The following is a 115,343-nucleotide window of genomic DNA, read 5'->3' on the forward strand; positions in this document are numbered from 1 at the left end:
TCGTAAAAGGAGATAATATAAATAGTATTAAAAACAAATTAAATGCGATTAATGTCCTATTTGAATCTTCAAAAAACTTAGTAAAAGCACGTACTAAAATTGAAAATTCAAAATTTAATTGGTCGTCATGGGGAAATAATAATATAAATTATAAAATAAATTATCACATAAAAATCCCTCTAACAAATAATGCCGATTTAAACAATAAATATGGTAATATCGAACTTGATCGTATAAAAGGGAAAGTAAATATTAATTGTGATTATGGTAATGTAGAAATTGATGAATTATTAAATGAGTATAATAATATTAACCTAGATTATTGTGAAAATTCTGAAATTAATTTCATTAAATCAGGTAATGTAAATATAGATTATTCTAAATTAACGATTAATAATTCTAAATCATTAATTGTTAACAATGATTACTCCACTGTAAAAATAGGAAAAATAGAAAACCTTAAACTTAATAGTGATTACGGAAGTTTATCTGCTAATAATATAACTCAATTTTCAAGTAATTCTGATTACACTAATATTAAAATTAAAACTTTAAAAAAGAACCTAATACTTAAATCAAATTATGGTACAATTAAAATTGAAAATCTAAAAAAAGATTTTGATAAAATTATAATTGATGGTAATTATACAAATATAAAACTAGGTACAAGTATCGAAAATAATTTCAATTTTAAAATAAATTTAACATATGCTAACCTTAGATATCCTAAAGAAAAAACAACAATTTTTAAAAGTATTGAAAAAAACTCCACAAAATATTACGAAGGTATTTTTGGTAATGAGACAAATTCAAACGTAAATATAAAGTCGAATTATGGAGGCGTTTCAATTAAATTAAATGAATAACTACATTTATCTCTAAAAAAATAATCTTATCAAATTTTAATCATTGAAAAAACATTTAATTACATTTATTATCGTTTTAGTATCAATTTCTAGTAATGCACAAAATTGGTGGGGTTCTAACAAAATTAAAGGTAATAGCATTACTAAAACTCGTACTATACCTTCTTTTGATAAAGTATATGTTAATGGTTCTTTTAACGTTAATTTAATTGATGGTAACAAAGGAACAATAACTCTAAAAGGAGAAGAAAATATACTTTCTTTTATAGAAACTTATGTAAAAAAAGGACTTTTAATTATTAAATTTAAAGAAAACACCAATATTAATACAATGAATAACTTAATTATTACAGTTCCTTTTCAATCAATTAAAAAAGCTTCTTTAAACGGTTCAGGTAATCTTAATATTAAAAAAACAATTAAATCAGATATTATCTCTTTTGATTTAAACGGTTCAGGTAATATTACTGCTCATGTAAATACAAATATTGTAAAAACTTCAATTAGTGGATCTGGAAACATTAATTTAACAGGTAGTACAAGTAGTTTTGAAAACTCTTTAGTTGGCTCAGGAAGCTTGAAAGCATATAATTTAAATACCCAATATTTAAAAGCAAATATTACAGGATCTGGAAGTATGAAAACTACAGTTAATAAAGAAATTACAGGTAAAATTACAGGATCTGGAAGTATTTGCTATAAAGGTTATCCTAAAAACATAAAAGTAAAATCAATTGGTTCTGGAGATATTGTTGATAAAAACTAATCAAAATAAACATAAAAAAAGCCCTGATAATTGTAAAAATTATCAGGGCTTTTTATTTTAAAAAAATTATTTTAAAGAAGCTAAACTACTTTTAATAGTTTCAATCTTCGCTAACGTATCTGATTCTTTTTTACGTTCAATAACAATTACCTGATCTGGTGCATTGCTTACAAAACGCTCATTTGATAATTTCTTTTGAATTCCGAATAAGAAACCTTCTGCTCTTTTTAACTCTCCATTTAATTTGATAGTTTCTGCCGCTACATCGATTTCTTCTTCAGCTACAGGAATAAAATATTCGTTTGATTTTACTCTAAACGAAGCTCCATCAACTTTATCAGAAACATAATTAATTACTGATGCATTGGTTAATTTCTGAATTAAAACATCAAATTTATTTGTAAAATCTTCATTATTTACAACTGATAATTCTACTGCATCTTTAAACGAAATATTTTTATTTTTTCTGATATTTCTAATTCCTGATATTACCTCTGTAGCAAACTCAAATTCATTAATAATTGCCGTATCTACTTTTTTAAGTTCAGGATATTTAGCTATAATTAAAGCTTCTTCAGGGGTTCTATCTGTGATATGTTGCCAAATTTCTTCGGATAAGAAAGGCATAAACGGATGTAATACTTTTAAGTTCTCTTCAAAAACAGCAATTACGGCATCGAATGTTTTCTTGTCAATTGGTTGTTGATAAGCTGGTTTTACAGCCTCTAATAACCATTGAAGAAAAATCATCCATAATTAGCTTATAAATAGCCATTAAAGCATCTGACAAACGATATTTAGAAAAGTGGTCTTCAATTTCAGCTAACACTGTTTGAAACTTTGCATTATACCATTCTAAACCAATTTTTGCTGATTCAGGTTGTTCAATAGTTGCATCAATTTCCCATCCTGTAACTAAACGGAATGCATTCCAAATTTTGTTTGAAAAACCTTTTCCTTGTTTACATAAATCTTCATCAAACATTAAATCGTTACCCGCAGCAGCACTTAATAATAATCCTACACGAACACCATCGGCACTATAATCTTCTATTAATTTTAAAGCATCAGGAGAATTCCCTAACGATTTAGACATTTTTCTACGTTGTTTATCACGTACTAAACCTGTTAAATAAACGTTTTCAAACGGACGTTCATCTTTATATTCGTATCCTGCAACAATCATACGAGCTACCCAGAAAAATAAAATATCTGGACCAGTAACTAAATCGTTTGTTGGATAATAGTATTTAATTTCTTCGTTTTCAGGATTATTAATTCCATCAAAAACAGACATTGGCCATAACCAAGAAGAAAACCAAGTATCTAAAGCATCTTCATCTTGTCTTAAATCAGTTGCTACTAAATCGGCTTTTCCAGTTCTTTCTTTTGCTAAAACTACAGCTTCTTCAATAGTTGAAGCAACTACAAAATCTTCTTTTCCATCTCCGTAGAAATACGCAGGAATTTGTTGTCCCCACCATAATTGACGAGAAATATTCCAATCACGTACATTTTCCATCCAATGACGGTACGTATTTTCGAATTTCTTAGGATATAATTTAACTTCGCTATCTTCACCTAAAACAGCATCAATAGCAGGTTTTGCTAACTCTTCCATCTTTAAAAACCATTGATCTGATAATCTTGGTTCGATAACAGCTTTAGTTCTTTCTGATGTTCCTACTTTATTAATATGAACTTCAGTTTTCACTAAAATTCCTTTTTCTTCTAATTCTTTAGCAACTAATTTACGAGCTACAAAACGGTCTTTTCCTTGATAATGTAATCCGAAAGAGTTTAAAGAAGCATCATCATTAAAAATATCAATTACTTCTAACTTATGTTTATCTCCTAAAACTTTATCATTTTCATCGTGTGCTGGAGTAACTTTTAAACATCCAGTACCAAATTCAACATCTACATATTCATCTTCAATAATAGGAATTACTCTATTAGATAAAGGAACAATTGCTTTCTTTCCTTTTAAATGAGTAAAACGCTCATCATTTGGATTAATACAAATTGCCGTATCACCAAAAATAGTTTCAGGACGTGTAGTTGCAATGGTTAATTTTTCGTCAGAACCTTCAATTTTATATTCTAAATAATAAAGATTTCCTTGTTTTTCAACATGAATAACTTCTTCATCAGATAAAGTCGTTTTTGCTTCAGGATCCCAATTTACCATTCTATAACCACGGTAAATTAAGCCTTTATTATATAAATCAACAAAAACTTTAATTACAGATTCTGACAATGCAGGATCCATAGTAAAAGCTGTACGTTCCCAATCACAAGAAGCACCTAATTTTTTTAATTGATCTAAAATAATTCCACCGTACTCATTTTTCCATTCCCAAGCACGTGCTAAGAATTCTTCACGAGTTAAATCATTTTTATCAATTCCTTGTTCTTTTAACTTTGCAACAACCTTTGCTTCAGTAGCAATTGATGCATGGTCAGTTCCAGGAACCCAACAAGCATTTTTACCTTGTAAACGTGCACGACGTATTAAAACATCTTGAATTGTATTGTTTAACATATGTCCCATATGTAATACTCCTGTTACGTTAGGTGGCGGTATTACAATGGTATAAGGTTCTCGCTCATCTACTTCTGAATGAAAATAATTATGTTTCATCCAGTAATCGTACCACTTTCCTTCTACCTCTTTAGAATCGTATTTTGATGGAATATTCATATGTTTTATGTATATTTATGCCTTAAGTATTAAGCTAACTTAAGTTTGGCATTATTTTTGAAATTAAAAAAAACAAAAATACAATTATCTATAGAAGTACAAAAAATTAGATGTTGGTTTTTTTAACTAAAAAAAAATATATTAAATTTGTAACGGACTAAACCCCTTAAAATAAACTTTACCAATTATGAAAACAATTTTATCATTTGTAGCTATATGTTTTATTACATTAACTGTAAGCGCTCAAGAATTTAAATTTGAAACAGAAACTATCGACTATGGAAAAGTAGCTATCGCATCAGAAGGAAAACGTACTTTTGAATTTACAAATGTAGGTGATGAACCTCTTATTGTTAAAGATGTAGTTTCTTCTTGCGGATGTACAGTTCCTAAAAAACCTGAAGCTCCTATTATGCCAGGGCAAAAAGGTCAAATTGAAGTTTCTTATGACACTAAAAGACCAGGAGGTTTTTCTAAATCATTAACGGTTCTTTCTAATGCTAAAATTAAAAGAAAAAGAATTAAAATTAAGGGATTTATCGCTAAAGACGTTGCTCCTGTTAAAGAAAAAAGTATTGTAAATCAATAATATTTTTTATTCTATAAAGTAAAAAAGTGCCAATAATTATTGGCACTTTTTTTATATTCTTTTTTTAACCTGAATTCAAATTTAAGTTCTTTAAAGCGTCTTTTTACAATTATTTTTATTTTTCTAGAAGGTTGACTTTGAAACATTGTTGTAATTTCATTTAATTGATATTCATAAGCAGGCTTATTATTTATTTTCTTTATAATGTCTCCTTTTAATAAACCAGCATTATAGGCAGGTGAACCTTTTAAAACTTTATCAACTTTAAAAGACGGCTTAAATTTATAATGATATTTTGTTATTAAAGAAATTGTATTTCTATCATTTTTTGAATTATAAAACTTTGTTGAATTATTACTTATTTTTTCTTTAACCAACTCTTGCCCGTCATGAATTAAATATAAACCGCTCATATTATAATAAAAACCATTTTTCAAAGAACCATTTTTCTTTAAAATCATTTTTTTATTAGGATAATCTATCCAAACTTTAAAACGGTTTAAAATATTCCCACCAATACTTCCATTTCTTTCTTTAAAACGTCTTGCATTAAGAGTAGATTTCTTGTCTAAAAAAGAAACAGTAGGTTCTTTTATCAAAAAATCACCTAATGAAATATGTGGTATTTTACTTCTATTTCCATAAATAGTACCACTTAATCCTTCGCCTAAAATATCTTTAAAATACTTTATAGGTGTTTTAATTTCGGCTTTTGTATTTTCAAACAACCACATTGCATCAGTACCTCCTGTATCTATCAACATTTTAACAGGAGTTATTAAATCACCAACTGTATCAATTTTAACGGCAACATTTACGTAGGGTTTTTTACGATAAAACTCTAAGGGAAACTCTTGACATTTTCTACATTTTTTTTGTTGATATGTTTTAGGATTATAAAAAACTATCTTTTTTGTTTTATAATTAATTTTAGTGATAACATCTTTTAATAAATCATAACCTATAATTCCGTGAATAGTTGTTCCCATTTTAGCCGATAAATTAAAATCTTCGGTTAAAGCAACAAATAAATCTTGATTTGAACCTACAATATTATTTATTTTTAGTTCATTTTTTGTTGATGTTAATGCAGTTATAGGTTCTCCTCTTCCTAAACCACGAAGCATTATTTTTTTAACATTATTTAAACCGATACTATCTTTTTTGGTTAAATTAAATAATAATGTACTAGCAACTCCTGTATCTAAAATAAAAGACAATTCATTCCCATTAACTTTTAAAGGGATAACAATTAAATTATTAACTAATTTAAAACGTATTTCTTGTTTTTCTGTTTTATTTCCTAAAAACTGAAAATTCTTTTGAGAAAAAGAAGAAAAACTAATAATCAAAGCAAAAAATAATAGTAGTTTTTTTATCAAAGTAATTAGTTTTAAGTTCCATATGAAGATACAAATTTATATTACTGTAATTTTATTATTTTTTAAAAATAAATTTTGCAAATTTGCATTAAACAATATATAAATTATATCATATGCCTGTTATTTCTATAAAAGGGAATTCTATGCCTCAATCACCAATTCGTAAATTGGTTCCTTTTGCAGAGGCTGCTAAAAAAAATGGAACTAAAGTTTTTCATTTAAATATTGGTCAACCAGATATTAAAACTCCTCAAGTAGCTTTAGATGCTGTTAAAAATAATACTATTGAAGTATTATCATACGCACGTTCTGAAGGTTCTGAACAATACCGTACAAAGTTAGCTGCATATTATGCTAAGAATGATATTCATGTAAACGCAAATAATATTATTGCTACTACAGGTGGTTCTGAAGCGTTATTATTTACTATTGGTAGTATTACTGATCCAGGTGATGAAATTATCATTCCTGAGCCTTTTTATGCTAACTATAATGGTTTTTCTACTGCTTCAGGAGTAAAAGTTGTTCCTGTAATTTCTAAAATAGAAGATAATTTCGCGTTACCTGCTATTGAAGATTTTGAAAAATTAATTACATCAAAAACAAAAGCTATTTTAATTTGTAACCCTGGTAATCCTACTGGTTATTTATATAGCGAAGCTGAAATTGAAAAATTAAAGCAAATCGTTTTAAAACACGATTTATTTTTAATTGCTGATGAAGTTTATCGTGAGTTTACTTATGATGGTGAAAAGCACAATTCAGTAATGACTTTAGATGGTTTAGAACAAAACGCTATTGTTATCGATTCTGTTTCTAAGCGTTACAGTATGTGTGGAGCAAGAATTGGATGTATCGTTTCTAAAAATGATGAGTTCATCAATACTGCTATTAAATTTGCACAAGCTCGTTTAAGCCCTCCTACTTATGCTTTATTAGCTAGTGAAGCAGCTTTAGACACACCTCAAAGTTATTTTGATGAAGTTATTGAAGAGTATCAAGAACGTAGAAATACTTTAATTTCTGAGTTACAAAAAATTGATGGTGTAAAAGTTGCTAACCCTAAAGGAGCTTTTTATTGTGTAGCTGAATTACCTATTGCTGATGCTGATGATTTTGCACAATGGATTTTAGAAGATTTTAACGATAACAACGAAACTATTATGGTTGCACCTGCTAGTGGATTTTATTCTACTGCTGGAGAAGGTAAAAACCAAATTCGTATGGCGTATGTATTAAATAAAGTTGATTTAATTCGTTCTGTAGAGATTTTAAAAATAGCTTTACAACAATACAAAAAATAGGTTTCATTGAATATTCAAGAAAACATATCATTAAAAAACTATAACACGTTTGGCATTCATGTTAATGCCAAACGTTTTATTTCTATTGATTCACTTTATAGTTTACAACAACTTTTAAAATCAGAAAAAGATATTTTTTTAATTTCTGGAGGTAGCAATATGTTACTAACTAAAGATATTGAAAAACTTGTTGTTCACTTAAATTTAAAAGGTATTTCTATTGATAGAGAAAATGAAAACGATATTTACATAACCGTAAATGCTGGCGAAAATTGGCACGAATTTGTACTTTGGTGTGTTTCTGAAAATTACGGAGGTATTGAAAATTTATCTTTAATCCCTGGAAATGTAGGTACTTGCCCTATTCAAAATATTGGTGCATACGGAGTTGAAGTAAAAGATACCATAAATCGTGTAGAAGCTATTGATATTGAAACCCGAAAATTAGTTTCTTTTTCTAATGATGATTGTAAATTTGGATATCGAAATTCTATTTTTAAAAACATCGCTAAAGATAAATATATTATTACTTCGGTTTGTTTTCAACTTACAAAAAAAGACCACAAACTTACCACTTCTTACGGTGCTATTGAAGCTGAATTTTCATCAAAAAACATTAAAAACCCTACTATAAAAAATGTTTCTGATGCCGTTATAGCAATCAGAAATTCTAAATTACCAGATCCTAAAAAAATTGGTAATAGTGGTAGTTTCTTTAAAAATCCTGTAATTTCTAAATCGAAGTTTGAAGAAATTCAAAAGGATTTTCCTAATATCCCAAGTTATAAAGTATCAGACACAGAAATAAAAGTTCCTGCTGGATGGTTAATTGAACAATGTGGATTTAAAGGTAAAAGTTATGGTAATTATGGCGTACATGAAAAACAAGCTTTAGTACTTGTTAACTATGGAAATGCAACAGGTATCGAAATTTACGAACTAGCACAAAACATTCAAAAAACTATTAAAAACACTTTTTCTATTGATTTGGAAATTGAAGTTAATATTATTTAATCTTCTTTTTTCAAAATTTCAATATGACGAATTAATCTTTTAGTTTCTAATCCTAAAGTACCGTTATAAACACCTCGTATTCTTCCTTTTTTATCGACTAAAACAAAATTTTCTGAATGTATAAAAGCAGCTGTGTTTTTTGTTTTATTGAATTCATCATCGGCAAAATACCCTTTTCTAGCGACATTATAAAGCTGTTTTTTATCACCAGTAACTAAGTTCCATTTATCAGAAATAATATTATTATCTATAGCATATTTTTTTAAAACGGCTACAGAATCTTTAGTTGGCATTACAGTGTGCGACAATAATAAAACAGAAGAATCATTCTTATATTTATCTTGTATTTTACTCATGTTTTTTTCAAGAATAGGACAAATTCCAGGGCAAGTAACAAAGAAAAAATTAGCAATATAAATTTTTCGTTTGTAAGTTTTATTAGTAACTTTTTTCCCATTCTGATTGATAAAACTAAAATCAGGAATTGTATGTATTTCTTTATATTTTAAAGAGCTTTTAGAAATCCATTCGGGTGTAAATTCTGCTGAATTAAAAAAAGGCAATACTGTTTCTTTATCTATTTTTACTTCATTTTCAATTTTGGTTTTATACGCCGTAAAACTTATCATCAAAAAAAATAATACGAATATGTTCTTTTTCAAATTATGGTTTTTTAAAAAATATTATTTAATTTTTTCATTTTCAATAGCCACCGAATAACATTTTTTTAATCCTATCAATCCAAAACGTTCTCCATTTTTAGTAACAAAATTTGCTTTTATTTTTCCGTTAGGTTGCCATGTTTTTTGACTACCTTCTTCTCTTCCATCTTTAAAATTAAACTCATTTAATAATGTTCCGTTCATATACCAATCTGTAATGCTACCATTATATACACCGTTAGTATTAAAATGATATTTAAACATTGGTTTACCATTATCAAACCAACCAACATGAATTCCTGTTTTTAATCCGTTTGTATAAAAACGTTGAAACCATTTATTTCCACTAATGTACCATCCATTATAAATTCCGTGTTTTTTTCCTTGAAAATATACAGAGGTTGATTTTAGCTTTTCTTTTGAATAATAATCTTCTACAATTCCTGAATATGGTGTTTCATTTAATAACAAAACACCATTTTTAAGATTAAAACTCTTATTGTTTTTATTCTTTTTTATATTCGGAATAATAATTTTATTGATTGATAAATCTTTTATTTCTTTCTCTTTAAAATTACATTGAAATAAAAATCAGTATAATTACGATATAAATTTTCATGTTATTTAATTATCTTGTTACAACTCCAGCAGTACCGAAAAAACCATTTCCATTTAAATAAGGATCTTCATTTGTAATGTGATAATGATAAATTCCATCAGGAAAATCAACTGTTGAGCCAGTATGTCCGTGATAATCATCTAAATCATCATTTGTAACCGTTTTTCCATCTTCTAAAGAACCATATACAGGAAATCCGTCAGATAATAATCCTAAAAAAGCATCTTCACCAAAAGTATCTGTTAAAAATTTTGGTTTAATATGATAATGATATGTTGTCATTGCAGGATGTCCTAAATATTGATCAAAAGAATTAATTTCACCTGTTAAAGGCGCTCCTCCTGCTGCATATTGATTGAAAAAAACAACACCATTTCTTGATATTCCTATTGGTCCCATTGGTGTTGCTGTTTTATTTACAGCTTCGCTTGGATTTAAAGACATGGTAAAAGTAATCTCTTGCTCTCCGATAGAGCCTGGATTCTGATTCCAACTAGTATTTGTTCCGTTATAAGCTTCGTACATTGCGTTATCTGTTCCCCAATACGGGCTTTTATGATTTGGTAAATCGGTAGTTGTAAAAGTTACTGTATTACCTGATACGGCATAAGAAACTGATGCTACATCATCAAATTTTGATAAAATACTTGTAATATCATAGTTTGTTGCTTCAGGTGTACTTCCTCCTTCTTCTGTAGTATCATCAGATGAGCAAGCGTAAAATAAACCTGTTATCATTATTAATACTGCTACTTTTTTAATTAATTGATTTTTTTTCATGTGTATCCTTTTTAATTATTAGTTAAAATTAGAGCCTGTTTAAATTTTAGTCAATAAAATTTTATTACAAAAATTCACAAATAACCTGTCAGTTCGAGTGATTTTTTTCCTTCAAAAAAATTGTATCGAGAACTTTTTAGTATCTAAATCAAAATAAAATTCTCGATACAATTTTAATTCCTTCTAGTCATTAAAATCACTCGAATTGACAAAATGGTGACAAACCAGGATGAGAAACTGAAATAAATTCAGTTTGACAGATTCGATTTTTCAGCTATAAAACGTTTTTAAGTGAAATTTAAACAGGCTCTTACTCTCTAAGGCTATTTACTTTCGTTATTAATTCATCTTTAATAACAGTATCACTAGCACTTAAAGGCAATTGATTTGTGCTTAATAAATTGGGGTTTTCTAAAGGGTTTTCAATTAAATTATATAAAGCTTCACTTCCATCTGAAAACTGTATATATTTATGAGTTGAATTTCTAATAGTATAATTTACTGTTCCGTTGTCTTCGCCGATTTCGGTATATGTATAATCTCTAAAACTAGTATTTGAAGTTGTAAATAACTCTTTAAAACTTTTACTATCATTTATTTCTGTAGTACCTGTGCCTGCTATATCTGAAATTGTTGCAAATAAATCAGTTGTATTTAATAAAGCATCTTCTGATTCACTAAATCGATTTATATTTTTACCTGATATAATCATCGGTACATTAACACCTCCTTGATATACACTTCCTTTTGCTCGCTGACTAGCATGCTCTTGAACAACTTGATTCGGCGTACCATTATCTCCTATAAAAATAATTACTGTATTATCTTTTTCTTCTTGTGACATTGAAGCTAACAGCCTTCCTACTTCGGTATCTAAAGCCTCTAACATTGCCATATAATAAGGCATTGGGTTTGCATCAATACTTGCTTGATCTGAGGATAATGATTGTGTATGTAAATTTGATGGAGGTAAATGAAAAGGTGTATGCGGAGCATTATAAGCCAACCATAAAAACCAAGGTTCTTTTTGTAAATCTACCCAGTCGATTGCTAAATCAGTAAACTTAGTGGTAGTATATTCTGTTGAATTTGTTGTTTGCTGATTTTCTGTAAAATTCCAATTAGTGTATGATTGTACTCCTCCACTTAACAAACCTGCATAATATCCTACGCCCATTTGTGTTGGATGTGAAGCATCTTTTGATAAATGCCATTTACCTATTACAGCATGATTATAACCCGAATTATTGTTATCTAAATGTTTTTGAAGTGATATTTCTGATGTTGATAACGCATCATTAACCTTCATTACATTGGTTCTAAAACCATATTTACCAGTTAAAATACTTGACCTTGTTGGTGTACACGTTCGGTATGACCATAAATTATTAAACTTAACACCGTTATTAATCATCTTTTGAAGATTAGGCATAACAGGTTTTATACTACCAATATTAAAACCTGGAGTAGCATCTAACCCCATATCATCAGCAATAATTAATAAGATGTTGGGCTTATTGTTTATTACGATAACCTCATCATCTGGTTCATTTATTTCTGATACATTATCTGTACCACATGAAATAACTAAGATTGTAAACAATAAAATAAAACTCGATATCGCTAATCTCATAAGCTTGTTTTTATTTTAAGACTCTAAAAAACTTAAAAGGTTTAATTACAAACACATATTAATCAAAAAAAACAGCTTCAATTAATTTTGAAGCTGTTTTTTTATATTGTTTTAATAACATTTTTACTCTTTATCAAATAATGCTTTATGAATAAATCCTGCTACAATTGCTCCTGCTATAGGTGCAATCCAAAATAACCAAGATTGTGCTAAATAACCACCACCAGCAAATAAAGCCTGACTCATAGAACGTGCAGGATTTACCGAAGTATTTGTAATTGGAATACTTATTAAGTGTATTAATGTTAAACCTAAACCAATAGCTATTGGAGCAAAACCTTTTGGAGCTCTTTCATTGGTACTTCCTAAAATGATTAGTAAGAAAAACATAGTTAATAAAAATTCAGCAACAAAAGCCGATGTCATATTATAACCTCCTGGTGATAATTCTCCATATCCGTTAGCAGCAAAACCTCCAATAGATTCAAAGTCAGATTTACCTGAAACAATTAAAAATAAAGCTCCTCCAGCTAAAATAGCACCAACTAATTGAGAAACAATATACGGTACTAATTCTTTTGCAGAAAACTTACCTCCAGCCCATAAACCTAAAGATACCGCAGGATTAAAATGTCCTCCTGAAATATGCCCAACAGCATATGCCATTGTTAAAACGGTTAAACCAAAGGCTAAGGCTACGCCCATAAACCCGATACCTAATTCAGGGAAACCAGCAGCAAAAATGGCGCTACCACAACCTCCAAATACTAACCAAAATGTTCCGAATGATTCTGCTAAATACTTTTTCATATGTTATAGTTTAAAATTATTAACTCTTATTTATGACCCTAAATAACTCAAAAGTCACACTTATAAATCTACAATAAAATAATCCTCTAAAAAAGGAAGTTTGTATATTTGCAGTATAAAATTTAATAATTATGAAATTAATTTTTCTTACTATCGGTTTATTAGCATTAGCTTTTGCAGGAATCGCTATAAAAATTTGGGCTAAAAAAGATGGCGAATTTGCAGGTACTTGTGCTAGTCAAAATCCTGTTTTAAATGAAACTGGAGAATCTTGTGGTTTTTGTGGAAAAACTCCAGATCAATTTGATTCTTGTAACGATACAGCACACAACAAAGAATAAGTTTATATAAATACTAATAAAAACCTATATTTTAGCTACGCTATTAAGTATAGGTATTTTTATTTTACATATTTTAAATACAGTTTATAAACTTGGAAATACATAACGAAAAAGTACTTCAACATATTCAACAAGCAAAAAAAGGAAGCCAAATTTCTTTTAATTTTTTGTTAGATACTTTTTGGACAAACGTATATAACTACCAATTATCTATTACAAGAAATGATAATGAAGCAGAAGACATTACAATTAGAACTTTTTCAAAAGCTTTTGATAAAATTGATACTTTTAATGAAGCATATCAATTTAAAACTTGGTTAATTGCAATTTCTAAAAATGTATATATTGATTCTCTAAGAAAAAAAATACTTCAATTATTTTAAATACTTCTAAAGAACAAGAAGAAGCCGCTTTTAGAATTATTGATAATGCTCCTTCTCCTGAAGATAACCTTATAACAGAGCAAAACTTAGCGAAGCTATTAAGAGATATTAAAAAGTTAAAACCTAAATATCAAGAAATTATCAATCTACGATTTTTTCAAGAATTAAGTTATAAAGAAATATCTGATAAAATAGGAGAACCAATGAATAATGTTAAAATAAAATTATTAAGAGCTAAAAAATTATTAGCAGAGATAATAAATAAATCTTAACTTACTATCATTTAGTTTTTTAATTAAAAAAAGCTAGTCATCTCTTTTCTCAACCTTTATTTATGAAAAAATCGCTATCAAAAATACTTGGTCCTGGATTGTTATTTGCTGGTGCTGCAATAGGTGTATCTCATTTAGTACAATCAACAAGAGCTGGTGCCGATTTTGGCTTCGGATTACTTTGGGCATTATTAATTGTAACACTATTTAAATATCCTTTCTTTCAATTTGGTCCTCGTTATGCTGCTGCTACAGGAGAAACACTACTTGATGGATACAAAAAATTAGGAAAAGGAGTATTAATATGTTATTATATTTTAAACTTTGCTACAATGTTTACCATTCAAGCAGCCGTTACAATAGTAACTGCTAGCTTAGCTTCTAATATTTTTGGATTTACAGATAATCTAGTTATTTGGTCTGTCATTATATTAAGTATCAGTATTCTTCTTCTTCTTATTGGAAAATATAAACTGCTAGATAATTTAATGAAATATATCATACTGATATTAACTATTAGTACTATTATAGCCGTAATAGTTGCAATATTTAGTACAGAAAAAGGCTTCAATGTTCAACAGATACTACCTAGTGGAACTGCTCAAATTACTTTTTTAATTGCTTTTTTAGGTTGGATGCCTGCTCCTTTAGACGTTTCTATTTGGCATTCATTATGGTCTGTTGAAAAAAGTAAAACCACTTTTGAACAAATAAAACCAAAATATGCTGTTTTTGATTTTAATGTTGGTTACATAGCAACCTTCTTTTTAGGCGTTTGTTTTGTCGTTCTTGGAGCGTTGGTTATGTATCAATCTGGAGAATCATTTTCTAATAAAGGAAGTGTTTTTGCTTCACAATTAATCAATTTATATACCGAAAATTTAGGTGATTTTTCTTATTTATTTATAGGAATCGCAGCATTTACAACGATGTTTAGTACCACGCTGACTACTTTAGATGCATCACCAAGAGCAATGACCAAAGCATCAAACTTATTATTTCCTAAAAAAAACAGACTAAATTATTCTTTTTGGATATTATTCCTAACTATTGGTACTTTTATTATTTTAAACTATTTTTTAAGTGATATGGGCTTTTTAGTTAAAATTGCGACTATTTTATCCTTTTTGACAGCGCCATTTTATGCTATTTTAAACTATCTACTGATTACAGGGAAACATACACCTGAAAAAAATAGACCCCAATTGTCTTTACGTATTTTAAGTATTACGGGAATTATTTTTTTAATCGGATTTAGTCTTTGGTTTTTAATCAATTTATAACAGTTTTCTTTGTAAATTTGCTGTTCAATTTTTTATCGAAATGGCAAACGAATCAGTATTATTACCAGAAAGAGTAAAAAAACCAAAATGGTTACGTGTAAAATTACCTGTTGGAAAAAAATATACGGACTTAAGAGGTTTAGTAGACAAATATAAATTAAATACCATTTGTACAAGTGGAAGTTGCCCAAACATGGGAGAATGTTGGGGAGAAGGAACTGCTACTTTTATGATTTTAGGAAATATATGTACCCGTTCATGTGGATTTTGTGGTGTAAAAACAGGAAGACCAGAAACGGTTGAATGGGATGAACCAGAAAAAGTTGCACGTTCTATTAAATTAATGGAAATTAAACATGCTGTTTTAACATCGGTAGATAGAGATGATTTAAAAGACGGTGGTTCTATTATTTGGGCAGAAACAGTAAATGCTGTTCGTAGAGCTAATCCAAAAACGACATTAGAAACCTTAATTCCTGATTTTCAAGGAAACGAAAAGTTAATTGATAGAATTATAGAAGTTGCTCCTGAAGTAGTTTCTCATAATATGGAAACCGTTCGTAGATTAACTCGTGAAGTTCGTATTCAAGCTAAATATGACAGAAGTTTAGGTGTTTTAAAATATTTAAAAGACAAAGGAATGCGTACTAAATCAGGTATAATGCTAGGTTTAGGTGAAAAAGAAGAAGAAGTTATTCAAACTATGAAAGACTTACGTGCTGTTGGTTTAGATATTATTACTATTGGACAATATTTACAACCTAGTAAGAAACACTTACCTCTTAAAGAATTTATTACTCCTGAACAATTTAAAAAATACGAAACATTAGGCTTAGAAATGGGCTTTATGTATGTTGAAAGTGGTCCTTTAGTACGTTCTTCGTACAAAGCACATAAACATGCACAGTAATTAGCTTTATCTTAACATTTAAGCTGTTAGTCGTTAAATAAATGTCAAACAACTAAATTTTAAAGAATATTTAGAATATTATTTTAATTTTACACCGTACCTAGGTATGATTGAAAACAACTTTGTAAACTGGTTTCAATGTGTAGATTATTTGAATTATTTGATAAAAAAACCCACTCATAACGAGTGGGTTTTTATTTATCTAAAAAACACTTTTAATTTACTTTATGCAAATTTAATTGATTTTGAAGGCTCTATTTTTGTAATAATATACGATGGAATTATCAACATTAAAAAACATAATAACAATGTTCCTAAACTTAATATTGTAATTGCAAAAATACTAATATCAACAGGTACTGTTGCTATTGCGTATGTTGCAGGATCTAAACTAATCACCTTAAAATACTTTTGAATTAATAATAACATGATTCCGATTAAATTTCCCCAGAACAGTCCTTTTAATATCAAATAAGAAGCATTGTATAAAAATATTTTCTGAATACTCCAATTACTACTTCCTAAAGCTTTTAAAATTCCAACCATTTGTACTCTTTCTAAAATTAAGACTAACAAAGCAGTTATCATATTAATTCCTGCTATTAGAATCATAATTCCGATAATAAACCATACGTTATTGTCAAAAATTTTAATCCATTCAAAAATTAATGGGTAATTTTCAACAATAGTCATGCTATTTAAAGTAGCTCCTATATTACTATAAATTTCGTTTCCTTTTTGAGTTAACTCATCAAAATCATCAATTAACACTTCAAATCCTCCAATTTGATCAGCAGTCCATCTATTAATTTTACGTATTTCTCTAATGTCACCAATCAACATTGTTTTGTCAAACTCTGCAAAACCTGTGTTATAAATACCTACAATAATAGGTTTTCTCATTTTATATTTTAGCTTACTTTTTGTTGCACTAAATAAAGTTTGAATAGTATCATTTAATTTAAAATTTAGCCTATCTGCAATAGCCTCAGAAATTAATATTTCTTTATTTCTATCTAATTTAAAATTAGGCAATCGTCCTTTAACTAAATATTCTTTAAAAAATGAAAAATCATAATCCGAAGAAACTCCTTTAAAAACAATGGCTTCAAAATCGGTAGGTGTTCTTATTATTCCTCCGATATTAGCAAAAATTTGTACATTTTTAATTCCATCAATTGTTTTAAACTTCGGATAAAAATCTTGTGTTTTACTTATTGGTACTGTAGAAATATCTGAATTATTGGTATCATAATTTACAATTTGTATATGACCTTTAAAACCTGTCATTTTATCGCTAATTTTCTTTTGAAAACCAGAAGCGATAGCAACTGCAATCAACATAATAGCGATACCTAAAGCAATCGCAATAGTTGCAATTTTAATAATAGGTGATGAAATACTGCTTTTATGCTCTTTACTAGCAATAATTCGTTTAGCGATAAATAATTCGAAATTCAAAAGTTACATTTTTTTTATAGAATCAAAAGTAATTAATTATTGCTTAATTCAGCCGATGATTAACATCAATTAAATTATTCATTCTTTTTCTTACTAAAAGATTTTTAAGTAGTAATTTTATCTTTTTTTAAGACACTATTATATGAAAACCTATTTTAATTACTTTATATTATTTTTAGCTTGTATTAGCTTTCAATTTTCTTCTTGTGCTCAGCAACAGAAATCAACAACTGAAAAAGTTACAACTACTATACCTCTTCTTTTAAAAACAGGTGCTGATAGAACCAATTTATACTTATCTAAATTAAAAGGTAAAAATATAGCTATTCTAGCAAATCAAACATCAATAGTAAATATTCCACAACAAAATAAAGTAGAATCACATCATTTAGTCGATTATTTACACAATAATAAAGGAATTAACGTACAAAAAGTATTTGCTCCAGAACACGGTTTTCGAGGGAAAGCTGATGCTGGTGAAACTGTAATTGATGGAATTGATACTAAAACACAATTACCAATTATTTCGTTATACGGAAAAAACAAAAAACCATCGCAAGCACAATTAAAAAACATCGATGTAGTTATTTTTGATATTCAAGATGTTGGCGCACGTTTCTACACTTATATTTCATCGTTACATTATGTTATGGAAGCTTGTGCAGAAGCAAATATTCCTGTAATTGTTTTAGATAGACCAAATCCTAATGCACATTATATTGATGGTCCTGTGTTAAATATGACACATAAAAGTTTTGTAGGAATGCATCCTGTACCCGTAGTTTACGGAATGACAATTGGCGAATATGGGCAAATGATAAACGGTGAAAACTGGTTAAAAAACAACCTAAAATGTGATTTAACTGTAATTCCTTTAAAAAATTATACACATAATACAGCATATCATTTACCTATAAAACCATCTCCGAACTTACCGAATGCTATTTCTATAAACCTATACCCTAGCCTTTGTTTTTTTGAAGGAACAACGGTTTCAGCAGGTAGAGGAACTAATAAACAGTTTCAAATTTATGGAGCTCCTTATTTAAATAAAACAAGTTTTAGCTTTACACCTCAACCTAATGAAGGAGCAAAATACCCGAAGCATAAAGCTCAATTATGTTATGGTGAAAACTTACAGAAAAACGATAAACTTTCAGCTTTAAACTTATCTTGGTTGATAAAATCATATCAAGAATCATCTAAAAAAACATTTTTCAATACATTTTTTACTAAACTAGCAGGAACGAAAAAATTACAACTTCAAATAGAACAAGGTTTATCTGAAAAAGAAATTAAAAAATCGTGGGAAAAAGATTTATCAGAATTTAAAAAAATTAGAGCAAATTATTTACTTTACAAATAATTTAAATATCTAAAAAACAGTATAAAGTGTCGTTAAAATTACACCTTTACCATCTTTTAAAATAACAGATAGTAGTTCTTTTTCTTCTTTAACTTTAAAGTTAAAAGGAGCTACTGTTAGGTTTAATCCGCTTTTCTTTTTTATCCTAATTCCTTGCCCTGAAATAATATCTTTATTCGGTGTAAACTCTCCGTTTGGTAAATGTTCTGTTAAAATAACATATTTAAAATCAGCCAATTTAGCGACCACATTTTTAACCTCATCATTTGATAAATGCTGTAATACTTGCCTTATTATAACACAATCGGCAATTGGCAAAATATCTTCTGAAATATCTAAAGAATGAAACTCTAAATTCGGTGCTTTAAATTTTGTAGCATTATAAGTTATCAGTTTAGGAACAATATCAACTGCTATATATTGCTTTGCATAAGGAACTAAATTTTTACCAATATTAAAATCACCACAACCTAAATCGCAAATTGTAAGCGATTTTTTAAACGAGGCTAAAAAAGAAGTTACAGCTTTAATATATGGTTTTACAATTTCAGATTGATGTGATCCTAAGCCCGAATAAAAAGCGGTATTATTATCACCCCAAAGTTTCATTTCATATACTTGTTCCATAGCATCTTTTGTAGGCCAAGGTTTTTTTGCTTTTTTAGTTTGATTATTCATTTAGCTATTACACATATTGATTGAACATCAAAGATAATAACGTTTTATGAAAGGTTTTTTATTTTCAAATAATTTATATTTTTAATTTGTAAAGTAATAATTCTTCACTCTCGTTTGGTAATATTTTTGTTCCTACCATTTCTAATCCTAATTTTTCCAAAAGCTTCTGAGAAGAAATATTTTCTTTTGATGTTATCCCCTTAATTTCTTTTATTTCAAAATCGTGTATAGCAGCTTTTATCAATATAGATGCCGATTCATAAGCATATCCTACTCCTTCATATTTAGGTAAAAGACCAAATCCAATATCAATTCCTTCTAATCCATCTCTATCATAAAGCCCACACGTCCCTACTTTTCTACCATCAGACTTTCCTATTAAAGAATAAGTCGAGTACCCATGTGTATTTAATTGTGAGAGCATTTTTTCTTCAATATATTTTTCAGCGTCTTTAATTGAATTAAGCTCTCTATCTCCTACATATTTTATAAACTTTGGAGTATTCATTAATTCATAAATTAATTCAGCATCCTGTTTTAAAGTTGGTCTTATCAATAATCTTTCTGACTCAAATTCTTTGTGCATAATTTTTTATGTTTTATCAATTATACTTTAAAATAAGTACTTATCTCTTTTTTTGTTGATAATTCTAAAGGCTCTTTATCTTTTTGAAATAAACGAGCTGATAAAGTTCCTTCTAAAAGAATTGAATTTCCTTTTACTTCTAACCAGCTTCCTTCTCTTAATCCTAAAACAGAAGTTTCGTTAAATACATGATATTCTTTTATTCTCGTTTCACGAGTTTCTCCCATATGTGTAGAACCTTCAATCGGATCTAAATAATGTGCATTGATATTAAAAGGAATAAATTCTAAGGTTTTAAAACTTGGTGGATACACAATAGGCATATCATTTGTATTCATCATAGTAACTCCACAAATATTACTTCCTGCACTAGTTCCTAAATACGGAATTCCATTTTCTACAACATTTTTTAAAGTGTCTATTATATTATTCTGATATAATTGATTGACTAATTCAAAAGTATTTCCGCCACCTGTAAAAATACCTTTAGCTTCTCGTAAAGCTTTTATAGGATTTTTAAACTCATGAATTCCTTTTACTTTTTTATCGAGCTTTGCAAAATATTTCCTAGCAACATCAGTGTATTCATCATAACTAATTCCGCCTGGTCTTGCATACGGAATAAATAAAATAGTATCTGAATTTTCAAAAAAATTAATAAGTGTTGGTGTTATATATTCTAAATATCCACTTCCATGAATAGTTGATGTACTTGCTATTATAAGTTTTTTCATAACTCAAATTAACAAAATTTTACCATAACGTTAAAACATTTTTAAGACCTTTAGGTAGTTTCTTTGTAAAATGAGGAAGTTATTATTATTTTTATTCAGTATTACATCACTTATTAGTATCGCTCAAAATAATCCTAAAATTGTTTCAGGATATATTTATTTAGATAGTTTAAAAATTCAGGATGTTCATATTATAAATCCAAAGTTAGATATCGGTTCAGTTTCTGATGAAAAAGGACGTTTTGAAATTCTTGCTTTAAAAGGAGATATTTTAATTATTTCTCATCTAAATTTTGAATATAAAGAACATTTAATTACTGATGAAAATTTAAAAGAAAAAGCGATTATTATTCATTTAGATAGTAAAACATATCTACTTGAAGAAGTTATACTTAAAAAAAAGAAAGGTATTTTTGATGTTGATAAAGATATACTATTACATAATTTACCAATTGTAAACGCTAAAACATTAAATTTACCGTATGCAAATAGTAAAAAACCTAAGAATGAAAAAACAGTTACATTCAAATCGGGTGTTTCTGTTAGTTTAGGAGGACTTATAGGAGCTTTAAATGGAAGTTATAAACAGAAAAAAAAGCTAGAAAATTTACAAAAAACAGATAATAAACTACTAAAAATAAGAAAACACTTTACTGATAGTTTTTTTGTACATCAATTAAAAATTAAAAAAGAACATATTAATCCATTTTTAGAACATTGTATTTCAAAAGGAATTATTAATTTATATCATAAAGAAAAACTATTAGAACTAACCACTGTTTTGTTAAATAATAGTAAAAATTCACCATATCTTTTAGACAAAGAAAAAACTACTGTTGTAGGAATTCAAAAATAACTATATGAAAAAACAACTGCTTTTATTTTTTTTAGTTTTTGGAGTAATTACAATAAGTGTTTCCCAAGAACATCAAAAATTTTTATACGCAAATGTTAAAGATAATATTGGTAGTGTATATAATGCACACGTAATTAACTTAACTACAAAACAAGGAACTTTTACCAATGAAAACGGTGAATTTAGAATTTTAGCTAAAAAAAATGACTCCTTAAAAATATCTTTTGTTGGCTATAAATCAACAATTATTATTGTAGCATCAAATCACTTCGGAATGCAAAAAAACACGTTTAAGTTAGTTAAAACAACCTATGAATTATCCGAAGTAAATATTAAAAAACATAATTTATCAGGCTTTTTATCTACTGATAGTAAAAATATAAAAACCACAAATCAAATTAATGCGACAACATTAAATTTACCATACGCAGGCTCTAAACAACTAACACCTGCCGAAAGAACACTACAAACGGCTATGGGAGGAAGTAATGCTTTTACGTTTGGTCTTCTAAATAAAATCTCCTTAGATTATATTGTAAATAAAGCTTCTGGCAGAATAAAAAAGCTTAAAAAACTAAAAGCAATTGAAACCTTAGAAGTAAAAGTTAATAAAATAAAAAATAATTATTCATCGGCTATTGTACAAGAATATCACATAAAAAAATCAGATATTTATAAGTTTATTTATTATTGTACTTCGGATGAAAAATTTGAAGAAACTTATAATTCAGGAGAAATAAATATCATTTTGTTTTTAAAAAAGAAAGCAGAAGTATTTAAAAAGTTAAACTTAAACGATTATAAATAGTAATTTGGCGCACTAATTCACGTTAAACACAACTAAATATATACAATGAAAAAAATAAGCGTCCTTTTATTTATACTTCCTCTACTCGCTTTTAGCGTTCATAAATATTATATTTCATTAACAGAAATAAATTATAAAGAAGAAACAAAATCTGTACAAATGATTACAAATGTTTTTATGGATGATATAGAAACTGCAATCAATAAAGATTATAATGTCGATTTACAATTAACTTCAGATAAAGAATTAAAAACAGTTGATTCTCTTTTTTTAAGTATTTAGAAAAAAATTTTAAGGTTAAAATTAACGATAAATCAGTTTCATATAATTTTATAGGTAAAGAATACGATGGTGATATTGTATATTTCTATTTAGAGATAGAAAATATTTTAAATATAAAAACAATTGAAATAGAAAATAATATTTTAATCAAACATTTTCCTGAACAACAAAACTTAGTAAAAGCATCAATAAAAAAAGAGCGTAAAAGTTTATTTTTAGATATAAAAAACAATAAAGGATTACTTAAATTTTAACATTATTTTTATTATATTCCTCGATTATTATTACTCTTGAATTTTATCCAAAAATAACCTTAACATAATGACGAAAAATATTTTATTTATTTTCTCTCTTTTTTTCGCAGTAACCACTGCTTTTTCTCAAAAAACTAAAAAAGGACATACTAATCAAAATAAATTTAGACAGTTAAAAGAACTTTTAGCAACACCAAATGACAAACATACTGCATCGGGTGCTCCTGGAAAAAAATATACACAGCAAAAAGTTGACTATAATATGGATATCATTTTAAATGATGATAAACAAATAATTACAGGAAACGAAACAATTACTTATCATAATAATTCAGAAGACGAATTAACGTATTTATGGGTGCAATTAGACCAAAATGTACGTGCTTCAGATTCTAAATCTCCAGATATTACTTCAGGAAAAATTGAAGAAACATTAAGTAAGAAAAAATTTAATAAAAATTTTCCTGAAAAAATTTTTGATGGTGGTTTTAAAATAACAGCAGTTACCAATACCGATGGTTCTAAATTATCACACACCATTAACAGAACAATGATGCGTATTAATTTATCAAAACCTTTGGCTACTGGTGATACTTTTAAATTTAACATCAATTGGTGGTATAAAATTAATAATCACAGAACACTTGGCGGAAGATCTGGTTTTGAACATTTTGAAAAAGACGGAAATAATAATTACGTAATTGCACAATTTTATCCAAGAATGTGTGTGTACGATAATGTAGAAGGCTGGCAAAATATGCAATTTTGGGGAAGAAGTGAATTTGCTTTAGAATTTGGAGATTTCAATGTAAATATTACAGTTCCTGAAGACCATATGTTAGGGGCAACAGGTGTTTTACTAAACGAAAAAGAAGTTTTATCTAAAAAAGAATTAAAAAGATTAGCCAAAGCAAGAAAAACTTATGATAACCCTGTTATTATAAGAAATCAAAAAGAGGCTATCAAAAATGAAAAAAATCGTGCTAGAAAAACAAAAACCTGGAAATTTAAAGCTACAAATGTAAGAGATTACGCTTTTGCTACTTCAAGAAAATTTATTTGGGATGCCATGGCTGTTGATATCAACGGAAAAAATGTAATGGCATATTCTTTATATTCTAAAGAAGCAAATCCTTTATATGGCGAACATTCTACCAGAGCTGTTGCTCAAACATTAAAAACATATTCAAGATATACATTTGATTATCCTTATCATAAAGCAATTTCTGTGGATGGACAAATGGGAATGGAATATCCACAAATTTGCTTCAATCCTGGAAGACCAAATGCTGATGGAACTTATTCTGATAGAGTAAAATACAGAATGATTAAAGTAACAATTCAATGAAGTTGGACATAATTTTTTTCCAATGATTGTTAATTCTGATGAACGCCAATGGACTTGGATGGATGAAGGTTTAAATTCATACATGGAAATGTTAGCAGAATTTGACTATGATAAAAATTTTCCTGTTACTAGAGGTTTTCCGAAGAATATTGTTAAATACATGAGTGGAGACCAATCTAAAATTGCGCCAATTATGTCTAGAGGAGATCACGTATATGAATTTGGAAACAATGCTTACGGAAAACCTGCAACTGCTTTATGGATTTTAAGAGAAACCATTATGGGACATGAATTATTTGATCATGCTTTTAAAACCTATGCAAAAAGATGGAAATTTAAACACCCTACTCCTGCTGATTTTTTTAGAACAATGGAAGATGCTTCTGCCGTTGATTTAGATTGGTTTTGGAGAGGTTGGTTTTATACTACCGATGTTACTGATATTGGTGTGAAAGCTGTTAAAAAGTTTTATACATCAAAAAACAATGATGGTTCTGTTAATTTTATTCAAGATACAAGTAAAGGTTTAAATTTTTCTAATCAACAAAATAAGTATCATTATGAAATTACTTATAATAAACCAGGTGGTTTAGTAATGCCTATAATTGTTGAATTTACTTATAAAGATGGAACTAAGGAAAAGAAAATATATCCTGCACAAATTTGGAGATATAATGACAAAGAAGTGACAAAAGTATTTTCTTCGGATAAAGAAATAAAAAGTTTTATAATAGACCCTGATTTAGAAACTGCTGATGTTGACACATCTAATAATACTTGGCCTAAAACAACAAAAACTAAATTCGATAACTTTAAAGATAAAGTTAAAAATTAATATATAAAATAAAATATTACTAATAACTAAAGCAATATCAGTAATGATATTGCTTTTTTGATAAAAAAATCAATATTAAGAATTAAAGGTTTGTTAAAGTTTTAGTAAACTAGTTTTTCTAATACTCAAATTTCAGTAACTTACGAAATATTTTAAAAAACCAATTAATCAAGAAAATGAGAAAGTATTCTACACTACTATTTTCGGCACTTTTTATTTCTGCATCAATATTTGCACAAGAAACAATTAAAAAGGAGCCTCAAAAAGGTCACATTGATCAAAACAGATTTCGTCAATTAAAAAATGTACTTGCTACACCAAACGATCAACATACGGCATCGGGTGCACCTGGTCATCAATATACGCAACAAAAAGTTGATTATGTGATGGATTTACGTTTAGATGAAGCTTCTAACAAATTATATGGTAATGAGGTAATTACCTATCATAATAATTCTAAAGATAAATTAGAGTATTTATGGGTACAATTAGATCAGAATATGCGTGCACCTGATTCTAAAAGTCCACTTATAGAATCTAAAGGAGCTAGCGGTTTTCAAACTCCTCAAAAATTTATTTCAGAGAATTTAGACAAACCAAAAAATTTTGGTTTTAAAATAGAAGAAGTAAAAAATTCAAATGGTAATGATTTATCATACACAATTAATAGCACAATGATGCGTATTAATTTACCTAAGGCATTAGCTTCTGGAGATGTTTTCAAATTTAAAATAAAATGGAATTATTTAATTAATAATTCTGTAGAAGATGGTGGTCGTTCTGGTTTTGAATTATTTCCTGATGGAAACAAAAACTATACTATTGCTCAATTTTTCCCTCGTTTAGCTGTTTATGATAACGTAGAGGGTTGGCAAAATATGCAATTTTTTGGAAGAAGTGAATGGGCTTTAGAATTTGGTGATTACGATGTTAAATTAACTGTACCTGCCGATCATATTTTAGATGCTACTGGTGAACTACAAAATGAAAAAGATGTTTTAACAAAAGAACAACGTAAGCGTTTTGAAAAAGCAAGAACATCTTACAAAAACCCTGTTTTTATTGTTACTCAAGAAGAAGCTGAAGCTAACGAAAAACAAAGTACTACAAAAACTAAAACATGGCACTTTAAAGCAAATAACGTTCGTGATTATGCATTTGCTTCTTCTAGAAAATATATCTGGGATGCCATGGCTGTAAATGTAAACGGAAAAAATATTATGGCTATTTCTTTATATCCTAAAGAAGGAAATCCATTATGGGAAGAGCACTCTACAAGAGTTGTTGCCAATACTTTAGAAGAATATTCTAAAATGACTTTTGATTATCCTTATTCTAAAGCAATTTCTGTTCATGCAAAAGATCAAGGAATGGAATATCCTATGATTTGTTTTAACTACGGACGTCCTAATGCTGATGGTACTTATTCTGATAGAGTTAAAAACGGAATGATTGGTGTAATTACTCGTGAAGTTGGGCATAATTTCTTTCCTATGATTGTAAATTCTGATGAGCGTCAATGGACTTGGATGGATGAAGGTTTAAATTCTTTTGTTGAAATTTTAGCAGAATTAGATTACGATCCTAGTTTTAATACAGGTAATTTACCAAAAGATATTGTACGTTATATGAGTTTAGATCAAGAAAAACTAAGCCCTATCATGTCACATGGTGATTACGTGAAAAACTTTGGACCAAATGCTTATACAAAACCAGCTGCTGGTTTATATATGTTACGTCAAACTATTATGGGTCCTGAATTATTCGATTATGCTTTTAGAACTTACGCTAAAAGATGGATGTTTAAACACCCTACTCCTGCTGATTTCTTTAGAACAATGGAAGATGCTTCTGGTATGGATTTAGACTGGTTTTGGAGAGGTTGGTTCTACTCTACTGATTATTCTGATATTGGAGTTAAAGAAGTAAAAACGCTTTACATAACAGACAAACAAAATGATAGAGTAAAAGGATTAATAAAAACGAATCCACGTGCAAAGGCTTATTTTGAATCGTTAGGTGAGTTAATCTTTTTAACTGATAAAAAAGAAGATGCTAATACTAGTAAAATTAATAATTATATTAATTCTTTACCTGTAAATCAAAAAGCAAATTTAAAAGCATTACCTAAATATATGTATCAAGTTGAATTTGAAAAAATAGGAGGCTTACCAATGCCAATTATTATTGAATTAACATATGCAGATGGTACTAAAAAACGTGAAACATTTCCTGCTCAAATTTGGATGAAAAATGATCAAAAAGTTTACAGAGTTTTTTCTTCGGATAAAGAAATAAAAAGCTTCGTAGTTGATCCTGATTTAGAAACTGCAGATATTGATACTACAAATAACAGTTGGCCTAAGAAAACAGCCAACAAATTTGATAACTTTAAAAATAAAAATTAATTTTTTATTTTTTTAAACAAAACGAAACCCGCTTTTAAAGCGGGTTTTATTTTTTATTGATAATAAATAATGTCTAATTTTATTTAAGCAGAAGTATCTGCAATTATTTTCCACGATCCTTTTATCTTTCTAAAGATAATCATGAATATACCATTTGCATCTCCTACTTTTCTTGTTAAATGGTACTCTCCCATTACAAAATAAGAACCACTATTTATTTTTGAAATATCGTTAACCTTAAACTTTAATGTTCCTGAATAATCTTTAGTTGGATATCCTCTTTTATAATTTGATAATGTTTTATTCCATCCATAAGTAAGCCCACTACTTCCGTAAAATTTTAAAGAATCATTTTTCCAATAACCTTGCATATATCCTTCAATATCATGATTTGACCAAGCTATTTCTTGAGCTTTCATTACGGCTAAAATTTCTTTTTTTCCGTTTTTTCTGATACAACTTCTTCTAAAGGTTTTTGTTTACAAGAAACACTTATAAACAACAATAATATTATAAATACGAATACTTTTTTCATTTTAAAATAATGATTTAATAATTTCATTAATACTTATACCTTCTGCTTCTGCTTTGTAATTTTTAACAATTCTGTGTGATAATATCGGTACAGAAACTGCTTGAACATCTTCAATATCTGGAGAAAATTTTCCATTTACAGCAGCGTATGCTTTTGCAGCTAATATTAAATTCTGAGACGCTCTTGGTCCTGCTCCCCAATCAATATACTTTTTAATTAAAGTAGTTGCTTTTTCTGATTTCGGACGTGTTTTAGCTACCAAACCAACAGCATATTCAATTACATTATCAGCTACAGGAATTTTTCGAATCAATTGTTGAATTTCGATAATTTCTTGTGAAGACAGAATTGAGTTTACAGTCTGATTAATTGTTGAAGTTGTATTTTTTACTACCTGTACTTCTTCTTCAAATGTTGGATATTCTAAATGAATAGAAAACATAAACCTATCTAACTGCGCTTCTGGTAACGGATACGTACCTTCTTGTTCTATCGGATTTTGTGTTGCTAGCACAAAGAATGGTAAATCTAATTTATAATGATGACCAGAAATAGTTACCGATTTTTCTTGCATTGCTTCAAGTAAAGCTGCTTGAGTTTTAGGTGGTGTACGATTAATTTCATCGGCTAAAATAATATTAGAAAAAATAGGTCCTTTTATAAATTTAAACTGACGATTTTCATCTAAAATTTCGCTTCCTAAAATATCCGAAGGCATTAAATCTGGTGTAAATTGAATACGACTAAACTGTAATCCTAATACATCTGAAATAGTATTAACTAACAATGTTTTTGCCAAACCTGGTACACCTATTAAAAGAGAGTGACCTCCACAAAGAACGGATAATAATGTATAATCAACAGCTTCTTGCTGTCCTATAATTACTTTACCTATTTCTTGTTGTAATTGACTAAATTTCTTTACTAAATTGTTTACAGCGGCTACGTCTGACATAGAATGAATTTTAAATTTACTTACTTCAAAAATAGTAATTTACAAACTATTATAAAATAAGATTCCCGCTAAACGCGGGAATCACAATATACTAAAATTATTAATGCTTATTTATTTTCTTTCTTCCAATCTTTTTTAAATACACAGTCTTTGTAATCGTTACCTAATTTAATATAGGTTTCTTCTATTTTTTCATTAGACCACTTAACGATTACTTCTTCTTTTTTCTTAGCTAAAGCAAACTCTTGTAATCTTACATAATCATCTACAAGATTTGCTTTATGTGTATCTGTTTTCTTTTTTAATAAGATTACTTTATACATTTTTTCACCTTCACGAGTTTCATCATAAAAAATATCAGATAAATCTCCTTGTTTAAGTTCACTAATTCTACCAAATAAATCTGGAGGCATTCTTGTTAATTCAAAAGTAGTTTCTTGTGTGTATGGATTTATAATTAAACCACCATTATTTTTAGTTTCATCTTCTTCTGAGAATTTTTTCACAGCCTCTTCAAAAGTTATTTTTCCATTTTTAATATCTTTTACAATATTTTCAATAGCACCTTTTGTTTCTTTTAATTTATCATCTGCAATTTCTGGTTGCATTAATATGTGAGAAACATCACGTCCATTACCTCTAATTTTATTTAATAAAATAATGTGATATCCGAAAGGTGATTTAAAAGGCTCTGAAATTTGACCTTCTTCCAATGAAAAAGCTATTTCTTTAAATTCTTTTACAAAATTTGTTTCTTTTGTAATAACTCCCATATTTCCACTATTTTGAGAAACACTCGGATCATCTGAATTTATAATTGCTTTTAATTTAAAACTAGCACCTGCTTCAACATGCTTTTTAATTTGATTTAATTTGTTGATTATACGGTCATTTTCTTCTTTTGTTGGCTCAGCATTTAATACTAATTGTGCTATTTCTACTTGAGCAGGAATTTCAGGTAATTCATTTTTATCTTTTAATCCTTTAAAATACACACGTATTTCTTCTGGAGTTACATCAACTTTTTCGGTAATTTTTAATTGTTCTTTTTCGATAAGAATATTTTCCGCCTGTACTCTTGCTAACTCTTTCTTTAAATCTTCAATATCATTAAAACCATAGGCTTTAATCACTTTTTCCTCACTACCATATTCTTTTGTAAAGTATGCAATACTTCTTTGTACTTTGCTATCAATGTCTGGTTGAGATACAACAACACTATCAATAATACCATGATGTGCTAATAATTTTTGTTGCATTAACTCTTCTAACATTTCACAATTAGAAATTTGTATTTTTCCTTCACTCCTAACCTCAACTTCTTGTTTAAATTTATCGATATCAGAATCTAAAACAATGTTTTTACCGACTACTACAGCAACACCATCAATTTTAGTTTGTTGTGCATTTACAGCTACTAAACCTGATAAAAAAAAGGTTAATAATATACTAGTATTCTTTAAAGTTTTTATTTTGAATTGCATCATTTATCAACGTTTTTTCTATCTCTCTAATTAATTCTAATTTTCTTTTGTGTAAAATTATTTGTTTAATTCTACTACTTACAAATGTTAAAGGTGCCGTAGCATTTTTTGGCAACCTCTTTTTTACAGCCACCAAATATACTCCTAAACTATCTTCTTTTTGTATGTATTTGGAAATTTTTAACAAATCTTGCTTCGTTTCGAACTGAAAAGGCGGAATTATTTTTGGTAATGAAGAAAATGGAATCCAAGTTGTATCTTGTAATCTATATGACTTAAAATTTAATAAGTATCTTTCTAAATCTTCTCTATCTTCTTCTTTTGAAGATTTAAAATTTTTAATAGTTTCTTCTTTATCTAAGAAATCTTTACCAAAATAAATATATTCAAATTGTAAAATCTCTTCATTTAGCTTAAAGTTTTCTTTATTTTTTTGATAATATAAATCAACCTCTTCTTGTTCCACAATAGTATCTAATTGTTGTTTTATCAAACGTTCTTTATATCCATTTATATATAAACTTTTCTTATAATTATTTACTAAATTTTCTATTTCATCGCTGTTAACCTCTGAAATATTTTCTTCTGCCTTAGCTAATAACAGCTGTTTTTTTGCCCAAGAATAAATAAGTCCTCTTACAATAACGATACTATCTTTTGAACTAATACCTTTTGGCAATAACTCTTCAATATCTTTTTTATATAGATTTTTATTTAAAACAGTTGCAATAGGTCTGTGTTGTGTTACTTTTTCTGTTTTTAAACTGATAAAATCACAAGAAACAATAAGTATTGCTATTAAGAAAAGGGCGGTTTTATTTATCATATGTTTCTTTAAACTTTTTTAATACACTCTTTTTTATTTTTATCTTATTTTTCTTTCTTAACTCAGCAATCCACGCTGTTTCTATTTCTTTTTGATAATCATTAATTACAAACCCTTTTACATCTTTAAATGGTTTATTCTGATATTTTAATTTGTTATCCTTATAAAAAGCAGTTAAACCTAAAGTATCTTTAGATGCTTTGTTCCATATTTTTTGTTGTAATAACTCGAATAATAGTAAACCTTCTTTATATTCTAATAAAGTATTTCTGTATATAGGTTCAGTATTTATTAAATCATCTTTAAAATATCTGATTATCTGACTATTTTTAAAATTTTCATATAAAACAGTAATCGACTGATTAGATTTATATTTTATCGATTTAAAAAATACTTGTTGTGTTATTTTTTTATTATTGATAGAAAGTAAGACTTTATTTAATTTTTCTTCTTTTAATTGATGAATACCTGATGTTAAAAAAATAGCCAAAGCTTTTTTATGTTCTTTTATTCGATATTCTTTTTTCAATTTATTTAAAATAGCTGTTTTTGATAAACTAGCTCTATTTGTCTTTTTCACTTTATCGGTTAATTCATCTTTTAAATCATCAAAAGAATCGATTGGATAATTTTTTAATAACTTAACGATGTGCCATCCGTATTTTGTTTTAAAAGGTTTGCTATAAGAACCTATTTTTGGTAATTCTCTTACTTTATTTTCAAAAACAGTAACCATTCTTCCAGTACCAAACCTTGGTAATTTACCTCCAGAAATAGCAGTTCCTTTATCTTCAGAATATTTTTTAGCAACTGTTTCAAAAGAAATCCCTGATGTTATTTTTTGATATAAACCCTTTATTTTTACTTCAGCTTTTGGATTATCTTTTACCAAAATATGAGCAACTTCAAAATCTCCTTTAGCGACTCTTTTTCCTGTAACTTTTAAAATATGATATCCAAATTTTGTTTTAAAAGGCTTTGAAACTTTACTTAAATCAGTAGTATAAGCGGCATCTTCAAACGGATACACCATTGAAAAAGCTGAAAAATAACCTAAATTACCTCCATTAACCTTTGCTGAAGGATCTTCAGAAACTTCCTTTGCTATTTTTTCAAAAGAAGCTCCGTTTAAAATAGTCTTTCGAATAGCATTTATCTTGTTATATAAAGGCAAGGTATCAAATTGAATTCCTTTTTTAGGGAATTTAATTAAAATATGACTTGCCTTTACTTCTGTTTTTTCACGAAGATAAGCTTGTTCTACTAATTCATTTAAATACACTGTATTCTGTAAATAAGGCGTTATTAATTTATTTTTATAACCCGCTAATTCATTTTTATAATTTTTTAATGTATCTAATTTTAAATCGTATCCTTGTTTTACTTTTAACTTATAATCAATAAATAATTCTAAATAGTTGTCTATATCTTTAGATTTATCATCAATTAAAACGCCTAAGTTTTTTTCGTAAACTTGCTTAAATTCAGACACCATTACAGGTGAATTATTAATACGAAATAACTCCGTATCTTTTTGAGCAAAAGAATTAATACTCGTTATCACTAAAACAATAAATACTAAAAATATTTTTTTCATCTATAGAGAAATTATTCCTTTAATTACATCTGCTTTTTTGTAATAGGCAATTACTTCGTCAGCGCTTTTAACGTTTAAAAAAATAGAAAGACTATTATATTTTCCTGTTTTTGATTTTTTAGTTTCAATAACAGCACCTGCATTATTAAACAATTCTTTTACTTCTTCTACTTGATTCCCATCTGTTGGTACAATAAATTTATATAAATATTTACTCGGAAACGTTGTTGTATCTTCTAGTTGTCCTTTCAATTTAATATAAAATGCTTCTCTCTCTGACATAATACGTACTATTATTTTTCTAAAATTAATTTTAATCATCATTTAAAAATGATGAAACACAAAATTACACTATTTATTACATTTATAAATTGAAACTTATATTTTTGCACTATGCAACAAAAAATAGTTTTAATAGGAGGTCCTGGTACTGGTAAGTCTTCAATTTTAAATGAGTTTATAAACCTCGGTTATAATTGTATGCCTGAAATTTCGAGAGAAGTAATACTAAAGGCTCAAAGAGAAGGTATAGATCAATTGTTTTTAGAACAACCTTTGCTCTTTAGCGAAATGTTATTAGAAGGAAGAGAACAACAATATTTAACTGCTCAAAAAAACAATAATGATATTGTTTTTTTTGATAGAGGAATCCCTGATATACATGCATACATGAATTATTTAGGCAATGAATATCCACCTATTTATATAGAAAAGAGTAAGCAATATATATATACCAAAGTATTTATGTGCTCACCGTGGGAAAGTATTTACGAATCGGATAATGAGCGTTATGAAACATTTGAGCAATCAGTAAAAATAGATAAATTTTTAAAAGAAACTTATATGGAAATTGGTTACGAAATTATAGAAATTCCTTTTGGAAGCGTAAAAGAACGCTGTGATTTTATTTTACAATCATTATAAAAAATGTCTGATAAATCGATAGAAATATTAGCTCACTATTGGAAACACCGTTCTTTTAGATCACCTCAACAAGAAATTATAACGGCTGTTTTAGACGGAAAAGACACCATCGCTTTATTACCAACAGGTGGTGGAAAATCTATCTGTTTTCAAATTCCTGCACTAATTAACGAAGGCGTTTGTATTGTTATTTCGCCATTAATTGCGTTAATGCAAGACCAAGTTGATAGCCTTATCAATAAAGGAATAAAAGCAACTGTAATTTCTTCAGGAAGTTCTCAGGACGAAATAATTACGCTTTTTGATAATATCCGATTCGGAAAAACAAAATTTTTATACATTTCTCCAGAACGTTTACAGTCTCGTTTTATTCAAGAAAAAATAAAACAACTAAAAGTTAATTTAATTGCTATTGATGAAGCTCATTGTATTTCTGAATGGGGGCATGATTTCCGTCCTTCTTATCAAAATATTTCAATTTTAAAAGAGTTACAACCCAAAGTTCCTTTTATCGCTTTAACAGCAACGGCAACTAAAAAGGTAATTAACGATATTATTGTTTCCCTAAAACTTGATACTCCTAAGATATTCAAAAAATCTTTTTATCGAAAAAATTTAGCCTATCAAATTTTTGAAACAGATGATAAACTAAATAAATTAAATCAGATTTTCACAAAAACAAAAGCTCCTGCAATTGTTTATGTCAATTCTAGAGCGAAAACAAAAGATATTGCTAGTTATTTAAATGCTAATGGATTTAAAAGTTGTTTTTATCATGGAGGATTAACATTTCAAGAGAAAGAACTTGCTTTTGATAGTTGGATAAGCGAAAAAACGCCCATCATAGTCGCAACCAATGCCTTTGGTATGGGGATAGACAAGCCTAATGTAAGGGTAGTTATTCATTTAAACCTTCCTAGTTCGATTGAAAATTATATTCAAGAAGCTGGACGTGGCGGACGAGATGGAAATAAAGCTTTTTCTGTTGTTTTAGTCAATAAAAATGATATCAAAAAAAGCGAAGACTCTTTAGAAACCTCGCTTCCTATTATTTCTGATATAAAATTAGTACATCGAAAATTATATCAGCATTTTCAAATTACAATAGGTGAATTTATTGAAACAGCTTTCGATTTTAATTTTTTAGAGTTCTGTACAAAGTATAAACTCCCTTCTACTAAAACATATAATGTATTACAGATATTAAATAGTAATGGTATTATAGAATTAAATGCTAATTTTCAGCAAAAATCAACCATTCATTTTATTGTTTTAAGTAAACAGGTTGTACTTTATTCTCAACAAAATCCATCAGTAAAAAACTTTATACAAACAGTTTTACGCTTATATGGAGGTGTTTTTGAAAACCCTATTAAAATTGATGAGTTTTATATCGCCAAAAAAACAGGCATTACTTCATGGCAAGTTGTTGAGGAATTAGAACGAATGCAAGAAAAAAATATACTCGAATATCATAAAGCAACCAATAATTCTGAATTGTTTTTACTGCATCCACGAGAAGATGATAAAACTATCAATAGAGTTTCAAAAAACATTAACCTCTATTTAACTCAAAAAAAGCAAAAACATAAAGATTTAATTCATTTTATAGAAAATAATGACGTTTGTAGAAGTGTTCAGTTACTAGCTTATTTTAATGAAGATGCTACTAAAAAATGTGGAATTTGTGATGTTTGCTTACAACATAAAAAAACTTTTTATATAAATCCGAAGCATATAATTAAGATACTTGATACTAAAAAAGGATTAAGTGTTTCTGAAATCTGTACACTACTACATTGAAAAAGAAGCAAACATTTTAATACTTTTGCGAACGCTTTTATCAGAAGAAAAAATAAGCGTTACTAACAATAAATACTTTTTACTATAAATGAGAGATTTACGCATCGTTTTTATGGGAACGCCCGATTTTGCGGTTACCATTTTAAAGCACCTTATCGAAAATGATTATAATGTAGTTGGCGTAATTACTGCCGTAGATAAACCTGCCGGTAGAGGTCGTAAATTAAACCAATCGGCGGTAAAAAAATACGCGCTTTCTCAAGAACTACCAATTCTTCAACCGACAAACTTAAAAAATGAAGATTTTCAAGCTGATTTAAAAAAGTGGAATGCCAATTTACAAATTGTCGTTGCTTTTAGAATGTTGCCAAAAATAGTTTGGGCAATGCCTGAATATGGTACTTTTAATTTACACGCATCTTTATTACCTGATTACCGTGGAGCTGCTCCAATAAACTGGGCGCTTATCAATGGTGAAAAAACAACAGGGGTTACTACTTTTTTTATTGATGATAAAATAGATACAGGTGAAGTTATTTTACAAAAAACAGTATCTATTAAAGAAGATGAAATTGTTGGTGAGTTACACGATAGATTAATGAACTTAGGAGCTGTCTTAGTCGCTGAAACGTTAGATTTAATTGCTACTGGAAATGTACCCACAACAAAACAACCTGAACTAGAAGAAAAATCTGCACCTAAATTATATCCTGATAATTGCAAAATAGATTGGTCTAGGTCTTTAAATCATATTTATAATCATATTCGTGGTTTAAACCCATATCCTGCCGCTTGGACGACTATAAATAATGGTGAAACTGAAATTTCAGCAAAAATATACGGTACAACAAAAGAATTTGCTGAGCATGATTTAGCTAACGGAACGATTGTTACTTCTAAAAAAGAATTAAAAATCGCCGTAAAAGATGGGTACCTTATTATTGAGCAAATTAAAATTTCAGGTAAAAAATTAATGGATGCTAAAAGTTTATTAAATGGTTTTCAATTTGATACAGAAGCTAAAGCCCTGTAACCCTTTATTCATCAGCTTTAACCAAATTCGATAAAAAACAAGGTAGGTTATTAACAATTTTAAGAATGTTATTAACAATTTGTTGTTTTTTTAGACTGAAAACTTGCACGGAACCGCATTCCTACTATATTTGTTGAGCTATTAAGCGAAAAAACAAAAATTAATTTTTAAAATATTAAAATTATGAACAAATCAGATTTAATCGATGCAATGGCTGCTGATGCAGGAATTTCTAAAGCTTCTGCTAAACTTGCATTAGACTCTTTAACTTCTAACGTTACTACTTCTTTAAAAGAAGGAAACAAAGTAGCATTAGTTGGATGGGGAACTTGGTCTGTTTCTGAAAGAGCTGCTAGAACTGGTAGAAACCCTCAAACAGGAAAAGAAATTCAAATTGCTGCTAAAAATGTAGTAAAGTTTAAAGCAGGTGCTGGTTTAAGCGATTCTGTAAACAACTAAGATTTATAAAATATACTTTATATTTCAAACAGCATTTAGGCAACTAAATGCTGTTTTTGTTTTATATAATAATAATATGTATTAAATGAAAAATATAATATTACTATTACTAATCGGTATAAATTTAATTAGCTGTAAAAAACCAATTAATGGAAATCAATTAGAAAATAGAGATGGAATACATTTTGAAATAAACAAGAAAACTCCTTATACAGGTGAAGCTATTGTTAAATGTTATGAAAGTGGAGAAATTGAACTTAAAGAAATATTTAAAAATGGAAAACGAAATGGAGAAAGTACTAGATATTATAAAAATGGAAAAATTTACAGAAAATTAAGTTGGTTAAATGGACAACAAACTGGAAAAGATATTTGGTATTATGAAAATGGTCAAATATCAACTAAATCTAATTTAATTAACGGTATATCTAATGGAGATTTAATCAATTATTATAGAAGCGGAGAACTTGAGTTTAAAGGAAAACTAATAGCAGGAAAGCCTAATGGAGAAGGTATTCGGTATTATAAAAATGGAAATGTTAAGTATAAAATAAAGTGGAAAAATGGTGAAGAAGATGGTGAAGCAATTTGGTATTATGAAAATGGGAAAATAAAATTAAAAAAAAACTATAAAAAAGGAAAACTAAACGGAGAGATTATAAACTATTACGAAAATGGAAAAATAAAGTATATAGAAAACTATAATAAACGAAAGTAGAAACTAACAAATATTAGTCATTACTCATCTAATTAACCTATTATATTATTGTATAGTACTTTTTTTACACAAAAAAAATTTAACAAAAAACACAAATAATATTTATATTTTTTATTGAATTAAGAAATTAAAAACTGAAAAATGATTTAATTTTTAATAGAGATGGTAAATAAAAAAATCCACTGAAAAATTCAGTGGATTTTTTTGTTTATCAAATGTTTTTTCTATTCTTCTATTTCAAAATCATTTTTTATTCTTTTACTTCCTTCATAAAGTTCATACTTTACAAAACGACAATCTAAATCGGCATTTTTAAGAGGTATTCTTTTTGAAGTTCGTAAACCAACGTGTTTTAATGCTTGTGTATCCGAAGTAATTAACCACGCCATCGAACCTGGATAATTATGCTTTAAGGTATCCCCTATTTTTTTATAAAACTCTTCAACATCAATATTTAAACGTTCACCATAAGGCGGGTTAAATAAAATAGTTGTGTTACCAAATACCTCTTTCTTTGAATTAAAAAAGTTTACACGGTGTATCCCTATAAATTCTTCTAAATTGGCATTAACAACATTCTGTTTAGCCTTGGTAACTGCCGAAGGAGCTTTATCAAATCCCATTATTTTAAAATGAGAACTTGTAATTTTTTTCAACAAAGCATCTTGAATTACAAAATATAAATCTTCATCGTAATCTTTCCAGTTTTCAAAAGCAAAATGCTTACGATTAATGTTTGCTGGTATATTATTAGCAATCATTGCTGCTTCAATTAATATAGTACCAGAACCACACATAGGGTCAATAAAATTCTCTTCTCCTTTATAACCAGATAATAATACTAATCCTGCTGCTAAAACCTCATTAATTGGGGCAATATTGGTAGCACTTCTGTATCCTCTTTTGTGTAATGAATCACCAGAAGAATCTAAAGAAATAGTTAGCCATTCATTATGAATATGTATATGAACTTTAACATCAGGGTGTTTTAAATCTACATTCGGACGTTTTTTATACTTACTCATAAAGTAATCAGCAATTGCATCTTTAGATTTTAAGCTAATATAATGCGAATTTGTTGTGAAATTTTTAGAATTCACAACAGCTCCAATAGCAAAAGTACCATCTACATCTAAATAGCGATCCCATTTTATACGCTGTATAGCTTCGTATAAATCTTCTTCATCAAAAACTTTACTTTTTTTAATTGGTTTTAAAATACGAATAGCTGTACGTAAAGCAATATTTGCTTTGTACATAAAACCAGTGTCTCCTTTAAAGGAAACATTACGTATTCCTTCCTTAACGTCTTGAGCACCAAGTTTTCTTAGTTCATCTCCTAGTACGCCTTCTAAACCTGCCATCGTAATGGCAGTCATTTTAAAATCTTTCTCCATATAACTGTAAAATTTCGATACAAAAGTACAGCTAATTTTGGGTTGATAGGAATCTTTTCTTGTTTCAATCTAAAAAACGTAAGATTTATGTATTTTTGCAGACCTTATACATATGAAAACAACAGACTGGTTTACTTCTTGGTTCGATACATCTTACTATCACACATTATATAAGCACAGAAACGATGCAGATGCACAGTTTTTTATGCGCAATATAACGTCTTTTTTACAACTCCCTAAAACAAGCCACATAGCTGACTTACCCTGCGGAAAAGGACGGCATTCGGTTTATTTAAACTCCTTAAACTACAAAGTTACAGGAGGTGATTTAAGTAAGAATAGTATTACACACGCAAAACAATTTGAAAATGAAAATCTTCATTTTGAAGTTTGGGATATGCGAGATCCTATAAAAGAAAAATATGACGCTATTTTTAACTTATTTACAAGTTTTGGTTATTTTGATGATGATAACGAAGATATTGCCATTTTAAAAAGCATTAAAAACGGCTTAAAAGAAGATGGTGTATTCGTTTTAGACTTTTTAAATGTTGAAAAAGTAAAAAATTCGTTAGTTACATCAGAAATTAAAACTGTAGATAATATTGAATTCAATATTAAAAGAGAAATTAAAGATGGTTTTATATTAAAACATATCTCTTTTATTGCTGATAAAAAACAACACAATTACACCGAACAAGTAAAGTTTTTAACTTTAGATAAAATGCAAATCTACTTTAAAAAAGCTGGCTTAAATTTAAAACATGTTTTTGGTGATTACGGTTTAAATGAGTTTGATAAAAATACTTCTGATAGATTAATTTTAATTGGAGAATGAGTTATATATTATTAATAATAGCAGTTTTAATAGGTTCTTTACTAGTTTTAATATGGAAACCGAATAACAAGCACGTACGTTTATTACTAGCCTTTAGTGGTGCTTATTTACTTTCGGTAACTATTTTACATTTACTTCCTGAAGTTTATACACATACGCATAACGCTAAAAAAATAGGAATTTTAATTTTAGTCGGAATTATTATTCAATCGGTATTAGAATCGTTTTCTAAAGGAGCTGAACACGGACATATTCATGTACATTCTGATAAATCAGATTTTCCTTGGTTGTTATTTATTAGTTTATGTATTCACGCTTTTTCGGAAGGATTACCAATACATCATGCTGGTGATAACTTACTTGGAGCGATTATTGTTCATAAAATTCCAATTGCGATTGTTTTAACAACCTTTTTATTGCAAACAAATTATAATAAAAAAACAATTATTTTATTTTTAAGTGTTTTTGCTATTATGAGTCCGTTAGGAGTTTTAGTTTCTGATAAAATACCTTTTTTCAACGAATATCATACTGAAATTACAGCTTTAATTATTGGTGTTTTTCTTCATATTTCAACAATAATACTTTTTGAAAGTTCTGAAAATCATAAATTCAATTTAAAAAAATTTACTGCCATTCTTTTAGGTATTATTCTGACTATTTTTTCGCTTTAATATTTTTTGAAAAAAAAGACCTCACAGGTTTTAAAAACATGTGAGGTCTGGTTATAATTAATATTTTCTAATGAAACCAGATCGTTAATGATTTTATCTTAGCTAAATCAGGAATTTGCTCAATAGTTACTTTTTGAGTACTAAAATCTTTTAAACCTAAATCTTCTTTATCAAGTGAAACTGTTGCATTTAAATCATCAATAAATAAAGTTACTGATAAAAATGAAGATTCTACTTTAGAAATAGTATTGTTTGCATTAATTTCTTGAAATAAAGAATTTATATTTAAACCAGAAGCTGTTTTAAAACGCTCATCAAAAATTTCGATACTTTTTATTGTTGATAAAGAATCTAATTGTTCTTTAGGTACAATTGTTAATAAATGCTTTCCTCCTTTTTCATAAATTAAATATTTATCATCTTCTTGAAAATAGTTACTTCCTTTAGCTCCTTCGCTTAATACTTTTACAATCGAATCATTTTTAAAAACTCTATCAACCTCTTGCATGGTTGTAGCTGTAGATAATTTACCTATTTTCCCTTTAGAAATATCGTATTTATTGTTTCCACACTGTATAAATACCACTGAAATTAAAGCGATTATTAAAGGTTTAATTATATTTTTCATTGATTTACTGGTTTGGTTACTAGTTTTTGTTGGTTATTTATATTAAAAACGACTTTGCAGTCTATTTGTTTTATTTTAATTCCTTTTTTAAAAGCCCTAACATTTATAATACATATTATTTGGTAATATACTATTTTTGAAATCGGGTTTTACATCGTTTAAAAAATATTTTTTTGATAAATCACGTAAAAGTAACAAAAATCATCCATAAAATTTTAATGTTGACTATCTTTGCATCCTTATGTTGAAAAAAGAAGTACAAGAGTTAATTGATAAAGGACAAATGCTTCCATTAATGGAGGAATTTTATACTATTCAAGGAGAAGGATCGCACACAGGTACTGCGGCTTATTTTATTAGAATTGGAGGTTGTGATGTCGGATGTCATTGGTGTGACGTTAAAGAAAGTTGGGATGCAAATTTACATCCACCAACCAAAACAGACATTATTGTTTCCAATGCTAAACAATATGCTAAAACAGTAGTAATTACAGGTGGTGAACCTTTAATGTGGAGTTTAGATTATATTACATCTGAACTGCAAGATAAAGGAATGAAAACACACATCGAAACATCAGGAGCATATGCTTTTTCTGGAGTTTGGGATTGGTTTTGCTTATCTCCTAAAAAAACAAAACTACCTACAAAGGAGTGTTATAAAGAGGCAGATGAATTAAAAATGATTATTCATAACAAGAATGATTTTAAGTTTGCAGAAGAGCAAGCTGAAAAAGTTGGCAAGAAATGTCAATTATTTTTACAACCTGAATGGAGTAAAAAAGAAGAAATGACTCCGTTAATTATTGATTATGTAATGAAAAACCCAAAATGGCGAATTTCTTTACAAACTCATAAATTTTTGAATATACCTTAAAATAAAAATATCATAAAAAAGCAACCTAAATTTAGGTTGCTTTTTTTATTATTAAGAGCCTGCTGTTTAAATTTTACCCAAAAAGAGTTTTATAGCTGAAAAATAGAATCCGTCAAACTGAATTTATTTCAGTTTCGCATTCTTATTTGCCGTAGTTCTTCATTTTATGTGATTCTGAAATAAATTCAGAATGACGTTTATATCTTAAAAAAGATACTTTATTTAAAATTTAAACAGGCTCTAAAAATTTAATACTTTATAGTTCCATTTTTATTATCAAAAATAATAATGATATTTTTAAATTAATTAAAAAACAAAAACTCGCCTTTTCAGCGAGTTTTTATAATAAAAAGTAATTTATTATTATTCTTTATACACCCCCATATTTGCGTATTTATCCATACGCTGGGCAATTAATTCGGCTTCTGTTAAATCTTTTAATTCATCAAAAGCACTTACTATTTGTGCTTGTACTGCTTTATAAGCTCCTTCTTTATCAGCATGTGCACCTCCAACTGGCTCTTCAATAATTCCGTCGATTAATTCTAATCGCTTCATATCTTCACCTGTTAATTTCAATACTTCGGCTGCTTTTTCTTTATATTCCCAGCTACGCCATAAAATAGAAGAACATGATTCTGGTGAAATTACCGTATACCAAGTGTTTTCCATCATATATACTTTATTTCCTACACCAATACCTACAGCACCTCCTGAAGCACCTTCACCAATAACTATTGTTATAATAGGTGTTTTAAGCCTCGTCATTTCAAGAATATTACGAGCAATTGCTTCTCCTTGTCCTCTTTCTTCAGCTTCTAAACCTGGATAAGCACCTGGAGTATCTACTAAAGTTACGACAGGAATGCCAAATTTCTCTGCCATTTTCATCAAACGCAATGCCTTACGATATCCTTCAGGGTTTGCCATTCCGAAATTACGGTACTGACGTGTTTTAGTATTATATCCTTTTTGTTGACCGATAAACATAAACGATTGATCGCCTATTTTACCTAAACCACCAATCATAGCTTTGTCATCTTTTACGCTACGATCACCATGTAACTCCATAAAAGTGTCTCCACAAATAGCCTTGATATAATCTAAGGTATATGGACGGTTTGGATGACGTGATAATTGTACACGTTGCCAAGGTGTTATATTTTTGTATATCTCTTTTTTAGCCTTTTCTAATTTTATTTCAATATTCCTAGAGGTCTCTGTAACATCTACATCACTTTCTTCTCCTATAGCAAAACATTTCGCCAACTGATCTTCTAGTTCTTTTATTGGCAATTCAAAATCTAAATATTCCATTATATATAGTTTGATTATATTTTTTTAATTCTTTGTAAAAGCAAACATACTAAAAAATTACAATCTTTAGCTTTCTACCTTTTCTTAAAATATTAATTTTTCTTAAATTTATCTTTGATAGACCTCATATTTTTGATAACTCCGTTTAATAAAACAACTCCTAAAATAATAAATGCACCATAATAAAACTCTGTACTCATTTGTTCTTTTTCGCCAAATATGATTAACGCAAAAACAATAGCATAAATAGGCTCTAAATTAATAGTTAGCATTACTGTATAAGGCGTTAAGTACTTCATTATATCTACCGAAGCAATAAAAGCGTACCCAGTACAAATACTACTTAATAAAATTAAATACAACCAATCATTCGTTGGTAGTTGAAAAAAAGCTACTGAAAATTTTTGTGTAAATAATAAATATAATGTTACCGCTAATGCACCAAATAATAATTGATAAAAAGAAATAGTATTTGCATCGTATTTTTTAATATAAAGACCATTTAAAACAGCAAATAATGCTGATAAAAATGCAGATATTAATGCGTAAATTATCCCTAAAGTATATTCACTTTGAAAATTAAAAATAATATACAAGCCTCCAATAACTAATAGTCCTAATAAAATTTCAATAATTTGAATTTTTCTTCTAAAAAACAGCGGTTCAATCAGCGATGTAAAAAAAGCACCTGTACTCATAGTTACTAAAGCCACGGAAATATTTGATACTTTTATTGCCATAAAAAAAGTAACCCAATGTGCGGCAATTATTACTCCTGAAAAAGCAAATTTTAAAAGCCCTTTACGATCGACCTTAAAAGATATTTTACGAATTATAAAATAAACAGCAATAAATACCACTGCTATTGTCATACGATACCAAGTTAAAGGAATTGCATCAAGAGAGATTAAAGCACCTAATATTGCTGAAAACCCCCATATAAAAACAATAAAGTGTAATTGTAGGTAGTGTTTTAGTTTACTTTCTTGCATTAAAATATAAATAAAGTGAATATGTACCAAACACAACATTTGGTATCCATACATTTAATAAGGCATTTGCGCCAGCTACTGCACCTAATACTTCTGCTACTTTTAAAAAGAATACATATATAAACATTAAAGAGATACCTAAGGCTAAATTAACACCTATTCCTCCTCTTGTTTTTTTGTATGCTAAAGCAACTGCTATTAATGTCAAAATATAACATGCTATTGGTAAACTGGTACGTTTATATAGTTCTACCAAATAAATATTTAAATTTTTAATACCTCTTTTTTTGAAATGGAAATAAATTCAATTAATTCAGGAGATTTCATCTCTTGAGCCATGATATTTTTATAATTAAAGTCTTTGGGAGTAAAAGCAAAAGTTGTATCTAATTTATTTCCATAAAAAATACTATCATTTCCTTTAAATACTTTCCTTCTCTTCCAATTAACTAATTCAAATATACTGTCTTTTTCTTTCCACGAAATATTATCAGCAGTTAATTGATCTTTTAATTGAATTCCGTCATAAATTTCTGTCGAAAAGTTATATCCTTTGTTTCTCTTTAAATCAAAATTTTGAAGATAGATATATGTACTATCATTTAGTTGTAAACTAAATTCCCTTACAGAAGTATCTGAATATTTTTTCTTCTTTAAATATTCTCTTTCAAAAGCTTTTCTTGTTTTACTACTAGATGGTACAAAAAAGTGATTCATTAGCAATGCAACAATGCAAACGATCGTTGAACCTATAAAATAAGGGTATAGAAAACGTGTAAACGATACTTGAGAACCATTAATAGCTACAATTTCTGTATTATTTGCTAATTTTGATGTAAATAATATTACAGCAATAAATAATGCCAATGGCATAAATGTATTAGCGTAATATATTATAAAATTAATATAATAATCATTTACGATTTCTACAAAAGTTAACGTTTCGTGTCGTAAAAATTTATCTATTTTCTCCGCAATATCAATAGCTACCGCAATAGGTATTAATATTAATAAGGTAAACAGAAATGTTGCCAAAAAACGCTTTAATATGTACCAATCAAGTATTTTCAAAAAAAATATTTTTATAAACGATTATCCATTTGCTTAACCATCTTATCTTTCCACTGTACAAAATCTCCAGCTAAAATATGTTTTCTAGCTTCTCTTGTTAACCATAAATAGAAGCCTAAATTATGGATAGATGCTATTTGCTTTCCTAACATTTCTTTTGCAGCAAAAAGGTGTCTTAAATAAGCTTTAGAATACATGGTATCTACATAAGTAATTCCCATGTCATCTATTGGAGAAAAATCATTTTCCCATTTCTTATTTTTAATATTGATAGATCCGTAAGCTGTAAACAACATACCATTACGTGCATTACGAGTTGGCATTACACAGTCAAACATATCAATACCTAATGCTATGTTTTCTAAAATATTAATTGGCGTACCAACTCCCATTAAATAACGAGGTTTATCTTCTGGTAAAATAGCTGTAACAACTTCTGTCATAGCATATAATTCATCAGCTGGTTCACCCACTGAAAGCCCTCCAATAGCATTTCCTTGTGCACCAACTGATGCAATATATTCTGCTGATTGTTTTCTTAAATCTTTATAAGTACTTCCTTGTACAATAGGGAAAAACGTTTGTTCATATCCGTATTTAAAAGGTAATTTTTCTAGATGATTTACGCAACGTGTTAACCAACGGTGCGTCATATGCATCGAGCGTTTTGCGTAATTATAATCACACGGATACGGTGTACATTCATCAAAAGCCATAATAATATCGGCTCCAATGGTACGTTGCGTTTCCATTACGTTTTCAGGAGTAAAAAAGTGCATTGATCCATCAATATGGCTTTTAAACTTTACTCCTTGTTCGTTTATTTTTCTTCTTCCTGAAAGTGAATATACTTGATATCCTCCACTATCAGTTAAAATATTACGATCCCAATTCATAAACTTATGTAAACCACCTGCGGCTTCTAAAGTTTTTAATTTTGGTCGTAGATATAAATGATAGGTATTTCCTAAAATTATATCAGGGTTTATTTCATCTTTAAGTTCAGATTGATGCACACCTTTTACTGTACCAACAGTACCTACTGGCATAAAAATTGGTGTTTCAATAGTTCCGTGATCTGTAGTAATAACTCCTGCTCGGGCTTTACTTTTTGGGTCTGTTATTTTTAAGTCGAATTGCATAAGGCACAAAGATACGTTTATTTAATAATTGGAAAAGTAAAAAAAATAATTATTTACTTTTGTTCAGTTGACAAGATTATTCTCAATTTCAAACAGAATTTATTTCAATAAATTTGCTCTAAAAAATGAATCAAAACAAAGAATTATTTTGTCTTGATTCATCACTAAGAACATCGCAAATTAGTATGCGAATCTGAAATAAATTCAAATTGACGTGTTCTACTCTTTTTTATTATGAAAAAATATTTTTATTTACGTCTTCTTGCCACTTTACCTTTTGCACTTGCTTTTGCATTTCGTAGAGTTTTAGGAGAATTCTTTCTAAAAGCAGCACTTTTTTTGTTAACTGCCTCTTTTTTATTTATTTGCTTTGCTTTCTTCGTTTGTTTAGCTTGACCTGTTTCTTTTACTTGTCTTGCTTGTTTTGGCTTATTTTTTTGAACTTGAGATGCTTCTTCTGTTTTAGAAGAACTTGAAATCATTTCATTGATTTCTTTCATTTCATCTTCTGTTAATTCTCGCCAATCACCAGGTTTTAAATTTCCTAAAGAAACATTCATTATACGATAACGCTTTAACTTAGTTACTTCGTAATCTAAATATTCACACATTCTACGTATTTGACGATTTAAACCTTGAGTTAAGGTAATTTTAAATATAAAATCTGTTATTTTTTCAACCTTACATTTTTGAGTTATCGTTCCTAACATCGGAATTCCGTTACCCATTTTATCGATAAATTCTTCGTCTATTTTTTTATCAACAGTAACAATATATTCCTTTTCACGGTTGTTTCCTGCACGTAAAATTTTATTTACGATATCACCATCATCTGTTAAAAATATTAATCCTTCCGATGGTTTATCTAAACGACCGATAGGAAATAATCTTTCAGGATGTCCTACAAATTTTACAATATTATCTTTTTCTCTACTATCCGTAGTACAAACAATACCTACTGGTTTATTTAAAGCGATATAAAGTGTACTTTTTTTTGGTTCTAATAAACGTCCATCTACTCGTACTACGTCTCCTTTTGAAACTCGATTACCTAATTTAGCTACATTTTTATTAATTGTAACTCTACCTGAATTAATAAATTTCTCAGCATCTCTACGAGAACAAATACCTGTACTGCTGATAAATTTATTAAGATTTACTGAAACTCTATTGTTATCTTCCATTATTGCAAAGAAAAAGAAAATCCCCAAGTTTTAGCTTGAGGATAGTTATTAATTATTATATTTTTTTAAAACATAATCATTTTCTGAGTACACCTAGCTAAACTTGGGCGTCTACTATAATCAAAACCAAGTGTTATCATATGACTTCCATAATTAAAATCTTGTGTTTTGTTTAAATCAACACTAAAACCATAAGAAAGATATAAGTTATTCTTTTTTAAACCGACTAACGGAGCAATTGCATGAGGTTTAAATGATTGATCATTTAAAGATGTATAACTTAAACCAGCCCAAACATAGCCTTCATCAATACCTTTTCTAACTTTTACATTTAAATCTGTTCTAGACCTTTTATCTTCTTCATAGTATTCAACAAAAATAGATGGCTCTATTTCAATTCTATCACTAATTCTAGTAAATACAAATGATGAATAAACAGTGTATCTACCTAAACCTTCTGGCTCATTTGTTGAAAAATTTTCTATTTTTTTATCTAAGATATTATTTGCATTCACACTAATACTAAAATGTTCATAACGATAAAGCATACCTACATCAAAATTAGAACTCGTTTGTGATCTATTTGGAACATTACTATTTGAATTATCATTTGAAGTATCAATACCAAATTGAACAAAATTATAAGTTAAACCAAATGACAAAAAACTATCATGAAAATTACTTAATGTTAAATGGCTTGCTAAAGATAATTTAACTCCTTTTTGGGTTGTTTCTCCATTTTTATCATTAAAAAGTGTAATACCTCCACCAAAACGTTCTGCTAAACGAGCTTCAGCAACTAATGATTGTGTATCAGGAGAGTCTTTAACTCCAATCCATTGACTTACACCATTTAGTCTAACTTTTAATTCTGACCCTATACCCGCATAACTTGGCGATATTAAAAATGGATTGTCAGCCATATGACTAATATACTGAGGTAAATTAATTTCTTGAGCGACTAATTTTAGACTAAAAATTAGGATGCTTATTGTTATAAATATTTTTCTCATTTTTATCTGTATAAAGTAAAGTGCCCCATTAATTTTTTCTCTTCTCCTGATAATTCATTATAATAAATAGTGTACCAATAATCTCCGGCAGGTAATGGATTACCATCATAAGTACCGTCCCATCCTTGTACAAAACCATTATAGTTTGCAATTTTACGAGCATACCTATCATAAATATGTACTCTTATATTATGATAATTTTCAACATCTAAAGGATACCAGTAATCATTAATTCCATCACCATCTGGTGTAAATAAGTTTAACACTTTTATAGATACATAAGTTCCTCTAATATTTAAGGTTACTTCACAACCTCTAGCATCTCTTACAGTAATTTTATAATCTTTTGTTTGTAAGATAGTAAATTCTTTCTCTGATCCAAAATCACTACCATCAATACTATACTCATAAGGTTCTAAACCAAAATCAGCATTAATTGTAATTTTATTTTTCTCAGAATCATCAATGGTCATTGATAATTCTTTAATATCTAAAATCTCAGGAATATAATTTTCTGGATTATCATTTGAATCTTCAGAACACAATGTTGCAATATGAGTAGCTCTCACTACATAACCATCTCCTGCTGCTACATTGATAAATTCACCTGAAGTATTTGTTATTACTGCAACATTATTATCGTCATATAAAGTATAACTTACTTCATTTGTAAACTTCTCATCAACAATTGCTTTAATAAAATTACCTGTTTCACATGTATACTCAAAATCTACAGTTAACTGTAAATCAATAGGAGTACTTGTTGTTAATTGACTTAATAATTCTGAAGGACAATCACTACCAGTACCTCTAACACCTATAACATATGTAGTACCTCCGTTTATAAATTCAGAACTACCTAATGTTATTTGATTTTGATTATATGGTATTGGTAATTCTAAATTATTAATACTAATATAATAAGGTGCTGTTCCCCCTTGAACATTAACTGTAATTGTTGGTGTTGGATCATTTAAACAAACCTGTTCTACTACATTAACTAAACTTATTTCCAATGGGTCTGGCTCTACTATTTCAACTTCAAAAGGAGTTAAAATCGTACACCCTTTAACATCTCTAATAGTTACTTGATATATACCTGCATAAAGGTTTTCGAATACACCATTATCTGTAAATTTATTTTCTGGATATAATGGATTTGCTGGTACTGAAACCAAATTATATTCATAATCTCCATTACCACCTATACCTAATGCTGTAATAATACCTGTGTTAGTTCCAAAACAACTTACTTGTTGAGTAACAACAGTAGTACCATCTAATAAATCTGGTTCTTTTATATCATAAGGATCTGTTATAACATAACATATAACACCAAATCTATTAGTACTTCTTATATTAATTTGATAACTACCTACATTTAAATTAGAAAATGTATTTGAAGCTTGCCATGGAATTGTTATTGCTGTACCAGCTTCATTTGTTCCTTCTAATTGATATTCATAATTATTAAAACCACCAACTACATCGGCTGATAAAACTCCGTTACTATCATCTTTACAAGTAATAAACCCTGAAATTACATTTAATGTTGCTTCTAACGTTTCATAAGTAGCAACTGTAACTGTTGTTTGATCTGAAATACAACCTTTATCATCTTTTACATAAAAAGAATGTGGTCCTGCTGTTATATTATTAAATATGTTTACTGGACTAAAATTAATACCATCGGCACTAAACTCATAAGGTCCTGTTCCTCCTGCTCCTGATACAGTAACTGTTGCAGTAGGTACACTACAAGTAATATCTGTAGTAATATTTGCTGATGCTATTACTTCAATAGGGTCTACAATAGTAATTGGATATACAGGACTTACACAACTGTATCTATTATCTACAACTCTTATTGTATAATTTCCTGCTGATAAGTTATCAAAAACATTTGATAATTGTGATACTTCTAATCCGTTACTAACGTATGTTAAAATATAGCTGTAATTATTTGCTGCTGTATCTTGTAATTGACCACCTGTTACATTTGTTACAGTAATACTTGCACCAAAATCACCTTCACACTGGTTTAAAACAGGAGGTGCAATAGTCGCAACTAATGGTGTTCCTCCATCTAATGTAAAGCTTTCTGTATGTGTACAATTATTAACATCTTTAATAGTAACATCATATATTCCTGCATCTAATCCTTTTATTATTGAATTGGCGCTATATGCTTGTTTTACATCACCTGTTGTTGTATTTATTAATTGATATGTATAACTACCCCAACCACTTGTTCCTTGTAAAACTACCTCACCTGAATTAGGGTCAACACAAGATATATAAGAAAGTGCTGTTGTTACACCTAAAACTCCTGGTGATTCCAACACCTTAAATGGTGCTGATGATACATCACAAAATGGACTATCTGTCATCTTTACGGTTACGTAATAATCACCAGATTCTAATCCTGTTAATGGCTCAATTACGTTACCCGTACCACTGCCAGTAATAGTTGTTGTTAAACCACCTACATTAAATATTTCGTAAGTATAATTTCCGTTATATTCTTCTATTGAACTAAATATTAATTCAGCACTTCCAGAAGGTGTTCCGAAACAAGATACATTATTAATATTGTTAACATTTAATACAAATGTTGGTACTTCGTTTACAATATATTCTGTTGAGAATACACAACCTGTTGCTGGATTTGCTATTGTAATTACATATTTATCAACTAGTAAATTTGTAAATGTTGCTAAATCTGCACCTAAAATAACTGTTTCCGTTTGTGTAACTGTTGTAGCAGTACCTGTTATTGTATAAATTAGGTTTGCTATATTTTCAGTTGTTTTTACAGTTATATTTTCTCCTGTATCACAATCTATTTCTTTTGATACTAAAATATCAGCAGCGGTTACTTTTTCAAATAGTAGAATTGTTCTTGTTGTTGTATCAGAACATCCTGCGTCATCAAATACTGTTATTGTTACTGTACCTCCTGCTTCATTAAGTACTGTATAATTAAATGATGAACCTTCTTGTTTTATATCATCTGAAAGATCTGTTGGTGTTCCGTTATCATATACAAATATTGCTTTTTCAAAACTTGGTACATCAGTTGGAGTAACAATTCCACCTTCAATTTTTGATTTATCAATAGTTATTGTAGCCAAATTTGTATCATTACCAACAGTACAATCAAATTCTGTTACAGTTATTGCTGGTTCAATATTTATTATTGATTTTTCTGATATAGTTACAGTTTCAGATGTTGAACAACTATTATTTCCTGTTGCTGTTATTGTATAAGTTGCTGCTGGTAAATCAATAAATAAATCAGAAGTAATACTGCCTACAGTATTTGGGTCAGGACTTATAGTGTAACTTAATGGATTAATACCATTATTAGTTTGCGACATTTGTATAACACCTGTAGCATCACCATTACAAATATTATTTATTGTAGCTACTGCAATAAATTCAGGTTCTATTTTTGATGAAATAGTTACTGGTATCATTATAGAACATTCAGGTGTTGCTCCTGTATCAAAAACAGTAACTTCATAACTACCGATTGTTGTTGGATTAAAAGTTAAAGTTTTAGTTGTCAATAGAGTTCTTGTTACTACTGCACTAGGTCCTGTTATTTGATAATCATAAGTTCCTGAACCTGATAATAAATCTAATACAACACTTGCATCTGGATTTATTGAACAATCTAATTTTTTAGTTTCATTAACTGTAAAAATTAAATCTGGTGAAATAATTACATTCGAAGTTACATCTGGAATCCCAATACACAAATTAGCATCTACCACACTTACAGTATATGTTTCTGTTGGTAAATTTGTAAATGTATGAGAAGTAGCGATAAACACTCCTGTATTTTCAACTTCAACTCCTGTACTATTTGTTAATATGTATTTATAAGTTCCTGAACCTCCTGATGCAGTAACCGTTATAGTTCCTCCTGTTGATAAATCACAAGCTGTGTCATTTTTAGCAACACTAAAAGTTACCTGTGTAGGATTATTAATAAGTATTACTGTTGAAACAACTTCACATCCACTACTATCACGTACACGTACCGTATAACTTCCCGAAGATAAATTGTTAAATACATCATTATTTCCGTTGGTTGCAAAATCGTAACCAGTAACTATTCCTGATGTATTTTCTAATTGATACTTATTATCACCCCAACCTCCTATTGCTGTAGCGGTAATTGTTGCATTTGCTCCATTAATACAACTAACTTGTGTACTAACTATTCCTGTTACACTTAAAGCAATTGCTGATTCACTAATTGTGAAGTTAGCTGTTTGAGCTGTACAAGATGGTGTATTAAGTCCCATATCAATTGTTACATAATAATCTGCTGCAACTAAGTTTGATATTAGTGTTGGTATTCCTCCTGTACCTATTCCATTAGCTACTGCTACTGGATTGCCAACCATAAATACTTCATAAGTATAACCTAATGTATATATTGGGCTATTAGAACTAAAGTCTAAAACAGCACTTCCATCATTTCCTCCTTTACAACTTATATCTACAATATTTGTAACACCTATACTATAAACTGGCTCTGGATTTACTGTATGATAAGTAATTAATTCACATCCTGTTGTTGGGTGAACTATTGTTATTTGATAATCACCTGTTGGTAAATTATCAAAATCTCCTGATGTTCCGTTTTGTGTTACTGCTGCGTAACTGTTACCGTTAATTCCTTCAATTTTAATATCCGCAGATATTCCTGAAACAGTATCAAATGTTACCGTTATATCTTCACCTGTAGTACAAGTTATGGCTTTATCTAAACTTATATTAGGGTTTGTTAAGCCATCAAGTGCAGCTATTGTTGCAGTTGTTGTTCCTGAACATCCTTTATCATCAGAAACGGTAATAGTAACTATTCCTCCTGATATGTTATCAGTATTAAATACAAAACTATTTGAAACGATTGGAGTTTCTGCTGTTCCGCCTGTTGGCGTAAATACAAATTCTACACTTGTATAAGTTCCACTTCCACCTAGTATTGATGATTTATCAATTATTACTATGGCATTATTTGTTTTATTCGTTCCTGTGCTACATGCAAATTCTGTTACAGAAATAGCTGCTGATGGATCTACTATATTGTTTTCTTTAATTGTTACAGGAACATCTGCTGTACATATATTAATTCCTGTTGCTGTTACAATATAATCATCCGCAGGTAAATTTATAAAATCTGTCCCTACTGGTGTAGCTGTAAATGTACCAGCTACGTTATTTATAACATAAGTTAATGGTGTAATTCCGTTAGCTACTGCTGTTACCTGAACTACTCCTGTTAAACTATTCTTACAGATATCATCAACAATAGCTATTGCTGCAAAATCTGGTTCTATTCTTGGTTGAATTTCAATTGTATTTGAAATTCCACGTGTTGATGTTGGTAATGCATCAGTATCTGTAACTGTTACTGTATAAGTTTGTGGTGTTGTATTTCCACTTGGAATTGAAATCGTAAATGGATTTGATGTAACAACAACTCCTGTTGATAATAATCCATCAACTGAACCTACAACATTATAGGTATAGTTCGATGTTCCATTTGTCCATGAAGACAATGTTACTCTTACAAGCCCATCTGGTGCTACTGAACAATCTACTTTCTTTGTTTCATTTAAAGAAAAATTAACATCTGGATTTATAGTTACTGTATTTGTACTTGGTACTAATGGAATTCCAACACATAAATTAGCATCAAGAACACTTATTGTATATGTTTCTGCTGGTAAATCTGTAAATGTATGAGCAGTTACTACAAACACTCCTGTATTTTCAACTTCAACTCCTGTACTATTTGTTAATATGTATTTATAAGTTCCTGAACCTCCTGATGCAGTAACCGTTATAGTTCCTCCTGTTGATAAATCACAAGCTGTATCATCTTCTGTGATACTAAAAGTTACTTGTGTAGGATTATCAACAACAATTACTGTTGAAGGAGCTTCACACCCACTACCATCACGTACACGTACAGTATAATTTCCTGCAGGTAAATTATTAAATACATCATTATTTCCGTTGGTTACAAAATCGTAACCAGTAACGATTCCTGATGTGTTTTCTAATTGATATATCGTATTACCCCAACCACCTATTACTGTTGCAGTAATTGTTGCATTTGCTTCGTTTATACAATTAACTTCTGTAGTAACTAATCCTGTTACACTTAAAGGTATTAAAGCTTCATTAATTGTGAAGTTAGCTGTTTTAATAGTACAAGCTGTACCCGTAGCACTTGTAGCTGTCAATATAGCTTCAACATAATAGCTTCCTGCGGATAAATTATTAATTGTTTGTTCACCAGTTACACCAGTTACTAATCCACCTATTGCAGTATCTGAGCTATCATATAATTGATAATCATAAGCACTTGCGTAAATAGCACTTGTTGTCGAAAAATTAAATGTTATTTGTCCATTATTATCAGAATTACAAGTTTCATTTACTGGATTATATGCTATTAAGTCGTATACTGGTGCATCTCCAACAGTGTGTGTTTTTGTTATAGAACAGTTCGTTACTGTATTCAAAACTTTAACTGTATAAATACCTGGTACAAGAAAGCTAGTAAAATTACCATCATTATTATTTTCTAACTCTGTACCCATGCTATCAAGTAAACTATATATTACTACAGGTGTTGCTGTAAGAGGTATAAAAGTCACATTTGCTGTAATTCGTTCTCCTCTATTACAAGTTATTGCATCGGCTATATTTATTTGAATATCATCTAATTGAATATATTCATTAATAGTTGCGTTTACTACATTTGAAGAACAACCTTCATCATCAAAAACTTGTATTGCTACCGTTCCTCCTGATGTATTTGTTGTTGTAAAAGTTAAACTATTACTGTCTTGTATTTCTTGTGGTCCTGTTACAGGTGTATATGTAAAAATAACTTGTGAATAATTACCTGTTCCACCTGTTATTAAATCAACACCACTATTTGGTAAAGTTACTGTTGCTATATTTTCGACATTTGTACCTAAATCACATTCAAATTGTGTTACCGTTGGTGTTGTTGCAACAATTGGTTCTAAATCAATTATAGTAAGTGAAGGATATGTAAATGTACAGCCATTAGCAATTCCTGTTGCTACAATTTCATATTCTCCTGCGGCTAGTGTACTAATTACTAATCCTGGAAGAGCTACGGCTGGTGTTCCTGCTGTAATATTTCTTATTGTAAAACTTAATGGATCTGCTCCGTTAACAATAGGTGATATTGTTATTTCTCCATTTGTAGCACTATCACAAATATTATTTTTAGTGATATTCGCTGTAAAAATTGGTGTAATTGTGTTTGATACTGTAAATGTTTTTTCTAATGAACAACTATTTAGTGTATCAAAAATTTTAATAGTATGATTTCCTGTATTTAAATTGGCAGGTAAAGTAAGAGTAGTTCCTGCAAAAGCTATTGCAGGTAAATTACTATCTAAACTATATTCATAATTTCCTGTACCAGAACCTGTATTCACAGTTATTGTTGCTGTTGCATTATTTGCAGGCATACAGTCTGGTATTGTTATATTAGTAATATCAAAAGTAATATCAGGATATACTGTAAAATTATATGTATTCTCACAACCATTAGCATCTCTTACTGTTAATGTTTGATTTACTCCATCAGGAATGCCATTCATAGTATATATTGCTGTAGTTATTGGAGCTGTAAAATTAGTTCCATCTAATGAATACTTGTAAGGAGCTAAACCTCCTGTTGTATTTATATCAATAGTATTTACAGCATCACAACTATTTACAGTAACTGAATTAATAGTTGGATTATCACTTACATTTATTGTTTCATTTAAAACAAAAGAACATCCGTTACTATCTGTAACTGTTACAGCAACATCTACAGTAGCTGTAACTGGTGATGGATATGCAACACTTACAATTCCACTATTATTATCAACTGTTGCAGTTGCACCTACTGCAGTAACAGTGTAAGTATATTTAGGAACTGTGTTATTAGGGAACCCACCATTTATATTTTCTATACGTATTTGACCTCCTGTATTACAAGTAATATCTCTCAATATATTTAAATTTCCTGTAAAAGGAGTTCCTTTTAATATTTCTACATCCTTACTACCCCATTTACAAATATTAGGAAATGTACCACTTGAAGTATCTTCAATAACAATAAAATATAATCCTGAAGACAATCCTTGTAATAATGGTTCTGGTATAGCTGTGGTATTTAATGTAAAAGGATATGTTGTTGTATTTGGTATTATACCATTAATTCCTGTTAATGGAACATCTGTAAAACCATCATATAATTGCCAGTTTAACTCTTTTCCATCTAAAATAGTATCTGTATCTTCTATTAAAAATGATAACTCACCATTATCAATAGCACCAGGACATGATTGATTTGTGGCTGTTGGTGTTATAGTAACATCAAAACCTGTATTTGTAGGTTCAGTTGCTTGATCTTGTGCTTCTGCAATACAAGTTGTACTTGTATCTCTTACATAAAAATCATATTCGACTCCTGGAATTATATTTGTAAATATTTTTCTTCTATAATCAGAACCTACAGCATTTGTATTCGTTCCTGATAGAACAGGATCTTCAGATGCATACCATGTTAAGAAACCAGGAACTGTTGATGGATTTATAGGATCTGGTGTTAAAGAAAACTCAAAAGGACCAACTCCATCAATTGCTTCAACTGTTACTGTATATCCTGTTGTACAATCACCAGGAACAATTTTAATAAGTATTTTTAATCCATTAACGCTATAAGGCATTACAAAAATACCATTGTTTAACTGACATCGTACAGTACCATCTGTGTTTAAAATTCTAATTGCTGGTCTATATAATGTACCTGGAATTAAACCTCTTACGCTATATAGATTATCTCCAGGAGTTGGATGTGGTGCTGCACTTACTGAAGGAGTAAGTGTATTCATATTTGTCCAACCTGTATTAGTATTACTATCTAAAGTATACTCAACAGTATAAGGAGCATAACTTGCTAAATTTAATGACCCAAAATTAAAATCTAAGCCTGTATTAGTTAATGTTACATCTTCACAATTAGCAGGTAAAATAGGTTCTATATTTAATACTATTGGAGGTAACTCTATTAAATCAAATGTTTTAATATCTGTACAACCAAGACTGTCAGTTATTTCAACTTCATAATCTGTTCCTGCAGGGATACTATTAAAACTAAAATTAGGTAATGTATAATTATTTAACGTTGTTATTATTGTTCCTAAATTATCTTTTAATGTTATGGTATGCTCAATTTCTCCAGTACCTGCTGTTATAACACCATCTACACTTCCTAAATCACCATTACACTGAGGGTTGTTAGGTGTTAATATTATTTTAACATCTGGTACATCATTTATAACAATGTTTGGTAAACTAATTGAACAAGCATTTGCACCTCCATTTTTATCTTGAACAGTAACCGTATAAGTTGCAGCTGTTGTTATGGCTATTTCATTACCAGTAATAGTTGTACCTGCTGATGGGCTTATCGTATATTGATAATTACCATCACCTCCATTTGGTGTAATTACTATTTTTCCAGAATTACAACTAATATTTGTTGGTGTTGCAAAAGCAGTTAATTCTGGATTTATAGTAACGGTATCTGTTACAACACACATTGATTTGTCACGCACACTAATACTGTGTGGTGAAGGTGTATTTGATAAACCAGTAATAGTATATTCTAAAGGCGTAATTGATGTTGGTGTTAATGATTTCCATCCACCATTATTTGTATTAATTTGATAATCTCCATTTCCATTTGTTACGGCTACAACGATAGTTCCATTAGTACCATCGTAACAATATTCTGGTGTTAAATTAAAAGTAATATTTTCTTTTGGATTAACAATAACTGTAACAGCATCTGATGGACAACCTAATCCGTTTTTATCCGTAGCAATAATAGTATATGTTCCTACTCCAATACCTGTTAATGTACTTCCTAAAGAAGTATTTGTGTTATCAAAAAGTTCGTAAGTATAAGGTGCAATTCCTTTTGCGCCAATAGCTTGTATTGTTGCTCCTACCTCAGTACCTGTTGCATTACATGTAATTCCTTGTATTACTGATGCTGTTACAGTTACTTTAACTGGTTGATTTAATGTTTCTGTTGATACAGCTACATCACAAAGTGGTGCTATTGCATTTTGCCTAACCCTTATATCATAACTTCCATCTGCTAAAGCTGGTATTATAAATGTATTTGTTGATGCAGTCTTCCAGTTAGTTCCATTATCTATAGAATACTGATATGGTAATGTTGCATTTACAGCTTCAATAGTAATAGTACCATCTGATGCTCCAAAACATAAAGGATTCGTTGTATTAGTCACTGTTGCTCCAAAGGCTTTATCTGTATCTAAAGTTACAGTGATATCAGTCGTACAGCTACTTCCATAAGCTACCGTTATTACATGTGGTGTTAATTGTGAAACATTATTAAAAACTCCAGTATTATTATCTGTTGTTGCATTACCATCTAATGTGTAAGTGTAACTAGCATCAAGAGGAGTTATTGTTATATTCCCTGTTCCATCACAATTATATGTAACTGCACTTACTAATACTGGTGTTGTTGGTAAACCTTTTATTTCTACTTGATTTAAAGCGATCTCACAATCATTCGCATCTAATACTTTTGTATCATAAATTCCTGCGGCTAATCCTGTTACTGTAGTTCCTGTTATAGGTGTAAAATCAGTAATTGGTGCACTAGCTAATTTGTAATAAAAAGTATAACCTGGTGTTCCATCTGTAGGGTTTGTAAAGTTTATTCCTCCTTGAATAGTACCTCCTGATGTATTACACATAAAATCTACAGGTGTTGCCGTACCTCCTGCTAAAGCAGATGGTACTTTTATTGTTTCTGTAGCAACTGGTGTTTGTGAACATCCATTAGCATCTTCTATACTGATAGTATATGTATCATCTGCTAATCCTGTAAATTCATAGTTTAATAAATTACCTGTTTGTACTACTGGTGCAGATAGTAAACCTGTTACAGTTACTGTATAATCTGCTGTTCCATTTGCGACTACAACTTTTATTGTTCCTGTTTCTCCAGAACATTCTGGTTGTGTAGCTGTTGTTGTTATTGTTGGATCAACTATTCGTGTTACTATTTTTGTTGTTTTAGATTCACAAAAATCAGTTCCTAGAGTTCCTGTTCCTTTATGATCTCTTACATAAATATCCCAAGTTCCTGCAGCAATAGTTATTGGTTTTGTTACACTAAAACCTGTTGCTGCTGCTCCACTAGTTACTACAGCATATACGTAATCTCCATCTCCACCTGTTGCAGTTATTGTTAAATCTCCAGACTTACAGCTTTCGTTTGTTGTTATTGCTGATACTTCTAATTCTGGTAAAATAGTTGCCGATTTCGTTAATTCACAAGCAAATTTATCAGTTACTGTAATATTATAAACTGTATCTGATAACCCTGTAAATGTGTACTCATTTGGAGTTGCAGGATTTGGCGTATAAACAGTTACCCCATTATCTCTACTAAATGTATAATTTCCATTTCCACCTGTTACTATTACTTTAATAGTTCCGTCATTAGCACCACTATAACAAAGTTCTGGTGTTAATTCAAAAGCTATATCTTCTTTAACAGCTACTGTTATAGGAAATGGAACTGATGTACATAATTTAGAATCTGTTGCAATTATAGTATAATCTCCTGCAGATAAATCTGTAAATACATCACCTTGAGATACTCCTGCATCATTAAATAATTCAAAAGTATAAACTGCCCCATTTCCACCACTTGCTAATGGTGTTATCGTTGCCCCTGTTGCTGGAGTACACGTAATTTCTTTGGTTACTTTTGTTAACGGATCTACAATTACTGCTGATGGATTTGTTAATGTTTTATTTAATATTACATCACAACTTGCTGTTGTAGCTCCTAAAGGACGGACTTTAATTTCATGATTTACACCTCCGTTAAATCCTGATATTGTAAATGGATTACTTGTTGTTGCTACCCAAATTATACCATTAAAGTATTCAAAAGTAGCTGGTGTTATTGATGGAAAAGAAACCGTTACCTCTATCTCTCCATTTGATTCTCCTATACACACAGGATTTGTTTCATCCGTTATTGCTGCTGTAAATTTCTGATCTGCTTTAACTTCTTCATTAATAGTTACAAAACAATTACTTCCATAAGCTACAGATACCGTATGAGTTCCTACTGATACATCTTCAAAAACTCCTGTTGTATTTGTTTCTGCACCTAAAGTATAACTATATATTATTGGCAATACTGCTGCTGGCGTTGCTGTTACTTTTATATTTCCTGTTCCATCACAATTATAAGTTACTCCACTTGCTAATGTTGGTTCAGTTGGTAAACCTTTTATTTCTACCAGATTTAAAGCTCTAACACAATCTTCTGCATCAGTCACTTGTGTATCATAAGTACCTGCTGCTATATTAGATACTGATGTTTCTCCAGCTAACAATGGTGTATAAACGGTATCAGATGTTAATTTATAAGAATATATATAATCTGTTGTTCCACCTATTACTTCTGAAAAAGTAATTGTTCCTGATATAGTTCCTGAAGCACTACATGCAAAATCAGTTGCTACTGCTTTACCATTCTCTAAAGCTGCTGGTACACTTATATTTTCTATAATATTTATTGATGAACAATCATTAGCGTCAATAATTACAATAGTATGATTACCATCATTTAAACCACTTATTGATTGCTGATTACCTATTATATCTTGTGGTGTTCCTCCATCTAAAGTATATTTAAAAGGAGCTATTCCATTTGATATGTCTAAATCAATTGTTCCTGTTTCACCAAAACATTTAGGTTGTGTAACTGTAACAGCTACTGTTGGATTATCTATTTTAGTAATTTTAACAGCTATTTCTGATACTTGGCAGAAATCAGTTCCTCCATTTTTATCTCTTACATAAACATCATAAATACCTGCTGCTACATCTATAGGATTTGTAGTACTAAAATCAGCATCTGCAACTGTATTTCCTGTAGGGATTACAGCAAATATATAATTTGTATCTCCTCCTTCAGGAGTTATAGTTATTTGACCTGTTTTACAGGTTTCATTAACAGACGTAGTTGTTAATTTTAATTGAGGATAGATTAAATGTGATGTTTGTGGTGATACACAACCTGAACTATCTTTTACGTCTATTGTATACGTTTTTGATATTGTTGTTGGTGGATTTAAACCATTTGTTTCATCAAAAGTAAACGTAGTTGCATCAACATCAGTAGGAGTTTCCCAAGTAGTACCTCCATCAATACTAAATTGATATTTTCCGTTTCCATCTGTTACATTTACTACAATTTCTGCATTTGAACCATTGTAACAATTATTTGTAATTGAAGCAGTATGAACTACATCTTCAGCTGCTTTAACTTCTACTTCAACAGGTGTACAAACTACTCTGTTAATTTCTATTTTTACATCATCAATAAAATTACCATAACTATCACCCCCAGTTGAAGAAACTGCTTCAAAAGCAATTACAGTAGTTGTTTGCCCTGCAGGTACAATATATGGCGTTGCGCCTGAAGAATATTGTCCCCAAGCAGTATTATCATCAGACATTGTTGCTTTAATAGTTCCTGTAGCAAGACTTCCTCCTATTTTTACTGTAGCAACATCAACACCTGACCTACCTCTATGTACTACCGACCAAGATATTACATCTCCTGGTTTTGTACAAAATTCTTGATATAAAGCACCTACTTTATTTGCATTTAATTCAGCAAAAGATGTACCTTCATAAGGAGGTACTCCTTGAAAACTATTATACCAAATTTCGATTTCATTGTTTTCAGGTTCTGTTGTATCCCAGCCTGGAATTTGAGATTCATCACGTATTAAATAACCATTTCCTGTTGCTGATTTTTCAGGGTGATCTTCAAATCCTCCATTTTCAAATGGATTTACAGTACAACCACATTGGTCACAACGTCTACTATCAAGTAGTAATATTTTATAATTTGTAGCACTTGGTGCTATATTTGTGTATATATATTGATCACTGACAGAGTCTTGCCAAGTAATACCATTATCTATACTAAACTTGTACGGAGGTACTCCACCATCTGCAACTACTGTTATTGTAGCATTTTCAGTACAAGTTGCTTGAGTTGTTACAGTTGCCGATGTTAATTCTAATACTGGAGGTTCTCCTATTTTTATAATACCTAAATCAACAGGGCAAGTAACTTGATTTGGAGCAATACCTGTAACTTCTCTAATAAGCACGTGATAATCTCCTTTTGGTAAACCTACAATTCTATATGGATTATCTCCTGTTTCTTCCCATGTAGTTCCATTATCTGTAGAATATTCATAACGTCCATCATAAAAATTCTTTGCATCAATAGTTATTGCACCATTATCTGAACCATAACAATCACTATCTTCTTTACTTATAAAACTCGCTTCAAATTGAGTTCCGTTAACTGTTACATTAATATCTGTTGTACATGAACTACCATAATCTACTATGAAATTATGAGCGCCATCAGGTACATTATAAAATATATTATTACCTGTTTGTTCTAATGCTCCTAACTTATAAATATAATTTGCGTTAAATGGTGTTATAGTTACAGTTGCTGTAGTATCACAATTTAAAGCTATTGAACTTCCTAAAGTTGGTGCTGTTGGTAAATTAGGTATAGTAATACCTGGTAAAATAAACTCACAATTATTCTTATCTTTAATTACTAAAGTATAAGCTATATTTGTTAAGCCTATTTTTATTGGATCTGTTGTAAAATCACCATTAATACCATATGTGTACGGAGGTGTTCCTCCTGTTGTTTTTGTTATATCAAAAGTTATAGTTCCATCTTGAGCACGTGTATAATCTTGTGTTTGTGATGCTTCTGCGTATAATGCTTCTGTTTCGGTAATTTCAATATCTGGAATTTCATATAAACATTGAGCACCTCCTTTAGTAGCACGTATGTAAACAGTATATAAAGTACTTGGTGTTGTTGCATCTAAATTATTAAAAACTCCTGAAGCAAACCAGTCTGTATTATTAATACTATATTCTATTGCATAGCCAAAATCATCAACTACTTGAGCATTTGTGATTCCTTTATCATTACAATTTACAGGTGTTTCTGTATGTGTAAATGTTAATGGAGCTTCTATAATAATTTCAACTTCATTTGAAAAACTAGGGCAATCGTTTGAATCTATTATTACAAAGACATATTTACCTTCACTTCCGTTAGGAACAGAATAAGTATTATTTGTTGTAAAAAGAGGATTTGTTGAAGAATAAGCAGCTATCGGTATACTTGCTACATCGGCATATAATGGCGTACCATCTTTTGACCAAACAGCATATGTATATGTTTCACCAGCAGCGGTATCAATAGTTCCTCCAGCTCCTGTTAACGTAATAACTCCTGCAGAACTACCATTTAAACAAGTAATATTTTTAGTTATTGATGCAGTTACAAAAAGAGGATCTGGCTCAACAACATTAGTTATTGATTCTTCAGAACAATCTGCAGTAGTTGCTTTAACAACATATAAACCATCATCTGTTACATCAAAAGAAAAATCTTTATCCGTTGTTGAAGGCAATGTAGCCACAGTTAATCCTGTAGCACTATTAATTAATGTATATGTAAAAGGACCTGGTGCATCACCATTTAATTGTCCTATTATTTTTGCAACACCACCTTCACACTCCATATTTATTATTGGAGCGACTGTTAAACCTAAAGCTTGTTTTTGAATATTTATGTTAGAAAAAGGAAAACTACATGCTGCAGATGTTGAACCTTTTAACCTGATAATTAAATCATAATCTCCTGGTTCGGTTAAGTTTGTAAAACTATTTAAATCTTGAAAAGGAGCATTATACCCTGCAGGACCTGTTAAACTATATTCATAACCTGCTGGCACACTATTTACAGTAATACTACCATTAGTATTACAAACAATATTTTCCTTATCGATAATAGGTGTTAAGCTCCCTGTAAACACATTAAAATAATAGGTAGAAGGGCATTGACCATCATATAAAACCTCAATTTTATATTGACCAGCTGTTGCAAAACTCATAGAAAAAGGAGTAGTAGGTACTATTTCATCCCAAGAACAATCAGTAGCTATATTAGGACAATTATTTTTTAACGGTAAATCTGTTGGCTTGGTTAAATCACAGGGCTTCGTTTCATCTAATTGGAACCATTTTACAGTAGTTGCAGTTGCTCCTGTAAATGGTAAATTTATATATCTAGAATCTCCTGCTCCACATAAATATATTTCAACTAAATCAGATACCGGATTAAGACAGTTTACAACTTGATCTGCAAAATCAATTAAAGGGTTTGGTACTGTATTATAATCTACAACATTTATCGTTTCTGTAGAGTTATCACAACCTGAAGTAGATACTTTTTTTACTATATAAGTTCCTATTTGGGTTGCTGTATATGTTTGTGTGTTTGCTATTTCAGTACCTGGATTATTTGTATTTTCCCATTGAATAAGTATCAAAACCATCACCTGCTGTAAGAACAACATTACCTCCACAAAGAACTTCTGTACGTTCAAATGCACAGCTACTTATATTTATCAAAAAATTTGAAGTACCTGATATACCTAAACCACAAGGTTCAATACCAGAAAGACTTGGGTTATCATTTATTTGATTATAACCAGGCGTATAACCAATATCTGTTGGATCTAATCTAGATAAATCTCTTTCATAACTCGAAAACGCTTGATTTTCTACATTATTAGCACAAGAAGCTAATAAATCACTACAATCATTAGTTACTTCAACTTTCATTCTTATAGAATATTCAGCACCACCCATTTTCATTAAGTCATCTGGTATAGAAAACTCTAATTTACCTCTAAAACCATTACCTGCTGCAGGTGAATCATAAGTATATGTTATACTAGGATCTGATACAATAATATCTGCTGGTGATAATGTTACATTTTTAGGTAATTCATCTATAATTTTTGTCTGTTTTGCATTATCAGTACCTACACTTTTAAAAGTTAACTTATAAAACAAATCACTTCCTAAGGGTACTAATTGAGCATTAGGTATAAGAACACCTGCTGCATCTTCTAGTGTTTTAACTAACTTAACTTCAGGTTCAATAACCTCAATAGACATAGCATTTAAAAAAGGATAATAAATATCCCCCGTAGAAGTAAATCTAACATCAGCTGAAGTTTGATTATTATCTATAATACTATTACCTGTATTATCTAATTTAATTTGATCTACATCAAAACCGAATGTATTTTCACTTGCAGGTTCTCTTGATAGTAAACTACCTGCATAATAAGAATCATAAACAGTTATACTTCCATCAAAAAAATCACCTTGAGTATTTAGATTATTAAAAACTTCTATATAAGAACCTAATTTATCCTTAAATTCATAAATATCACCAGGTATATTTCTATCTCCCTCTAAAGCTCCCAAAATTAATTCTGCCTTAACATTACCTGTTGGAATTGTTTGAAAACCTGAATAAGTTAATTCTACTTCATTGTAAGCAACTTCAGCATATCCATCAAAAATTGAAATATTTTTCTTTGTTTCAGTATCATTTTCATAAACAATAACCATTGTCCAACCTGCTGAACCACCACTAGCTGGCTGCCCTTCACTTGCTGTTATGTTTGCTGCGGTATAAGTACCATTTGGATTTGCTTCTGCTTGTACCAAGGCAGTTACATCTTTAAAACAAGTATATAAGCTATTCGTATTACTTAAAACTTCTCTATTATTATTAGTGGCACTAATATCAATATAATTAGTAGAAGAAGGTAATTTAAACTTCATTTTACGATAATCTTCTGAACCTCCAGTATATACAGCTGCCCAATATAAACCAGCATATACAACACGTGAACAATCTGGTAACTTTAAAATAGCTCTACTTGATGAAAAGGTATCATCAACTCCATTATTATCAACATCAACATAACCATCTACGTCAATATAGTACATATTATTTCCGTTATTACCTTGATCTCCATTATAAGGGTCTTCTGGCTCTGATAAAACCCAATTTGGTCCATTTACCCACTCACGTATATTTAAAATATTATTAGCAATAAAAGTCATGTTACCACGTACATTTATAGACTCACGTTGTTCAAAACTATTTGGTTTTTTAGCTAAATCAGAAAGAGCAACAGCATCTAACATTTCACCTTTTCGTTCTGCTAAATTTGGTATAACTGTATCTAAAGTTTGTGAAAACGAAACTGTTAACACAAATAAACTGGCTAATAAAAATATTTTTTTCATCATGTTGAGAAAATTAATTATTTTATATGGACTATTGTTTTACGATCGTAAAACGCACCTTTTAAATTACTATTATATAAACTAATAACCTCTTCTCGGTTGTTAGTTTTGGCTATATACACATGCATATAACCTGTATTAGGATTTATAAAATATCCTGCTTCAATATCATCATTTCTTAATTCATCAACATTTCTATCTGCTAATGATTTTTTAGAATTTACATAAACTTGTAAATAATACCCTGGCTCAACACCTTGCATATTAGACATGGTTCTTACTCTTGCTACGGGCTGTCTTTTAGGTTCTTTATAAGATTCACCTGGTTTTCCTATTGTTAATTTAACAACATAAACAGGATCTTTACCTCCTTTTTTAATATCTATTGATGATTGATCATTTTTATCATCATTTTCAAATAAACGTGTTTTATCATTAAAATCATCTACTTTATCTTCAGCATCTGATTCTTTGGCATATCTATCAATATACACATAATACCATTTATCGGTAGGATCATAAATATATTTAGCTTTTATATCTAATTTTTTCCATTTATCTATCAATACCTCTACATTTTCTTTATTGGTATATCTATCTGAAACCACATAATACATAGTACCACCACCGCCACCACTAGGTTTTTCAATTGTGCTTTCACGCCAAGGAGCTGTTGACCTCCTTTTAAAGAAGTATCTTTTTCATCACCTTTAATTTCTATAGGTGTAAATACTTTTACAGGTGTTGTCTTTCTTATTTTTAATACAGGTTTGTTATTTAACAAACGTAATATATTGTCTACTTTTTTATTTAATATATCTATTGAATCTTGAGCTCTTTGCACTTCATCAGATAAATCATTATGTTCTTCATCTTTATATACTGGTTTCTTTTTAGTAGCTCTTTTTGGAAGTGTAATTTTTACTTTACCTGTTCTTCTTTTTGGTCTTTCTCTTTTATAAGATTTTTTATCAATGATATAAATCAAACCAACTTCATTTGTTGCTGAAAATTTACTTTTCTCATAACTAAATCCAATAGCTAGTTTATCAGAAATATTCACACCTAAACCTGCTGAAATCCCGTATACATTATCATAACCAGCTTTTACCCAACCAGCTTTAGGTAAATCTAATATAACACTACCTGCCCCTCCAAAACCTTCTTCACCAGCTTTTCGACCAATAACTAATGTTCTTAAATCAGCGGCTTCAAAAATACCTGAAGCATAGGTAAACTCATGAGAATACATCGCATGAGCTGAAAAAGTTTTATCACCAAAAGAAGTAGCCATTTCGCTACTTTTTAAATTAAAATCTACTAGATTCTCAAAAAACACTCCAACATCAAACTTACCAAATGACAAAGTAACTGCCGGTTGTAACATTACAATAGGTATATCTTGAAAATTTGCAACCTGCGGGTCTGGAATAAGAGTGTTTTCTTTTAATCCATTAGCGCTTCTTCTACTGTATAAGAAATTAAATCCAAAAGTTAAATCCATATTTTGATTTAACTGTAATCGCTGAGCATAATTAGCAATAGCACCAAAATCTTTAAAAACTCCAACCTCTTGTTGATAAAGAGCAAAACCTGCACCAACACTTTCACGCATTTTCCCTGAGTATGTTGCTACATGTAATCTTGGATTATCTTCAAAATCAACATTACTATTACGAACAATAGCTGTTATTGCTGTTTTATTTTCTCTCAAAGCAGAAAAAGTCGGTATCGTTAAAAAACGATTAAACTTCACTGAAGTTTCGAGAAGTAAAACTATTATATTGTTGTGCATCACTAGATACTTGTGCTTCTAAAGACAACACTGTAACTAATAAAAATATGATATATGTAATTCTTTTAATCATCTTTAATCTTTAATCTAACACAGATATTGTTCCTGCTTTAATCAAAACTTCTTCTTTTATTATTTTATAATAAAATACTCTTTGACTTCCTAAACTTTCAAGTGGCCAATCATTTTGATAATTACTTGTTTTTAATATTTCTTTTCCGTTAGAATTATATAATTCTATAACCACTGTTGGTTGAAACGCATATTTATTTGAAATCTTCCAAGTATCATTAATCGCATCTCCATTAGGAGTTACAACATTTGGCACAACAACTTGATCGTCTTGCTCTATTACTTCAATAACTTTTTCTACACCACAAGAGCCTACAGTAGCTACGACCGTATAAAAACCTATTTCACTCACATCTAAGGTTTCACTTGTTGCTAATGGCATTCCACTAGCACTTTCACCTTCATACCACAAATATGATTCAGCTCCTGATGCTGTTATCGTTTCTATTTCTCCTTCAACTAGCACCACTTTTTCTGAAGGAGTTACTACTATAGCTGATGCATCAAATAAAACCACATCTATAGTTTCAATTATTTTTTCACAACCAAAACCAGTCATCTTTAAAAGATAAGTACCAACTTCTAAAACTTCAAAATCAGTAACATTAGTGGCTACAGGTACGGTATCCGCATCCTTAAACCATTCATATGTATAACCAGCTACTAAATCACTTATTGTATAAATAATACTACCTCCTGGACACAGTGAATTTGATGAAGGAAGTGAGGTTATTAAAGGTTCTTCCTCAGTCAACTTAATATCTAATTCATTGGAATATACATCTTTAAAAGCTCCTATACTAATTTCCATCTTATAAAAACCATTTTCTGTATACGAACTAAGAGTTAACTCATTATTTGTAGCATCAGAAATAGGTACATCATTAAAAGTCCATTGATAAGATAACATGTTTAACTGCTCTGTTGTTAAAACATATACATTATCATCTTCAGTAATAACATTAACCTTTTGCACTCTTAAATCAACACTTGTAGCATTACATGATTCATAAGTATCACTAGTAACAATAATTGGTTCGAATGACTTAATAGCTAATAAACTCATTGTTTTTGAAGGCTGTATTACAGCACATCCATCAACAGCAGACTCTATAATATCTATAACGTAATCACCTGATTGATTTACATTTAATGTAGTTTCATTAATACCAAAGAGTTTATTCCCATCCTTGTACCATTGAACAGTGTAAGTAGTAGAACCTGTCACAGTAACAGATAAATCGACAGCTTCACCAGGTAGCAAAGGATAGAACAAAGGTGTTTCATCTGTTATAGTAAGAGTTGGTGTACTTTCTTGTGTTAATTCCACCTCGTTTGAGTTTGTTAAACAAGTACCTGTATCAATTTCTAAATAATAGCTTCCTAATTGCCCTGTTGATGGGGTTGTGTATGTTGATGTATTTGAAGAGTGTACTAACACAGTATTAAGATACCAATTATAAGTATAAGAAGTGTTAACAACATTAGCTTCAAAAGTATGTAATTCTTCTCCACATATTTGAATGACAGAAGCTCCTTTTATTTGCTTATCTTCTTCGCTTAAAATATTAACATCTACTGTTGTTGAATTCACAAAACTACACCCACTATAATCAATTTTAACTTGATAGGTACCTCCTTTCGACACGCTTAAAACAGGATCTATTGTTGTTGTAAATAGGACACCATTTCTATACCATTCATACTCTCCTTTTTCAGTTGTATTTAAGGTTAAATCGGCAGAATCTCCATCACATAAAAAAACGTGTTTAAAATCATTAAGAACTAAAAACCCAGTAAACATTTTATATGCTTTAAAAGGTTCAGAATCTAGACTAGTTTTTACAGGAGAACTAGCTACTAATCTTATTTTATAATTTGACCCAAAAGTATCATCCGGCAATATAAAAGTGCTATCAAAATTTAATAAAGAATTAGCAGTTGTTATTGTACCTAAATTAATTGGTGCATCCCAAATACCATTACCATCAGATAATTCTATTGTAAATTCATTATCCGAAGGAAATACTCCTGTTGTAGCAAAAGAAACTTTAAAAGATTTAGTTGGACTATCACCACAAGCAATAGGCACTTCTAACACGGGCTGTAATATCTCTTGAGACAACACTATAGTTGTCACAAAAAACAAGAACATCCCTAAAAGTATTTTTATGCTTTTATTTATTGTTTTCATTTTAAAATCCCGTACCTAAAGAAGAACAAATATATACTATTTATATAACAAACATAGCAATATACTAAATCAATATTTAACATACAAATAACATTGATAAAAATAAATAATATCATAGGCATGAACTAATTAAGAACATTAATACTACTTAATTCTTTAAATAAAAATAGCTATATTATTGTAGTGAACCATTAAGAAAATATCAAAATCTATTGTATATTCGTAGAACTAATTATTACTACTTTATGAAACAGAAAATCACAATAGCCATTGATGGCTTTTCATCTACAGGAAAAAGTACTATTGCAAAACAATTAGCAAAAAAACTAACATATATTTATGTTGATACTGGCGCAATGTATAGAGCTGTAACTCTATATGCTATACAACAAAATCATATTTCAGATACTCATTTTAATACTGAAAATTTAATTACAGATTTACCAAAAATATCACTTGCTTTTATTTTTAATGAAAAATCTGATTGCACCGAAATACATTTAAACAACATAAATGTTGAATCTGAAATTAGAACTATTGAAGTTTCTAGATTAGTAAGTAAAATTGCAACTATTTCAGAGGTTCGTAAAAAATTAGTAAGCGAACAAAAAGAAATGGGAAAAAATAAAGGTATTGTTATGGATGGTAGAGATATTGGTTCGGTTGTTTTTCCTGATGCTGAGCTAAAATTATTTATGACTGCAGCAGCAGATAAACGTGCTACTCGTCGTTACAAGGAATTATTAGACCGTGGTGATAATGTTACTTTTGAGGAAATACTTCAAAATGTAGAAGAAAGAGATCATATTGATGCTACACGAAAAGATTCTCCATTAATTATGACTGAAGACGCCATAGAATTTGATAACTCTAATATGGGATTAGATGATCAATTTGATCGTATTATGACATTAGTTAAAATGAGATTAAACTAAGTAATATAACTTTAAATAAAAAAAACCAGCTTTTATAAAAGCTGGTTTTTTTCTATACTATACTTTTCAAGCGTTAGTACCTAAAAAATTATTCTTCATCCTCTTCCTCTAAATCTACTAACTTAGAGTTTTCTGAATAAGTACGCCATTTTACTAAACACGCTTCGATATCCGAAGGTATTTCTGTATTAAACTGCATAAATTCATTTGTTATAGGATGTGTAAAACCTAATGTTTTAGCATGTAACGCTTGTCTTGGTAAGGTTTTAAAACAGTTTTTCACAAATTGTTTATACTTTGTAAAAGTTGTTCCTTTTAAAATATCATCACCTCCATAACGCTCATCATTAAATAATGTATGACCAATATGTTTAAAGTGTGCTCTAATTTGATGAGTTCTTCCTGTTTCTAATTTACATTGTACTAATGTAACATAGGTTAAACGCTCTAAAACTTTATAATGTGTTACGGCGTGTTTTCCCTGATCACCTTCTGGAAAAACATCCATCTGTAAACGATTTTTAAAACTACGTCCGATATTTCCTTCAATAGTTCCTGTATCTTCTTTTACATCACCCCAAACGATGGCATAATATAAACGTTCGGTAGTTCTATCAAAAAACTGTTTTGATAAATGAGTCATTGCAAATTCATTTTTTGCAACAACTAATAAACCACTAGTATCTTTATCAATACGATGCACTAAACCAGGGCGCTCGTTTGAGTTTGTTGGTAAGTTTTCAACATGATGAATTAATCCATTTACTAAAGTTCCTGAATAATTCCCATGACCAGGATGCACAACCATTCCTGCAGCTTTATTAACTACAATTACGTCATCATCTTCATAAACAATATCAATTGGTAAATCTTCTGCAACTAATAAATTCTCCGCTGGAGGATACGCTAAAACAACACGAACAACATCTCTTGGTTTAACTTTATGATTCGGTTTTACAGCCAAATCATTTACCAAAACGTTTCCTGCTTTTGCTGCTTGTTGAATTTTACTTCTTGTTGAGTTTTCAATGAAATTCATTAAAAATCTATCAACTCTTAATGGTTCTTGACCTTCTGTTGCTACAAACCTATGATGTTCGTGCAATTCGTTATTTTCTATTTCTAAATTCGTGTCTTCCTGCATTAATCAATTATATAAATTAGTTACCATTACCATCACCTAAAATCAGGCTAATAGTTGTTTTTTTTGGCAATTTTGTTCCTGGTGTAATTTTCTCACCGTTATATTTTAACCCTCTAACAACATCTTTTCCAATATCATTTACCAGTGTTATTTCTTTACTTACAATAAACCCTTGCGACTTTAAGTGTGTAGTTGCTTGTCTTTTAGTACGACCATTTAAATTTGGCACTTCAATATCTCTATATCTAGACGGATTTAAAGTCAAATAAATTTTACGTTTTTCTTTTACAAAATCGTTTACTGCCGGATTTTGCTCTATAACTGACCTCTTCGGATACTCAGGATTATAACTAGCGCTATCAATAATGATAAAATCCAAATTAAGTTCGTCTAATTTTTTTTCAACTTCAGCTAATGACATTTTATGCAAATTCGGTACTTGTATTTTTTGATCATGATTGGTTGTAACACCTAACCACCACTGCAATACAAAAACGATAACAAACAACGAAACTATCGCTATTCCTATTTGTATAAAAAATGTTTTACTTTTTATAAATTGAAATAAATTTTTTAGTTTATCAGAAAAATTACTCATATTATTTTTTTATTCGATAGTGCAAATTTACAGTAAAAATATTAGTATTTTTAATTCATCAACTCTTAAACGAGTTTTTTTGCTAAGTTTGTATAAACTTAGACAAAAAAATTACAATATAAAACAACTCAAAAGCAGTAAAGTGAAAAAAAATATAGCTATTATTATGGGTGGATATTCTTCTGAAGTAGCAATATCCTTAAAAAGCGGAACAGTAGTTTACACGCATCTTGACAAAGAAAAATATACTCCATATAAAATTCATATCTTAAAAAATAAATGGGTTTTAGTTGATGAAAAAAATGAAGAACACCTTATAAATAAACATGATTTTTCTGCGGATGTAAATGGAAAAAAAATAATGTTCGATTGTATTTTTAATGCAATTCATGGCGCACCAGGTGAAAACGGAACTATTTTAGCTTATTTCGATTTAATAGGATTAAAACATACCTCAGCTCCTTTTTATCAAATGGCATTAACATTTAATAAACGTGATACTTTAAGTGTTGTAAAACAATATGGAATTGCTGCGGCAACTTCAGTATATTTAAACAAAGGCGATACTACTAATGTTGATAAAATTATTGACAAAGTTGGCTTACCATGTTTTGTAAAGCCAAATAATGCGGGTTCTAGCTTCGGAATTTCAAAAGTACACACTAAAGAAGCATTAATTCCTGCTTTAGATGTTGCATATAAAGAGGATTCTGAAATATTAATTGAAAGTTTTTTAGATGGAACAGAAGTTTCTGTTGGAGTAATTCAATATAAAGGAGAAATAAAAGTTTTACCAATTACAGAAATTGTTTCAGAAAATGATTTTTTTGATTATGAAGCTAAATACGAAGGAAAATCACAAGAAATTACACCTGCTCGTCTTTCTGAATCACAAGAAAAAAAGGTTACAGAAATAGCTAAACGAATATATCAAATTTTAAATATGCGTGGTTTTTCTCGTTCAGAATATATTTTTGTAAACGACGAGCCTCATTTTTTAGAAATGAACACCGTTCCAGGATTAACTGAAGAAAGTATTTTACCACAACAAGCAAGTTGTGCAGGTATTAGTTTATCTAAATTATTTGGAAACGCCATTGAAACAGCATTAAATAATTAATATTATGAAAAAAGCAATTTTCCCAGGATCTTTTGATCCTATCACCTTAGGGCATGTAGATATTATTGATCGTGGCGTTACTTTATTTGATGAATTAGTTATCGCAATTGGTGTTAATGCTGATAAAAAATATATGTTTTCATTAGAAGAACGTAAGCGTTTTATTGAAGAAACGTTTAAACATCAACCTAAAATAAAAGTCGTTATATATAGTGGATTAACTGTGAAATTTTGTCAAGAAGAAAATGCTGAATTTATTTTAAGAGGTTTACGAAATCCAGCCGATTTTGAATTTGAAAAAGCTATTGCACATACCAATAGAAAACTTTCAGAAATAGAAACTGTATTTTTACTAACATCCTCTGGAAAAAGTTATATTTCATCATCTATTGTTCGTGATGTAATTCGAAATGATGGTGATTATACAGGTTTAGTTCCTGATGCAGTAAGAGTTTAATATTCAGAGAAAGCATCAGTAAAAATTATAGGAATTATTTGATTTTTTAATTAAACTCAAATTATTTATGTAAAACAATAGCCTGTTTAAATTTTATCCACTAAAACTGTCAGTTCGAGTGATTTTTTTCCTTCAAAAAAATTATATCGAGAACTTTTTTAAATGAAATTTAAACAGGCTCTAAATACTAAAAAATAAATATTTTAAGATTTTATTAATATTTCGTTTGCTAAAATTTTAGTAAATTTGTAATCTGTATGAAAAAAGTATCTCATAAAATAATGTCTGTATTAATGGCTTTAGTAGTGTTGTTCGCTACTATGTCGTTTACTATTGATATGCACTTTTGTGGCGATACTTTAATAGATACAGCAGTATTTCACAAAGTAAAATCATGTGGAATGAAAATGCAAAAACCAGCAACTAAAGGATGTACTATAACAAAGAAAAATTGTTGTAACGATACACAGATTGCTGTTGATGCACAAAATGAATTACAAATTACAGTTGATTCAATTTCTTTTGAACAACAAGTATTTATATCATCATTTGTTTACAGTTATAGTCTTCTTTTTAAAACTGTAAATAATAACGTACCTTTTTATAAGGCATATAAACCGCTACTCGTCATAAAGCAACTCTACAAGATTGACGAAACTTATTTAATTTAATTTTTAAACAATAGACTGTTTATCCTATGGATTTTTTCCATCAGGATATTTTCTTGTATTCGGTATTCTCGTAATACCAATGTCTAACTGTTTAAAAAAATAAAACAATGCTAAATAAAAGCATCAAATTTCTAATAGAAAATAAACTCGTAGCCGTTTTAATACTCTTAATTTTTATTGGCTGGGGAATCGTACACGCCCCTTTTAATTGGAATACTGGCTTTTTACCAAGCAACCCTGTTGCCGTAGATGCAATTCCTGATATTGGCGAAAATCAACAAATTATATTTACAAAATGGGATGGTCGTTCACCTCAAGATATTGAAGACCAAATTACGTATCCTTTAACAACATCTTTACTTGGTATTTCTGGAGTAAAAACAATTCGTAGTTCTTCTATGTTTGGTTTTTCTAGTATTTATATCATTTTTGAAGAAGATGTAGATTTTTACTGGAGCAGAAGTCGAATACTCGAAAAGTTAAATTCGTTACCTAATAATTTACTTCCTAATGAGGTAAATCCATCTTTAGGTCCTGATGCAACAGGACTCGGGCAAATATTCTGGTACACTATTGAAGGAAGGAATCAACAAAGTGATGTGACTGGTGGCTGGGATTTACACGAAATAAGAAGTGTGCAAGATTACTATGTAAAATATGCGCTTTCATCGGCTAGCGGAGTATCAGAAGTAGCTTCAATTGGTGGGTATGTTCAGGAATATCAAATAGATGTAAACCCTGAATTAATGCGTCAATATAAAATTGGATTAAACGAAGTTGTTAAAGCAGTAAAACAAAGTAATAAAGATATTGGTGCGCAAACTCTAGAGATTAACAAAGTTGAATATTTAGTACGTGGTTTAGGTTATATAAAATCTATTTCAGATATCGAAAATGCAGTCGTTACTTCGGAAGATTTTACGGCTATCAAAATAAAAGACATCGCAAAAGTAACACTTGCACCAAAAGCAAGACGTGGTATTTTAGATAAAGAAGGTGCTGAAGTTGTTGGTGGCGTAGTCGTTGCAAGGTATGGAGCAAATCCATTGGAAGTTATCAATAATGTAAAATCAAAAATAAAAGAATTAAGTGCAGGTTTGCCTTCAAAGGTTTTAAAAGATGGAACAACTTCTCAACTTACTATTGTTCCTTTTTATGATAGATCAGAACTTATTACAGAAACATTAGGTACACTAAACGAAGCTCTTACGCTTGAAATATTGATTACTATTTTGGTCATCATTATTATGACTTTTAATCTTCGAGCTTCTATTCTTATTTCAAGTTTACTTCCTGTTGCTGTTTTAATGGTTTTTATCGCCATGAAAATTTTTAATGTTGATGCCAATATTGTGGCACTTTCAGGAATTGCAATTGCCATCGGAACAATGGTAGATGTTGGTGTAATTCTTTCAGAAAACATCATTCGGCATTTAGACGAAAACAATGATAAATCTCCTATAAATGAAGTAGTTTATACCGCTACAACTGAAGTTTCAGGAGCTATTATAATAGCAGTTTTAACAACAATTATAAGTTTTATTCCTGTATTTACTATGATTGGAGCTGAAGGAAAACTATTCAGACCTTTAGCATTTACTAAAACCTTTGCTTTAACAGCTCTATTATTGTTGCCTTATTTTTGATTCCTCCTTTTGCTGCATTTTTATTCAAAAAAAGAAGCATCAAAAAAGTATCAGGAATTGTTATCAGTAGCCTTTTAATTTTGATTGGAATAACAGCCGTAATTTATGGCTATTGGATTGCTATTATTTTGATTGCTTTTGGAATATCTGCTATTTTAAAATCGAAACAAAAAATTAATAAGAAACAGGTAAATTATATTAATATCGGTATTTCTGCGCTGGCAATTGTGTTTCTTTTAGCAGAATATTGGCGACCATTAGGTGTTGATAAAAATATCTTTTGGAATTTAATTTTTGTAGCTATCATTTGTTTCGGACTTTTAGGTGTTTTCACCTTATTCAGAACATATTATACTCGTATTTTAAATTGGGCTTTAAACAATAAAATACTGTTTCTTTCTATCCCTACGACTATTGTAATTTGTGGTTTTTTTATCCTAAAAAATACTGGAAAAGAATTTATGCCTTCCTTAAATGAAGGTTCTTTTTTACTGATGCCAACATCGATGCCACATGCAGGTCTTGAAGAAAATAAACGCACTTTACAGTTGTTAGATATGGCTGTAGCCAGTATTTCTGAAATTAAAACTGTAGTTGGTAAAGCAGGTCGTGTAGGCTCATCTTTAGATCCTGCTCCGCTTTCTATGTATGAAAATTTAATTCAGTATAAACCAGAATACATGCTGAATAAAAATGGAAAACGACAACGTTATAAAACAACTAATAATGGATTATTTGTTTTAAAATCAGGAGCAACTATTGAAAATCCAAATAATACAGAAAATAATATTTCAATGCCTGAAATTACAGTCAAAAATCTTATTGAAGATGATAATGGTGATTTTTACAGAAATTGGCGTCCAAAGATAAAATCAGCAAATGGTATTTGGGACGAAATTGTACGAGTAACAAAATTACCTGGCGTTACTTCTGCTCCTAAATTACAACCTATTGAAACACGTTTGGTGATGTTACAAACAGGAATGCGTGCACCAATGGGAATAAAAGTAAAAGGACAAAATTTAAAACAAATTGAAGATTTTGGTGTACAATTAGAATCGGTTTTAAAACAAGTAGAAGGTGTTAAAACCGAAGCTGTATTTGCTGATAGAATTGTTGGAAAACCTTATTTACTTATCGACATTAATAGAGAAAAAATTGCACGTTACGGAATAACAATTCAAGATGTTCAAGATGTATTAAAAGTTGCTGTTGGTGGTATGGAAATAACACAAACAGTAGAAGGTCGTGAGCGATATGGCGTGCGTGTTCGCTATCCTAGAGAATTAAGGTCTACTCCTACCGATTTAAAAAACATTTATATTCCTGTTGCAAAAGGTAGCGCAATTCCTTTGAGCGAATTAGCAACTATTAAATACGAACAAGGTGCTCAGGTTATTAAAAGTGAAGATACTTTTTTAATCGGTTATGTACTTTTTGATAAACTAAATGAATATGCTGAAGTTAGTGTTGTTGAAAATGCTCAAACTTTAATTCAATCAAAAATAGATTCAGGTGAATTAATCGTTCCTAAAGGAATTAATTATCAATTTACGGGTACTTATGAAAATCAAATAAGAGCAGAAAAAACATTATCCGTAGTAGTTCCTTTGGCATTAGGTATCATTTTTTTGATTCTATATTTTCAATTTCGATCAGTAGCAACATCATTAATGGTTTTTTCAGGAATTGTTGTCGCATTTGCTGGAGGTTTTATTATGATTTGGTTATATGGACAAGATTGGTTTTTGAATATTAATTTCTTTGGAGAAAATCTACGAGCATTATTTCAGATGCATCCTACCAATTTGAGTGTTGCTGTGTGGGTTGGTTTTATCGCTTTATTCGGTATTGCTACGGATGATGGCGTTGTTATGGCAACCTATTTAACACAAATATTTGATAAAAATAAACCTATCAATAAAAAAGAAATTAGAGCTTCGATTATAGAGGCTGGTGAAAAACGTATCCGCCCGTGTTTAATGACAACTGCTACAACTATTTTAGCATTATTACCAGTATTAACAGCTACTGGAAGAGGAAGTGACATTATGATTCCGATGGCAATACCTAGTTTTGGTGGAATGTTAGTTGCTTTAATCACCTTGTTTGTAGTACCTGTTTTATTTAGTTGGAAGCAAGAATTAAAACTTAAAAAGAAATAATATGAAATATTTTAAATCATACTTAAAAACAGTTTTTTTGATGTCATTTTTTTGCTTTTTTACAGAAGGAAATGCACAACAACTCAAAACACTTATCGAAGAAGGATTATCAAAAAACCCTAAAATCCAATCTTTTAAATTAAAACATCAAATTGCATCAGAAAAAACAAACGAAGCAAATACCTTACCTAATACACAAATAGGTGTTGGTTATTTTGTAAGCGAACCCGAAATAAGAACAGGTGCTCAACGTTTTAAAATTTCTGCAAAACAAATGCTACCTTCTTTTGGAACGATAACTGCTAGAGAAAATTATCTTAATTCTATTACAGATGCCGTTTATGAAGATATTGTTATTATCAAACGAAAATTGGTCGCTTCAATATCTAAATCTTATTATCTTTTATATGCTTTAAAAGATAAAAAAGAGGTTTTAGAGGATAATATAATCCTACTTAAAACCTATGAAAAATTAGCTTTAACAGCTATTGAAGTTGGTAAAGCGTCCGCTGTTGATGTATTACGTTTACAAATACGTCAGAACGAACTACAGCAATTAAAACAGATTTTAGAGCAAAATTACTTAGCAGAACAAACCGTAATTAATAAATTATTAAACAGAGAAAAAAATATTAAAATTACTATCGATACTGAATTTGTAATTCCTTCAGAAAATAATTTGATAAATACCAATAATTTAACCTTACATCCTGAATTATTAAAATACGATAAACTTTATAAATCAGTTGAAAAATCTGAGCTTTTAAATCAAAAAGAAAGTAATCCTATGTTTGGTTTTGGGCTGGATTATGTAGCTGTTTCTGAAAGACCAAATATGGATTTTAGTGATAATGGAAAAGATATTTTGATGCCAATGATTAGTCTTTCTATTCCTATTTTTAATAATAAATACAAATCAAAAAGTAAACAAAATAAGCTACAACAAATAGAAATTATCTCAAAAAAAGAAAACAGATTAAATACTTTAGAAACCTTGCTTGATAAAGCTATTAAAAATAGTAATTCGGCAAGAATACGTTTCAATATTCAAAATAAAAATTTGAAAAAAGCTAAAAACGCAGAAACTATTTTGGTAAAAAGTTATGAAACAGGAACTATTAATTTTAATGATATTTTAGATATTCAAGAATTACAATTAAAATTTCAAATCAATAAAATTGAAGCAATTAGAGCTTATTATTTACAAAAAACTAACATCAATTATTTAAAAAATTAAATTATTTACTAACTTTAAAATCAATCAAAATGAATTTATTAAACAACAATATCATCAGTAAAACAATTTTAACCGCTTTAGTAATCGGATTAACATTTACAACAATGTCGTGTAAAGACGCTAAAAAAGAAAATAAAACTACTGAAAAAATATCCGTAGAAAAAAAAGGAAAAGAACATACATCAGCATACGTATGCCCTATGCATTGTGAAAACAGCGGAAGTGATAAAGAAGGTAAATGTCCAACTTGTGGAATGACTTACATAGATAATAAAATTCATAGCGCAAACGGTCATAAGCACTAAATTAATTTTAAAAATCAGCAATACAAGTACTGTTTATTTGAATATAATAGTACTGTATTGCTCTTTTTTATCAGATTAAAATGATGATAATAATGTTAGTAAATATCTTTTAAAATGAAAAAATATATAATTTACATAGGAATATTAGCTGTTGGCTTATTGTTAGGATGGAGTTTATTTGGTAATTCTCCAAAGGAAAAAACATCACATAATCACTCAGAAAAAGAAGCAATAAATAAAATGTGGACTTGCTCAATGCATCCTAAAATACTGCAATCCGAAGCAGGCGATTGTCCAATTTGCGGAATGGATTTAATTCCTACCGAAACAACTTTCGAAGGGCTTAATCCGAATGAATTTAAGCTAACTAAAAATGCAATGGCATTGGCTAATATTCAAACACTGGTCGTTGGCGATAATATAAATACAAATTCGACACTAAAATTATCTGGAAAAATAACAGAAAGCGAAGATGAAAAAATAGTACAAGCAAGTTATTTTTCTGGAAGAATAGAGCGTTTAAATATTAGTTCGGTTGGTGAAGAAGTTAAAAAAGGACAATTATTAGCAACTATTTATTCACCTGAATTATTTGCCGCACAACAAGAATTAATTACGGCATCAAGTTTAAAAACATCACAACCTGCATTATATAATGCTGTTCGTAATAAATTAAAACTTTGGAAAATTTCTGAAAATCAAATTAATCAAATTGAAAAATCAGGAAAAGTAAAACAAAATTTCCCAATATATGCAACTGTTTCAGGAACGGTATCAGAAAAATTAGTTGCACAAGGCGATTACATTAAACAAGGACAAGCGTTATTAAAAATCACAAATTTAACGACTGTTTGGGCGTTATTTGATGTTTATGAAAATCAAATTGACTTCTTTAAAAAAGGTCAGAATATTACAGTTACTACAAATGCGTATCCAAATAAAAGATTAAAAAAGAAAGTCGATTTTATTGATCCAACTTTTAATTCAGCAACTAGAACCCTAAAACTAAGAGTAATTTTAGATAATAAAAAACGAGAATTTAAAACAGGAATGTTTGTTGAAGGAGCTATTGAAAACAATTTTTCTGATAAAAAACAATTATTAATGATTCCTGCATCAGCAATATTATGGACAGGAAAACGCTCGGTAGTTTATTTAAAAACAACGCCTGACCAGCCTATTTTTGAAATGAAAGAAATAACCATAGAAAAGCAATTGGGTGATAAATATGAAGTTATCGATGGACTTTTAAATGGTGACGAAATTGTAATTAACGGTACCTTTACTATTGATGCTTCTGCTCAATTACACGGTAAAAAATCTATGATGAATAGAAATACTGTAAAAAATATGGGAACAGCGGAAGTGATGAACAATCATGAAAATCATCTTGAAAAAGAAATAAAAAACACTCTTAAAAATGAACGTATTAAAGTTTCAAAAGTATTTCAAAAACAATTAAAAATAGTCGTTAATGATTATATCAATCTAAAAAATCATTTAATTAATGACGATGAAAAAAATGTAATTATCGCCTCAAAAAACATTTTAAATAATTTAAAAAATGTGGATATGAAACTATTAAAAAACAATAACACACATTTAAAATGGATGTCTTTTGATAAAAAAATTAAAGATGCTGTTTATGCTATATCAAAAGAAACAACTATAAAAGAGCAAAGAATTCATTTTAAAAATTTGTCATTAGTTTTAATAAATACTGTTGAAACCTTTGGTATCAATGAAAAAATGTATCGTCAGTTTTGCCCAATGGCAGATAATTATAAAGGTGGATATTGGTTAAGTAAAGAAGAAAAAGTACAAAATCCTTATTTTGGAAATAAAATGCTAAAATGCGGAAGTGTGAAACAAGTTATAGAATAATTTTCAAAAAAAATATGCTTTAATAATTAAAGCATATTTTTTTATTGTAATAAAATTATTAAGAGTCAGGTACACTTGCTTTATAAATTTCAACACCTTTTGTAGAAACAATTCTATAACGAGTATTTGCTTTTATTAAAACTGCTTGTCCTTTTTCAATATTAATACGATTCTTATGTCTTATAACAGTAGCATTACCATCTAAAATAATTAAAATTTCTACAGATTTTGATGTTGAATTATATCTTATAGCTTCTGTTGATTGAATTTTACTTAATTTAAAATCTTTTGCTTTTGTTTTATATACTAACTCACCATTAACTCGATTTTTAACACCATATAATATTTTTGGAATTGTTTCTTCAAATTTAGTATTCTTCAAAAGCTCTTCAACATCGATATGTTTAGTTGTTAATCCACCTCTTAAAACATTATCGGAATTAGCCATTAATTCGATATTTTTCCCTTCTAAATAAGCATGCGGAACTCCTGCATCTTGAAAAATAGCTTCTCCTTTTGATAAATTTACAATATTAAAAAAGTAGAAAGAAAATATACCTCTATCAATATTGTCTAAACTTTTACCTTCTAATGCTTTTGCTGCCCAATATTCTGGTGATGATTTAGCTATCTTATTATTTAAAAAATCCGGTAAAATTCTATCTGCTAAAGGTTTTAAAATTTTATTTACCTCTTCTTGAGAAAACTGCATAACTTTTTTATATAATTCAAAATAATTAGACTCTTCAAAAGTCGATAGTAAAAAATGTAACTCACTTGTTTGTTCAAGATTTTTTATTATTTTTTCACTTTCTAAAAAACCATGCAGCAACCAAAAGTCACTTAGAGCAACCATTACCTCTGGCTTATGATTTTTATCTTTATAATTTCTATTTCTTGCGGTTAATAAAATTCCTTTTTTATTTTCACGTTTAAATCCTATTTCTGCTGCCTCTTTTGTTGGATGTACTTGTATTGATAACATTTTATGAACATCTAATACTTTAAACAAATAAGGTAATTTACCGTAAGTTTTAGCGACTCTTAACCCTAAAAATTCAATTGGCTTTTGTCTTAAAAAGAAATCTAAAGAAATATTTCCTGCTTTTGTTTTAATAATTGACGGTGCTTTTAAATGTGCACCTAGCCAATATTCAGCATAATTAGCTACACTTTTTTTCTTCTAATCAAGTTTGAAATAAACCTTCTTCCTCCCCAATCATATCGTTGTATTTTTCCTTCGATTAAAAAAATTTTTTTTACAGTTTTTTCTAGAACAATCATAGCATAAATTTTAACAATTAATTATTTCATTAATAGAATACACTTTTCTTAATAATATTCTTTCATTTTTTTTATCAGGAAGCTCTATTTCTGATAAATTTAAAAGCTTTTCAATTAAACTTAAATTTAATATACTTGTTGGCTTTGCATGCATAATGAAACCAATATTTTTAGTAGTACTAGTTGATAATAATCGTACACCAGCTTTTATAGCTAACATTATCTTTTTTTCCCGTCTTAATGTTAAAATTGAAATATCACATTTAGACACTTTTTTCAATTCAAATAACAACCTAAAGACTAGCTCATCACCTCCATTATTAATCAAACAAATTTTTATTTTTTGATTAATAAATGATTTTAGAAAAGATGCTCCTAAAAAACTAACATCCTTTCTTCCAAAAATTATGATTATCCCTTTTTTCATATTATGCTTTATATAAAGGTTGATTTTTGTTTAATGATCTATTAGATATTAATCCTTTTTTATTTGTTTTTTTTTATTGTAAAACCAAGCTATTTGCCCTAGTTGCCCAATAATTTTAACTGAATCTTTCATTGATAATTTAGACCCATCTGTATGAACCCATCTTTTTAAAGGTTTCTCACACAATATTTGTTTGGCTTTTTTTAGCCCAAAATGAAGTGTAATTCTTCTAAATATTTCAACATCAAAAATCCATTGTGTTACAAATTTTTCTCCAAATGAAATTTCAATAACATCTTTCTTAAAAATTTTAGCCCCACATTGAGTGTCTTTAAAATCCATTGAAAGAATTTTTCTAATGATAAAGTTTATAGTTAAACTTATTATTTCTCTAGCAGACTCTTTATTGATATTTGCTCCCATTCTACTAATCCTAGATCCACTTACAATCTTATAATCAGAATTTTCAATAGTAGAAACTAAATCATCAAAATCAGATAAATCTGTAGACAAATCGGCATCTAAAAAGCCTATATAATCTAAATCTTCTTTTTTAGCCATATGCAGCATTCCTTGTCTTACAGCTTCACCTTTCCCTCCATTTTTCTCACAATTATACACGGTAATAAATTCCTCTCTTCCTTTTCTTAAATTATTTAAAACCTCTAGTGTTTTGTCTTTACTTCCATCATTTACAAAACATAAGTGATATCCTGAATTTTTTTCAATAAAATTAGTAAACTGATTACTTAAAAGCCTTTTTTCTTCATTATAACAAGGTATTACCACACCAACACATCTTTGTTGTATAATAACGCCTTTATAGTTTATATCTTTATTTTTTGCTTCAGGAGCTCCTATTAATCTTTTTACTCTGGCACAAACTTCTAGTAAACTTAATGGTTTTTTCATATAGTCATTAATACCTAAATCAAAACCTTGTATTATCATACTATCATCAGTATTACCTGATAAAATCATAATAGGCGTGGTAGATTTTTTAATATTTCTAATATGTTTTACAACCTCCATACCTGAAACTATTGGCATATTAAGATCTACAATTACTAAGTCTGGCTGAAAAGAACTAAATAAAGCAATTCCTGTTAAAGCATTTGTTTCTGTTACAACTTCATAACCCAATTCTTTTAGTCGAATTTCTAATGGTATTAAAACTAATTTTTGATCATCTATAGCTAATATTTTCATAATTCAGAATTTTTATTACTTAATAACAAAAATAAAAGTAAGTTAATTACCTCATTAAAAGCTAATATAACGATATAAATATACTTTTCTTTAGACGAATGGAAGCTTACCTCTGTTAAATAAATAATTTAAGCATTATATAAATATTTATTTTTATATTACAAAAAAAGAATGTTGCGTTTTTATGAAAGAGACTTCTAATAAATATTTAATATCTGCAATACTACTAGCTGTTGCCTTTAATGGAAGTACCATTTTTTTTACTTTAGAAACTACGTATGATGCTTTAATACACTTATTTTTTGCTGATCATTATGCAAATAGTTGGTTTGAACCTTGGAATTTTAAATGGTATACTGGTTTTACGGTAATGAGTTACCCACCTTTAGTACATCAGTCTATTGCTGCTTTATCTTTAATTGGCGGCTTAAAATTTGGGCTTTTTAGTGTAGCTATTATTGCTATTTTATTATTTATTACAGGAGTTTATCGTTTCTCATTATTAATGACTTCTAATAGAACCGTAGCTGGTTACGCAGCTCTTTTAGCTGTTTTTTCATCCTCTTTTGTAGAAACACTTCATATTTTTGGACAACTACCAAGTATTATAGGTATTTCTGTATTAATGCATGCGTTACCCGAAATATATTGTTGGTTAAAAACTGGTAAATATCGTTATTTTTTTACATCACTTTCATTACTTTCTGTAACAGTAACTTCTCATCATGTTACACCTATTTTTGGTATTATTTTTTTTATACTTCCGTTAGTAGGAACGGTAATTTTAGATACTAGTCGTGAACAAGTTAATTCCTATAAAGAAATAACTTTTAAATTATTTCTAAAAAACTTCGGAGTATTATTTAAACGAAATATTACTTTTTGCATACTTACCGTAGCCTTAATTGTTTGTTGTCTTTTACCTTATTGGATAAACTCTAAAAAAAACCCTATTACGCAAGTTCCTATTCCGCATGGCTCTAGAGATAATTTTTTAGAAATAACATCTTCAGGGCTTGTCTTTTTTATGATTCCTTGGGGAATTTTATTATTCCTTTTGCCCTACTTTTTTTACAGATTTTTTAGCAAAAGATATTTATTCTTCGGAATTTGTTTTACAATGTTAGTTGTTTTAGGTACAGGAGGAACAACACCTATTCCTAAAATGATTTTAGGACATAATGCCTTTAATATTTTAACGTTAGATAGATTTACATTATGGGCATCTATTATGTCTTTGCCTTTATTTGGCGAATTTGCTTATCGTTTTATAGAAGGAGATTTAAAAGTATTAATTCAGGATAAATTTGGTGCAGTATATCATCGTTTAATTGGAGGTTTATTAGCTTCTTTATTTTTATTGATGACTATTTTTACGATGAGTTTAGGATATTTTAGACCATCGCAACCACAAAAAATTAAAATGTTACCCATTGTTAATTTCCTTAATCAAGATCAACATGATTTATGGAGGTATTTAACCTTAGGTTTTGGCGATCAAATGGCATGGTTATCGGCACAAACAAAAGCAATGACTGTTGATGGAAACTATCATTCTGCAAGGCGTTTACCAGAACTAACAACAAGACCTATAGAACGTTTAGAAAACTCAAAATTTAAAGGTGTTGCAGGAATTGGATCTTTACAACAATTTTTAACAACTCCTGAAAAATACAATTTAAAGTATATTTTTTCTAATGATAAATTTTACGATCCTATTCTTTATTTCTGTGGATGGCAACGCTTACCACAACTAGAAAACGGAATTATGGTTTGGGAAAAATTAAATGTACCTCCGCTTTCTTCTATTTTACCAAAAGAAGATGTTGCTACTTGGCAAAAAGTAATGTGGGGTATTATTCCTTTTTTAACAGCTATTATTGCATTTATTTTAAATATTCAATCTATTTTTATACGTAGTTTAAAAACTAAAGTAAGAACATTACCTCCATATTTAAATAGTAAGTTTAAAAATAAATACACTGTTTTTTCTAAAGGTCTTTTAAGAATAATACATCTTTGGGCTATTATATTATGTGGAATTTTATTTTATAGTTCTTATTTATTTTATATAAAAAATGATTCACAAAGAACTCCTGAAAATGCCATAAAAGCATATTATGACGCTATTGATTTTAAAGAATATGAAAAAAGTTATCAATTAATAGATCCAAAAAGCGGTTTATCTATTGCTCAATTTATGTTAGAAATTTCTGTTTCTGATGGATTATTAAGTTCTTATGCTAAATTAGATGCTTTAGAAACTACTATCACTAAAAAAACAGATAGTTTAGCTATTTTAAAAATACATACAAACTGGATTACTCCTCTTGAAAAAATTAACAAAACCGATTTTAAGACACTAGTTAATCGAAAAGGAAAATGGTTTATACTACCCGAAAATATGGATTCCGATTTACCGCCAGATCAATTGTACTCGAATAATGTAACAGGATATTTTAATCAAGGAAGACGAAAAATAACTACAGAACAAACGCATCACGAAGATGTTTTAAAACAACCTGTTTTAGAAATTGTTTCGGCTAAATTGGTTAAATTTAAAAATCATTATGCAATTATAGGAGAAGTACAAAATATAGATAATGTACCAGCAGATGTTGTTTTAAAAGGAACATTATATAATGATGAAAATAAAAAACTAGCCACTTACAATGCTAAATATCATATAAAACATAAATTAATGCCCAAAGAAATTAGTTCGTTTAGAATTAATTTTGAAGGAATAGCATGGTCTAAAACAAAAGATTCTATTCCTAAAACATTTAATCCTGATGAATTTACACCTATTGAACTAGAAGAACAACCTACTAAATTTAACTTACAAGCAGCAGGAAATGTTTCTAATTCAGATCTGTATAAAAATGTAGTTTTAAGTGATATTAATATCGATAGTAAAAAAATACAAGGAACTTTATTTAATAGTGGTTTACAAGAAATTACAATTCCTCAACTATTAATTACCTATTATAACAAAGATAAAGTACTCGTTTGGGTAGACCATTTATTTTTAGAAAACGGAATAAGACAACAGCGAAAACAGTATTTTGAATACAATATTTTAAAAAATAATGAAGTTATTATTATTAATGATGATATGACAGATTGTTACGTTAACGGATTAAAAAATGAAGATATTTCAGATAAAATAATGCCTAACAGAATAGAAAATCATGCAAATAATCAATTTCAAAAAATAAAACATCCACTTTATTCTTTTATCAAAATTGAAATGAATAATTACATCGGAAATCCTAAATAATGAATTTTATAAAAAACCTTTTTTTACTTTTTTGGTGCTTTGTTACACTTGTTACTACTGCACAAGACATAACATTATTATCAAAAGAAAAACAATTTATTGCGGGAGATACTATTCATTTAAAATTTAATACTAATAGTACAAAAAAGCATCAAATGTACTGTACTAATAGCTACGGAAGTACTTTAATTAATTCTGAAGTAATTAATAATAAAATGTTTTTTAAAATACCCACTTACATAAGTAATAAAACTGGAGTTTTAAATTGGAAAATTTTAAATAATAAAAATAATATTTCAGGACAATTTAAAATAGTACCAAAACAGCAACCTGTTTCTTTAGAAACTTATTTAGGTCCGCCAAGTATTGAAGCAGGCGGAACAGACTACACCATGTTAGTTGTAATACCTACGGATGATTTAGATAATCCTTTAAAAAAAGGTACGATAGTAAAAGTAAAACATCAATTTTTAAAATCAGAAAGAAAAACAAAGGTTTTAACTAATAATTTAATCGCTTTTAAAAATATAAATTCACCTTTAAAAAGCGGACGAATGATAATTACATCAGAATCTTTAAATTTAAATTCTAAAGAATACGATGTAAATATAATGCCTGCTATAGGTACTAATTTTAAACTATTTTTTAAAAGAAATCATAAATATGCTGATGGAAATCAAATAACAACTTTTTACACTTCTATTATAAAAGATAAAAATAGGAATGTTATCAGTGATGGTAGTTTTGTTGATTTTTTTATCACTAATAAAAAAGGGAATATGTTAAAAACATCTGGAACTACTATAAATGGTATTGCTTATGCTAAAATGATTCATCCTGAATTTGAAGATAATTGGAAAGTAAAAGCTTATATTAATGGTATTTCAGAAAGTGATATCTTAAAAATTAATTATAAAAAAATTATAGATAAATTTGATGTAAATTTTTATGATAATAATAGGACTGTTAAAGTTGGACCTTTAAAAAGTTTTATGAATCAGATGATTCCTGACGGATTAAAAGTAAAATTAGCAATTTATAAAGATGAAAAATTATTAAATGATATTATAAAAAAATCTAAAGATGGATTTGTGTACTTTAACTTAAATTCGAACATCTATAAAAATGGCAACTACACTATAAAAATTACTGCTGCGGCAGTAACTGATACTTATCAAGCTAAAAAACTATGGTAAATACCAAAAATATTTTAAAAATGGATAACACTAATAAAAACATAATGAGAGGTATTTTAATTTCATCTTATGTTCTTATTATGTCAATCGTTATCTTTTTAATAAGTTCATTATATACTCATTTTAACACGGGTGCAGATAGAAGTAAAATGTTACATGTTGAAGTTAAAAAAGTAGATCAATATTTGCCTAAAATAATTTGGAAAGAAGATGGTAATCAAGGTAGAGAGATTGATGAACAAACCTTAAATAATATCGAAAATGATTATATCGATGCTTGGTATGTAAAACATGTAGCAAATAAAACAAACCTAAAAAGTGGAATTAATGATTATTATACAAAAAATGCTCGCAAAAATTTATTCAACTTTATAGAACATAATAAAAAGGAAAAAATTACTATTGAAAGCACAACTTTAAAACACAATCCTAATCTTATATTTTTTAGTGAAGATGGTCAGTCAATTGTTTTAGAAGATAAAAATGTTGTTGAATATAAAAAAATACTTAAAGATAAAAAACTTGTTTTAGAAACTACCGAAGTATCTGATTATAAAATGGTTTTATTATTAGAAGATGGCTTTTGGAGAATTAGACATTTAGTTAAAGAAAAATCTGCCATTTTTGATAAGACTATTAAAACTACTCCTATCGATTCATTAAATATAAAAGGAATTAATTATTATCCACAAGATACACCTTGGGATATGTTTGGTGATAATTTTGATATGAAAATTATAGAAAATGACTTTAAAATCATCAAAAAAGCAAATCTAAATACTATCCGAATTTTTATTCAATATGAAGATTTTGGTAAAGCAAATGTAAAAATTAGTAAACTAAATAAATTAAAGCAAGTTTTAGATACTGCTGAAAAAAATAATATAAATGTTATTGTTACTTTATTTGATTTTTACGGAAACTACAATGTTTTAGACTGGACTTTAAACCATAGACATGCAGAAAGTATTGTGTCAAAATTTAAAGATCATGAAGCTATTATTGCTTGGGATATCAAAAATGAACCTAATTTAGATTTTATATCAAGAGGAAAAGAAAATGTTATTGCTTGGTTAAATCACATGATTATTTTGGTAAAATCTATTGATAAAAAACATCCAATTACCATTGGTTGGTCAAATATTGAAAGTGCACCTATTTTAAAAGATAAAGTAGATTTTGTTTCTTTTCATTATTATGAAGACATTAATAATTTTGAAAAAAACTATAAATCATTAAAAAATAAAATACCTAAAAAACCTATTGTTTTAGGTGAATTTGGAGTTTCTTCTTACAATGGTATTTGGAAACCTTTTGGTAATTCAGTAAAAAAACAAGCTAATTATTATAAGATAATGCAACAACTACTTACAAAAAAAAATATTCCTTTTATGTCGTGGACTTTATACGATTTTCGTAAAGTACCAAAGGAAGTTGTTGGTAAACTTCCTTGGCGAATAAACCCTCAAAAAGAATTTGGTTTTATTGATAAAAAAGGTCGTAAAAAACCTGCTTTTAGCTATATTTCCTCTAAATAATTTATGATTCAACTAATACTTTTTTTGCTAATTTTTTAACCATTATAATAGCTTCAAACTGATTTAAATACATTGCTGTAATTCTTTCCATTGGAAATGCTGTAGCTGCTTTGTAATTAGCCTCTCCTAAAGCTACTCTATGAGATTCATTAGTTACGATTAGCTCAATTGCATTGGCTAAACTAGCTACATTTTCTGGCTCAAAAAACTCACCTCTGTATCCTTCATCTTCAACCAAAGTTGCTAAATCTCCTAAATTAGGCATTACAACTGCTTTACCATAACTACCCGCTTGATGTAAAACACCTGAACTACCTGTTGTAGATGTATAAGGAAATACCACAACAGCACTTTCGTTAAATAAAGGAGCTACTTCCACTTCTTCAACATAGCCTGTAAATGTTATTTGAGCTACATTTTTGTATTTTTCTTTTACAGATGCTAAATAACCTGGTACATTCGGATTGTCTGTTCCTGCAATTACTATTTCTAAATTTAAACCTGTTGATGTTCTAACTTTTTCAACAGCTTCAATCATTTTTTCAACTTTTTTATAAGTACCAAATTTACCAAAAGTCATTATTTTCAAAGCTCCTTTTGGCAATATATGTGATGGTTTATTAGGAATTTCAAATGTTCCATGAGGAATCATTTTTACATTACTAACTTTATATTTATCTTGTAAAGTAGTTACATATTTATGCATAGTAACAGCTACAATATCAGCTTTTAAAATTAATTTAGTTAATGTTTGTCCTATAAAATTATAAATTTTTTGTAATATTTTATTTGAAGTAAAACCTGCACTTTCTAAATTTGTTTGCTCTAAAATATTATGTAATAATACAATAGTTGGTATTTTTTTTATCTTACAAACTAAAGGCAACATTAACCCTAAAGCTGCAGCAACTTTTTTATCACCAAACTTCATAAACTGTAAGTTAAATAATATAGCATCTGGTTTTATCGTATTTATAGCTTTTGTTACTTTTATAACATTTGTATAACTATTAAACTTCCAACATTCTTTTACTGTAATTTTACAACCATCTTCAGTAAAATGAATGTCTTTTTCTGCTGGAGTTACATCCGTCAATAAAATTAATTCAGTTACTTTTTTATTTTGTCTAAAGCTTTTTACTAGATGATAAGCATATTCATTTAAAGTTACTTTACTTGGCGGGTATGCAGTTACAATAGCTAATTTCATAGTATTTTCTTTTTGATTATATTAAATTTCGTAATAAAAAAGAGTTTACAGCTATTACTATAACTGAAATGCAATTTTATGTAGTTAAAAGGTATAAAAGTTTAGTTATTATTTCTTGAAACACTATTTTTCATCTTTCAAAAAGAAAAAAGATAATTGCATCAATAATAATAAAACCATTGCTAAAATTTGTACGTGTACAACCTGTTCTAAATTTTTATGAAATAAAATAATCAAACCTATTTGTAGCATTCCAAAAAGCCCAGAAATAACAACTGGAGTGTATTTATCTAAAGACAAATAATAATATGCAAAAATGTTTGATATTGCGAAAATACCTGTCGCTATAGCATATTTCCATAATAAAGGCGTTATTGCCATATATTCATCTCCAAATAAAATGGCTATAATTTGTTCAGGAAAAAAATAACGTGAAGTAACAATAGTAGTCGCTATTATAAAAATATAACCTATGTATTTTAGTAAAATTGGCGCTGTAGATTTCCCCTCTTTTTTTAACTGAACAACTGTTGGTAATAATAACATTACAAACATCCATGCTATAAAATAAACAACTCTACCTATTAAGGCTAATGAAGCGTACAAACCTGCATCATAAGACTCGAAATAATGTTTTACTAATAAAATATCACTATTATTTATTATTATTTGAGTTAACTCGTAAAATGCTGTAATTATAAAAAAATTACGAACCATTTTAGATTCAGTATTTTCTAATGATACTATTTTAGAAAAAGAAATATTTTTAAGTTCAAACGGAATTAATCCAAATATAAATGAACATAAAATACCTAAAGCAATTAATATTGAAGATTGAATATTAAAAAAATATAATAATCCGAAAGTAATTAATAAACGACTTATCATTTCTAATTGATAAGTAACAGATAATTTTTTCAACTGTTTTTTACCTTGAAAAACACCTCTATTTACACTCATCAAAAAATAAATAGGAACTCCAAATCCAAATACAACAAACATAGTAGAAGAAGTTGTTTTAAAAAAAATTTGTAATTCTGATGCAAATACAATTATTAATATTCCTAAAAACACCCCTACAATAGCTGAGTTTTTATATATTTTTGATATAAAATTTTTAAAAACAATATCTTCAAAAAGTACTGAAAACTTAGCTGTTACTAACTGAAAAGTCATTGCTATAAATGAAAGTACCAATAAAAAAGTAATCATAATAGCTGCATCGGCAAACTTTGCAGGACCTAAAATTCTACCTAAAGCTAAATTATATAAATAATTTCCGCCATTTACAAGTAAAACACTAATCATAAAAATTTGTTCTGATGATATTTTATGCTTTACTTGTTTTAAAATTGGAATCATATTTTACCTTATTTAATTTATTAAGCGACATTTATTTCATCAAAATGGTCATAAATTTCTTTGCAACCAAGACCTATAATAGAAAAATTTTTAGCTGTTTTTTTTGATTTTCTTGTCAAAATATTTATTGCATTTAAACCATCTTTAGTTATTTCGTCTAAATTATCAATATTTATTGTTACCTGTTTATTTTTTTTGATATTAAAATCAAAAAAAATAATAAAAAATTTAGATGTTGAATTATTTAACTTTCCTTTTAAATAAAATGTTCCGTTTTTTTGTGTAATTTGTAATGCCATATTTTATATGTTTTAATTAGTAATAAAACAAATATCTCATTATTAGCATAAAAAAATATTTATTATCGATGAAAAGCTATTTTGTTTAGCCCAATGACAAATGCTATTCCTTAACTTGCAAATAAGAAAAAAAACTATATGAAAATTAAAAATCTTACTTTTTTAGTACTCTTTATTATAAGCAATACTCTTTTTTCACAAAATATGAAAGAAGGTTTTACCTTCTTAGAAACAGGTAAATACCAACAAGCTGAAGCTTTTTTTGAAAACATTTTAAAATTACACCCTACCAATAAAACAGCAAGACTTTGTTATGGTAGAGCCTTAGGTTTAAACGGCAGTTCTTATAAAGCCGTTACTTTATTTACTAATCTTTTAAATGATTTCCCTTCAGATTTTGAAGTAAAATTAAATTATGCCGAATCACTTCTTTGGAATAAAAATTATAATAAAGCAGAAAATTATTATCAAAATTTAATAGTAGAAAATGATAAAAGTTTTCCTGCTCTTTTAGGATATGCAAATACATTATCGAATTTAAAAAAATTTAATAAAGCGATTAAATATGTAGACAAGGCATTATTGGTATTACCTAAAAATAAAAATGCATTAGTTTCTAAAAAATATATGCGATTAGGTTTGGCAAACAGTAAAGTAAGTTCTAAAAATTACACCGCTGCTGAAAAAATATTAAAAGAAAATTTTATCGATTTTAAAAAAGATAAAGAAACTTTATTAAACTTAGCTAATCTTTATCTAATTTCAAATCAAATAGATAAAGCTAAAAAAACATATATTATTATTGGTGAAGATTCAACTAATAAATTAACCTCTTTAAATGGGATTTCATTAGCAAATCATCTTGACAGTAATGATAAACAAGCTTTAATAGTTAGTAAAAAAGCTATTAATCTTTTAGATAACAAGACAGAAACTACTATAACAAATCAAACTAAAGAACGTTTTATACAAGCTCTAATATGGAATAATAAATATTCTTTAGCAGAAAAAGAAATTAACAAACTATTAATCAATAATAAAAACCCTGAAAACTGGATAATTTCATTAAGAGCAACTTTAAATATTTATAAAAGTGATTTTAAAAAAAGTATTGCTGATTATAATTTGATATTAAAAAAAGATAGTACTTCTTTTGATGGTAACTTAGGTAAAGCAAACGCACTAAAAGCTTCAGGATACTTTATAAATGCCTATAAAAGTGCTAAAAACACTTTAAAATTTTATAAAAAACAAAAAGATGCTAGTAATTTCATTAAAAATTTAGACAAATCATTTACACCCTTTGTAGAAGTTAAAGCAGCATATTCATTTGATAATGGTAATAATGAAGCTTATTTATACTCTGCTAATTCAGAATTTCCATTTTCAACAAAACTTAAATTATTTGGTAATTACAGCTATAGAACAACAAGTAATACTGTAACTAAAGTTAGTGGTGTTTCTAATAATTTTTCAGCAGGAATATCTTATCAATTATTAAACAATGTAACATTTAAAGGAACTTTAGGTGTTAGTGCTTCTGATACTGATACAAATAAATTCAGTCAATTATTAGCTGATTTATCTTTAAAAATAAAACCTTTTAAACTTCAAAATTTAGAATTAGGCTATAAAAGAGAAGTTCAAAACTTTAATGCAGATTTATTAGATAAAGAAATTGTTCAGAATAATTTTTTAATAAATTATAGTTTAAATACCAATTTTAAACTCGGTTGGTACACACAGCTTTACTACACTTCTCAGAATGATGGTAATACTCGAAACTTATTATTCTCTTCACTTTATTACAATATATTTAAAAAACCATCTTTAAAAGCTGGTATCAATTATCAAAATATATCTTTTAAAAATCAAGTTCCTACTATTTATTTTAGTCCTAGTAAGTTTAGTGCTGCTGAAATTTTTATCAATATTATAAAAGATGAAAATATAGCTAAAAAGAAAGAATGCTTTTATGAACTAACTGCTGCAACAGGATTTCAGTTTATTGAAAATAATAAAAAACAAAGCACTTATAGAATTCAAGCTAAATTAGGATATAAATTTTCAGAACGCAGTTTATTAAATTTATATGGAACTCAAAGTAATATAGCATCTGCTACAACAGCTACAGGTGCTTCAGATTTTACTTTTACCGAAATTGGTTTACGATTTAAATGGTACTTTTTAAAGAAACCTTTTTTCAAACAAAAGAAATAATTATTTTTTGAGTTACTATTAATAATATACTCTTTTTAAATACTACCTCATCAGCTTTTAAAGCAAAAAAAAAATATTGATATTTCTATTGTAATAAAAAATAAAGGTCTTAATATCTATTTTAATTAATAAAATTATTTAATCATACGGTGTGTCTTTTTTAACAAGTTACATAGTTTTATAATTATAAATTTTAATAAAAAACCTGAACGTTTTAGTGTTCAGGTTTTACTTATTATAATAGATTTTTTTTAATTAACTATTAGCTTTATAGCTTTATAGTCTCTTTGTGCACCTATGATTTTACATAAATATAAACCAGGACTTAAATGTTCTTTTTTTAGTACTATTTTATTATTACCTAATACTGTTTTATATTCAAGCTCTTTTACTTTTCTACCTAACCTTGTATAAAGAACTAATTTTACAGTTTCTATTTGATTAGTATTAAAATGTATATCAGCTTGTGTATCCATCGGATTTGGTACAGCTTTTAAATTATCTCCTTCGACAGTAATACCAGTATCCGGAACTTCATTTTCAAGAGAAAATCTAATATCTTGTAAACTTAGTTTTTTAGTTGTCATATTTCCATCTTCAGCTACTACTGTAAATACGATTGTAGTAACATCGTCTAATACTAAACTATTTCCGTTTTTAGATTTAAAATCAGTAAAAGATATTTTATGATCTAAAAGATTATCAGTTAAATTTATGGTTGACTTAAATTGATTATCCCATAAAGAAATACTTTTTTTAATTAATGTAACCTCTATCTTTCCTGTTCCCTTTGCTTTTAAATTAAAACTATTATAGTCTGATAAATCTACAGGCATAAAACGTGGAGTTAATGCTCTATGGATAGCCGCATAAGAATCTGTAGTTACTTCTAAATCTACATTTCTTTCTATAGGGAAGTCAGCTTCTTCAAATGAATTTTTATTAGCAGATACATTATAATTAACTACGTTAGTATTTGTTTGGGAATCATCAATCCCCCAAGGTCCATCAGACATAAATAAATCATCTGGTGTGGCTACTCCATCTCCAATTCTAAAACCAATATCAAATAAATTACCTGTTGGCACATTTAAATTTGTTATATATTCTTTATTAAGAGCTAATGTTGTAGTACTGTTATTAAGAACAGCTGTTTCAGTAACTCTAAAACCAGCATCAAAATTAACATCATCTGTTTTATTTGTATTTACAACCTGTATATCTAAAGAACCATTTTTATACTTTCCTTTTCTAACAAATACTGTTGGAGGTGTTGATAATTTATAAGTTGATATCGGTTTTTCTACATTTAACAAACTAATAATTTCTTCACCTAAAGTATATAAATCATCTAATGAATTAGACCATATTTGGAAGTTATAAAAAGCAACATTACTTTCGTATTTATCTAAGTTCCAATGACTTTCAATTTCAAAATTAGTATCACTATTTACTACTTTTGCCGAAAGACTTAGTACAAATTCTACTGTGTTATCTGCATTTCTAATTAAAGACTTAATAAATTGTTGTCCGTTTATATCAATAGTTGATACAGAAATTAATTCAGCTCCTAGTAAACGATCACAAATATATTTGGTATGTTCATATACACCATTATCTGTTTTTAAAGCTAAAACAGATGCTACTGAAACACCACTTTTCATATAATCTACAGCATAAATTTCTGTTGCATTTGTAATCGCTACTAAATCAGTAGGTGAAGATTCTATCGTTTCATCAGTATTAATAACACCTAAAGGAATAAAATCTTTTAATTCGATATTATTTTTGCTTTTCTTTTTATAATGATTAGACCTAGTAACTCTTTGTGCTTTGCTTCTATTAAATTTATAATTATCTTTTGTACGGTTATAGTTTCTTTTATTTATTAATTCCGATAATCTATTATTACTTTCTAAACCACCTGCATTTCCTCCTGAAGTTGGAGGTATAATAACATCACATTCACCGTAACCTGAACACGAAGGATCTTCACAATCAATTAACCCGTCACCATCATCATCTATTCCGTTATCACAAATTTCTTGTAAAACAGGTGCTGTAGGACAACGTGCTCCGTCATTACTAGCACTTGAAGGACCAAATGCAAATAAATTAGAATCCATTTCATTTGAACCATTTAAATCTTGTACAGCTTGTATTACATAAATTGTTCCTGTTTGATTTGCTGATACGTAAAAACGTCCTGAAGCATCAAAATATACTGCTCCATAAGTATAACTTAATCCTGTTAAAATAGGAACAACTCCTAAAGATTCAACGACACTTGTTGTTGGATTAATTCGATATAAAATATTTGTATTCTTTTCTACTGCATATAATTTATTATCAACAGCATTAAAAGCCCAATCATGAATACCTATATTTTGCGACAAATTTGCTGTAGCCAAGTGCTGAGTATATGTTGCTGAGTTAGGGTCTAAATCTACTTTATAATAAGTACTACCTCCCCCTTTCAGATAATATACACCTTGTGCACTTATATCTCCAATATACCTATTCTTTGTAGGTAACTCATCTATATAAAAAGAAGTTGTTAAAAAATCATCTCCTATTCTTACAATAGTTTTTTCAGGTGTACTTAAAGATCCCCAAATAAAACCATCTGCAGGATTGTATGCTGCGGCATTTATGCTTCCTGGCGTAATATTTTCAGCAGCAAGATAAGAACTACCCGAAGCTAAGTCTATAGAATAAACATCGTTATACTGAAATAAATAAGCATCATACACACAACTAAATGGAGTGTTTTGAGCATTAATTGTTATATTTATTAAAAGAATAAATAAGAACATTAATTTTTGTTTGAGAGTAATTATTTTTTTCATAATATATATTTTACTCTAAAGTTAAAAAAACACTTAGTTAAAACCTAAAATCTTCGTTATTATTAGTTTATCCATAGACGAAATACAAAAAACTATCGATTAAATTTTATAATAAATTTAATCGCTTCATTAACTCTGGTCGTTTAGACCTACTAACAGGAATTACATCTCTTTTTATTAACACACTATTATCTTCAATATCGATAATTTTTTTAAGATTAATAATATATGAACGGTGTACTTTAAGAAATAATGATTCTGGTAATTTTTCTTCTATTTTTTTTAAAGTAGAATGAACTACATAATTTTTATCTTCTGTTTTTATATTAATATAGTCTCCTTTTGCTTCAACTAAATAAATACTTGGCAAATCTATTTTTATAAGGCGTCTATCAATATTAATGTAAAAATCATTACTATAATCTGACTCTAGCTCTACTTTATTTGAGGTAGTTACTGATTCATTTTTTAATTGATAATTTTGAGCTTTAAGTATTGCTTTTTTAAATCGATTTAATTCAATTGGTTTTAATAAATAATCAACAATAAAACTGTATTCAAAAGCTTCAATTGCAAAATTAGGATCTGAAGTTGTTAAAATTATTTTTGGAGCATTTTTAAGTGTTTTTATAAAATCTAACCCATCAAAATCAGGCATATGAAGGTCTAAAAAAATAAGATCAACTTCATTTGAGTTTAAGAATTTTATTGCTTGCATTGCATTTGAAAATTCACCCAATATATTTAAAGACCCTACTTGCTTACAAAGAGATTTAACAATAACTCTTGCAGTGGTTTCGTCATCAACAATTATATAATTCATAGTTTTAAATAGTTTTCAAGTACTCTGAAATAACTATTAAAATTTCATCAAAATCTTCAACTTTATCTAACTTAAGCTCTCTTAGATTATGTTCAAATTCATTAGCTATTTTATAACTTTTTTCAAGACCTAAAATACTAATTTTATGTTTAATTCTATGAACATTTTTTTCGATTTTTTTATATTCTTTTTTTTAAGGCTATCATAGTAGTCTTTTTTTTCTTCAGGAAATTCTGTTTTTATAACATCTATAAGTGTTTTTCGTATAGATTCATCTCCTCTTGCTAACTTATCTACATATTCTAAATTAGGTTTTTCCATAGTTATTTTTTAATTGTAAAGTAAAAAGTAGACCCCATATTTAATTGAGATACTATCCATATTTTTCCATTATAGACTTGTATAATTTTTTTAACAATAGCTAAACCTATACCAGCCGATTTATAATCATTTTCTAATTTTAAAAAAGCAATAAAAATTTTATCAAAGTATTTTTCTTCTATTCCGTTTCCGTTATCTTTTACATAAAACTGCCAAAAACTATCTTGTTCAGAAAAACCTATTTCTATTTTCTTATCTTCTTTATTATTAAATTTAACAGCATTTTCTATCAAATTTAAAAATAATTGTTCTAATAAATTTTTATCTCCCTTTATAATTGGGAGTTTTTCTGGTATATTAATATTGATGTTTTCAGAAAAATCAAGTTCACTAAAAACTGTTTTAAGTAAATTATCAATATCTAAGTTACATTGTTTTTTTTCTATTTTTTCAATAGTAGCATACTTATGAATTGCTCTAACTAAAGTATCAATTTTTTGAATATTATCTCTTATCAATTCAATTCTTTCTTTTCCTTCAACCCCTAAAACATCACCATAATCATCTGAAAGCCAAACAGACAAAGCTTCTACACTTTGTAAAGGTGTTTTTAAATCATGAGAAATCATATGAGTATAATTATTTAACTCTTGATTTTGTTGCTCTAAACTTTTTAATAAAAAATCTTTTTGTTGATTTATTTTTATAATCTCTTTAGTTTGATTATCGATGAAATCAACTAATTTTAACGAATCTGAATTTTCAATAGAACTACCTTGTTCTAAATCATAAAATTTAAGTGTATTAATAACTCCTTTAAGTTTATCAATAACATTTCTTTGAGAATTTGTTTCTTCTTTTAACTTTTCACTAGCATCAAAAAGCTCTTCAGAGCTAATCATTGTAGCTCGTTGTAACATTAAAAATTGATTATCTGCCGTGGTATACGACCTATCAATTGCATCTAAAAAAGATTCTAATTCTTTATTAGTTTGTAAATTTTCAGGTAAATATTTTCTAATTTGTCTTTTTAAAAGTGAATTCATTATTCGCTTATTAGCGTTATTGTCATCGTTTGGTTGTGTAATTGACAATCATTTTCTCCATTAAATGGCGCTATTTCACCATAAGAATACAATCCACAAACGGTAACTTTATTTCCAATAGTTGCTACAACTTCCTCTAGCTCCTCTTCTACTCTTTGATCTAAAACTAATTTACGTCCAATACAACTAACTAAAATTGCCAATTCTGGTTTGTTTTTTCTTGACTCACTAGCGTTTATAGCAGCTAATTCAGCTGCGTTAACAATATTATCTACATTGGTCATCATTAACTGTACTTTAGAGTTTTCTAAAATATCACCAGCTAAAATCATTGAATTATCAGATTCATTAATATTTAAAATGGTTCTAACAATAGATTGTTTATCATTTGTAGACTTCACTTTTAGTGGATATAATAAAGCTGCAGCTGGTAATTCTTTTGATTTATCACCTAAATATTTTTTGTATAAATCTAATGCTGGTTTTTTATCTAACTCATATAAAATATTTCCTTTTGATTTTGTTACAATTCTTTCAGGGCCAAAAGGTGTCCACCCACCTTTAATAGCAGAAGAAACTTCTAAAGACTCACCATACAAACCGACTGCAATAATTTCTCCTGACTTAGGATTTTCATTATAAGATGCTATTGTTTTTTCAAATCTTGCTGCATCACCACACAAAGCGCCAGTAATTAATAAATTATCCTGTGTAGCAGTATTCATACCTTTTGTTAACTGACTTCCATTTATAAAACTCCCTTCGGAAAGTATAAAAAGATATTTTAAACCTTCTTTAGTAAATTGATTTATTAATTTTTCACCTATTTTAAAACTATCTATTTCAGTTTCTGAATTAAAAACATTTGTAGTTTTAATTACATAATTACTTCTTTCAAATTCAATTGCAGTAACTGTAACACTTTGATCATCTACTGTTTTAGAAGTAATATCTCCGGATGTTGAACCAAAAATAATATGTCCATCTTTAAATATATCTCTTATTTCATTATAAATATCTTTATCTTCTAATAATAACCTGTTACCAAATACCAATACTAACGGCTTTTTTAAAGCTAATTTATCACCTAAATACTGCCAATTTGTATCTATATTTTTTTGTAATTGAACTGTTTTCATTTATTATTTTTTAATAGTGAAATAAAAAGTAGTCCCTAATTCTGGCTCACTTTCTAGCCAAATAGTTCCTTCATATAAATTTACAATTTTTTTAACAATAGAAAGCCCAATACCAGTAGAATCGGGTCTTTTATTAAGTGATTGAAAAATTTTAAATATTTTATCATGAAATTGTTCAGCTATTCCAATACCGTTATCTTTTACCGAAAATTGATATAAAAATGTTTTTTCGATAAAATCTATTTCAATTAGCCCTTTATCTTTATTATTAAATTTTATAGCATTACTAATTAAATTCTGAAACAGTTGTTTAAACTTTGTAGTATCACCATTTACTATTGGTAATTTTTTAACTACTTGAATACAAATATTATCAGGTATAAATAATGTTTTCTTTAAACTGTCAATAATTAAATTTAAATCTACTTTTACTTTATCATTCGTTTCTGTCCCTGAACTAGAATATTCTAAAACACTAGAAATCAAATCCTCCATCGTTTGTAAAGTTTCTTCTATTAGCTTAAAATTGGCTAAAGTAACTTCATCTAATCTACCTTCATTATCTGTTTTTACCCAAGAAACTAAAGCATCAATACTTCTTAGTGGAGATTTTAAATCATGAGACACAATATGTGCATATTCATTTAACTCATCATTACTTTTTTCTAACTGACTTAAAAGTTGCTTATTTTTAACTTCTGTTTTCTTTCTAAATCTTATATTTATAGCACTTTTTAGCTGCATAGAAACCAAACTTGCAATATTTTCTAAAGTATGTAAATGTTCTTTTCTGTAGTGATTTTTATCTATATGTTCAGAATCGATAACACCAATAACTTTACCTTCACTTATTATTGGTACAGATATTTCAGAAAAACGTCTTTCTCCTTCTATAATATACCTACTATCTTTAGAAGTATCATTTACAATGACAGCTTTACCAAATTTAGCTACATTACCTGCAATTCCTTCACCAATAGGTATAATATTTTTCTTTATTCTTTTTTTATCTAACTTTAAAAAATTTGATGCAATTTGTTCTAAGGTGTTATTTTTATGATTTACTAAATAAATTACACAGTCTTTAGAACCTAAATATTTCGCTATTTTTTGAGTTACTTCCCAAGCTATTTCATAAATATTATCTTTTCCTAAAATTGATTTAGCTAAATCATTAATCATATCAATAATTAATGTTCTTTCTCGTTTTAATGTAACATCTTCAACAAGTACAACTTGATATTTAATTGCTCCAAAAGTATCTCTTACCGCATTAACATTTGCTTTTACCCATAAAATAGAGCCATTTTTACGTTTATATCTTCTATCTAATACAAAATTATCAATAGCACCACTATCCATTTTATCTAAGTATTTTTTAGATAATTGGAAATCTTCTTTAAAAGAAATATCTTTAATTGTTAATTCTAAAAATTCATCTTCAGAATAACCAAGAAAATTCTGAAAAACACTATTTGTTTTTATAAATTCGCCTTGTTGTATAAGAGCTATTCCTAATGATGAGTTTTCTATAATAACATCTAACTCTTTTTTTTGTTCACTAATTAACTCTGTAGTTCTTTTTGTTTCTGTTATATTTCTAATTATTCCTTGAGCAGCGATTTTTTTATTATTTTTATCGTAAATTAAAGTTGCATTTATTTGAACCCATTTAACTTCATTCTTTTTAGTTAAAATTCTAGCAACATAATTTGAAAACGAGCCTGTTTTATATAATTTATAAAAAGATTTAAAAGAATAATCTGAATCTTCAGGATAAATTAATTTTTTTACATTTAATTTATCTTTTGATATATCATACCCAAAAAAATCTATCGCTGAATCATTCATTTTAAGAACATTTCCTGATAAATCCATTATTAAATAAGAGTCATTAATATTTTGAAAAACACCTTTTAATTCTGATGATTTTTCTTTTAATGATTCTTCAAGTTTTGTATTTGTTTCTTTTAATTCTTCATATATTAAATATAATTCTCTTGATTTATCTTCTAATATTTTCTCTGCAATTTTCCTTGCTGCTTTCTGTCTTTTTAAAGCACGTTCTAATATATCTATTCGGTTCTGACTCATTAATTTTGATTAATAATAAATTTCACCTCTGTACCATCTTCTTTTATTTTTTCTAAAATAATTGTTGCACTTGAATTAAAATACTCAAATGTTTTATTCATTAAACCAAGCCCAAAATGATGCATTGCTCTACTCGATTTATAAATCATTATAAGTGATTTATCTGTTCTATTTTCTATAATAAATGTTGGTAATTCTGCTTCAGGATATATTTTTTGAACTTCAACATGAATATGATTTTCAATAGAAGCTAACATTTCAATAGGATCTTTATAAGTTTCTAAAAGTCCTGGATAACTTTTTTTGATAACACCAAAAAAGTGTTCAGCATATACTAATAATAAATCATCAATAGAAAGTGAGGTGTGATTACTTAAATGCTCTAATAGTTGTAGCATTTCAGAAAAACGATAAGTTCCAATTGCTGTATATACTCCTTCAGACTCTAAATCTGATTGAGTTATAATTTTATCAACAACTTCTAATCCGAATTTTTCTTCTACTAAATCTAAAAACTCTGTAAAAACAATTCCTTTCATATCTTTTTAATATTTTTTTAATTCATTTATACTCCAATAAGATAAAACTATTTCAATTTTCTTAACATAATCCTCATATTTTAAGGGTTTTAAAATATAACCTGAAACACCTATTTCATAACACTCTTCCATATCTTTTTGGTTATCCGAAGTTGTTAAAATAACCGTTGGTATATGTTTTAAATCGTTATTATTTTTTAAGATTGATAAAAACTCTATACCACTAATTTTTGGCATGTTTAAATCTAATAAAATTAAATCAGGAAAATTAGTTTTTTCTTGTAAAATTTCAAGAGCTATTTCAGCATCCTTTGCTTCTGTAATATTATGTTGCAATTCTAAAAATGAAACAGTTCGCTTCATTTTCATTATTTCGATAATATTATCTTCAATTAATAAAATGTTTAAATTTTTCTTCAAAATATATTTATTATTATTTATTGTTATCTGGAATAAATTTAGTCTAAAAAAAAAAATCACGACTTATAATGTGTTTATCACATATTTTATACCGTTGAATGGTATTTAGATTTAGACGAATGGAAATAACAACAAAATTAAATTACAAGCTAAATTTTTTTATATTTTTTTATCACAAAAAACTCCTGTATCATTTTAAATTAAAATGATACAGGAGTTTTCAAAAAAATAAGTAAATTGACTAACTTAATTTTTCTATAGCTATATTTAATCTATTTAGAGTTTTAGAACTTCTTTCTAAATCTGATAAAACAGTAGGTGAATTTTCAATAGCCTTTTTATATTGATTACTAAATAATTGTTGATAATAAGCTAAACCTTCTTTTAAATTACTAGCAAATATTTTTAAGTATTTTATTTCTTTTGGAGTTGCGTCAATAGTTGTTTCTTCTAATTTATTTTTTAAATAATCGATATAAATACTTAATTCTTTAATAAATAAATTAGGTCTATCTGCACTGGTTATATTTTCTGATTCACCATAAATAGCTTTTGTAAGTTCATTTAAACGCATCTTTTTAGAAAAATAAGCAATATTTGGTCCTGGGCAAACAGAAACACCTGTTCCTTCGGTTTTAGTATCTAAATCATAAGCTAATAAAGCGGAAGTTCCCAATCCAACACAGGTACAACTTTTTGCTATTATTTTTTGATATTTAATATCATAGGCTTCTTTTGATAACACTTCACTATCGAGTTGTTTTATTTTTAAATGCTGAAATTGTCTTGATGCTGTACAAATTCCTTTTTCAGTAAACTCTTTATTTAAACCTATAAATTTTTTAGGGCAAGCACTTCCTGGTCTTCCTTTATTGATAAAAGATTCTTTTTCTAAATCTTTTGTATTTCCTTTTAAATTATGAAACGGAACTCCTAAAGGAGAAATATCACTTAAATAAACATCCTTTTCTTTTGCTGAAATTAACTTATTTAAAGTTTCGGTATCAACTGTTGTTGCTTCAGGAACTAATAAAAAAGGCGTTCCCCAACCTACCGAATCAACTTTATAATAATCCAATAAAAACTGATGTTCATCGGCAGTTCCAACGCCACCTTGTGCCGAAATCTTAAACTGTAAATTTGTTTTCGAAACTACATATTCTTTTTTTTCTAAAGCAGAAAAAAGTAACGTTTGAATTGACTCTTGTAATTCATCTCTTTTATTTTTGAATTCTTCTAAAACAGGTCCTAATAAATATCCGTCGGTAGCAAAAGCGTGTCCGCCACAATTTAAACCTGATTCTATTCGATATTCTGAAACCCAAATCCCTTTTTTCGCTAAAAATTTACCTTGAATTAAAGCAGAACGATAATCACTTACTTTTAAAATAATTTTTTTGTTGATATGCCCATTTTCATCAGGATAAAAACCTTTAAATTTTTCTAGATAAGCGTATAATTTAGGATTCATTCCTGCTGAAAACACCACTGATGAATTAACATCACTGTTTGCAAAACCTCTTAATGCTGCGTGTGCATCATTATATTCAATAGGTAATTTTTCATCTTTTATGTAATTATCTTTATCAACTTTGGTCATAATATTTACATCAATCTGCCCCATTGATAAATTTTCTTTTAACCAAGTTGTCGTATTTTTAAGATCAAAACTAGTTGCTGTTAAGTTCTTAAATTCTTGCTTTAACGATGATGAATCAGGAAGTTCTTCAAAAAAATCAGTAATATCTTGTTTTGTTTGGGTAATATTCTTTTTAAATTCTTCAAATTTATCTTCAGAAAGTGTTTTCATTAAGTTCAAATAAGACGTTACTCTTTTTGCTCTAAAATCTTCCATTTTTTCTGTAATTTCATCATATGGCATTTTAAATTTCAAAGCATACATCTTTCGTATTTTTTCTAATAAAATGTCATCTACTAATGAAATAACCGAATCTATTCCAAATCTTGAAACCTTTAATGGAGAATCTATAGTAAATCCAATTCCCATAACAGGAATATGAAATGAATGTGTTTTTAACATAATTTAAGTATTATAGTCATTAAAGTACGCAAGCTACTAGCAATTGTTATTTTATTCTATGATAAATATCATATGATTACTGTAACTAAAACACCTTTTTAAATTCTTATTTTTTGTTAAAAAAGAGATAAGAATTTATAACATTACAAAAAACCTTATTTTAGCAAATAAAAAAGCATGAGTAATTTTTTAATTGGAATTGGTAAACGTATCAAAATCATCAGAAAAGAACAAAAATTAACTATTAGCGAAGTTGCTTCAAATGCAGGAGTATCTAATGGCTTAATTTCTAGAATAGAAAACGGAAGAACCATTCCTTCATTACCTGTTTTATTGGAATTAATAAGTGCCTTAAAAATTGATGCAAGTGCTTTTTTTAAAGATATTGAAAATTCACAAGCAAGTAATTATATTCATATAACAAAAGAGCAACAGCAATTAATTGAAAAAGAAGTTGAAGCTGAAGGTTTTACTTACAATCATATTTTTAGTAAAAGTGTATCTGCCATAGGTTTTGAAGCTGTTATTTTAAATATAAAGCCAAATTCTAAAAGGGAAAAAGTAGTTACCGATGCTTGGGAGTTTAAATATATTATTAGTGGAAAGTGTACTTACTTAATCAATGATGATGAAGTAATAGTTTCTGAAGGTGATTCTTTATATTTTGATGGTAGAAAACCACATGTTCCTATGAATAAATTTAATGAAAATTGTATAATGCTTGTTTTATACTTTTATTCTGAAAACAGGTAACATTTTTTAAATACTACCTGTTAACAAAATAAAAAGTTAATTATTTAAACTAGGCCAAGTAGTATCATTTATTAATTTTGGATAACCAGAAACAACTTTATTACTTATTTTACTATACTTAATATAAGTATTATCACTTAAAAAGAAGTAACAATATATTGAATTCCAATCTACAGCTGCTGTTATTTTTGTTTTATAAGATACTAAACCAGACCAGTTAGTATTGGTAATTTCTTTTGGATACCCTGGAATAATTTTATCATTACTGATACTGTATTTAATGTAAGTTCCATCATTTAAAAAGAAATACGCATCATTATCATCCCAATTTAAAGCCGCTACTATTTTACTTTTATAAGGCGCTAAACCAGACCAATTATTATTTGTTATTGAAACTGGATAACCAGCATCTACAGCATCAGAATTCATATCATAACGTAAGTATCTTCCATCTTTCAAGAAAAAATAACCTTTATTATTATTCCATTTGAATGCAGCACTAATTAAGTTTTTATACTCTCCTAAACCAGCCCAAGAACTGTTATTTGTTTCTTTAGGATATCCTGAATAAGATTTGTCTAACACTTTATTATAACGAACATATTTATTATCGCTTTTAAAAAAATAAGCTATGTTATTTAAGTTATCATTCCAATCTAAACCTGCTATAATTTTTGAATTACTTGAGACTACTGATGCAGTTTGACCATTCAATAACAAAGTATAATTAACAATTCCTTCTGATTCATTATCAACAAAAAAACCTTGTTGTGCTGGTACTGAATTTAAAAAAACATTGTTTCTGTAAATATCTACATTATTAGATAAATTTGATTCCCAATAAATAGTATTAGTATTTTGCATCATTACTTTTCTAGCTCCTACATTTCCGACTAATGATGTACTATTTAATTGCCATTCTTTTTTTATTAAAACTCCTAAATGCGTTAATACAGAAGGTACTATAGCTGTTTGTGCAACGTTCCCATAAATACTATTAAAATTTTTATTAGGAATTGTTGAAACAACTGAAGTAAACTCTTCATTTCCTATCTTATTCATGCCTACAAAAATTGTTTTCTCTTGAAGAGATTGCCCTCCGTGTCCATAACCACCTATAGCACGTCCATGATCGGTTACCACCATAATTAACCAATCTTCATTTGTTCTTTTTTCAATCTCTGATACAATTTTACCAAACTGTTCATCTGCTTTTGTAATTGCTTTATTATAAGAATTTCCAAAACCTACTGAATGCCCTACTACATCAATATCATCTAAATGAACAAAAACAAAATCTGACTCTTTAGTATTAATTGCATCTATAGCATTTGTAACACTATTTTCATCTCCACCACTTTTAGAATGATAATCTAAAAAATTTAATTTATCTCTAAAAAAATCATGAATTGGTCCCCAAGTAACAATACTTGCTGTTTTTAAACTTGAATTTGATTCTTTAATCAATTCAAAAACACCTTTTACTTTCGATATGTTTGATGTGCTATTGTCTTTTACTTGATGTTTATTTGCCCAAACACCTGTTAGAATTGTTGTCCAACCAGGACCGCTTTTTGTTTTTTGTTCTGAAAAACTCCCCTCTATACCTCCAGTATATGCTTTTACAATATTTAATTTATCTAAATTTGGTGTTGACGTTTCTGAAATTTTGTCAAACTGTAATCCATCAAAACCGACCAATAATACTTTCTTTTTTAACCCTGATTTTGAGGCTGTTTTTTTACTTGATTTTTTTTGTTTAGAATCAATATTTTCTAAACTACTTTCTTCACAACTATATATTGATAGTGTAAAAATTAAAATTGTCAACTTAAATAAATAATTTGTTTTCATAAAAAAGTTTACTAATAGTTAATTTAACTATCTAAATTTATACTATTTGTAAACTTTAAAAAAATAAAAACTACGTATTAACTCTAATATAATCTAAGTAACATTAAACATACATTTAATAAATAATTACTTTACAATATATTAATAAAGAAATAGTTAAAGAATATCGTTTATAAAATTTAATGATTCTAAAACATAGGTCGGTTTTTCTTTTTCTAATTGTTCTTTGGTTTGTGCGCCTGATAAAACACCTACTGTAATTCCGCACCCTGCATTTTTCCCTTCTTCAATATCAATAGCAGAATCACCTGCTTTTAAAACTTTTGATGCATCGGTAATTCCGAATAATTCCATAGCTTGAAATATCATATCTGGGTGTGGACGACCGTTTACAACATCACTTGCTGTAATTAACGCATCATAATGTATTTTTTCATCCCACTGTAATTTATCTAATAATAAAGTCGCTGTTTTTCTATCATATCCTGTGTTTAAAACAACTTTAATTCCTTCCGATCGTAAATTTAGCAACACCTTTTCAATTCCTTTTATCGGTTTTACTTCTAAAACGTCATACGCCACTGCTAATAATTTTTTAAAATTATCAAAAATAGTTTGAGAATCTTTTAATTTATCAGAATTTAAATGTATTAAAACATCTTTAATTGCTTTATGTTTTTCCTTTCCTGCTCCATATTCTAAAACCGTTTCCAAAGACACCTCAACATTAGCCGCTACAATTGCTTTATGCAATGTTTTATATACTACATTTTGTTCATTCACTGTTGTTCCTGCCATATCAAAAACAACCATTTCTATTTTTCTCTTTGTTTCGCTCATCATCATCATTATTATATATTAAATATTTTATTGATATTTTCTTTTGAAAACCCAGCACTTCCTGTCATTCCTTTTCCACCAATACCCGTTACAACATGCACATTATCACTTACAGCATATTCAAAAATATCTTTTTCTTTACATTGACTGTAAAAACCTGCCCATTTATATTGAATATCATAAGTTGGTAAGTCTATTATTTTTTTAGCCTCGTTAATCATAAAATTATCAATATCTTCATTTAAGTCGAAACCTAAATCATCGATATTTTTTGCAGTAGCATATTCGTGAGAATCTCCTAAAATTACCGAACCATCTGTAGCTTGTTTAAATAAAATATGAACACCATATTTTTTCTGAAAACTATCAGGATCTTCTTTTGCTTTAATTTGATCCCAAGAAGCACATTCTTCAAAAGACTCATACCTACGGATTGTAGAACCTGTTAAAATAGAACCATCTAAAGTATAATTCTTCTGAGGTTTGGTTTGCATCATTTGCAACTTAGAAACTACTAAATCGCTATTATTATAAATTGCTGGATATAAGGTTTTAAAATCAACTCCGTTACAAATAATAACTTTTGAAGCTTTAAATACCACATCGATTGAAGATGTTACCACCACTTCATTATTAATTTCTTCCGTATTAATAACTGTTGTATTGTAATGAATATCAATATTTTTTTCTGCGGATAAAAAAGAATGCAAGCGATGAATCATCGTTTTTGGTTCTACTGTTACTTCTTCAGGAAAAAATAAGCCTGCTTTACAATAATCTGCACGTAATCCTGCATATTTATCTAAACATTGTGCTTTCGTTAATAAATTTGAAGTATAATTATTGTTTTTATTAATCTGATGTAATTCTTCAATTAACTGAACTTCTTCATCATTAGAAGCTAAATAAACCGTACCATTTTGACGAATTGTAACATCAAACTGATTTTGAATATCTTTATAAATAGCTAAACTTTCTCTTCCGTAATTTTGCCATTTTTGATTCATTCCCGAAGGTACTACTTGCCCGAAATTACGAACCGTTGCTCCTTGTGGCTTATTATCTCTTTCTAAAATTGCTACTGATAATCCTTTTTTTGCTGCGTGATAAGCGTGAAAAGTTCCTAAAACTCCACCTCCAACAACGATTAAATCATACTTATTGTTCATATACTAATTCTTTTAATTGTACTGGTTTCTTATATTTATTCTTAAAAAACTGAAAACTATAAATTGTTATTGCTAATCCTATAAATGCTAAAAAATATAATGCTTGTGTAAAAAATGAAAGCCAAGAAATATCTCCTTTTCCAAAATTCTTATAAAGAAGAATCAGAATGCTTCCTAAATATCCGAAGGCATCGGCAATGTAAATTAAGAAACCTACGTTTCCGTTAATTTTAAAAGTTGCAATCATTCTATCAAAGAAAATTCCGTTAAAAGGTACGTAACAACTGTATAATCCTATTCCTGAAACTACCATCCAAACTAATGGTGTAATAATTTCTTGTTGATATAAATATGTTGATACTAAAATTGAAACACACCCAATAATCAACACATAATGATAATACATAAAGGCTTTATAATTTTTAGTGATACTACCTATCATCCCTAAAACAATCAATACAATAATTGCTATTGGTATTTCAGAAATACTATAAATAGAAGCATCTGTATAACCTAAAGAATCCCATATTTCTCTGGCAAAATTGTCTCTAAAATCTCTAATTGATGTTAATAACATAAAGAAGAAAACGATAAACGTTAAAGGCAATGCATATTTTTTAAATAACTGCTTTCTTTCTTGTTTATTTAACGGCTTTCTTACGGCTCTTAATAGTTTATCTTCTGTTGTTGGTGGTGGTAATTTTTCTAATAACCACGCAAAAAACAGCAATGGAAGTATAAAAAATAACCCTGTAATAAATGGCATCCAATATTCATCAAACTGAAATTTATCTAACACCATTTTACCTATTGTTTTAACAGCTCCTGAGGAAACTATAAAACTAGATGATAAAATTACTCCTAATAATTCGGTAGCTTTTCTTCCTTCTAGATAAGAAAATACAATTCCCCAAATCATTCCTAATGGTAGTCCGTTTAAAAATAAAAAGAGAATATTATAAGGTGCTGGAACAACAGCAAAACCTAACAATGCTAATTCTGCCGAAAAAATAAAACCAACTAAATAAAGCATTCTTTTGTGTGATTTCATTTCTGAAATTACTTTTATACCTACAAATTTTGATAATGTATACCCAACCACTTGAGCTACGATTAATAAAATTTTATAATCAACGCCCCAAAAAGCTAAGTTTTCAAATGTTGCTACTGTAAAAGGTTTTCTAAAAGCATACATACAAAAATAAGTACCGAATGCAGCAATAGAAGCTTGTAATAAAAAACGTAAACGCATAAGTTCTTTTTTTAACATCATTAGCCCTCAATTATTGAGGGCTTTATGACTGTATTTAAAAACCACTATAAAGTGAATTTAACACCAATGTTTCCTTTAACACCGTAGTACTCTACTTGTTTCGGGCGGTCTTGGCTTTTACCGTAATGATATATAAGGGGATTATTTAAAATATTATTGAAATCGGTATATAT

At 28.4% G+C, this 115,343-nt stretch carries 85 protein-coding genes and 5 pseudogenes (2 of these 90 cut by a window edge); 36 read left to right on the plus strand and 54 right to left on the minus strand.

Translation table 11 applies throughout. The features are described 5' to 3' along the window. Positions 1–866, plus strand: partial view of a hypothetical protein gene (locus tag PG913_RS06450; protein WP_271230001.1) — the 3' portion only. Its footprint begins 208 nt before the window's first position; the window shows 866 of its 1,074 coding nt (coding positions 209–1,074); the start codon falls outside the window, past its left edge; its stop codon occupies positions 864–866. Positions 867–909: 43 nt separating this feature from the next. Further along, positions 910–1,632: a head GIN domain-containing protein gene (locus tag PG913_RS06455; protein WP_271230002.1), complete on the plus strand. Its 723-nt coding sequence runs from the start codon at positions 910–912 to the stop codon at positions 1,630–1,632. Between the two features lie 66 nt (positions 1,633–1,698). Here PG913_RS06455 and PG913_RS06460 read toward each other — a convergent pair. Further along, a pseudogene (locus PG913_RS06460) lies at positions 1,699–4,336 on the minus strand (valine--tRNA ligase). A gap of 187 nt (positions 4,337–4,523) precedes the next feature. Here PG913_RS06460 and PG913_RS06465 point away from each other — a divergent pair. Continuing rightward, positions 4,524–4,925 carry a DUF1573 domain-containing protein gene (locus PG913_RS06465; RefSeq protein ID WP_271230003.1) on the plus strand — a complete coding sequence of 134 codons (402 nt, stop codon included), beginning with the start codon at positions 4,524–4,526 and terminating at the stop codon, positions 4,923–4,925. An 11-nt stretch (positions 4,926–4,936) separates the two neighbouring features. On the opposite strand, the gene PG913_RS06470 is transcribed toward PG913_RS06465, so the two are convergent. Then, complete coding sequence (locus tag PG913_RS06470; protein WP_271230004.1) at positions 4,937–6,307, minus strand: aspartyl protease family protein; 1,371 nt, start codon at positions 6,305–6,307, stop codon at positions 4,937–4,939. A 113-nt stretch (positions 6,308–6,420) separates the two neighbouring features. On the opposite strand from PG913_RS06470, the gene PG913_RS06475 reads away from it, so the two are divergent. After that, positions 6,421–7,611 carry a pyridoxal phosphate-dependent aminotransferase gene (locus PG913_RS06475; protein WP_271230005.1) on the plus strand — a complete coding sequence of 397 codons (1,191 nt, stop codon included), beginning with the start codon at positions 6,421–6,423 and terminating at the stop codon, positions 7,609–7,611. Positions 7,612–7,617: 6 nt separating this feature from the next. Next, the gene (murB, locus tag PG913_RS06480; protein WP_271230006.1) at positions 7,618–8,625 is read left to right on the plus strand and encodes a UDP-N-acetylmuramate dehydrogenase; all 1,008 of its coding nucleotides are present in this window, start codon (positions 7,618–7,620) and stop codon (positions 8,623–8,625) included. On the opposite strand, the gene PG913_RS06485 is transcribed toward murB, so the two are convergent. From PG913_RS06485 to aqpZ, 5 genes are all read right to left on the minus strand, one after another. Then, positions 8,622–9,254, minus strand: coding sequence for an SCO family protein (locus PG913_RS06485; protein WP_271230007.1), 633 nt, complete (start codon positions 9,252–9,254; stop codon positions 8,622–8,624). The two genes, murB and PG913_RS06485, sit on opposite strands and share 4 nt — an antisense overlap. A gap of 54 nt (positions 9,255–9,308) precedes the next feature. Continuing rightward, on the minus strand, positions 9,309–9,758 hold the full coding sequence (locus tag PG913_RS06490) for a toxin-antitoxin system YwqK family antitoxin (protein ID WP_271230008.1): 450 nt from the start codon (positions 9,756–9,758) through the stop codon (positions 9,309–9,311). A 157-nt stretch (positions 9,759–9,915) separates the two neighbouring features. Next, on the minus strand, positions 9,916–10,686 hold the full coding sequence (locus PG913_RS06495) for a YHYH protein (protein WP_271230009.1): 771 nt from the start codon (positions 10,684–10,686) through the stop codon (positions 9,916–9,918). A 310-nt stretch (positions 10,687–10,996) separates the two neighbouring features. Then, positions 10,997–12,319 (minus strand): sulfatase-like hydrolase/transferase, encoded by a 1,323-nt coding sequence (locus tag PG913_RS06500; protein WP_271230010.1) that lies wholly within the window; start codon positions 12,317–12,319, stop codon positions 10,997–10,999. Positions 12,320–12,442: 123 nt separating this feature from the next. Further along, positions 12,443–13,129: an aquaporin Z gene (gene aqpZ / locus PG913_RS06505; protein ID WP_271230011.1), complete on the minus strand. Its 687-nt coding sequence runs from the start codon at positions 13,127–13,129 to the stop codon at positions 12,443–12,445. Between the two features lie 131 nt (positions 13,130–13,260). Between aqpZ and PG913_RS06510 the strand changes: the two genes are divergently transcribed. The 4 genes and pseudogenes from PG913_RS06510 (at position 13,261) to lipA (ending at position 16,318) form a co-directional block, all read left to right on the plus strand. Then, positions 13,261–13,470, plus strand: coding sequence for a membrane or secreted protein (locus PG913_RS06510; protein ID WP_271230012.1), 210 nt, complete (start codon positions 13,261–13,263; stop codon positions 13,468–13,470). A 92-nt stretch (positions 13,471–13,562) separates the two neighbouring features. Beyond that, positions 13,563–14,125: pseudogene (locus PG913_RS06515) on the plus strand (RNA polymerase sigma factor). Positions 14,126–14,187: 62 nt separating this feature from the next. Next, positions 14,188–15,408: an Nramp family divalent metal transporter gene (locus PG913_RS06520; protein ID WP_271230013.1), complete on the plus strand. Its 1,221-nt coding sequence runs from the start codon at positions 14,188–14,190 to the stop codon at positions 15,406–15,408. A 40-nt stretch (positions 15,409–15,448) separates the two neighbouring features. Continuing rightward, the gene (lipA, locus tag PG913_RS06525) at positions 15,449–16,318 is read left to right on the plus strand and encodes a lipoyl synthase (RefSeq protein ID WP_271230014.1); all 870 of its coding nucleotides are present in this window, start codon (positions 15,449–15,451) and stop codon (positions 16,316–16,318) included. Positions 16,319–16,543: 225 nt separating this feature from the next. Here the strand turns inward: lipA and PG913_RS06530 are convergent, their stop codons facing one another. Beyond that, positions 16,544–17,779 carry an ABC transporter permease gene (locus PG913_RS06530; protein ID WP_271230015.1) on the minus strand — a complete coding sequence of 412 codons (1,236 nt, stop codon included), beginning with the start codon at positions 17,777–17,779 and terminating at the stop codon, positions 16,544–16,546. A gap of 142 nt (positions 17,780–17,921) precedes the next feature. On the opposite strand from PG913_RS06530, the gene PG913_RS06535 reads away from it, so the two are divergent. Then, a complete protein-coding gene (locus tag PG913_RS06535) occupies positions 17,922–19,145 on the plus strand; it encodes an exo-beta-N-acetylmuramidase NamZ family protein (protein WP_271230016.1) in 1,224 nt (407 codons plus the stop codon). Between the two features lie 9 nt (positions 19,146–19,154). Here the strand turns inward: PG913_RS06535 and PG913_RS06540 are convergent, their stop codons facing one another. The 3 genes from PG913_RS06540 to pepE all read right to left on the minus strand — a co-directional run bounded on the left by PG913_RS06540 (position 19,155) and on the right by pepE (position 21,143). Next, the gene (locus PG913_RS06540) at positions 19,155–19,823 is read right to left on the minus strand and encodes a class I SAM-dependent methyltransferase (protein WP_271230017.1); all 669 of its coding nucleotides are present in this window, start codon (positions 19,821–19,823) and stop codon (positions 19,155–19,157) included. 73 nt (positions 19,824–19,896) lie between these two features. Continuing rightward, positions 19,897–20,409 carry a GNAT family N-acetyltransferase gene (locus PG913_RS06545; RefSeq protein WP_271230018.1) on the minus strand — a complete coding sequence of 171 codons (513 nt, stop codon included), beginning with the start codon at positions 20,407–20,409 and terminating at the stop codon, positions 19,897–19,899. 20 nt (positions 20,410–20,429) lie between these two features. After that, positions 20,430–21,143, minus strand: coding sequence for a dipeptidase PepE (pepE, locus tag PG913_RS06550; protein WP_271230019.1), 714 nt, complete (start codon positions 21,141–21,143; stop codon positions 20,430–20,432). 70 nt (positions 21,144–21,213) lie between these two features. Here pepE and PG913_RS06555 point away from each other — a divergent pair, with 70 nt between their 5' ends. The 5 genes and pseudogenes from PG913_RS06555 to PG913_RS06575 all read left to right on the plus strand — a co-directional run bounded on the left by PG913_RS06555 (position 21,214) and on the right by PG913_RS06575 (position 27,934). Continuing rightward, a complete protein-coding gene (locus PG913_RS06555) occupies positions 21,214–21,999 on the plus strand; it encodes a peptidase associated/transthyretin-like domain-containing protein (protein WP_271230020.1) in 786 nt (261 codons plus the stop codon). 4 nt (positions 22,000–22,003) lie between these two features. Continuing rightward, the gene (locus PG913_RS06560) at positions 22,004–22,807 is read left to right on the plus strand and encodes a carboxypeptidase-like regulatory domain-containing protein (RefSeq protein WP_271230021.1); all 804 of its coding nucleotides are present in this window, start codon (positions 22,004–22,006) and stop codon (positions 22,805–22,807) included. Positions 22,808–22,852: 45 nt separating this feature from the next. Continuing rightward, a pseudogene (locus PG913_RS12935) lies at positions 22,853–23,343 on the plus strand (DUF6702 family protein). Between the two features lie 67 nt (positions 23,344–23,410). Continuing rightward, positions 23,411–25,526: pseudogene (locus PG913_RS06570) on the plus strand (M1 family metallopeptidase). Positions 25,527–25,702: 176 nt separating this feature from the next. Further along, the gene (locus PG913_RS06575; RefSeq protein WP_271230023.1) at positions 25,703–27,934 is read left to right on the plus strand and encodes a M1 family metallopeptidase; all 2,232 of its coding nucleotides are present in this window, start codon (positions 25,703–25,705) and stop codon (positions 27,932–27,934) included. 83 nt (positions 27,935–28,017) lie between these two features. On the opposite strand, the gene PG913_RS06580 is transcribed toward PG913_RS06575, so the two are convergent. The 6 genes from PG913_RS06580 to PG913_RS06605 all read right to left on the minus strand — a co-directional run bounded on the left by PG913_RS06580 (position 28,018) and on the right by PG913_RS06605 (position 33,613). Beyond that, positions 28,018–28,353, minus strand: a complete 336-nt coding sequence (locus tag PG913_RS06580) for a YybH family protein (protein WP_271230024.1) — start codon at positions 28,351–28,353, stop codon at positions 28,018–28,020. A 117-nt stretch (positions 28,354–28,470) separates the two neighbouring features. Further along, the gene (locus tag PG913_RS06585) at positions 28,471–29,424 is read right to left on the minus strand and encodes an AAA family ATPase (RefSeq protein WP_271230025.1); all 954 of its coding nucleotides are present in this window, start codon (positions 29,422–29,424) and stop codon (positions 28,471–28,473) included. Between the two features lie 107 nt (positions 29,425–29,531). Then, entirely contained in the window at positions 29,532–30,911 is a 1,380-nt protein-coding gene (locus PG913_RS06590; protein WP_271230026.1) for a peptidylprolyl isomerase, read from the minus strand. Continuing rightward, a complete protein-coding gene (locus PG913_RS06595) occupies positions 30,874–31,734 on the minus strand; it encodes a hypothetical protein (RefSeq protein ID WP_271230027.1) in 861 nt (286 codons plus the stop codon). The genes PG913_RS06590 and PG913_RS06595 overlap by 38 nt, the downstream gene beginning before the upstream one ends. Next, on the minus strand, positions 31,724–33,331 hold the full coding sequence (locus PG913_RS06600; protein ID WP_271230028.1) for a peptidylprolyl isomerase: 1,608 nt from the start codon (positions 33,329–33,331) through the stop codon (positions 31,724–31,726). The genes PG913_RS06595 and PG913_RS06600 overlap by 11 nt, the downstream gene beginning before the upstream one ends. Continuing rightward, positions 33,332–33,613 carry a DUF493 family protein gene (locus PG913_RS06605; protein ID WP_271230029.1) on the minus strand — a complete coding sequence of 94 codons (282 nt, stop codon included), beginning with the start codon at positions 33,611–33,613 and terminating at the stop codon, positions 33,332–33,334. A gap of 111 nt (positions 33,614–33,724) precedes the next feature. Between PG913_RS06605 and PG913_RS06610 the strand changes: the two genes are divergently transcribed. The 5 genes from PG913_RS06610 (at position 33,725) to PG913_RS06630 (ending at position 38,268) form a co-directional block, all read left to right on the plus strand. Continuing rightward, on the plus strand, positions 33,725–34,255 hold the full coding sequence (locus PG913_RS06610) for an ATP-binding protein (protein ID WP_271230030.1): 531 nt from the start codon (positions 33,725–33,727) through the stop codon (positions 34,253–34,255). A gap of 3 nt (positions 34,256–34,258) precedes the next feature. Further along, entirely contained in the window at positions 34,259–36,058 is a 1,800-nt protein-coding gene (locus tag PG913_RS06615; RefSeq protein WP_271230031.1) for a RecQ family ATP-dependent DNA helicase, read from the plus strand. 88 nt (positions 36,059–36,146) lie between these two features. Next, positions 36,147–37,091, plus strand: a complete 945-nt coding sequence (fmt, locus tag PG913_RS06620; RefSeq protein WP_271230032.1) for a methionyl-tRNA formyltransferase — start codon at positions 36,147–36,149, stop codon at positions 37,089–37,091. A 183-nt stretch (positions 37,092–37,274) separates the two neighbouring features. Further along, complete coding sequence (locus PG913_RS06625; RefSeq protein WP_271230033.1) at positions 37,275–37,550, plus strand: HU family DNA-binding protein; 276 nt, start codon at positions 37,275–37,277, stop codon at positions 37,548–37,550. An 85-nt stretch (positions 37,551–37,635) separates the two neighbouring features. Then, positions 37,636–38,268 carry a toxin-antitoxin system YwqK family antitoxin gene (locus PG913_RS06630; protein WP_271230034.1) on the plus strand — a complete coding sequence of 211 codons (633 nt, stop codon included), beginning with the start codon at positions 37,636–37,638 and terminating at the stop codon, positions 38,266–38,268. Between the two features lie 224 nt (positions 38,269–38,492). Here PG913_RS06630 and PG913_RS06635 read toward each other — a convergent pair whose 3' ends face one another. Next, on the minus strand, positions 38,493–39,665 hold the full coding sequence (locus PG913_RS06635; protein WP_271230035.1) for a THUMP domain-containing class I SAM-dependent RNA methyltransferase: 1,173 nt from the start codon (positions 39,663–39,665) through the stop codon (positions 38,493–38,495). 112 nt (positions 39,666–39,777) lie between these two features. Here PG913_RS06635 and PG913_RS06640 point away from each other — a divergent pair, with 112 nt between their 5' ends. Together PG913_RS06640 and PG913_RS06645 are read left to right on the plus strand one after the other, a co-directional pair. Further along, positions 39,778–40,503, plus strand: a complete 726-nt coding sequence (locus PG913_RS06640; protein ID WP_271230036.1) for an SAM-dependent methyltransferase — start codon at positions 39,778–39,780, stop codon at positions 40,501–40,503. Further along, entirely contained in the window at positions 40,500–41,177 is a 678-nt protein-coding gene (locus PG913_RS06645; RefSeq protein ID WP_271230037.1) for a ZIP family metal transporter, read from the plus strand. The genes PG913_RS06640 and PG913_RS06645 overlap by 4 nt, the downstream gene beginning before the upstream one ends. Positions 41,178–41,244: 67 nt before the next feature. Here the strand turns inward: PG913_RS06645 and PG913_RS06650 are convergent, their stop codons facing one another. Beyond that, positions 41,245–41,805 (minus strand): hypothetical protein, encoded by a 561-nt coding sequence (locus PG913_RS06650; protein WP_271230038.1) that lies wholly within the window; start codon positions 41,803–41,805, stop codon positions 41,245–41,247. A 241-nt stretch (positions 41,806–42,046) separates the two neighbouring features. Here PG913_RS06650 and PG913_RS06655 point away from each other — a divergent pair, with 241 nt between their 5' ends. Continuing rightward, complete coding sequence (locus tag PG913_RS06655) at positions 42,047–42,679, plus strand: 7-carboxy-7-deazaguanine synthase QueE (RefSeq protein WP_271230039.1); 633 nt, start codon at positions 42,047–42,049, stop codon at positions 42,677–42,679. 363 nt (positions 42,680–43,042) lie between these two features. On the opposite strand, the gene PG913_RS06660 is transcribed toward PG913_RS06655, so the two are convergent. The 13 genes from PG913_RS06660 to PG913_RS06720 form a co-directional block, all read right to left on the minus strand. After that, positions 43,043–43,996 carry an acetyl-CoA carboxylase carboxyltransferase subunit alpha gene (locus tag PG913_RS06660; RefSeq protein WP_271230040.1) on the minus strand — a complete coding sequence of 318 codons (954 nt, stop codon included), beginning with the start codon at positions 43,994–43,996 and terminating at the stop codon, positions 43,043–43,045. A 92-nt stretch (positions 43,997–44,088) separates the two neighbouring features. Then, positions 44,089–44,988, minus strand: a complete 900-nt coding sequence (locus tag PG913_RS06665) for a DMT family transporter (protein WP_271230041.1) — start codon at positions 44,986–44,988, stop codon at positions 44,089–44,091. Continuing rightward, the gene (locus PG913_RS06670; protein ID WP_271230042.1) at positions 44,975–45,244 is read right to left on the minus strand and encodes an LptF/LptG family permease; all 270 of its coding nucleotides are present in this window, start codon (positions 45,242–45,244) and stop codon (positions 44,975–44,977) included. Before PG913_RS06670 ends, PG913_RS06665 begins: the two co-directional genes overlap by 14 nt. An 8-nt stretch (positions 45,245–45,252) precedes the next feature. Continuing rightward, positions 45,253–46,059, minus strand: a complete 807-nt coding sequence (locus PG913_RS06675) for an LptF/LptG family permease (RefSeq protein ID WP_271230043.1) — start codon at positions 46,057–46,059, stop codon at positions 45,253–45,255. An 11-nt stretch (positions 46,060–46,070) separates the two neighbouring features. Further along, entirely contained in the window at positions 46,071–47,201 is a 1,131-nt protein-coding gene (gene tgt / locus PG913_RS06680) for a tRNA guanosine(34) transglycosylase Tgt (RefSeq protein ID WP_271230044.1), read from the minus strand. Between the two features lie 248 nt (positions 47,202–47,449). Further along, positions 47,450–48,385 carry a 23S rRNA pseudouridine(2604) synthase RluF gene (gene rluF, locus PG913_RS06685; RefSeq protein ID WP_271230045.1) on the minus strand — a complete coding sequence of 312 codons (936 nt, stop codon included), beginning with the start codon at positions 48,383–48,385 and terminating at the stop codon, positions 47,450–47,452. A gap of 65 nt (positions 48,386–48,450) precedes the next feature. Further along, positions 48,451–49,398, minus strand: coding sequence for a PorP/SprF family type IX secretion system membrane protein (locus tag PG913_RS06690; RefSeq protein WP_271230046.1), 948 nt, complete (start codon positions 49,396–49,398; stop codon positions 48,451–48,453). A 2-nt stretch (positions 49,399–49,400) separates the two neighbouring features. Further along, complete coding sequence (locus tag PG913_RS06695; RefSeq protein ID WP_271230047.1) at positions 49,401–65,984, minus strand: T9SS type B sorting domain-containing protein; 16,584 nt, start codon at positions 65,982–65,984, stop codon at positions 49,401–49,403. Then, on the minus strand, positions 65,947–67,761 hold the full coding sequence (locus tag PG913_RS06700) for a hypothetical protein (protein WP_271230048.1): 1,815 nt from the start codon (positions 67,759–67,761) through the stop codon (positions 65,947–65,949). The genes PG913_RS06695 and PG913_RS06700 overlap by 38 nt, the downstream gene beginning before the upstream one ends. Positions 67,762–67,778: 17 nt before the next feature. Beyond that, complete coding sequence (locus PG913_RS06705) at positions 67,779–68,369, minus strand: hypothetical protein (protein WP_271230049.1); 591 nt, start codon at positions 68,367–68,369, stop codon at positions 67,779–67,781. After that, on the minus strand, positions 68,333–69,475 hold the full coding sequence (locus PG913_RS06710) for a PorP/SprF family type IX secretion system membrane protein (protein ID WP_271230050.1): 1,143 nt from the start codon (positions 69,473–69,475) through the stop codon (positions 68,333–68,335). Before PG913_RS06710 ends, PG913_RS06705 begins: the two co-directional genes overlap by 37 nt. A gap of 31 nt (positions 69,476–69,506) precedes the next feature. Next, the gene (locus PG913_RS06715) at positions 69,507–69,629 is read right to left on the minus strand and encodes a hypothetical protein (RefSeq protein WP_271230051.1); all 123 of its coding nucleotides are present in this window, start codon (positions 69,627–69,629) and stop codon (positions 69,507–69,509) included. Positions 69,630–69,638: 9 nt separating this feature from the next. Next, complete coding sequence (locus PG913_RS06720; protein ID WP_271230052.1) at positions 69,639–71,822, minus strand: T9SS type B sorting domain-containing protein; 2,184 nt, start codon at positions 71,820–71,822, stop codon at positions 69,639–69,641. 245 nt (positions 71,823–72,067) lie between these two features. Here PG913_RS06720 and cmk point away from each other — a divergent pair, with 245 nt between their 5' ends. After that, positions 72,068–72,757, plus strand: a complete 690-nt coding sequence (gene cmk, locus PG913_RS06725; RefSeq protein ID WP_271230053.1) for a (d)CMP kinase — start codon at positions 72,068–72,070, stop codon at positions 72,755–72,757. An 88-nt stretch (positions 72,758–72,845) separates the two neighbouring features. Here the strand turns inward: cmk and PG913_RS06730 are convergent, their stop codons facing one another. Both PG913_RS06730 and PG913_RS06735 read right to left on the minus strand, forming a co-directional pair. Beyond that, complete coding sequence (locus tag PG913_RS06730; RefSeq protein WP_271230054.1) at positions 72,846–73,901, minus strand: RluA family pseudouridine synthase; 1,056 nt, start codon at positions 73,899–73,901, stop codon at positions 72,846–72,848. A 16-nt stretch (positions 73,902–73,917) separates the two neighbouring features. Next, on the minus strand, positions 73,918–74,499 hold the full coding sequence (locus PG913_RS06735; RefSeq protein WP_271230055.1) for a PASTA domain-containing protein: 582 nt from the start codon (positions 74,497–74,499) through the stop codon (positions 73,918–73,920). 142 nt (positions 74,500–74,641) lie between these two features. On the opposite strand from PG913_RS06735, the gene PG913_RS06740 reads away from it, so the two are divergent. The 7 genes and pseudogenes from PG913_RS06740 to PG913_RS06770 all read left to right on the plus strand — a co-directional run bounded on the left by PG913_RS06740 (position 74,642) and on the right by PG913_RS06770 (position 83,984). Then, positions 74,642–75,619, plus strand: coding sequence for a D-alanine--D-alanine ligase (locus PG913_RS06740; RefSeq protein WP_271230056.1), 978 nt, complete (start codon positions 74,642–74,644; stop codon positions 75,617–75,619). Positions 75,620–75,623: 4 nt separating this feature from the next. Next, positions 75,624–76,076, plus strand: a complete 453-nt coding sequence (coaD, locus tag PG913_RS06745; RefSeq protein WP_271230057.1) for a pantetheine-phosphate adenylyltransferase — start codon at positions 75,624–75,626, stop codon at positions 76,074–76,076. Between the two features lie 257 nt (positions 76,077–76,333). Then, positions 76,334–76,747 carry an HYC_CC_PP family protein gene (locus PG913_RS06750; RefSeq protein WP_271230058.1) on the plus strand — a complete coding sequence of 138 codons (414 nt, stop codon included), beginning with the start codon at positions 76,334–76,336 and terminating at the stop codon, positions 76,745–76,747. A 107-nt stretch (positions 76,748–76,854) separates the two neighbouring features. Beyond that, positions 76,855–80,558: pseudogene (locus tag PG913_RS06755) on the plus strand (efflux RND transporter permease subunit). A 40-nt stretch (positions 80,559–80,598) separates the two neighbouring features. Then, on the plus strand, positions 80,599–81,795 hold the full coding sequence (locus PG913_RS06760; protein ID WP_271230059.1) for a TolC family protein: 1,197 nt from the start codon (positions 80,599–80,601) through the stop codon (positions 81,793–81,795). A gap of 29 nt (positions 81,796–81,824) precedes the next feature. Then, positions 81,825–82,100 (plus strand): heavy metal-binding domain-containing protein, encoded by a 276-nt coding sequence (locus tag PG913_RS06765; RefSeq protein WP_271230060.1) that lies wholly within the window; start codon positions 81,825–81,827, stop codon positions 82,098–82,100. A 114-nt stretch (positions 82,101–82,214) separates the two neighbouring features. Further along, a complete protein-coding gene (locus tag PG913_RS06770) occupies positions 82,215–83,984 on the plus strand; it encodes an efflux RND transporter periplasmic adaptor subunit (RefSeq protein ID WP_271230061.1) in 1,770 nt (589 codons plus the stop codon). A gap of 58 nt (positions 83,985–84,042) precedes the next feature. Here PG913_RS06770 and manA read toward each other — a convergent pair whose 3' ends face one another. The 3 genes from manA to PG913_RS06785 all read right to left on the minus strand — a co-directional run bounded on the left by manA (position 84,043) and on the right by PG913_RS06785 (position 86,904). After that, entirely contained in the window at positions 84,043–85,104 is a 1,062-nt protein-coding gene (manA, locus tag PG913_RS06775; protein ID WP_333780818.1) for a mannose-6-phosphate isomerase, class I, read from the minus strand. A 174-nt stretch (positions 85,105–85,278) separates the two neighbouring features. Further along, positions 85,279–85,695, minus strand: coding sequence for a hypothetical protein (locus PG913_RS06780; protein ID WP_271230062.1), 417 nt, complete (start codon positions 85,693–85,695; stop codon positions 85,279–85,281). A gap of 48 nt (positions 85,696–85,743) precedes the next feature. Beyond that, a complete protein-coding gene (locus PG913_RS06785; protein ID WP_271230063.1) occupies positions 85,744–86,904 on the minus strand; it encodes a glycosyltransferase in 1,161 nt (386 codons plus the stop codon). Positions 86,905–87,088: 184 nt separating this feature from the next. Between PG913_RS06785 and PG913_RS06790 the strand changes: the two genes are divergently transcribed. The 3 genes from PG913_RS06790 to PG913_RS06800 are packed head-to-tail and all read left to right on the plus strand — an operon-like array spanning position 87,089 to position 92,918. Then, positions 87,089–90,184, plus strand: a complete 3,096-nt coding sequence (locus PG913_RS06790; protein WP_271230064.1) for a hypothetical protein — start codon at positions 87,089–87,091, stop codon at positions 90,182–90,184. Next, positions 90,184–91,380, plus strand: a complete 1,197-nt coding sequence (locus PG913_RS06795) for a hypothetical protein (RefSeq protein ID WP_271230065.1) — start codon at positions 90,184–90,186, stop codon at positions 91,378–91,380. The genes PG913_RS06790 and PG913_RS06795 overlap by 1 nt, the downstream gene beginning before the upstream one ends. A gap of 20 nt (positions 91,381–91,400) precedes the next feature. Continuing rightward, entirely contained in the window at positions 91,401–92,918 is a 1,518-nt protein-coding gene (locus tag PG913_RS06800) for a glycoside hydrolase family 2 TIM barrel-domain containing protein (protein WP_271232146.1), read from the plus strand. Between the two features lies 1 nt (position 92,919). On the opposite strand, the gene PG913_RS06805 is transcribed toward PG913_RS06800, so the two are convergent. From PG913_RS06805 to PG913_RS06815, 3 genes are all read right to left on the minus strand, one after another. Continuing rightward, entirely contained in the window at positions 92,920–94,128 is a 1,209-nt protein-coding gene (locus tag PG913_RS06805; protein WP_271230066.1) for a glycosyltransferase, read from the minus strand. Positions 94,129–94,251: 123 nt separating this feature from the next. Further along, positions 94,252–95,490 (minus strand): MATE family efflux transporter, encoded by a 1,239-nt coding sequence (locus PG913_RS06810; RefSeq protein WP_271230067.1) that lies wholly within the window; start codon positions 95,488–95,490, stop codon positions 94,252–94,254. 20 nt (positions 95,491–95,510) lie between these two features. Beyond that, positions 95,511–95,789: a hypothetical protein gene (locus PG913_RS06815; protein WP_271230068.1), complete on the minus strand. Its 279-nt coding sequence runs from the start codon at positions 95,787–95,789 to the stop codon at positions 95,511–95,513. A gap of 138 nt (positions 95,790–95,927) precedes the next feature. Between PG913_RS06815 and PG913_RS06820 the strand changes: the two genes are divergently transcribed. Beyond that, on the plus strand, positions 95,928–98,009 hold the full coding sequence (locus PG913_RS06820; protein ID WP_408648484.1) for a hypothetical protein: 2,082 nt from the start codon (positions 95,928–95,930) through the stop codon (positions 98,007–98,009). Between the two features lie 251 nt (positions 98,010–98,260). Here PG913_RS06820 and PG913_RS06825 read toward each other — a convergent pair whose 3' ends face one another. The 9 genes from PG913_RS06825 to PG913_RS06865 all read right to left on the minus strand — a co-directional run bounded on the left by PG913_RS06825 (position 98,261) and on the right by PG913_RS06865 (position 109,281). After that, positions 98,261–100,858 (minus strand): DUF6923 family protein, encoded by a 2,598-nt coding sequence (locus PG913_RS06825; RefSeq protein WP_271230070.1) that lies wholly within the window; start codon positions 100,856–100,858, stop codon positions 98,261–98,263. A 106-nt stretch (positions 100,859–100,964) separates the two neighbouring features. After that, positions 100,965–101,681 (minus strand): LytR/AlgR family response regulator transcription factor, encoded by a 717-nt coding sequence (locus PG913_RS06830; RefSeq protein ID WP_271230071.1) that lies wholly within the window; start codon positions 101,679–101,681, stop codon positions 100,965–100,967. 129 nt (positions 101,682–101,810) lie between these two features. Further along, positions 101,811–102,002: a hypothetical protein gene (locus PG913_RS06835; protein ID WP_271230072.1), complete on the minus strand. Its 192-nt coding sequence runs from the start codon at positions 102,000–102,002 to the stop codon at positions 101,811–101,813. Positions 102,003–102,004: 2 nt separating this feature from the next. Beyond that, positions 102,005–103,048: a sensor histidine kinase gene (locus PG913_RS06840; protein ID WP_271230073.1), complete on the minus strand. Its 1,044-nt coding sequence runs from the start codon at positions 103,046–103,048 to the stop codon at positions 102,005–102,007. After that, a complete protein-coding gene (locus tag PG913_RS06845; RefSeq protein ID WP_271230074.1) occupies positions 103,048–104,187 on the minus strand; it encodes an FIST signal transduction protein in 1,140 nt (379 codons plus the stop codon). Before PG913_RS06845 ends, PG913_RS06840 begins: the two co-directional genes overlap by 1 nt. Positions 104,188–104,190: 3 nt before the next feature. Beyond that, positions 104,191–106,281, minus strand: a complete 2,091-nt coding sequence (locus PG913_RS06850) for a PAS domain S-box protein (RefSeq protein ID WP_271230075.1) — start codon at positions 106,279–106,281, stop codon at positions 104,191–104,193. Beyond that, on the minus strand, positions 106,281–106,820 hold the full coding sequence (locus tag PG913_RS06855) for a heme NO-binding domain-containing protein (protein ID WP_271230076.1): 540 nt from the start codon (positions 106,818–106,820) through the stop codon (positions 106,281–106,283). Before PG913_RS06855 ends, PG913_RS06850 begins: the two co-directional genes overlap by 1 nt. A 6-nt stretch (positions 106,821–106,826) precedes the next feature. After that, positions 106,827–107,240, minus strand: coding sequence for a response regulator (locus tag PG913_RS06860; RefSeq protein WP_271230077.1), 414 nt, complete (start codon positions 107,238–107,240; stop codon positions 106,827–106,829). A 241-nt stretch (positions 107,241–107,481) separates the two neighbouring features. Then, positions 107,482–109,281, minus strand: coding sequence for a hypothetical protein (locus PG913_RS06865; protein ID WP_271230078.1), 1,800 nt, complete (start codon positions 109,279–109,281; stop codon positions 107,482–107,484). 177 nt (positions 109,282–109,458) lie between these two features. Here PG913_RS06865 and PG913_RS06870 point away from each other — a divergent pair, with 177 nt between their 5' ends. Then, a complete protein-coding gene (locus tag PG913_RS06870) occupies positions 109,459–110,034 on the plus strand; it encodes a helix-turn-helix domain-containing protein (protein WP_271230079.1) in 576 nt (191 codons plus the stop codon). Between the two features lie 36 nt (positions 110,035–110,070). Here PG913_RS06870 and PG913_RS06875 read toward each other — a convergent pair whose 3' ends face one another. The 5 genes from PG913_RS06875 to PG913_RS06895 all read right to left on the minus strand — a co-directional run. Then, positions 110,071–111,888 (minus strand): alkaline phosphatase family protein, encoded by a 1,818-nt coding sequence (locus PG913_RS06875; protein WP_271230080.1) that lies wholly within the window; start codon positions 111,886–111,888, stop codon positions 110,071–110,073. 156 nt (positions 111,889–112,044) lie between these two features. Continuing rightward, on the minus strand, positions 112,045–112,728 hold the full coding sequence (locus PG913_RS06880; protein WP_408648485.1) for a phosphonatase-like hydrolase: 684 nt from the start codon (positions 112,726–112,728) through the stop codon (positions 112,045–112,047). Positions 112,729–112,739: 11 nt separating this feature from the next. Further along, complete coding sequence (locus tag PG913_RS06885; protein WP_271230082.1) at positions 112,740–113,897, minus strand: TIGR03364 family FAD-dependent oxidoreductase; 1,158 nt, start codon at positions 113,895–113,897, stop codon at positions 112,740–112,742. Continuing rightward, positions 113,887–115,170 carry a DUF5690 family protein gene (locus tag PG913_RS06890; protein WP_271230083.1) on the minus strand — a complete coding sequence of 428 codons (1,284 nt, stop codon included), beginning with the start codon at positions 115,168–115,170 and terminating at the stop codon, positions 113,887–113,889. Before PG913_RS06890 ends, PG913_RS06885 begins: the two co-directional genes overlap by 11 nt. A gap of 44 nt (positions 115,171–115,214) precedes the next feature. Next, positions 115,215–115,343, minus strand: partial view of a TonB-dependent receptor domain-containing protein gene (locus tag PG913_RS06895; protein WP_333780819.1) — the final stretch only. The gene runs 516 nt beyond the window's last position; only the last 129 of its 645 coding nucleotides appear in the window; the start codon falls outside the window, past its right edge; its stop codon occupies positions 115,215–115,217.

The sequence above is a fragment of the Tenacibaculum pacificus genome (assembly GCF_027941775.1).
Classification (GTDB): Bacteria; Bacteroidota; Bacteroidia; order Flavobacteriales; family Flavobacteriaceae; genus Polaribacter; species Polaribacter pacificus_A.

Bases quoted from the DNA above. Each gene is read 5' to 3' on its own strand.
- PG913_RS06465 (WP_271230003.1), top strand. From the start codon at position 4,524: ATGAAAACAATTTTATCATTTGTAGCTATATGTTTTATTACATTAACT.
- PG913_RS06475 (WP_271230005.1), top strand. From the start codon at position 6,421: ATGCCTGTTATTTCTATAAAAGGGAATTCTATGCCTCAATCACCAATT.
- PG913_RS06485 (WP_271230007.1), bottom strand. From the start codon at position 9,254: ATGATAAGTTTTACGGCGTATAAAACCAAAATTGAAAATGAAGTAAAA.
- PG913_RS06495 (WP_271230009.1), bottom strand. From the start codon at position 10,686: ATGAAAAAAAATCAATTAATTAAAAAAGTAGCAGTATTAATAATGATA.
- PG913_RS06500 (WP_271230010.1), bottom strand. From the start codon at position 12,319: ATGAGATTAGCGATATCGAGTTTTATTTTATTGTTTACAATCTTAGTT.
- aqpZ (WP_271230011.1), bottom strand. From the start codon at position 13,129: ATGAAAAAGTATTTAGCAGAATCATTCGGAACATTTTGGTTAGTATTT.
- PG913_RS06510 (WP_271230012.1), top strand. From the start codon at position 13,261: ATGAAATTAATTTTTCTTACTATCGGTTTATTAGCATTAGCTTTTGCA.
- PG913_RS06520 (WP_271230013.1), top strand. From the start codon at position 14,188: ATGAAAAAATCGCTATCAAAAATACTTGGTCCTGGATTGTTATTTGCT.
- lipA (WP_271230014.1), top strand. From the start codon at position 15,449: ATGGCAAACGAATCAGTATTATTACCAGAAAGAGTAAAAAAACCAAAA.
- PG913_RS06535 (WP_271230016.1), top strand. From the start codon at position 17,922: ATGAAAACCTATTTTAATTACTTTATATTATTTTTAGCTTGTATTAGC.
- PG913_RS06540 (WP_271230017.1), bottom strand. From the start codon at position 19,823: ATGAATAATCAAACTAAAAAAGCAAAAAAACCTTGGCCTACAAAAGAT.
- PG913_RS06545 (WP_271230018.1), bottom strand. From the start codon at position 20,409: ATGCACAAAGAATTTGAGTCAGAAAGATTATTGATAAGACCAACTTTA.
- pepE (WP_271230019.1), bottom strand. From the start codon at position 21,143: ATGAAAAAACTTATAATAGCAAGTACATCAACTATTCATGGAAGTGGA.
- PG913_RS06555 (WP_271230020.1), top strand. From the start codon at position 21,214: ATGAGGAAGTTATTATTATTTTTATTCAGTATTACATCACTTATTAGT.
- PG913_RS06560 (WP_271230021.1), top strand. From the start codon at position 22,004: ATGAAAAAACAACTGCTTTTATTTTTTTTAGTTTTTGGAGTAATTACA.
- PG913_RS06575 (WP_271230023.1), top strand. From the start codon at position 25,703: ATGAGAAAGTATTCTACACTACTATTTTCGGCACTTTTTATTTCTGCA.
- PG913_RS06580 (WP_271230024.1), bottom strand. From the start codon at position 28,353: ATGAAAGCTCAAGAAATAGCTTGGTCAAATCATGATATTGAAGGATAT.
- PG913_RS06585 (WP_271230025.1), bottom strand. From the start codon at position 29,424: ATGTCAGACGTAGCCGCTGTAAACAATTTAGTAAAGAAATTTAGTCAA.
- PG913_RS06590 (WP_271230026.1), bottom strand. From the start codon at position 30,911: ATGATGCAATTCAAAATAAAAACTTTAAAGAATACTAGTATATTATTA.
- PG913_RS06595 (WP_271230027.1), bottom strand. From the start codon at position 31,734: ATGATAAATAAAACCGCCCTTTTCTTAATAGCAATACTTATTGTTTCT.
- PG913_RS06600 (WP_271230028.1), bottom strand. From the start codon at position 33,331: ATGAAAAAAATATTTTTAGTATTTATTGTTTTAGTGATAACGAGTATT.
- PG913_RS06605 (WP_271230029.1), bottom strand. From the start codon at position 33,613: ATGTCAGAGAGAGAAGCATTTTATATTAAATTGAAAGGACAACTAGAA.
- PG913_RS06610 (WP_271230030.1), top strand. From the start codon at position 33,725: ATGCAACAAAAAATAGTTTTAATAGGAGGTCCTGGTACTGGTAAGTCT.
- PG913_RS06615 (WP_271230031.1), top strand. From the start codon at position 34,259: ATGTCTGATAAATCGATAGAAATATTAGCTCACTATTGGAAACACCGT.
- fmt (WP_271230032.1), top strand. From the start codon at position 36,147: ATGAGAGATTTACGCATCGTTTTTATGGGAACGCCCGATTTTGCGGTT.
- PG913_RS06625 (WP_271230033.1), top strand. From the start codon at position 37,275: ATGAACAAATCAGATTTAATCGATGCAATGGCTGCTGATGCAGGAATT.
- PG913_RS06630 (WP_271230034.1), top strand. From the start codon at position 37,636: ATGAAAAATATAATATTACTATTACTAATCGGTATAAATTTAATTAGC.
- PG913_RS06635 (WP_271230035.1), bottom strand. From the start codon at position 39,665: ATGGAGAAAGATTTTAAAATGACTGCCATTACGATGGCAGGTTTAGAA.
- PG913_RS06640 (WP_271230036.1), top strand. From the start codon at position 39,778: ATGAAAACAACAGACTGGTTTACTTCTTGGTTCGATACATCTTACTAT.
- PG913_RS06645 (WP_271230037.1), top strand. From the start codon at position 40,500: ATGAGTTATATATTATTAATAATAGCAGTTTTAATAGGTTCTTTACTA.
- PG913_RS06650 (WP_271230038.1), bottom strand. From the start codon at position 41,805: ATGAAAAATATAATTAAACCTTTAATAATCGCTTTAATTTCAGTGGTA.
- PG913_RS06655 (WP_271230039.1), top strand. From the start codon at position 42,047: ATGTTGAAAAAAGAAGTACAAGAGTTAATTGATAAAGGACAAATGCTT.
- PG913_RS06660 (WP_271230040.1), bottom strand. From the start codon at position 43,996: ATGGAATATTTAGATTTTGAATTGCCAATAAAAGAACTAGAAGATCAG.
- PG913_RS06665 (WP_271230041.1), bottom strand. From the start codon at position 44,988: ATGCAAGAAAGTAAACTAAAACACTACCTACAATTACACTTTATTGTT.
- tgt (WP_271230044.1), bottom strand. From the start codon at position 47,201: ATGCAATTCGACTTAAAAATAACAGACCCAAAAAGTAAAGCCCGAGCA.
- rluF (WP_271230045.1), bottom strand. From the start codon at position 48,385: ATGGAAGATAACAATAGAGTTTCAGTAAATCTTAATAAATTTATCAGC.
- PG913_RS06690 (WP_271230046.1), bottom strand. From the start codon at position 49,398: ATGAGAAAAATATTTATAACAATAAGCATCCTAATTTTTAGTCTAAAA.
- PG913_RS06695 (WP_271230047.1), bottom strand. From the start codon at position 65,984: ATGGTTTTGATACTTATTCAATGGGAAAATACAAATAATCCAGGTACT.
- PG913_RS06700 (WP_271230048.1), bottom strand. From the start codon at position 67,761: ATGAAAAAAATATTTTTATTAGCCAGTTTATTTGTGTTAACAGTTTCG.
- PG913_RS06715 (WP_271230051.1), bottom strand. From the start codon at position 69,629: ATGATTAAAAGAATTACATATATCATATTTTTATTAGTTACAGTGTTG.
- PG913_RS06720 (WP_271230052.1), bottom strand. From the start codon at position 71,822: ATGAAAACAATAAATAAAAGCATAAAAATACTTTTAGGGATGTTCTTG.
- cmk (WP_271230053.1), top strand. From the start codon at position 72,068: ATGAAACAGAAAATCACAATAGCCATTGATGGCTTTTCATCTACAGGA.
- PG913_RS06730 (WP_271230054.1), bottom strand. From the start codon at position 73,901: ATGCAGGAAGACACGAATTTAGAAATAGAAAATAACGAATTGCACGAA.
- PG913_RS06735 (WP_271230055.1), bottom strand. From the start codon at position 74,499: ATGAGTAATTTTTCTGATAAACTAAAAAATTTATTTCAATTTATAAAA.
- coaD (WP_271230057.1), top strand. From the start codon at position 75,624: ATGAAAAAAGCAATTTTCCCAGGATCTTTTGATCCTATCACCTTAGGG.
- PG913_RS06750 (WP_271230058.1), top strand. From the start codon at position 76,334: ATGAAAAAAGTATCTCATAAAATAATGTCTGTATTAATGGCTTTAGTA.
- PG913_RS06760 (WP_271230059.1), top strand. From the start codon at position 80,599: ATGTCATTTTTTTGCTTTTTTACAGAAGGAAATGCACAACAACTCAAA.
- PG913_RS06765 (WP_271230060.1), top strand. From the start codon at position 81,825: ATGAATTTATTAAACAACAATATCATCAGTAAAACAATTTTAACCGCT.
- PG913_RS06770 (WP_271230061.1), top strand. From the start codon at position 82,215: ATGAAAAAATATATAATTTACATAGGAATATTAGCTGTTGGCTTATTG.
- PG913_RS06780 (WP_271230062.1), bottom strand. From the start codon at position 85,695: ATGAAAAAAGGGATAATCATAATTTTTGGAAGAAAGGATGTTAGTTTT.
- PG913_RS06785 (WP_271230063.1), bottom strand. From the start codon at position 86,904: ATGAAAATATTAGCTATAGATGATCAAAAATTAGTTTTAATACCATTA.
- PG913_RS06790 (WP_271230064.1), top strand. From the start codon at position 87,089: ATGAAAGAGACTTCTAATAAATATTTAATATCTGCAATACTACTAGCT.
- PG913_RS06795 (WP_271230065.1), top strand. From the start codon at position 90,184: ATGAATTTTATAAAAAACCTTTTTTTACTTTTTTGGTGCTTTGTTACA.
- PG913_RS06800 (WP_271232146.1), top strand. From the start codon at position 91,401: ATGGATAACACTAATAAAAACATAATGAGAGGTATTTTAATTTCATCT.
- PG913_RS06805 (WP_271230066.1), bottom strand. From the start codon at position 94,128: ATGAAATTAGCTATTGTAACTGCATACCCGCCAAGTAAAGTAACTTTA.
- PG913_RS06810 (WP_271230067.1), bottom strand. From the start codon at position 95,490: ATGATTCCAATTTTAAAACAAGTAAAGCATAAAATATCATCAGAACAA.
- PG913_RS06815 (WP_271230068.1), bottom strand. From the start codon at position 95,789: ATGGCATTACAAATTACACAAAAAAACGGAACATTTTATTTAAAAGGA.
- PG913_RS06820 (WP_408648484.1), top strand. From the start codon at position 95,928: ATGAAAATTAAAAATCTTACTTTTTTAGTACTCTTTATTATAAGCAAT.
- PG913_RS06825 (WP_271230070.1), bottom strand. From the start codon at position 100,858: ATGAAAAAAATAATTACTCTCAAACAAAAATTAATGTTCTTATTTATT.
- PG913_RS06830 (WP_271230071.1), bottom strand. From the start codon at position 101,681: ATGAATTATATAATTGTTGATGACGAAACCACTGCAAGAGTTATTGTT.
- PG913_RS06835 (WP_271230072.1), bottom strand. From the start codon at position 102,002: ATGGAAAAACCTAATTTAGAATATGTAGATAAGTTAGCAAGAGGAGAT.
- PG913_RS06840 (WP_271230073.1), bottom strand. From the start codon at position 103,048: ATGAATTCACTTTTAAAAAGACAAATTAGAAAATATTTACCTGAAAAT.
- PG913_RS06845 (WP_271230074.1), bottom strand. From the start codon at position 104,187: ATGAAAACAGTTCAATTACAAAAAAATATAGATACAAATTGGCAGTAT.
- PG913_RS06850 (WP_271230075.1), bottom strand. From the start codon at position 106,281: ATGAGTCAGAACCGAATAGATATATTAGAACGTGCTTTAAAAAGACAG.
- PG913_RS06855 (WP_271230076.1), bottom strand. From the start codon at position 106,820: ATGAAAGGAATTGTTTTTACAGAGTTTTTAGATTTAGTAGAAGAAAAA.
- PG913_RS06865 (WP_271230078.1), bottom strand. From the start codon at position 109,281: ATGTTAAAAACACATTCATTTCATATTCCTGTTATGGGAATTGGATTT.
- PG913_RS06870 (WP_271230079.1), top strand. From the start codon at position 109,459: ATGAGTAATTTTTTAATTGGAATTGGTAAACGTATCAAAATCATCAGA.
- PG913_RS06875 (WP_271230080.1), bottom strand. From the start codon at position 111,888: ATGAAAACAAATTATTTATTTAAGTTGACAATTTTAATTTTTACACTA.
- PG913_RS06880 (WP_408648485.1), bottom strand. From the start codon at position 112,728: ATGAGCGAAACAAAGAGAAAAATAGAAATGGTTGTTTTTGATATGGCA.
- PG913_RS06885 (WP_271230082.1), bottom strand. From the start codon at position 113,897: ATGAACAATAAGTATGATTTAATCGTTGTTGGAGGTGGAGTTTTAGGA.
- PG913_RS06890 (WP_271230083.1), bottom strand. From the start codon at position 115,170: ATGATGTTAAAAAAAGAACTTATGCGTTTACGTTTTTTATTACAAGCT.